This window comes from Polyangium jinanense, assembly GCF_028435365.1.
Genome location: NZ_JAGTJJ010000035.1, coordinates 1 through 115,343, shown reverse-complemented (window position 1 = coordinate 115,343; position 115,343 = coordinate 1). Strand labels below are relative to the sequence as shown.

At 68.5% G+C, this 115,343-nt stretch carries 89 protein-coding genes (1 of these 89 running past the window's edge); 31 read left to right on the top strand and 58 right to left on the bottom strand.

Annotated elements, in window-relative coordinates:
* The 6 genes from hemC to KEG57_RS37180 all read right to left on the bottom strand — a co-directional run.
* Positions 1-528, bottom strand: the 5' portion of a protein-coding gene (gene hemC, locus KEG57_RS37205; protein WP_272425189.1) for a hydroxymethylbilane synthase. The gene continues 372 nt to the left of window position 1, outside the view; 528 of the gene's 900 nt are visible here — the first part of the coding sequence; its start codon is at positions 526-528; its stop codon lies beyond the left edge, outside the window.
* Entirely contained in the window at positions 525-1,976 is a 1,452-nt protein-coding gene (gene hemA / locus KEG57_RS37200; protein ID WP_272425188.1) for a glutamyl-tRNA reductase, read from the bottom strand. Before hemA ends, hemC begins: the two co-directional genes overlap by 4 nt.
* Before the next feature lie 7 nt (positions 1,977-1,983).
* A complete protein-coding gene (locus tag KEG57_RS37195) occupies positions 1,984-2,856 on the bottom strand; it encodes a cytochrome C assembly family protein (RefSeq protein WP_272425187.1) in 873 nt (290 codons plus the stop codon).
* 66 nt (positions 2,857-2,922) lie between these two features.
* Positions 2,923-3,318: a hypothetical protein gene (locus tag KEG57_RS37190; protein ID WP_272425186.1), complete on the bottom strand. Its 396-nt coding sequence runs from the start codon at positions 3,316-3,318 to the stop codon at positions 2,923-2,925.
* A gap of 66 nt (positions 3,319-3,384) precedes the next feature.
* Entirely contained in the window at positions 3,385-4,212 is an 828-nt protein-coding gene (gene pssA, locus KEG57_RS37185; RefSeq protein WP_272425185.1) for a CDP-diacylglycerol--serine O-phosphatidyltransferase, read from the bottom strand.
* Positions 4,213-4,466: 254 nt separating this feature from the next.
* Positions 4,467-4,901: a helix-turn-helix domain-containing protein gene (locus KEG57_RS37180; RefSeq protein WP_272425184.1), complete on the bottom strand. Its 435-nt coding sequence runs from the start codon at positions 4,899-4,901 to the stop codon at positions 4,467-4,469.
* A gap of 303 nt (positions 4,902-5,204) precedes the next feature.
* Here KEG57_RS37180 and KEG57_RS37175 point away from each other — a divergent pair, with 303 nt between their 5' ends.
* The gene (locus tag KEG57_RS37175; protein WP_272425183.1) at positions 5,205-5,996 is read left to right on the top strand and encodes an alpha/beta fold hydrolase; all 792 of its coding nucleotides are present in this window, start codon (positions 5,205-5,207) and stop codon (positions 5,994-5,996) included.
* A gap of 22 nt (positions 5,997-6,018) precedes the next feature.
* Here the strand turns inward: KEG57_RS37175 and KEG57_RS37170 are convergent, their stop codons facing one another.
* A complete protein-coding gene (locus KEG57_RS37170; RefSeq protein WP_272425182.1) occupies positions 6,019-7,560 on the bottom strand; it encodes an ATP-binding protein in 1,542 nt (513 codons plus the stop codon).
* A gap of 169 nt (positions 7,561-7,729) precedes the next feature.
* Between KEG57_RS37170 and KEG57_RS55860 the strand changes: the two genes are divergently transcribed.
* Positions 7,730-9,367: a HEAT repeat domain-containing protein gene (locus tag KEG57_RS55860; protein ID WP_272425181.1), complete on the top strand. Its 1,638-nt coding sequence runs from the start codon at positions 7,730-7,732 to the stop codon at positions 9,365-9,367.
* Here the strand turns inward: KEG57_RS55860 and KEG57_RS37160 are convergent.
* Genes KEG57_RS37160 through KEG57_RS37145 form a run of 4 tightly spaced genes read right to left on the bottom strand, consistent with a single transcriptional unit; the run spans position 9,347 to position 15,672 of the window.
* Positions 9,347-10,423: a hypothetical protein gene (locus KEG57_RS37160; RefSeq protein WP_272425180.1), complete on the bottom strand. Its 1,077-nt coding sequence runs from the start codon at positions 10,421-10,423 to the stop codon at positions 9,347-9,349. The genes KEG57_RS55860 and KEG57_RS37160 overlap by 21 nt on opposite strands.
* Positions 10,423-11,256: a hypothetical protein gene (locus tag KEG57_RS37155; protein WP_272425179.1), complete on the bottom strand. Its 834-nt coding sequence runs from the start codon at positions 11,254-11,256 to the stop codon at positions 10,423-10,425. Before KEG57_RS37155 ends, KEG57_RS37160 begins: the two co-directional genes overlap by 1 nt.
* Positions 11,253-12,182, bottom strand: coding sequence for an ABC transporter ATP-binding protein (locus KEG57_RS37150; RefSeq protein ID WP_272425178.1), 930 nt, complete (start codon positions 12,180-12,182; stop codon positions 11,253-11,255). Before KEG57_RS37150 ends, KEG57_RS37155 begins: the two co-directional genes overlap by 4 nt.
* Before the next feature lie 13 nt (positions 12,183-12,195).
* Positions 12,196-15,672 (bottom strand): CHAT domain-containing tetratricopeptide repeat protein, encoded by a 3,477-nt coding sequence (locus tag KEG57_RS37145; RefSeq protein WP_272425177.1) that lies wholly within the window; start codon positions 15,670-15,672, stop codon positions 12,196-12,198.
* On the opposite strand from KEG57_RS37145, the gene KEG57_RS37140 reads away from it, so the two are divergent.
* From KEG57_RS37140 to KEG57_RS37130, 3 genes are all read left to right on the top strand, one after another.
* Positions 15,671-16,615 carry a CE1 family esterase gene (locus tag KEG57_RS37140; protein ID WP_272425176.1) on the top strand — a complete coding sequence of 315 codons (945 nt, stop codon included), beginning with the start codon at positions 15,671-15,673 and terminating at the stop codon, positions 16,613-16,615. The two genes, KEG57_RS37145 and KEG57_RS37140, sit on opposite strands and share 2 nt — an antisense overlap.
* Before the next feature lie 453 nt (positions 16,616-17,068).
* Positions 17,069-18,034 carry an ABC transporter substrate-binding protein gene (locus tag KEG57_RS37135; RefSeq protein ID WP_272425175.1) on the top strand — a complete coding sequence of 322 codons (966 nt, stop codon included), beginning with the start codon at positions 17,069-17,071 and terminating at the stop codon, positions 18,032-18,034.
* A gap of 296 nt (positions 18,035-18,330) precedes the next feature.
* Positions 18,331-20,541, top strand: a complete 2,211-nt coding sequence (locus KEG57_RS37130) for an ATP-binding protein (protein WP_272425174.1) — start codon at positions 18,331-18,333, stop codon at positions 20,539-20,541.
* A 148-nt stretch (positions 20,542-20,689) separates the two neighbouring features.
* On the opposite strand, the gene KEG57_RS37125 is transcribed toward KEG57_RS37130, so the two are convergent.
* From KEG57_RS37125 to KEG57_RS37115, 3 genes are read right to left on the bottom strand one after another with little or no spacing between them, the layout of a single operon-like run.
* A complete protein-coding gene (locus KEG57_RS37125; protein ID WP_272425173.1) occupies positions 20,690-21,757 on the bottom strand; it encodes a hypothetical protein in 1,068 nt (355 codons plus the stop codon).
* Between the two features lie 33 nt (positions 21,758-21,790).
* Positions 21,791-22,108, bottom strand: a complete 318-nt coding sequence (locus KEG57_RS37120; protein WP_272425172.1) for a hypothetical protein — start codon at positions 22,106-22,108, stop codon at positions 21,791-21,793.
* Entirely contained in the window at positions 22,105-22,497 is a 393-nt protein-coding gene (locus tag KEG57_RS37115) for a hypothetical protein (RefSeq protein ID WP_272425171.1), read from the bottom strand. Before KEG57_RS37115 ends, KEG57_RS37120 begins: the two co-directional genes overlap by 4 nt.
* Before the next feature lie 594 nt (positions 22,498-23,091).
* On the opposite strand from KEG57_RS37115, the gene KEG57_RS37110 reads away from it, so the two are divergent.
* The gene (locus KEG57_RS37110) at positions 23,092-23,949 is read left to right on the top strand and encodes a hypothetical protein (protein WP_272425170.1); all 858 of its coding nucleotides are present in this window, start codon (positions 23,092-23,094) and stop codon (positions 23,947-23,949) included.
* Positions 23,950-24,004: 55 nt separating this feature from the next.
* Here the strand turns inward: KEG57_RS37110 and KEG57_RS37105 are convergent, their stop codons facing one another.
* Entirely contained in the window at positions 24,005-25,537 is a 1,533-nt protein-coding gene (locus tag KEG57_RS37105) for a cytochrome-c peroxidase (protein ID WP_272425169.1), read from the bottom strand.
* A 263-nt stretch (positions 25,538-25,800) separates the two neighbouring features.
* Between KEG57_RS37105 and KEG57_RS37100 the strand changes: the two genes are divergently transcribed.
* On the top strand, positions 25,801-27,183 hold the full coding sequence (locus KEG57_RS37100; protein WP_272459381.1) for a hypothetical protein: 1,383 nt from the start codon (positions 25,801-25,803) through the stop codon (positions 27,181-27,183).
* A gap of 23 nt (positions 27,184-27,206) precedes the next feature.
* On the opposite strand, the gene KEG57_RS37095 is transcribed toward KEG57_RS37100, so the two are convergent.
* Both KEG57_RS37095 and KEG57_RS37090 read right to left on the bottom strand, forming a co-directional pair.
* Complete coding sequence (locus KEG57_RS37095) at positions 27,207-27,926, bottom strand: ferritin-like domain-containing protein (protein WP_272425167.1); 720 nt, start codon at positions 27,924-27,926, stop codon at positions 27,207-27,209.
* Positions 27,919-28,350 carry a hypothetical protein gene (locus tag KEG57_RS37090; RefSeq protein ID WP_272425166.1) on the bottom strand — a complete coding sequence of 144 codons (432 nt, stop codon included), beginning with the start codon at positions 28,348-28,350 and terminating at the stop codon, positions 27,919-27,921. The genes KEG57_RS37095 and KEG57_RS37090 overlap by 8 nt, the downstream gene beginning before the upstream one ends.
* Before the next feature lie 146 nt (positions 28,351-28,496).
* Here KEG57_RS37090 and KEG57_RS37085 point away from each other — a divergent pair, with 146 nt between their 5' ends.
* Positions 28,497-29,426 carry a LysR family transcriptional regulator gene (locus tag KEG57_RS37085; protein ID WP_272425165.1) on the top strand — a complete coding sequence of 310 codons (930 nt, stop codon included), beginning with the start codon at positions 28,497-28,499 and terminating at the stop codon, positions 29,424-29,426.
* A 10-nt stretch (positions 29,427-29,436) separates the two neighbouring features.
* Here KEG57_RS37085 and KEG57_RS37080 read toward each other — a convergent pair whose 3' ends face one another.
* Both KEG57_RS37080 and KEG57_RS37075 read right to left on the bottom strand, forming a co-directional pair.
* The gene (locus KEG57_RS37080; RefSeq protein WP_272425164.1) at positions 29,437-30,183 is read right to left on the bottom strand and encodes a LytR/AlgR family response regulator transcription factor; all 747 of its coding nucleotides are present in this window, start codon (positions 30,181-30,183) and stop codon (positions 29,437-29,439) included.
* Positions 30,180-31,223, bottom strand: a complete 1,044-nt coding sequence (locus KEG57_RS37075) for a sensor histidine kinase (protein ID WP_272425163.1) — start codon at positions 31,221-31,223, stop codon at positions 30,180-30,182. Before KEG57_RS37075 ends, KEG57_RS37080 begins: the two co-directional genes overlap by 4 nt.
* A gap of 154 nt (positions 31,224-31,377) precedes the next feature.
* On the opposite strand from KEG57_RS37075, the gene KEG57_RS37070 reads away from it, so the two are divergent.
* The 4 genes from KEG57_RS37070 to KEG57_RS37055 all read left to right on the top strand — a co-directional run bounded on the left by KEG57_RS37070 (position 31,378) and on the right by KEG57_RS37055 (position 35,259).
* Positions 31,378-32,808, top strand: a complete 1,431-nt coding sequence (locus KEG57_RS37070) for a B12-binding domain-containing radical SAM protein (protein ID WP_272425162.1) — start codon at positions 31,378-31,380, stop codon at positions 32,806-32,808.
* 11 nt (positions 32,809-32,819) lie between these two features.
* Positions 32,820-33,419 (top strand): murein hydrolase activator EnvC family protein, encoded by a 600-nt coding sequence (locus tag KEG57_RS37065; RefSeq protein ID WP_272425161.1) that lies wholly within the window; start codon positions 32,820-32,822, stop codon positions 33,417-33,419.
* 324 nt (positions 33,420-33,743) lie between these two features.
* Positions 33,744-34,547, top strand: coding sequence for a GNAT family N-acetyltransferase (locus KEG57_RS37060; protein ID WP_272425160.1), 804 nt, complete (start codon positions 33,744-33,746; stop codon positions 34,545-34,547).
* Positions 34,548-34,566: 19 nt separating this feature from the next.
* A complete protein-coding gene (locus KEG57_RS37055) occupies positions 34,567-35,259 on the top strand; it encodes an iron-containing redox enzyme family protein (protein WP_272425158.1) in 693 nt (230 codons plus the stop codon).
* Here the strand turns inward: KEG57_RS37055 and KEG57_RS37050 are convergent.
* From KEG57_RS37050 to KEG57_RS37020, 7 genes are all read right to left on the bottom strand, one after another.
* Positions 35,231-36,256, bottom strand: coding sequence for a helix-turn-helix domain-containing protein (locus KEG57_RS37050; RefSeq protein WP_272425157.1), 1,026 nt, complete (start codon positions 36,254-36,256; stop codon positions 35,231-35,233). The two genes, KEG57_RS37055 and KEG57_RS37050, sit on opposite strands and share 29 nt — an antisense overlap.
* 75 nt (positions 36,257-36,331) lie before the next feature.
* On the bottom strand, positions 36,332-37,888 hold the full coding sequence (locus tag KEG57_RS37045; RefSeq protein WP_272425156.1) for a sigma 54-interacting transcriptional regulator: 1,557 nt from the start codon (positions 37,886-37,888) through the stop codon (positions 36,332-36,334).
* Positions 37,889-38,202: 314 nt separating this feature from the next.
* The gene (locus KEG57_RS37040) at positions 38,203-39,630 is read right to left on the bottom strand and encodes a peptidoglycan-binding domain-containing protein (RefSeq protein WP_272425155.1); all 1,428 of its coding nucleotides are present in this window, start codon (positions 39,628-39,630) and stop codon (positions 38,203-38,205) included.
* Positions 39,631-39,706: 76 nt separating this feature from the next.
* Positions 39,707-42,313: a polynucleotide kinase-phosphatase gene (locus KEG57_RS37035; protein ID WP_272425154.1), complete on the bottom strand. Its 2,607-nt coding sequence runs from the start codon at positions 42,311-42,313 to the stop codon at positions 39,707-39,709.
* Entirely contained in the window at positions 42,310-43,707 is a 1,398-nt protein-coding gene (locus tag KEG57_RS37030) for a 3' terminal RNA ribose 2'-O-methyltransferase Hen1 (protein ID WP_272425153.1), read from the bottom strand. Before KEG57_RS37030 ends, KEG57_RS37035 begins: the two co-directional genes overlap by 4 nt.
* Positions 43,708-43,750: 43 nt before the next feature.
* Entirely contained in the window at positions 43,751-46,060 is a 2,310-nt protein-coding gene (locus tag KEG57_RS37025) for a MopE-related protein (protein WP_272425152.1), read from the bottom strand.
* 50 nt (positions 46,061-46,110) lie between these two features.
* Complete coding sequence (locus KEG57_RS37020; RefSeq protein ID WP_272425151.1) at positions 46,111-46,935, bottom strand: TIGR02452 family protein; 825 nt, start codon at positions 46,933-46,935, stop codon at positions 46,111-46,113.
* A 109-nt stretch (positions 46,936-47,044) separates the two neighbouring features.
* Here KEG57_RS37020 and KEG57_RS37015 point away from each other — a divergent pair, with 109 nt between their 5' ends.
* A complete protein-coding gene (locus KEG57_RS37015; protein ID WP_272425150.1) occupies positions 47,045-50,335 on the top strand; it encodes a DUF2135 domain-containing protein in 3,291 nt (1,096 codons plus the stop codon).
* A 74-nt stretch (positions 50,336-50,409) separates the two neighbouring features.
* Here KEG57_RS37015 and KEG57_RS37010 read toward each other — a convergent pair whose 3' ends face one another.
* The gene (locus KEG57_RS37010) at positions 50,410-53,625 is read right to left on the bottom strand and encodes a beta-propeller domain-containing protein (RefSeq protein ID WP_272425149.1); all 3,216 of its coding nucleotides are present in this window, start codon (positions 53,623-53,625) and stop codon (positions 50,410-50,412) included.
* A 149-nt stretch (positions 53,626-53,774) separates the two neighbouring features.
* A complete protein-coding gene (locus KEG57_RS37005) occupies positions 53,775-55,379 on the bottom strand; it encodes a L,D-transpeptidase (protein ID WP_272425148.1) in 1,605 nt (534 codons plus the stop codon).
* Positions 55,380-55,489: 110 nt separating this feature from the next.
* On the opposite strand from KEG57_RS37005, the gene KEG57_RS37000 reads away from it, so the two are divergent.
* Both KEG57_RS37000 and KEG57_RS36995 read left to right on the top strand, forming a co-directional pair.
* Complete coding sequence (locus tag KEG57_RS37000; RefSeq protein WP_272425147.1) at positions 55,490-56,371, top strand: PDDEXK family nuclease; 882 nt, start codon at positions 55,490-55,492, stop codon at positions 56,369-56,371.
* 63 nt (positions 56,372-56,434) lie between these two features.
* Complete coding sequence (locus tag KEG57_RS36995; RefSeq protein WP_272425146.1) at positions 56,435-57,589, top strand: WD40/YVTN/BNR-like repeat-containing protein; 1,155 nt, start codon at positions 56,435-56,437, stop codon at positions 57,587-57,589.
* A gap of 7 nt (positions 57,590-57,596) precedes the next feature.
* On the opposite strand, the gene KEG57_RS36990 is transcribed toward KEG57_RS36995, so the two are convergent.
* The 3 genes from KEG57_RS36990 to KEG57_RS36980 form a co-directional block, all read right to left on the bottom strand.
* Positions 57,597-58,007 carry a CBS domain-containing protein gene (locus KEG57_RS36990; protein WP_272459380.1) on the bottom strand — a complete coding sequence of 137 codons (411 nt, stop codon included), beginning with the start codon at positions 58,005-58,007 and terminating at the stop codon, positions 57,597-57,599.
* 70 nt (positions 58,008-58,077) lie between these two features.
* On the bottom strand, positions 58,078-58,611 hold the full coding sequence (locus tag KEG57_RS36985; RefSeq protein ID WP_272425144.1) for a hypothetical protein: 534 nt from the start codon (positions 58,609-58,611) through the stop codon (positions 58,078-58,080).
* A gap of 9 nt (positions 58,612-58,620) precedes the next feature.
* Positions 58,621-58,761: a hypothetical protein gene (locus KEG57_RS36980; protein ID WP_272425143.1), complete on the bottom strand. Its 141-nt coding sequence runs from the start codon at positions 58,759-58,761 to the stop codon at positions 58,621-58,623.
* A gap of 101 nt (positions 58,762-58,862) precedes the next feature.
* Between KEG57_RS36980 and KEG57_RS36975 the strand changes: the two genes are divergently transcribed.
* Complete coding sequence (locus tag KEG57_RS36975) at positions 58,863-59,351, top strand: hypothetical protein (protein WP_272459379.1); 489 nt, start codon at positions 58,863-58,865, stop codon at positions 59,349-59,351.
* A 13-nt stretch (positions 59,352-59,364) separates the two neighbouring features.
* On the opposite strand, the gene KEG57_RS36970 is transcribed toward KEG57_RS36975, so the two are convergent.
* The 15 genes from KEG57_RS36970 to KEG57_RS36905 all read right to left on the bottom strand — a co-directional run bounded on the left by KEG57_RS36970 (position 59,365) and on the right by KEG57_RS36905 (position 82,945).
* Positions 59,365-61,848 (bottom strand): CehA/McbA family metallohydrolase, encoded by a 2,484-nt coding sequence (locus KEG57_RS36970; RefSeq protein WP_272425141.1) that lies wholly within the window; start codon positions 61,846-61,848, stop codon positions 59,365-59,367.
* Between the two features lie 28 nt (positions 61,849-61,876).
* Positions 61,877-65,260 (bottom strand): Zn-binding domain-containing protein, encoded by a 3,384-nt coding sequence (locus KEG57_RS55855; RefSeq protein ID WP_272425140.1) that lies wholly within the window; start codon positions 65,258-65,260, stop codon positions 61,877-61,879.
* Entirely contained in the window at positions 65,257-67,668 is a 2,412-nt protein-coding gene (locus KEG57_RS36960) for a hypothetical protein (protein ID WP_272425139.1), read from the bottom strand. Before KEG57_RS36960 ends, KEG57_RS55855 begins: the two co-directional genes overlap by 4 nt.
* A 15-nt stretch (positions 67,669-67,683) precedes the next feature.
* Positions 67,684-70,902 carry a tubulin-like doman-containing protein gene (locus KEG57_RS36955; RefSeq protein ID WP_272425138.1) on the bottom strand — a complete coding sequence of 1,073 codons (3,219 nt, stop codon included), beginning with the start codon at positions 70,900-70,902 and terminating at the stop codon, positions 67,684-67,686.
* A 145-nt stretch (positions 70,903-71,047) separates the two neighbouring features.
* The gene (locus KEG57_RS36950) at positions 71,048-71,377 is read right to left on the bottom strand and encodes a hypothetical protein (protein WP_272425137.1); all 330 of its coding nucleotides are present in this window, start codon (positions 71,375-71,377) and stop codon (positions 71,048-71,050) included.
* Positions 71,378-71,413: 36 nt separating this feature from the next.
* A complete protein-coding gene (locus tag KEG57_RS36945) occupies positions 71,414-71,719 on the bottom strand; it encodes a hypothetical protein (RefSeq protein WP_272425136.1) in 306 nt (101 codons plus the stop codon).
* 672 nt (positions 71,720-72,391) lie between these two features.
* Positions 72,392-73,411, bottom strand: coding sequence for a sigma-70 family RNA polymerase sigma factor (locus KEG57_RS36940; RefSeq protein ID WP_272459377.1), 1,020 nt, complete (start codon positions 73,409-73,411; stop codon positions 72,392-72,394).
* A gap of 87 nt (positions 73,412-73,498) precedes the next feature.
* On the bottom strand, positions 73,499-74,437 hold the full coding sequence (locus KEG57_RS36935) for a hypothetical protein (protein ID WP_272425134.1): 939 nt from the start codon (positions 74,435-74,437) through the stop codon (positions 73,499-73,501).
* Between the two features lie 220 nt (positions 74,438-74,657).
* A complete protein-coding gene (locus tag KEG57_RS36930) occupies positions 74,658-75,938 on the bottom strand; it encodes a tetratricopeptide repeat protein (RefSeq protein ID WP_272459376.1) in 1,281 nt (426 codons plus the stop codon).
* Positions 75,939-76,039: 101 nt separating this feature from the next.
* Complete coding sequence (locus KEG57_RS56245) at positions 76,040-76,708, bottom strand: C2 domain-containing protein (protein ID WP_372518270.1); 669 nt, start codon at positions 76,706-76,708, stop codon at positions 76,040-76,042.
* Positions 76,709-76,863: 155 nt separating this feature from the next.
* Entirely contained in the window at positions 76,864-77,472 is a 609-nt protein-coding gene (locus tag KEG57_RS36925; protein WP_272459375.1) for a hypothetical protein, read from the bottom strand.
* 157 nt (positions 77,473-77,629) lie between these two features.
* Positions 77,630-78,112: an SMI1/KNR4 family protein gene (locus tag KEG57_RS36920; protein ID WP_272425131.1), complete on the bottom strand. Its 483-nt coding sequence runs from the start codon at positions 78,110-78,112 to the stop codon at positions 77,630-77,632.
* Positions 78,113-78,124: 12 nt separating this feature from the next.
* Positions 78,125-79,828, bottom strand: a complete 1,704-nt coding sequence (locus tag KEG57_RS36915) for a PAAR-like domain-containing protein (protein ID WP_272459374.1) — start codon at positions 79,826-79,828, stop codon at positions 78,125-78,127.
* Positions 79,825-80,784 carry a DUF2169 family type VI secretion system accessory protein gene (locus KEG57_RS36910; protein ID WP_272425129.1) on the bottom strand — a complete coding sequence of 320 codons (960 nt, stop codon included), beginning with the start codon at positions 80,782-80,784 and terminating at the stop codon, positions 79,825-79,827. The genes KEG57_RS36915 and KEG57_RS36910 overlap by 4 nt, the downstream gene beginning before the upstream one ends.
* Before the next feature lie 61 nt (positions 80,785-80,845).
* Positions 80,846-82,945, bottom strand: a complete 2,100-nt coding sequence (locus KEG57_RS36905) for a type VI secretion system Vgr family protein (protein ID WP_272425128.1) — start codon at positions 82,943-82,945, stop codon at positions 80,846-80,848.
* An 829-nt stretch (positions 82,946-83,774) separates the two neighbouring features.
* Here KEG57_RS36905 and KEG57_RS36900 point away from each other — a divergent pair.
* A complete protein-coding gene (locus KEG57_RS36900) occupies positions 83,775-84,650 on the top strand; it encodes a hypothetical protein (RefSeq protein ID WP_272425126.1) in 876 nt (291 codons plus the stop codon).
* Between the two features lie 504 nt (positions 84,651-85,154).
* Here KEG57_RS36900 and KEG57_RS36895 read toward each other — a convergent pair.
* The 4 genes from KEG57_RS36895 to KEG57_RS36880 all read right to left on the bottom strand — a co-directional run bounded on the left by KEG57_RS36895 (position 85,155) and on the right by KEG57_RS36880 (position 93,583).
* Positions 85,155-85,658: a hypothetical protein gene (locus tag KEG57_RS36895; protein ID WP_272425124.1), complete on the bottom strand. Its 504-nt coding sequence runs from the start codon at positions 85,656-85,658 to the stop codon at positions 85,155-85,157.
* A gap of 24 nt (positions 85,659-85,682) precedes the next feature.
* Positions 85,683-87,803, bottom strand: coding sequence for a vWA domain-containing protein (locus KEG57_RS36890; protein WP_272425123.1), 2,121 nt, complete (start codon positions 87,801-87,803; stop codon positions 85,683-85,685).
* Between the two features lie 13 nt (positions 87,804-87,816).
* Complete coding sequence (locus KEG57_RS36885; protein WP_272459373.1) at positions 87,817-89,952, bottom strand: SLC26A/SulP transporter family protein; 2,136 nt, start codon at positions 89,950-89,952, stop codon at positions 87,817-87,819.
* Positions 89,953-90,487: 535 nt separating this feature from the next.
* Entirely contained in the window at positions 90,488-93,583 is a 3,096-nt protein-coding gene (locus KEG57_RS36880; protein WP_272425121.1) for a tetratricopeptide repeat protein, read from the bottom strand.
* A gap of 345 nt (positions 93,584-93,928) precedes the next feature.
* Between KEG57_RS36880 and KEG57_RS36875 the strand changes: the two genes are divergently transcribed.
* From KEG57_RS36875 to KEG57_RS36865, 3 genes are all read left to right on the top strand, one after another.
* The gene (locus KEG57_RS36875) at positions 93,929-94,525 is read left to right on the top strand and encodes a hypothetical protein (protein WP_272459372.1); all 597 of its coding nucleotides are present in this window, start codon (positions 93,929-93,931) and stop codon (positions 94,523-94,525) included.
* Positions 94,526-94,670: 145 nt separating this feature from the next.
* A complete protein-coding gene (locus tag KEG57_RS36870; protein WP_272459371.1) occupies positions 94,671-95,402 on the top strand; it encodes a mechanosensitive ion channel family protein in 732 nt (243 codons plus the stop codon).
* Between the two features lie 361 nt (positions 95,403-95,763).
* Positions 95,764-97,221 carry a HAMP domain-containing methyl-accepting chemotaxis protein gene (locus KEG57_RS36865; RefSeq protein WP_272459369.1) on the top strand — a complete coding sequence of 486 codons (1,458 nt, stop codon included), beginning with the start codon at positions 95,764-95,766 and terminating at the stop codon, positions 97,219-97,221.
* Between the two features lie 11 nt (positions 97,222-97,232).
* On the opposite strand, the gene KEG57_RS36860 is transcribed toward KEG57_RS36865, so the two are convergent.
* The 3 genes from KEG57_RS36860 to KEG57_RS36850 all read right to left on the bottom strand — a co-directional run bounded on the left by KEG57_RS36860 (position 97,233) and on the right by KEG57_RS36850 (position 99,057).
* Complete coding sequence (locus KEG57_RS36860) at positions 97,233-97,664, bottom strand: hypothetical protein (RefSeq protein ID WP_272459368.1); 432 nt, start codon at positions 97,662-97,664, stop codon at positions 97,233-97,235.
* 96 nt (positions 97,665-97,760) lie between these two features.
* The gene (locus KEG57_RS36855; protein ID WP_272425116.1) at positions 97,761-98,246 is read right to left on the bottom strand and encodes a hypothetical protein; all 486 of its coding nucleotides are present in this window, start codon (positions 98,244-98,246) and stop codon (positions 97,761-97,763) included.
* A gap of 55 nt (positions 98,247-98,301) precedes the next feature.
* Positions 98,302-99,057: a DUF6585 family protein gene (locus tag KEG57_RS36850; protein ID WP_272425115.1), complete on the bottom strand. Its 756-nt coding sequence runs from the start codon at positions 99,055-99,057 to the stop codon at positions 98,302-98,304.
* Positions 99,058-99,530: 473 nt separating this feature from the next.
* On the opposite strand from KEG57_RS36850, the gene KEG57_RS36845 reads away from it, so the two are divergent.
* Both KEG57_RS36845 and KEG57_RS36840 read left to right on the top strand, forming a co-directional pair.
* Entirely contained in the window at positions 99,531-100,031 is a 501-nt protein-coding gene (locus KEG57_RS36845; protein ID WP_272425114.1) for a hypothetical protein, read from the top strand.
* A 198-nt stretch (positions 100,032-100,229) separates the two neighbouring features.
* Positions 100,230-100,829, top strand: coding sequence for a hypothetical protein (locus KEG57_RS36840; protein WP_272425113.1), 600 nt, complete (start codon positions 100,230-100,232; stop codon positions 100,827-100,829).
* 38 nt (positions 100,830-100,867) lie between these two features.
* Here the strand turns inward: KEG57_RS36840 and KEG57_RS36835 are convergent, their stop codons facing one another.
* Together KEG57_RS36835 and KEG57_RS36830 are read right to left on the bottom strand one after the other, a co-directional pair.
* On the bottom strand, positions 100,868-101,680 hold the full coding sequence (locus KEG57_RS36835; protein WP_272425112.1) for a hypothetical protein: 813 nt from the start codon (positions 101,678-101,680) through the stop codon (positions 100,868-100,870).
* Positions 101,681-101,690: 10 nt separating this feature from the next.
* Positions 101,691-102,218: a hypothetical protein gene (locus KEG57_RS36830; RefSeq protein WP_272425111.1), complete on the bottom strand. Its 528-nt coding sequence runs from the start codon at positions 102,216-102,218 to the stop codon at positions 101,691-101,693.
* A 565-nt stretch (positions 102,219-102,783) separates the two neighbouring features.
* Between KEG57_RS36830 and KEG57_RS36825 the strand changes: the two genes are divergently transcribed.
* The 4 genes from KEG57_RS36825 (at position 102,784) to KEG57_RS36810 (ending at position 106,480) form a co-directional block, all read left to right on the top strand.
* A complete protein-coding gene (locus KEG57_RS36825) occupies positions 102,784-103,668 on the top strand; it encodes a hypothetical protein (protein WP_272425110.1) in 885 nt (294 codons plus the stop codon).
* A 78-nt stretch (positions 103,669-103,746) separates the two neighbouring features.
* Positions 103,747-104,664, top strand: coding sequence for a hypothetical protein (locus KEG57_RS36820; RefSeq protein ID WP_272459367.1), 918 nt, complete (start codon positions 103,747-103,749; stop codon positions 104,662-104,664).
* A complete protein-coding gene (locus tag KEG57_RS36815) occupies positions 104,661-105,821 on the top strand; it encodes a hypothetical protein (protein ID WP_272459366.1) in 1,161 nt (386 codons plus the stop codon). The genes KEG57_RS36820 and KEG57_RS36815 overlap by 4 nt, the downstream gene beginning before the upstream one ends.
* Positions 105,822-105,859: 38 nt before the next feature.
* A complete protein-coding gene (locus KEG57_RS36810) occupies positions 105,860-106,480 on the top strand; it encodes a TetR/AcrR family transcriptional regulator (RefSeq protein ID WP_272459365.1) in 621 nt (206 codons plus the stop codon).
* A 16-nt stretch (positions 106,481-106,496) separates the two neighbouring features.
* Here KEG57_RS36810 and KEG57_RS36805 read toward each other — a convergent pair whose 3' ends face one another.
* Entirely contained in the window at positions 106,497-107,015 is a 519-nt protein-coding gene (locus tag KEG57_RS36805; RefSeq protein WP_272459363.1) for a hypothetical protein, read from the bottom strand.
* A gap of 171 nt (positions 107,016-107,186) precedes the next feature.
* Between KEG57_RS36805 and KEG57_RS36800 the strand changes: the two genes are divergently transcribed.
* Positions 107,187-107,690, top strand: coding sequence for a GFA family protein (locus KEG57_RS36800; protein ID WP_272459362.1), 504 nt, complete (start codon positions 107,187-107,189; stop codon positions 107,688-107,690).
* Here the strand turns inward: KEG57_RS36800 and KEG57_RS36795 are convergent.
* Together KEG57_RS36795 and KEG57_RS36790 are read right to left on the bottom strand one after the other, a co-directional pair.
* The gene (locus KEG57_RS36795) at positions 107,647-108,663 is read right to left on the bottom strand and encodes an ABC transporter ATP-binding protein (protein WP_272459361.1); all 1,017 of its coding nucleotides are present in this window, start codon (positions 108,661-108,663) and stop codon (positions 107,647-107,649) included. The two genes, KEG57_RS36800 and KEG57_RS36795, sit on opposite strands and share 44 nt — an antisense overlap.
* Entirely contained in the window at positions 108,660-110,051 is a 1,392-nt protein-coding gene (locus KEG57_RS36790; RefSeq protein ID WP_272425103.1) for a sigma-54-dependent transcriptional regulator, read from the bottom strand. The genes KEG57_RS36795 and KEG57_RS36790 overlap by 4 nt, the downstream gene beginning before the upstream one ends.
* Before the next feature lie 233 nt (positions 110,052-110,284).
* Here KEG57_RS36790 and KEG57_RS36785 point away from each other — a divergent pair, with 233 nt between their 5' ends.
* The 4 genes from KEG57_RS36785 (at position 110,285) to KEG57_RS36770 (ending at position 115,183) form a co-directional block, all read left to right on the top strand.
* On the top strand, positions 110,285-112,969 hold the full coding sequence (locus tag KEG57_RS36785; protein ID WP_272425102.1) for an OmpA family protein: 2,685 nt from the start codon (positions 110,285-110,287) through the stop codon (positions 112,967-112,969).
* A gap of 47 nt (positions 112,970-113,016) precedes the next feature.
* Positions 113,017-113,685, top strand: a complete 669-nt coding sequence (locus KEG57_RS36780) for a hypothetical protein (RefSeq protein ID WP_272425101.1) — start codon at positions 113,017-113,019, stop codon at positions 113,683-113,685.
* A gap of 82 nt (positions 113,686-113,767) precedes the next feature.
* Positions 113,768-114,166, top strand: a complete 399-nt coding sequence (locus KEG57_RS36775) for an STAS/SEC14 domain-containing protein (protein WP_272425100.1) — start codon at positions 113,768-113,770, stop codon at positions 114,164-114,166.
* 12 nt (positions 114,167-114,178) lie between these two features.
* Positions 114,179-115,183 (top strand): glycosyltransferase, encoded by a 1,005-nt coding sequence (locus KEG57_RS36770; protein WP_272425099.1) that lies wholly within the window; start codon positions 114,179-114,181, stop codon positions 115,181-115,183.
* Positions 115,184-115,343: the final 160 nt, after the last annotated feature.

The window sequence follows — 115,343 nt, the reverse complement described above, 5'->3', positions numbered from 1 at the left end:
GCCGAGACGCCGAAGCCCCGCGAGCGCGAGCACGATCGCATCCACGTGCCCCTCGTCGAGCTTGCGCAGCCGCGTGTCCACGTTCCCGCGCAGCGGCACGATCACGAGGTCCGGTCGCGCGAGACCAATCGCCGCAGCACGCCTGAGGCTCGACGTCCCCACACGCGACCCCGCAGGCAGCTCCGCGAGCGTCGCGCCCGTCCGCGTGATGAAGACGTCGCGCGGATCCTCGCGCCGAGGGACACACGTGATCACGAGCCCGTCGGGGATCACGGCGGGCACGTCCTTGTACGAGTGCACCGCGAAGTGCGCGCGCCCATCGAGCAGCGCCTCTTCGAGCTCCTTCACGAAGAGCCCCTTGCCGCCGACCTCCTGAAGCGGTCGATCGGTGATCTTGTCGCCCGACGTGACGACCTCGAGCTCGCCGACCGTCAGGCCGGGCGATGCCTCGACGAGGGCGCGCGCGAAGGCGCGGGACTGGGCGAGGGCGAGGGCGGAGCGTCGGGTGGCGAGTGTCAGGCGAGTCATCCGAGATCCTTTGCGCCCGCGACCTCGCGCGGGGAGGGTGATGCGAGCGCCACCGCGGACGACGAGCCCGCGGACGAAGCCTGCACAGGCGCGTGCGCCTTGCCGTTCGTGCCCGCGGGTGACAGCGAGATCGCTCCGTCGATCGCGCTGCCGTTGCCGCCTTCCAGGGAGATCGCCGAGATCGCCGAGAGGTCCAGGTCGAAGAGATCGTGCAAGGCCTCGACGTACCCCTCGGCGCGCGCGTCGCCCGCGAGCTCCTTGAGGCGCGTCACCGGCGCGTGGAGCAGCTTGTTCGTCGCGGCGTCGACCATGACGAGCAGCGCCTCTTTCTCCGCGGCGCCGAGGTGCTTCAGGCGCCCGGAAAAACTTCGCTCGAGCTCGGCGAGCAACACCGCACGCGTCCGGTTGAAGAGCCCCACGATCGTCGGCGTGAGCTCTCGTTCGAGCGTCCAGTGCTCGAACGCGCGCGCCTCCTCCTCGACGATCGCCTCGGCGCGCGCCGCCTCCGCGGCCCGACCTTCGAGCGACTGCGCGACGATCTGCGAGAGGTCGTCGACGTCGTAGAGGTAGACGCCGTCGAGGTCGTTCACGGCGGGCTCCACGTCGCGAGGGACGGCGATGTCGATCAAGAACAGGCTCTTGCCGCGCCGCACCTTCCGCACGCGCTTGACGAGATCCACCGTGATCACGGGCGTCGGGCTCGACGTCGAGCCGATCGCGATGTCGACCTCGCCGAGCGTCCGCTCGAGATCCGCCATCCCGCGCGGCTCGCCGCACACATCGGCCGCGAGCGCCTTCGCCCGCGCCGGGCTCCGGTTCAGCACGATGATCTTCGCGCCCGCCTTCGCGAGCAGCTTCGCCGCGGCCTCGGCCATCTCGCCCGCGCCCACGAGCGCGGCCTTGCGCCCCGCGAGATCCCCGAAGATCTCCTGCGCGAGATCCACGGCCACGCTCGACACCGACACCTGACCTTCGCCGATCGCCGTCTCGCTCCGCGCGCGCTTGCCCACGCGAACCGCCCTGAGCATCGCCTTGCCGAGCGTTCGTCCGAGCGCCTTGTTCTCCCGCGCGAGCTCGATCGCGTCCTTCAGTTGCCCCAGGATCTGCGGCTCGCCCACGACGAGCGAGTCGAGCGACGAGGCCACGCGGAAGAGGTGCCGCACCGCGTCCCCGCCCTCCTTGCGCCCGAGGTGTATCGCGACCGCGTCGCCGCCGATCGCCACGAGCGCGGAGATCGTCGCGCGGCTCGCCGCTTCGAGGAGACCTCCGCGCGGCGGCGCGGCGTACACCTCGACGCGGTTGCACGTGGAGAGCACCACGGCCTCGCCGATCGCCGGATCCGCGAGGAGCCGCTCGTAGAGCGCGGCAAGCGCGTCGCGTTGCACCGCCAGCCGCTCGCGCACCGCGATCGGCGCTGTCTTGTGGGAGAGACCAACGACGACGATCACGCTCGCCCTAGCCTCCGATCCTCGGCGAGCCGAGCTCGACCACGGGCCGCACGAGGTAGACCACGAGCACCGCGGCCACGCAGCAGAACCCCGCGATCGTCCCGTACGCTGCCCGCCGCCCGCGCCACCCTGCCGCGGCGCGCAGCAGCAGCACGGCCGCGATCACGAGCCACGTCGCGTACCCCAGCACGGCCCGGAGGATCTCCTCCACGGTGCCGCTCTCCAGGCTCTTCGCCCAGATCGTCCCCGTGAGCACGCCCAGGGTGAGCAGCGGGAAGCCCGCGACGAGGAAGCGGTGCACGGCCTGATCGAGGACCTCGAGCGGAGGCAGATTGCCGATCCGCAGGCGATCGGTGCGCTTCTTTTTCAGGCGCTTCTCCTGGATGAGGTAGAGCATCGCCGCGCCGCCCGCGAGCAGGAACAGCGCCGTCCCCGCGAGGTTCGCCAGCACGTGCAGCGCGAGGAACGCCGGGCTTATCGCGTGCGCGGGCGCCGGTTGGCCGAGGAAATACGTGCCGAGCACGAAGACGAGCCCGAGCGGCGCGAGCAAGACCCCGATCGCGTCGATCCGGACGCGACGCCGCGCCGGCAGGTACACGGCGATCGCCAGGATGGAGGCCATGGAGAGCGAGAAATGCACCGAGTTGACGGGGCACACGCGCGCGACGAGGCTCGCGAACGTCACGTACGCGAGGTGAAACGCCGCGGCCACGCCGAGGCTCATCGCGGCCCACGACGAGCGCCGGGGTGGCGGCACGGAGCCGATCGACGCGACGATTCGCGTCTCCTTGCGAGCGATGTCGAGGAAGAAGAGGGCGCTCGCTGCTCCGTAGAGCAGGACGGCCACGAAGAACGTCCCCGTGGAGAGAGCGCGCGTCATGGCGGGAGAAGGTAGCGCGTCTTGGGTGCGACGGCAGGCGGATGCGCGCCCTTGCCTATCGAATGATCAGAGCTTCGTGGCGAGGAAGGCCGCGAGCAGATCCTCGTCGGTCGTCAGGTTCCGGGTCTGCGACGGGGGCCCGCCGCGCTGGTGGTCCGCGAAAGTCCCGACGGGTGCGCCCACGAATCCCGGCACGACGTCGTACGCGTTGTCTCCGAGGATCATCGAGGTCTCCAGGATCTCCGCGCCAAGCTCGGCGAGGAAGGCCTTCGACTTCACCTTGCCGAGCAGCTCGTGGCTGTCGGGCGAGCCGCTGACCTCGCTCATGATGCGGATCGCCTCGATGATGCGGTATTTTCGCCCCTCGCTCTTGATCGTCAGCTCGTCGTTCTTGAGGTCGACCCTCTCCTCACCCAGCCACTCGTCGAGCGCGACCTGCGGGAAAAATACGCGATTCTTCATGGACGGCGCGCAGTCTACATGGTTCGGCCCTGCCGCAAAGTCAAAGCCGTTCCGAACGCTCCGGGGTCAGGTCGAGGCCGCGGGCGGGGGCTGGTTCGAATCGCTGGCGAGCAGGCTCGCGCGAAGGCGCCGGGGAAGGTGCCACAAAGACTCCAGGATCCCGATCGTCACGTAGCAACCGAGCAGCCACACCAGCACGAACGCCGGCTGCATCTTCAGGGACACGACCACGGACGAGCCCACCATGAACACGACGAGCAGGGCCGTCCGCGCGTTGAGCTTCACGTCCTTGAACGAGCGGAACCGGATCGTCGACACCATCAGCATCGACAAACCGATCGTCGCCACGAGCATCGGCACGGTGTACTCGGCGCGCCCGAGCATCCCGCCGGCCGCGTGGCTCGCCACGACGAGCGAGACGAGGATGCCCGCGGCGCCTGGGATGGGCAGGCCCACGATGTACTTCGAGGGCTTCGAGGGTTTGCCGTCGTCGCCGGTCGAGAGCACGTTGAACCGCGCGAGCCGGATCGCCCCGCACGCCGTGAACAGGAACGACGCCACGAGCCCGAGCGTGCCGAGCCGGTGCAGCGTCCACTGGTAGAGCAGGAGCGACGGCGCCACGCCGAACGACACCACGTCGGCGAGCGAGTCGATCTGGAGACCGAACGCGCTCTGCGTCTTCGTCGCGCGCGCGACGCGGCCGTCGAGCGTGTCGAAGAACATCGCGAAGACGATGAGCAACGCGGCGCGGTAGATGTCCGCCTCGCCTTGCGCCGTCGCCGAGGTCCGGATGCTGTCGAAGCCGCAGAAGATGCTCGTCAGCGTGATCATGTTCGGCAGCAAGAAGAGCGTCTTCTTGAGCTCGAATTTCCGCAGCCGGATGCCCTTCCCCATCGTCCCTCTCCTCCAGCGCATGAGGACGAGGAGCGTAACGACGCAGCGCGCGATAACGCAAGCAAAGCCCAAAGATCGGACGCAGATCGTCCGATCCTCGGAAGCGCGTTACGCACCGCGCGGTCGCTCGAGGATGGAAGTGGATACGACGCTTCGCACCCAGGCGACACGAGCGCCGATCGCTTGACGGACAGCGCGGACGCAGGATCGTCCGCGGGAGAACCAATCCGTTTGAGAAGAAACGAACTACGGACTCACGACGAGCGCTTCTTCTTCCGCGCCTTCGCAGGCGTGCTCTTCCGCTTGGCGGCCTTCTTCGGCGGAGGCGCCGGGGCCGCGGGCTCCTTCGTGGACTCGAGCGGCCCCATGTCCTTGAGGATGTCCTTCAAGAGCTTGCGGATCGTCCCGCGCCCGAGGTGACGCGTGAGGTCCACGAGCTTCTGGCGATCGCCCTGATCGGGGAACGTCAGGAGATCGAGCACGTCGACCTCCAGCCGCTCCGCGAGGACCCTCAGCGTGTGGATCGTGGGCCTCGCGAGCCCTCGCTCCAGGTTCGACAGGTGTCCCTTCGAGCCGAGCTCGCTCTCGAAGGCGAGCTTCTCCATCGTGAGGCCCTGCTCCTCACGAAGCTGCCTGATGCGGATACCAACTTGGAGAGCAAACGGATCGGGCTCGCGTCGTCGCGGCATTTGGGCACGGTACCCAAAGTCGCGCATGGACTGGTTTTCCTAGACAAACTTCGACAGAGACCCCGAAACCCGCCCCGCACGTCACCATCCGCCCCCGCTTTCCCGCGGCTTTCGGCGGCCGGCGCGCGCCCGGAGAGCCACCTCGCGCATCCATTGGGAAAGCGCGAACGAGCCGGAGGCGTCGTGAGCCTTCCGGCCAGGCAGGGATCGGGCACCAGGCGAAGTCGGTGGTTCGGGCGGACCGGTTCGGGCTCTTCCTGGGGAGGGCTCGGGGCCGGTTCGCGGCGTCGAGGAGGGGGACGGATGCTGTCGGTCGATGTGGCGCACGGGGTGGATGCAGGGATGTTCGTGCGGGACTATCACCCGTCCGCGCGGGGCACGCCGCTCGTGTACTTGCACGGGCTCGCAGGACACGGGCTCGTGTTCGAGGCGGTCGCGCTGCACGCGCGGCTCTCCGCGCACCGGCACGTCGTGCCCGATCTGCCCGGACACGGCCGGAGCGTCCCGGCCCCGCGGCCGGCGCCGCTCATGGCGTTCGCCGATCACTTCGCCCGGTGGCTCGGCGGTCGCTTCGGCGAGCGCGCCGTGCTCGTCGGACACGGCCTCGGCGGGACGCTCGCCACGCTCGTCGCCGAGCGACATCCGGGCCTCGTCCGCGCCGTCGTGGACATCGACGGCCCGAAGACCGTCGACGACTGCGCGAGCCTGCGCCCCGCCGCGGAGCTGACCCTCACCGATCTCGGCGGACCGGGCATCAGCGCGCTGCGCGACGCGGTGAGGCGCGCCTCGCGGACCACGACGACGGCCGACGATCCGGGCCGCGTCCCCTGCGACGCGCGCCTGCTTCACGCGTGGGGACGCGAGCTCGTGGCGCTCGCCGAGGACGGATCGCTCGCGTGGCGGCTCGCCCGTTTGTCCGTGCCCGCGCTCTTCGTCACGGGCAGCCGCGGCGGCGTTTCCCAGCGATCGCTCGAGCGCCTCGCCGAGGCGCGCGTCGTCGTCGCGGAGATGCCCGAAGCAGGCCCGTCGCCCTTCTTCGAACGCCCGCACGAGTTCGCCGCGATCCTCGGCGACTTCCTGCGTTTCAAATCCTGACGAGAAAACCGCGAGCGACGGATCACGCCCGCACGAGCACGATCTCGCGCCCGGCCGGCGTCTTCTCCTTCGCGGCGCCGAGCCGTTGCGAGACGGGCGAGACGCCCTTGCGCCGGTCGAACACGACGAGCCATCCGTCCTCGATCCCGAGCCGTGCGAGCGCCTCGTCGACCTGCGCGAGCCCCTCGGGGATCGGATCCGGGTCGCGGTCGCGACGCACCTTCACCACGAGCGCGACCGCGGCCCCGCCCTGACGGATGCACACGTCCATGCGGCCGCGGCCGATCGCGTAGACGCGCTCGATGAGGCCGCCGCTCTTCACGACGCGGTTCAAGAATGCCGTGAGCACGAGCGGCGAGAGCTCGCCGTAGGGCGCGCTCGAGAAGAGCGCATCGCCGTGACGCCGCCAGAAATCGAGGAACGCTTCGAGCAGCCGCTCCGCGTCGAGCCGCCCGTCGGGCCCGACCCACGCCGGCTGTCCGACCGGGAACACCGATCGCACCGCGCCCGGCAGGAGGCGCGCGACGAGCGCATGGAAGATCGGGTTCGCCAGCGCGACCGTTCCATCGGGCGACCGCTTCACGAGCCCGAGATCGATCCCAGCCCGCATGTCCTCGGCTGGCGGCTCGCGTGGCACCTCGGTGAGGATCTGCTCGAGCGCCGCCCGAAGTTTCCCATCACGCATGCGATCGCCGATCTCGTCGAGCATGCCGCCGCGTCGATCCAGCAGGAGATCCTTTGCCCGCTCGATGTCCACCGCCGTCAGCGGGCCCTTGCGGCCGTCGGAGCCCTCGATGATCCGCTGCACGAGCGCGTTCACGAGGAACGGATGTCCCTGCGTGAGCTCGTGGACGCGATCGACGGCGCCTGGCAACAGCTCGAGCCCTGTCCGCTCCTCGAGCCCTTGCAGCAACGTCTCCACCTCGCTCCGCGTAAAACCTTGGAGCGGAAGGACTTCGGCATCGAGGCCGGTCGAGCTCGCGGGCCCGCGGGTGCTCGACGGCGCCTGGCCGGCGTCGAGCTCGCGGGGCTCGCGGACCGAGGCGAAGCCGATCGACCAGGGGAAGGCGCGCGGGCGGCGCGGCTTGCCGGCGCGGATCTGCCGGACGAGCGAGGCGCGCACCTCCCGGGCCAGGCTGTCGAGGCCGTCGAGGAGGATGACGAGCGGCCGCGGCGCTTCCTGCGAGAACGCCGAGAGCGCGGCGCCGATGCGGTTTCCCTGGGGCGCGTCGGGCCAGCGCGGGACCGAGACGTCGGCGGGCAGGTAGGCGGCGAGGTCGTAGCGCCACGAGTCGAGCATCGCGAGCTCGGCGGCGTCGATGCTCGTCAGCGCGGCGCCGGGCTCGAGCGAGAGCACCGCGGCAACGTACTTGCCTTCACGGTTCAGCACGGAGGCGAGGTCGAGCAGCGCGGTCGTCTTGCCGGTCTGCCTAGGGGCGTGGAGGATGAAGTAACTGCCCTGCTCGATGATTTCCCGGACGCCGGGGACACGGGACAGCGCGGGGACCGTGTGGTGGCGCGCTGGATCGTTCGGGCCAGCCGTGTTGAAGCGGCGGGACATCATCGGAGGATCCCAGGGTGGGGATGGGGCGTCAAGCGAACCCCAAGGCGGGCATGGCTCGCGCTTGAAGGGTTCGCGTGTCGCCCGGCACCGTGATACGCCTGAACATCGAGCCCGGCCCGAGGCCCAGGTGCTCCCGGCATGGCGCTCCGGTGACCACACGCGCCCCCTCGTGTTCGACGTCTCCTCCCTGTGCTGGACCTCCCGTGACGAGGTCGGCGAACGACTCCTCTCCTGGCTCGACCTCCCGGGTCGCGTGGGCCTTCGTGCCGCGCGCCTCCTCGCGCTCCTCGCGCCCCCGTCGCTCGCGCCTGCGCTGACGCGCATCGCGACGGATCCCGCGCGTTCCTTCTGGCATCGCGGCTACGCGCTCCGCGCCCTCGCGCGGGCCTCGGTCGGGTTGTCCGACGAAACGTTCGCGCGCCTGCTCGATGAAGCTCTCATGGACGGCCCCAGGGCGCCGTTCCTCGAGCTCGTTCCGTTCGCTCGAAGTGGCGCGCGCCTTGCGGCTCTGCTCGCGCGGTTCGATCGGGAGACCCCTCTAGCGCGCCGCGCGTGGCTCAGGTCGACGTTCTCGCGCGTGGACAAACCTTGCGAGGAGCTCGAAGCCTGGCTCGTTTCGCGCTGGCTCGAAGACGTCGCGCAGCGCTCTCCCGACGAGGACGATGCCTCGCTCGCCTTCTCCCTCGCCGACATGTACCCGGAGACGCTCGCCGTGCTCGCGGCGTACCGGCGCGCGCGCCCCCGGGACGCCGAGCTTTTCGAGGACATTCGCCACTTCCCGGATCTCGCCAATCACCTCGACGACGAAACGCGCGCTGCCGCGGCCGCCGCCCTCGTCCTGCCCCGCCGGGACCTTTTGCGATTTTCGAGCCTCGCGAAAATCCGAAAGGCCGCGCGAAAGGCCGTCCTCGACCATAACTTCGCGCTCTTCTGCCCCATCGACAAACCGTGGACCACCTACGGATATCGTGGCGCCCTCGCTCTCCTGGAAGAGGACGAAAACGGCCCCGCGATGGCAGCCGACCTGCTCGCCCACGCGCGCCTCCACGAGGCTGCACGCGCCGATCTCGGCCTCGTTCTTTATCGACGCAAGCGGCGCATCGCCCTCCAATATCTCGAACAGCGCGGCGCCGCTCCGGAAAACCTCGAACTCGCCCGCGCACTCCTCCGCGAAATTGCCAAAAACCCCGACACGCGCGACAGGCCTGCGCTCCTCGCCGCGCTCCGTTTCCCCGACCCCGAGGCCCGCTTCCTCGCCCTCGACGTGCTCGACGCCGTCGCCGAGGACGGCCCCACCTTCCGCGCCGCGCTCGAATCTCTCGCCGAGGATCCCGACCCGTTCGTTCGTCTCCGCATGACCGGCGCCCTCGCATATCGTGGCCACGCCTCGCATGTGCAACCCCTCGTCGAGGCCGCTCGCTCCTCCGCCGACGCAATCCTCCGCGCCCTGGCCATCCGGCTCCTCGGAAGGCTGGACGAGGCCCCGGACCATCTCGACCTTTTCGAGCGCGCGCTCCTCGAAGATCACGCCGCCGAAGAACCCGACGGCCCCACGCCCGCCGCCGAGCAAGCCGCGATCGCCCTCGGCTGCGTCGGCCCCAAAGCCGTCACCGCCCTTCTCCGCGGCCACCTGCTCGCCCCGAGCGACGCCACGCTCGACGCCGTCGAAGCCGCGCTCTTGGTGCTCCTCGCCGAAATGGAAGGCGCGCCCCTCACGGCCTCGGCGCGCCGCCAGGAAATCACCATCCGCGACGGCGGACGGTGCACCTCCTGGTCGCCGTTTCGCTCACCGGGATGGTGGTGGTGACGGCGGGGCCGCATCCCGCTTGCGGCACGGCCCCATTTCTTTGAGCACGTCGAGCGGTAGCGCCACGTCCAGCGTGAATCGCCCGTCCCGCGGCTTGATCGTCGCGTAATCGAGCAGCTCCCGCAGCCGCTCGTCGCCGTCGTCCTCGGCGCCGGCGCGGGCCAGGCTCAAGGCCGCGCCCATCGATTTCGCCAGATCCCTCACGTCCTCCGTGTTCGAACCATTCACGTCCGCCACGATGGCCACGTCCTCCGACGTGTCCACGTGCAGATCCACGCGGTCGATCGAAGCCCGGATCCTCGCCGCGATCTCGCCCTGCCCCTCGGGCAACATGTCCGCGAGCTCCTCGGGCGAGATCACCCCGAAAATGTCGCCGTACACCGACCATTCCGGGATCGTCGACTCCCGCGGCGGGTTCTTCGATTCGAGCCTCTCGATGGCCGCCTCGATCTCCTTCAGGTCCGCCCCGGCGAGGACGATCTCGTTCCCCCACGTCGCGAACACCGCGCTGCCCTCCGGTTCCTGCCAGATCGAGCCCTTCTCGCCGAACGAGCGCTTCGGCCAGCCGCTTTTGTCGAACTTCGCCGTGCCTTCCGCGACCGATAGGACCGCCACCTTGCTCGACGACATCGCGATCCGATCGACGTCCTTCAAAAGATCGAGCCCGAACTTCTCCTCGAAAACGTTCCGGCCGCGTCCGGCGCGCTCGTTCCCGGCCTGCTCCGCCAGCATGCAATCGAGCCAGATCTGCCCGATCGGCGACTCCTTCAGCGCCGCGACCTCGAACACCACCGCGCTCTTGCCCTTCTCCATCGGCAGCGCCACGAGCAGCGGATCCCGCTTTCGCAGGACGCCCTCCTCCTCCCCGGGCCGCGGCGCCGCGGGCGGCAAGGTCCTCCGTTTTCGGTTGCGCTCCTCCTCCCAGGGCTTCGGGAACCGCGGGAATTCGGCTTTGAGCACGCGCTCGGGCTTCTTGGGTTTGTCCCCCCGCGACATCAAGAACGCCGAGAGCGCGAGGAGCGCGGCGAACGCGACGAGCCAGGCCACCCGTCTCATCAGAAATCCTTCCGTTCGAAGAGGTGAATGCCGAGCGAGAGCGCCGCGAGGCCAAAGATCACGAGCCCGAAAAGCAAGCTCGTCAGCGCGGCGGAATCAACGGGCTCGGCGCCCGCGATCTCCCCGGCCGAACGCGCGAGCGACGAAACCCGCGGCAAAAACAGGGTGAGTCCCCGGAAGATCGAGCGCGAGATCCCCGGATCAAAAAACTCCGAGATCCGCTCCCGCTCCCCGGCCACGATCCCGAGCAGGACCAATGCGCCCCCGGACGCCGCCGAGAGCGCCGCGCTGCGGGCCGCGATCGCGACCGTCAACATCGCGCCATAGATCGCCGAAAACGTCACGCTGGCGAGCAGCGCCGAGACGATGAGCCTCCCCGAATACACGCCCGTCTTCACGCCGAAGATCAAGACGAGCCCGCCCGCGCCATACAGCGCCCCGAGCAGCGCGAGCGCGAGCACGCCGAGGAACGTGCCCACGATGAGCTCGAATCGCCGCACCGGTAACGAAAGGAGGTGCTCGATCCGCCCCGGCGCGAGCAGGCTCGGGCCGAAATCGGCGCACGCGACCACGCCGAAAAGCAGGCCCCCGTAAAAGATCAGATACGACGACGCCACGAACACCGGTCGCAGGGCCACGTCGGCCGCGCGGATCTGCGTGTTCACCGACTTGCCGAAGAACCGCGTCGCCGCGAGCGCCCCGTCGACGACATCCATCCGGAGCGATAGCCCAATCACCACGAGCCCCAGGGTGATCCCCAGGCCGAGCGCGAGGAACCAGCGCCGCGACGCCGCCTCACGCAGGAGGTCTCTGGCCACGACAAACGATTTCACGCGTGTCCCCGCTCCCCGCCCTGGCCGAGCGCCTCCGCCAGTACGTCCTCGAGATCCCGCACGTCGTGCGCGAGCTCCACGAGCCGCGCCCCGGTGCGCCGCGCTTGATCCAGGAGATCGTTCAACGCCGTAGGATCCGGCGCATCCACCACGAACACGCCCTCGCCCTCCCCCGGCCGAAAGCCGAGCCCCTGAAGCGCCGCGACTTCGACGGGCGGGGCAAACCGCACGCGATACCGCGTCTCGCTCCCGCAGAGCGCCTCGATCGGACCTTCCCGGAGCAGCCGCCCGCCCGAGAGAATGCCGATCCGATCGCAGACGCGCTCCGTCTCCGAGAGCAGGTGCGAATTCAGAAACAACGTCGCGCCCCGCGCCCGCTCCTCCGCGAGGATCCGCCGGATCTCTGCCCGGCCGAGCGGATCGACGCCGTCCGTCGGCTCATCGAGCACGAGCAGCATCGGCCCGCCGAGCAGCGCCGCCGCGAGCCCGAGCCGCTGCCGCATTCCCTTGGAAAACCCCCCGATCCGCCGCCCCTCCTCGCCGGAGAGCCCCACCCGCCCGATCTGCCGCCGCACCTCGTCGTCGGCCGCGGGGATCCCTTTCAATCGCGCCACGCTCGCCAGGAATTGCACCGGCGTGAACGCGTGCGGCAAAAAGAGACGCTCGGGCAGATAGCCGATCTGGGCGCGCGCAGACGGATCCTCCGGGTCCTTGCCGAGCACCCGCACGACGCCCGCGCTCGGCCGCACGACGCCGAGCAGCGCCTTGATGAACGTGGTTTTTCCTGCGCCATTGAGCCCGATCAGGCCAAACGCCGCGCCCTCGGAGATCGCGAGATCCAGCCCCGCGAGTGCTTCTTTCCCCGCGCCTCGTGAAAAACCCCCGCCATAGGTTTTGCGCAGCCCCCGGGCCTCGATGGCCAGCATGGCCGAGACCCTATCACCGATGCCGGCGCCGCGCGACGAGCGCGAGGACCCCGAACAAGCCCACGAGCCCGAGCGGCCCCTCCCCCGTCGATCCGGGGAACGTGCACGTGCACCCACGCGGACCGGGCTTCACGGGCAGGATCCGCGGCTCTTCGTGGGGCGTTCGACGATCGCCCTCGACCTTGATCTCCGCGCCCATCGCCGACGGATCCCCGAACACGCCGAAGCTCGCCCAGAAATACGGGTGCGATGTGGGCTCGTCGGCGAGCATGGCGAGCTGCACGTCCCGGAGCGCGGGGCCCCGGCCGCTGCCCTTCGTGACGCGCTGGTAATAGCCCACCATGAGCCGCTGCGTCTCCTCGTCCGCGACCTTCCACAAGCTCGCGACGAGCGCCTCGGCACCGGCCACGAAAAGCGCGCGCCTGAGGCCGTACACGCCCTCGCCGCGCTGCACGTCGCCGAGGCCCGTCTCGCACGCCGAGAGCACGACGAGCTTGGTGCCCCAAAGATCGAGCGAACTCGCTTCGAGTGCCGTGAGGATCCCGTCCTCGCCGCCGCCGCCCTTTTTCGCATTCGCCCCCGCGAGCGCGAGCCCCGAGCGGAGCAACGGATCATCCGGCAGCCAGTCCGGCGACGGTTCGAGCTCGAGCCCACGTTCGCCTTGAGCCGCCGCCGCCGCGCGCGCCGCCGCGCCCTTCGCGGGCAGGAAAAACCCGTGCGTCGCCACGTGCACGATCCGCGGCGCGTGCACCTTCTTCAGCGTCGACTCCGTCGCCTCGAGGTCCACGTGCACCGCGGCGCCCGGCAGGATCGGGGCGAGCGCGCGCGCCTCGACCGCCGTCGCCGGCAGCGGCTCGAAATACGCCTTGTCGAGGCCCCGCGTCTTCGCGTCGGGTTTCTCCTCCAGCATCGCGAGCGCGCTCCCCGCCTGCTCGCGCTGCCCGAACGCGGGGTTTGCCACGACGAGCGCGCCTTGCCCCGGCGGCGCCGTCCGCGCGAGCCGCAAGAGATCCCGCCCGCTCGTGAGGTATGAGATCTCGTACCGCTTGACCAGGTACTGCCCGTCCTCGTCGACGAGCGCTGCGAACGGCACGAGCGAGAGCGCGCCGTCGGCCGCGATCATGAGCTTCGTTTTTCCCCCGAGCAGCGGCCGGATCTTCTGCATGACGAGCGCGTCGAGCGCACGCGCCGGCGGCTTCGGATCCTGGTCGAGTGACGCCGTGAGCGTCTCGCGCAGCGCCTTCGTCGCCGCCTCGATCGGCGCGCTCTCGCCGAGATCGACGAAGCTCACCTTCCCCGACGCATCGAGCACGTACGCCGCGAACCGCGGCGGCCCCTCGCGGCTCGGCAGATCCGCATCGGCCGAGCGCCGCGGCACGTACAGCGAGATCTCCACGAGCGCCGTCGCCGCGGGCACCTGCGCTTGCACGCGCTCGATCGTGACGGGCGTCTCCTCCGCGCGGAACACGTCGCTCCGCCCGCCCACCTTCTCCTCGATCGCCCGCGCCTTCTCCTCGCGCCGCGCGAGCTCTGCCTTGAACTCCTCGAGCGGCTGGCCGGCGGGCCCGCGCATCGCGAGCCGCGCGACCTCGCCCCGCGCCGCCGCGAGCTCGTCCGCGAGCTTCGCCTCCTCGGGCCCGAGCTTGCGCCGCAGGGCCGCGAGCGAGCCCGCCATCACGTCGAGCACGCGCCCTTTGCGCTGCAAGATCGTGGTCAGCGCGAGCTTCCTCGCCTCCGCGTCCGCGGGCATCACGCGCGCGTGCAGGCTCGTCAGGAAATCGGTCCCCGTGCGCATCGTCGCCACGAACGCGCGCTTCTGCGCCTCGGATCCACCCGCGATCACGAGCGCCGCTTGCCGCTCGCGGATCTCCGCCGCCCGTGTCGCTGCGCGCAGCGCAAGATCCAGCTTGCCCGTCTCGACGTACAGCGCGGCGAGCCCTTCGAGCGCGGCCGCCACCTTCTCGTGCCCGCCCCCGAACGTCGTTTCGAAGATCCCGATCGCCCGCTTGTAGAGCCCCTCCGCCTCGCCCGCGTTTTTCTGCCGCCGCGCGAGATCCGCGAGATCGAGCAGCGACGACGCGACGAACGGATGCTCCTTCCCGAACGTCTTTTCGCGCGCCGCGAGCGCCTCTTCGTGCAGCTTCTTCGCGCCGGCCGCGTCTCCGCGCATCTCGCGGATGCGCCCGAAGATCGCCCGTGACTCGGCGCGATCCGGGTGCATCGCCGGAAGCAGCTCGTCGCGGATCGCGAGCGCGCGCGCCGCGTGGGCCTCGGCTTTGTCGAGCTTCTGCGCGCGCCGGTAGAGATCGGCGAGGTTCTCCGCCACCTCGGCCACGGACGTGTCCTTCGGCCCGTTCGTCTTCTCGTAATGGGCGAGCGTGCGCGAAAGCAGCGCCTCGGCGCGGGAAAAATCTCCTTTTTGCGTCGCGATCTGCCCGAGGATCCACTGCAAGGCGACGCGCAGCTCCGGCGCGTCGTTTCCCTTTTGGGCATTCGTCTCGACGATCGCCTGCGCGCGGAGGAGCCTCGACTCGGCCCGGTCATACGCCCCCGTCTCCACGTCGAGCGCCGCGCGCAGCGCGAGCTGGCCCGCGTAGGAAAGGCTGTCTTCACCCCCTCGTTCCAGGGCGATGGCGACGAGCTCGTCGAGCACCACCTCGGCGCCTGCATAGTCCTGCAGGGCGACACGTGTCGCCGCGAGATCGCCCATCTCCGCCGTGGCGTTGAACCGAAACCCGCTCACGTCCGCGACGCGCTCGACCGCCTGCGCGCGGATCGGCTCGGCCCGCGTGTACCGGCCGGTGTCGTGGTACAGCCGGCCGAGGTTCACGAGCAGATACGGGTACGGCTTTCGATTCCGCGTGACGTTCTCGCAGATCTTGATCGCGCGGAGCAACATGGCCTCGGCCTCGTCGTACCGCCCGAGCGCCTTCAACGAGTCCGCGATCGCCGCGATCGGCCGGATCACGTCTTCCCCCTCCACGCCGCGGCTCGACTTCACGCTGATGGCGATCTCGCGCTCGAACAGCTTGATGGCGCGCGCGTGCTCGCCCCCGTCTTGCAACGCCTCTGCGAGCTCGTGGATGCGATAGCGGAGATCCGCCTCGTTGTCCGCCTTCTTCTCGACGAGCGCGACGAGCTTCTCGCGGTAGGGCACGGCGCGGGTGTACTGCTTCTTCCCCTCGTGAATCTCCGCCACCTGGCGCAGGCTCATCTTCGTCCAGGTGCTCTCGGGATCGATCTTCTCCCGGATCGCGAGAGCCTTCAGCGCGGGCGCGAGCGCCGCGTCGTATTGCTTCTTTTCGAGCAGCCGCTGCGCCTCGATGGCGAACTCCTGCGACTCCTTCATCGCGGCCAGCTCCGCGCTCGTCAGCGCGGCTTTCGGGGCAACGTTCGGCGGCGCGCCCAGGGCCGGAGCCGCGGCGAGCGTCACCCCCGCGAGGAGGAACACCGAGGAGATCCGATGGAACGTGCGGTAAGCTCGCGCCATGACGCGCTTCTACCCCTCCCTTGTCCTCGCATCCATACCGTTCATCTTTGCCCTGGCCTGCGCCTCGAATCCTTCGGGGTCGAGCGGCGCGGCCGGCGCCGGAGGCACCGGCGGCGCGGGGGGCACCGGCGGCGAAGAGCCGGGCGAGCTCGTCGTCGGCGGCGATCGTCCCGTCACCGTCCACGTCCCCCCCGGCCTCGACCCTGCCAAACCCTCCCCGCTCGTGATCCTGCTCCACGGCTACGGCGCCTCCGGCTTCGTCCAGGAGCTTTTGTTCCAATTGAAGCCCGAGGCCGACAAGCACGGTTTTTTGTATGCGCATCCGGATGGCACGGTCGACGCGAGCTCGAAGCGCTTCTGGAACGCGACGGACGCCTGCTGCGATTTCGGGGGCGTGGGCGTCGACGACGTCGCCTACCTCTCGGGGCTCGTCACCGAGATCGGAGAGCATTACAAGGTCGACCCGAAGCGCGTGTATTTCCTGGGCCACTCGAATGGCGGCTACATGTCGCACCGGATGGCCTGCGACCGCTCGGATCTCATCGCCGGCATCGCGAGCCTCGCGGGCGCGACGTGGAGCGATCCGGCGAAATGTCCGGCGGAGAAACCCGTGGCGGTGCTGCAGATCCACGGAACGGCGGACGACACCGTGCTCTACGACGGCGAGGCCATCATGGGCGTGACGTATCCGGGCGCCGTGGCGACGACCGAATCATGGGCCCAAAAGAACGGCTGCGCGCTCACGCCGACCGCGGGCGAAGCGCTCGACCTCGACGCGACGATCGAAGGCGCGGAGACGAGCGTCTCGAAATACACGACGGATTGCAAGGCGGGCGGCGCGGCCGAGCTCTGGACGATCGACGGCGGGACACACGTGCCTGGACTCGGGCCAAATTTCGCCCCGAAGGTCGTGGAGTGGCTGCTCGCGCATCCGAAGCCTTGACCTCATCGCGAGGCGTCGCGCCGGGGCGCTGCCCCGGGCCCCGCGGGGGCTATTCGCCCCTCGACCCGAACCAGGGCAAGCCCTGGACCTCAGGTGGAAAAACTGCGCTTCGCGCAGTTTTTCCAACAGGCCGGTGGCAAGACCATGAAGGTGCGTTTCGCGCTGGCGGCGGGCACGTTGCCTGTTGAATCGTCAGCGCCGCGGTCTTGATGGGCAGGGTCGTCGTTGGTCTTGACCTGGCCTGTTCGATGAACTGCGCATCGCGCAGTTCATCGACCCCGAGTCCAGCGCTTGCGCAGGCCCGGGTGCAGGGGCGGACAGCCCCTGCTGGGGTCTGGGGCAAAGCCCCAGCGCAGCGAGGCGCGTTGCCGCGCTCGAGAGCCCGCTCCGGCTCGCTTGCTGTCATCCCGCCGCTGCCCAAGGTTTGCCGAAACGTCAAAGGAATCGGGATCCGTGATCCTCGCCCGAATGTTCAGCCTGCTCCTGCTCCTCGTCGTATCTGCCTGCATTCACAGGGAGAAGGAGCCGCTGCGCGTTGGCACGCTCCTCTGGCCAGGAAGCGAGCCCATCTTCCTCGCGCGGGACCTCGGCTATGTCGACGACAGCTCGATCCGCCTGGTGGAGTACACCACGCTGGGTAGGGCCACCCGCGAGTTCCGCAATGGGATGCTCGATGCGGTGTTCGCCACGCTCGATATCGCCCTCCAGCTCCAGCATCAGGGCCTCGAGCCGCGGGTGGTGCTCGTCATCGACCATTCGCTAGGCGCGGATGCCATCGTCGCGCGTCCGGGGGTGGTGCGGGGGGTCGAGGACCTCCGGGGCAAGCGGGTGGCGGTGGAAGACCTGGTGGTGAGCATGTACGTGCTCGGCCGGGCCCTGGAGCAGGCGGGGCTAAAGCCCTCGGACATCCAGCTCGTCCGGACCCCCGTCGACCAGCAAGTGCGCGCCTATACGTCAGGAGACGTGGATGCCGTGGTCACCTACGAGCCTTTCCTGCAAAGGCTGCGCGACGCGGGAGCTCAAGAGATCTTCGACAGCAGTCAGATCCCCGGAGAGATCGTGGACGTGCTCGTGGTGCACGAGGCCGTCCTCGAGAAGAACCCCGCGCAGGTGGAGCACCTCGTCCAGGGATGGCTCCAGGGTCGGCGCTATCTGGAGGAGCACCCGGCCGAGGCGGTGGCCCATATGAGCCCCCGCCTGGGCACGAGCCCCTCCGAGCTCACCTCCATGCTGAAGAAGCTGCGGCTGCTCACCCTGGAGGAGAACCTCGTCCTCCTACGTGGGCCCTCCTCACCCCTCCTCGCGTCGGCGCAGCAGCTCCAGCGTTTCATGCTGAAGGAAGGGCTGCTCCAGAAGCCGATGCAACCCGAACAGATGCTGGACGCGCGAATCATCGAGGCGCTCCAGGAGGGCCGGTAATGCAGCGCCCCCGGCGACGAGGTACCGGGGACCGAACACGGAACCCGCACAGGCTGCCCCCACTCCCCTCGCTGCGCATCACCCTCGTGGTGGTTTTGCTGGCCTTCGCGGTCACGGCGGGCCTCCTCGACCTGCTGCAGAGCTCGCGCCTCGCCTCCCGCCGTGTGGAGGAGGACTCCATCGAGCAGCTCGCCCGACTCCTGGGCGAGAAGCAGGACCACCTGGAGCTGCTCCTGCGGCTGCGTGAGCCCGAGCGGATCCGGGAGGAGATCGCCGGCCTCGGCGCGGATCCGCACGTGAAGAAGGCGCTGCTCATCGACGACACCGGCCAGGTGTTCGCGTCGATCCGGCGCGTGGAGATAGGGAAACAGGCCCCGGCACTCTACCCCGCGCTGTTCCTCGGCGGGGCGGAGCCGCGGCTCCGTCGGACCCGCGATAACCTCGTCGCGAGCGTCGAGGTCACCAAAGACCGTGCGGCCATCGTGGCCTCGTACCCGGTGATGGGCCCCGCGAGCCCGGCGCAGCTCGCCCCTCCAGCGGCCTGGCTGCTCGTTGTCGAGCGGAACATCTCCCCCCAAAAGGCGCAGGCACGGGCGCAGATGTGGGCGCTCGTGGTGCAACGCAGCGGCTTGCTCGCGACCCTCGCGGGGCTGCTCTGGCTCTTCTTCCACTTCGCCCTCACACGCCGCGTGGACAGGCTGGTCACCACCGCCCACCGCTTCGCCGCGCGCGACTGGGAAGCGCGCAGCGGGCTCTCCGGGAGCGATGAGCTTGCCGTGGTGGGGCGCGCCTTCGACCAGATGGGTGAGCGCCTCCGCGCGACCCAGACACAGCTCGAGGAGAGCGAGGCCCAGATCCGGCTGCTGCTCGACTCGGTCGCGGAGGGCATCTACGGGCTGGACCTCGACGGGCGCAGCACCTTGGTCAACCGCTCCGCCGCCCGGATGCTCGGCTATTCGGACGCGCGGGAGCTTTTGGGGGTGGATGCGCACGCGACGTGGCACTACGCCCGCGCGGATGGCACGGCCTATCCCCCGAGCGAGTGCCCCATCCTTCAATCGCTGAGCGTTGGCACCGCGACCCACGTCGAGCGGGACTTCCTCTGGCGCAAGGACGGCACGCGCCTGGCCGTGGAGCTCTGGTCCTACCCGATCCACCAGAGGGGTCGGCATATCGGCGCCGTCGCGACGTTCGTGGACACCACCGCGCGCCAGCGCGCCGAGGAGGCCCAGCGTTTCCTCATCGACGTCAGCACGCAGCTTGCAGAGCTGCTCGACGAGAAACGCGCCGTGGAGCGCGTGGCGCGGCTGGCCATTCCCCAGCTCGGCCAATGGTGCGTCATTGACAGGGTGGACGACGAGGGCGTGCTTCGACGCGCGGCCGAGGTGCACCAGGACCCGGCCCGGCAAGAGCTGCTCCGCGCGCTCTCGCAGCACTTCGCGCTGGGCGGGAGAGCGCTCCTGCCGACCGCTCGCGTGCTGCGCACCGGCAGGCCACTCCTCGGGGACGAAGCCACGCAGGCGCTGCTCGACACCGACCCGACCAGCACGGAGTACCTGGAGCTTTTGCGGCGGCTCGGAACGAGGACCGCGATCGCCCTCCCCATCACCGTGCGGGGGCAGACGCTGGCGGCCATGCTTCTGGTCTCGGACACGCCGGGCTTCCAGTATGGCCCGCTCGAGCTCTCGCTCGCCGAGGAGCTCACCCGGCGAGCCTCGGTCGCAATGGACAATGCCCGGCTCTACCAGCAGTCCCAGGAGGCGGTGCGCCTTCGCGAGGACTTCCTCTCCGTGGCCTCGCACGAGCTGAACACGCCGCTCACGCCGCTGCGCCTGCAACTGCAGACGATCCAGCGCGCGCTCGGCGCCACCGGCCATGCGGAGGTCCCCGCCCACCTGCTCTCGAAGGTTGAAAAGGCGCTCGGACAGGTGAAGCGCCTGTCCCAGCTCGTCGATGGTCTTCTCGACGTTTCCAGCCTCAGTGCCGGCAGGCTCCGCCTGCACCTGGAGGAGGTGGACATGGTGGCGCTGACCCGGGAGCTGGCCGAGCGCTTCGCCGACCAGGCCAGCGTCGTCGGCTGCCAGCTCATCGTCACCACCGATGGGCCCACCGTCGGCCATTGGGACCGGACACGCCTCGAGCAGGTCTTCACCAACCTCATCACCAACGCGCTGAAGTACGGCATGGGAAAACCGGTGGAGCTGCACGTCACCTCCTCCGGAGGGCAGGCGCGCTGGAGCATCCGGGACCACGGGATCGGGATCGCCGCCCAGGACCAGGAGCGCATCTTCGGGCGCTTCGAGCGGGCGGTCCCCTCCCGGCAGTACGGCGGGCTGGGGCTGGGCCTCTACATCGCGCGCTCCATTGTCCACGCGCTCGGGGGAAACATCCACGTCGAGAGCCAGCCGGGAGCCGGAGCCCTTTTCACCGTCGACCTGCCGCTCGAGCCCGCCCGGTATGTGCGGGGCCCGGAGGCCCCCGTCTCGGATACGACCGACGCGCCGTGATGGGCGCCCGGCAAGGAACGGCGTATTCACCGTGCCCACATGCCGCAAGTGGCCCCGCAACGCCTCGACGACCCATCTCGAACGTTCGAACCGCGCTCGCCACGAAGCTCCGCCCTCGCCTCCGGAAGCCTTGAGAGGGGATGCCGTTTCAGCGGGTCCGTTCACCGAGCCGCCGGAGGTGCGGTCGCCCTCCGGCTTCTTCCACGACGACCCAGGGATTTTTCGGGTCGTAGGCCGTGACGCCCCAGATGGGGAACGGCGGAGCTTGGTCGATCGAGGAGAGGCCGTCGCGCAGGAGGGAGCGGCCGGTGGCGGAGAGCGTGTATTTGGCCGTCTGCCAGCCGTTCGGCGCTGTCCAAGATTTGGCGTGCAGGGCGCCGCGCTCCGCCCATTGGGCGAGGCGTTCGAAGAGGACGATATCTCCGGTGAGACTCAACCACCGACGCAGCTCCTCGCCTTTGCTCCCCCGGCGCATGAGGATCCTCGCGGGATTCGAAGGCGTCTTGTTCACACAACCGAGCAATAGCGCATCCAGGGTCGAGAGGGAGAGGCTACGCTCGCTCAGCCGGGGGAAAAGGCCCGCCTGGTACGCGCCCAGCTCGAAGAACTCCTTGCGTGAGGGCGTCTCGCGGAGGCGTTTTCCGGAGAGGATCGGGGAAGGAGCCGTGAGCTTCCTCCAAAAGAGCGCCTTTTCGCGGACCTCCCTCCGTGAAAGAGAACGTGCCGTGCCCCATGCTCGCCGGGCCATCGCGGGCTCCAGGGTGACGTATACGATACCGAAGCTGAGGCGCGCATGCCTCTCCCCGTATTCACCGATGAAGATGAGTGAGAGGTCGGGCTGCGTAGGATGGTGCTGGAGCCGATAGGCGCAGTACGCCCAGAGAGCAACGCGATCCATCCACTTGAGAGACGTCCAGACGACGACGGGTTCGGCGGCGGCGAGGTCTGCGAGGACCCGACGAAAGGGGGGGACATACGCCGGAGGGTAGGGCCACACATCGGCCCAGAAGTCGCGGCGCAGGCGCATGTGATCCTCAAGATCCGGGGCGCAAGGGCCGACGAGCAAACCATCGTTCATGGAGCGCACAGCTACGCGCATCCCGCGGCGAACGGCGAGTGCGACATCGCTAGAGGTGGCGATGTGGATGGTCATGGCACGCTCAGAACCTGCATTGCTGGCATTCCGGCGAAGGATAGTACCCACCCGTGGTCTCATTCGTGTCCGACATCGAATCAACTCCTATGTCAGTCACACGGTGATGCCGAAGGACGTCAACACGGATTCCGCTGTCGATTGGAGATCATCGGGCGCCTTCCGTGTCGCCACCCAGTCCGAGACGAGCGCTCGCAGCTTCCGCACGCGGTCCCGCTCTTCCTCGCCGACGACCATGTCCGTCCAAACCTCTTTTGCGAGGATACCGTCGAGGGCGCGCTCGGTCTCGTGTAGGATCGTCACCCATTCGGGATCAGGAGTCGTGGAAGGATCCTCCCGCAGCGCCATCACGAAGGCAGCGATGCAATTGATGCCTTCGGCGATCGCGTTCGCCGTGTCTCGATCATCTGTCATGGCTCCGTCCCCTCATTACTTGTCGAAATCGTAGCGGCAAAGCCATTTGCCGATCGGGTAGATGAGACGGAGAACGAAGGCCCTACCCTGAAGTCGCCGCCCTTCCACGCGTACCCGAAGGCGACCGACGTCTGGTTGTACACCCCGACCCCGAGCCTACCCGTCCCGGGCAGGACGCTGCACAGGTCGTCCACGCCAAACGAAAAACCGCCCTCCCCGCGCCACGCGACCGCCGCGTGAGGGCTCACCGCGAAGCGCGGCAGGGTCCCGACGAGGATCCCTCCCAGGCCCACGCCGCCGCTGACCTCGTACGCCTCTGCCGGCGTGACGAGGAGGATAAGCGCGGCGCACAGCATGCCGCTCTCGATACGGCCATCCCTCCGAGCCACGCGCTCCCCCCTCCCCCGTCAGTAGGCTACGGTCGGCATCACCACACCGTCAACCTCTTCCCCGGTGTTTTCCGGGCATTCACCGCGTCCACACGCCTCAAGTCATCCCGCAACGCCTCGACGACCCATCTCGAACGTTCGAACCGCGCTCGCCACGAAGCTCCGCCCCCGCCTCCGCCCGCGAGTCAGCACCGGGAGAGTTCCGCAGGCCCCGTCGCGAGCCCAAACCCGAACGTCGACGCGTCGCCCCCTCGCTCCTTTCGCCTGAACCGCTCCGTCTCGCGTTGGCACGCAGGTTCGAGCGCCGATCGCCGCACGTCGAAACGCGCGCACCAGGCACCTCCGGCGCCACGAGCGACGACGCAACCGCTCACGCCCCCGTTCCGCGCGCCCCGTCCCCCCCGTCGACGTTGCAACCCCACTTCGGGCGCCCGAACCGCCCCCGCGACGCGTTGCAACGCCACTTCAGCCACCTCGAACGCCCCCGCAAGCCGTCTCCGGCGCGTTCGAGCCCCTTCCCGTGAGGGACGGCAGTGTCCCCGGACGCATCATGTCCTTGACGGCCGGCGCGTGAGCCCTCTAGCATCCGCCGCCATGGTTGGAATCAAGACCCTCCCTGAAACGACGACCACCGCGACGGCCGCGATCCATTTCCGCTTCCTCGCGGCCCATATCCGGCGCAATCCCCTCACGCAGGCGCTCGTTCCCGACGTGGATGCATTCGAGCCGCGCATCGAGGCCACAATCGCCGAGGAGCGCAATCTCCTCGAAGCCGAGGCCTCCGCCGGCGCGGCCGTCCAGTTCGCGGATCACGACCTCGATGATTCGGTCGATTTCGTCTCGGCGAACGTGGACAGGCGTTCGCTCCTCGGGCACCGCCTCTTCGGGGACCTCCGCCCCAGCGAGTTGAAGCGACCCATCCTCGGCGGGCAGCTCGACATCATGCAAACCTGGCCCGAAGCGCTGGCGGAAAGCGATAAAGCCGTGCTGAGAGACCAGGCGCCCGTGGTGGCCACGCGCGCGCAGGTTGGCGAGGAAGCGGCGAAGGAAAAGAAGACCGCGACGCAAAACCTGGTCAACTTCCGGACCATCGGCACGCGCGTGAAGCTGAACCAGGATCACAACAAATTGCGGAAGTCCCTCTACGGAAAGCTCGGCGAGATCCAGCACGCGCACAAGCTCGGCGCCGGCTGGGCAGAGTCGTTCTTCCTGCAGGAATCGGCCGAGGAGCTGACCCTGAGCCAGCTCGACAAGAAGATCGGGGCCGCCTCAGCGGAGCTCGACGCGCTGAAGAAGCAGCGCGAGGCGCTCGCCGCACAGGAAGCGAGAATCGCAGCCCAGCGGGCGCAGGCCGCCCAGCAAGAGAAGAAGGCGAAGCTCGAAGCGCTCCAGAAGCTCAAGGCCGACCTCGCGGCGCAAGAGGCAGCGTTGCTCTCCGAGCTCTCCGAATGAGGATGGTTGGATTCGCGCTAAAACGATGCGCGGGGCGCATCCGAAGCCGTGAATCTCACTTCTTCTTGTAGGGCTTCGGCTGCTTCGGCGTCACCGTATCGGTGAGCGTCTTCATGAACGCCACGAGCGCCGCCTCTTCCTCCGCGGTGAGGCCCAGGTTCCCGACCGTGCCCACCACGCCGGCCTGACTTTCGGTATCGAACTCCGCGGCCGGCCAGCAACCCCTCTCCATCGCCTCGTCCGCCGTCGTCCCGGGCGGGCAGTTCACGTCGTCCCGGAGGAGGATCGACGTGTTGTAGAAGTGGACCACCTGCTCGAGGCTCTTGAAATAGCCATTGTGCATGTAGGCCTTCGTGAACCCGTTGCCGCGGCGCTTGTCGACGTTGCGCAGCGTCGGGGTCTTGAAATGGCCGGCGAGCGGCGTCGCATTCGGGTCCTCGGTGTCGAACGAGGCGCTGGGATCCGCATGCTCGAGGAGCCCGGCGTCGCCGTTCTCCGGATCGAAATTCTCGATCTCGAAGTTCGGCGGCACCCCGATGTTATGATACGCGAAGTCGCTGTAAATCTGGTTCAGCTCATCGCCCTTCGAGCCCAGGGTGGGCCCGAGGACGACCGAATTGTGGCTGTTGTGGCACAGCGCGCACCTCGCGTTCTTCAGGTCAGGGTTCTGCCCTGAGTCGTTGCGGCCATAAAACAGGTCGTGTCCGAGGTTCTCCTCGGGCGTGAGGCTGGAGAACGGGAGCGCGAGGACCAAGTTGCCCTGGGCATCCAGGGTCGTGACGGCCTCGTCGCGCCGCGAGCTGAACGAGTTGACCTCGGAGGAATGCTGCCAAGCGGAGAGCGCAAGGCCGATGCGCTTGAAGCTGATGGCCGGATCGGCGCAGTTGATCGTCTCACCCCACGCCTTCGTATAGAGCTCCGCGTATTTCGCCGACTTGACGTGCAAGCAGACGGCCTCAGCGCCGGGCAAACCGTGATCGTTGCCGTCGGGAACGTTCTGTTCGGCATCGTTCGGAAAAGGCCCGAGCGCCTGATCCGCGAGCGGTCCGAGGAAGAGGCCATACGCCGCGGCAAGGGCCGCATTCCCCTTGAAGATTTCCGTGCCGACGTGCGTGATCGCCCCCGTGCCCGTGAAGGTCGGAAGCGCCGTGAAAGGCGTTGCCGTGCCCTCGGCGCGTCCGTCCCAGAATGTGCCTCCCGTGCAAACCCGCATGATGCCGAGAGCGCACGCGGCAGCAGGTGGAATCAAAGTGACGGTGACGGTCTTGGGCGTTTCGCCAAACGCCGGGCTGAAGCTCGCATACGCGTTGCTCGGAGGCTTGCGCCGCCCGGCCGCTTTGGGATTGGCGCCGGGGACGACGACGCCGTTCTTGTTGATGCCCGCGACGGCGCCCGTCCAGCCATTCGCGGCGTCATGACAGGTATGGCACCCCTGGCGCTTCGGATCGGAGATATTGTCGAAGAAGACACGCTTGCCAAGCTCCTCGAGGGCGGCGGCGTTCTGGGCAAGCGCCGTCCCGCTGGACAACAGCACCGCTGCGGACGCGAGAAGCATCACGCGTTTCGTCACCACGTTAAGGACAATCACGATGCATTTTCTCCTTGAATTCGAGGATCGGTCTCCGTCAGCTCGTCACGTTCTCCGCGCGATCACTCCTTTGCTTCAACTTGGAAAATGGCGGGGGGCCTGCCCACGACGAACCCCTTCACTCGATCGTCAATGGCCCCTGCGCGCAGAAGAAACACGGCGCGGCCCGCAGAGCAAAGCCGGTGCCACGAGCGCAGTCACGCGCGTTCTTGCTGCAAAGCTCCTTGGGGTCCAGCGCCCCTCAATGCTATGCTGACGGAAGCATGGACGGCTTTGAAGCGTTTCGCGCTCATATCGAAACATTGAAGGACCCGAAGCCCAAGGAGGCTCTCGGCCTCGCGCTCGCCGCGTTCGAGGGCATCTGGAAGGACGGCACCTGCGATCAGGCGCGTCTCGATGTCGTCGTGGGAGTCGCAGGTGCTGCGTCGACGCTCCTCTGGTCTTCTGGGATGGAGATGCTCGTGCAGTTGGCCTCTCGCGACAGCTCCGCGCTCGAAGCGTTCCTGGCCCTGGCAACGTCGCGCAAGGCGGGTCAGCGCTTCGCCGCGATAGCGGCGATGGACAACCGACTGCCTCGAGCCACCGTGCTCGACGTCTTGAGAGCAGGTCTCCTCGACAAGAGCTCCAAGGTGAAGATGCGCGCTTTCCTTCGTTGCAACGATCTCGCGGCCAAAGAGCTCGTCCGAGACATGACGAACGTCGCTCTTGGCATGGAAGGCAAGGCACGCGAAGAGGCAGACTGGTATCTCGCACTGACGCGGGACGGTTACGTCATCGAGCCGGACGTAGACCGCGCCACGATCACCATCGTTTATCCTTGGGGAAGCATCATCTCGAGCCCCGTGCTGCTGGAGGAGACCACGCCCGAGCGTATCGAAGCGACCCTCGCGCGCCTGCGCAAAGAGGCGGAAGACGACCACGCGTGGGGAGAGCGGCTGAGGGTGCGAGACGAGGCACAAAAGAAGGCGGAGAGGGAGCACGCAGAGGAGAGGAGCCGCAAGCGACGCGAGGGCACGCTGGTACCTGACGAACAGAAGAGCTTTTTCCTGGTCGATCCAGATACGGGTGAAATATCGGACGGTCGCGACTTCGACCGGACGATACGCGCGCTCGTCACGGGGGCCCATCCGGATGTCAGGAAGACGATGGGGATGGGTCATCTCAGGATCGCGTCAGGGGAGGTGGCGATCGCGGATCCCATTCATCACTTCCACAAGCAGCCGCTCGAACGTGAGGCGCCAAGAGGGGCTCACGAGATAAGCTTCCTCTTCGGCGAAAGTGACGCGCACGTCGGGGCCGTCGTCCTTCGCTTCGCGGAAGGCGAGATTGCAAGCGTCGAAAGAGCCGCGTGGACATTCCCCTTCAGGGAGGCGACGGTCTTTGGTCTCGCGTCCGGGCTCGCCGCGATCTTCGACTATCGCGAAGTCTCCGAGCTCGATCCGCCTCGCCGTCCCGAGCTGATGAGCTTGATCGAGCTCGAAGACGGCGAGGCGGGCATCCTCGTGGCGCTCCCGCGTATCCGCAAATGGAACATCGCCCTATGCCGCGCGAGCCCCGAGACGGGCACGTTCTACTCGTGCCACTGGGCCCTCGATCGGCGCGGCGAGCCGCTCGCGCTCGTCGTCGACTTCGCCGCGTTCAGCTGACCGAGCGGCAGGGAGCAGAAGATTCACGGCAGCCTCTCCGAGAGCCAGCTTTCCCCCCGCGCCGTGTCGACGCCGAAGCGCCGCAGCCCTGGGAACACCACGAGGGACATCGTGTCGCGGAAGATTCGCTTCCGCTCGGCGCGATCCAGCGCGCCGAGGCCGGAGAGCGCCTCCTGTGCCGGGTGCTCTGCCCAGGATGAGAAGAGCTCCTCGGAGACTGTGCCGGCGAGCATGGCCGGGAGAGAGGGGCCCACGACATCCTGGGCGCCGCGCTCGTGCTCGGCTGCGAGGTGCGCCCATCCGAGCCTTGCGTGGTCGACCTCGTCGCGAAGGATGTGCTGCATCGTGTCGCGCACCAGCGGATCGGTCGCACGTGCGACGAGCTCGCCGAGCAGTGCGGCGCTCAGCGTCTCCGTCACGCACGACATCGCGATGACCTCGTAATGCAGCCGCTCGCGTGGCCCGAGTCCGCTGGGCGTCACCACGCGCGCGGCGGGCACGGCTCCGAGCTCGAAGGGCTTGCCTCCGAGCTCGCGCACGAGTGCTGCGCATTGCTCTGCGTGGCGCCGCTCGTCCTCGGCCGCCTCGCGGGCCATCGTGATGACGGGCGCCACGGCGCCGCATGCTGCGAGCTCGCCTGCGAGCCGCGTGAATCGCGCGGACGCTTCGAGCTCGGCGCGCGCGCGGTGCCGCCAGATCTGCGCCGCGGCGCAACGCGCGGTCGTGGCCTCGACGTCAGCCATTGCAGCAGCCTGCCCCGGCATTGCCCGCCTCGCAGAATCCGGCGCAGCACGGCTCCGTATTGAGACAATTCTCGGCCCAGCAGCACGGGCAGCCGCAAGGATCACTCGGGTTGGCGGGGGACGGCGAGCATTCGAGGTTGCTCGCGCCGCCCGCGCTGCCGCTCCCCGACGTCGCGCTCGCGCCGCCCTCGCCACCTGCGCCGCCGCTCCCTGACGTCACGCCCTCGCCGCCTGCGCCGCCGCTCCCCGACGTCGCGCCCCCGCTTCCGCCCGCTCCGTTCCCGCCGTTCCCGCCGTTCCCGCTGCTCGTGCCTGCCGCGCCACCGTCCCCGCCGTTCCCCCCGTCGCTCGTGTGGCTGCACGCAGGGAGACCAAGCGCCGCGCCCCCCAGGACCAGGACATTGAAGAGTTTTTCGATGTTCATGACATCCTCTTGCGTTAGGAAGACAGGATTCCGGGCGGGATCCCGTGCGCCGCACGGGTCCACCGTTGGTTCTTCCCAGGATGCGTCCCCTCGAACGTCCTGTGAATCGGAATGTTCGATATTGTATCGTTCGGGAAGACCGAACGATGAACGACCCTACCTCCTTCCGCCCCGGCGCCTCCCTCCCCGACCTCGAATCGCTCCGTTGTTTCCTGGCCGCGGCGCGCCACCTGAGCTTCCGCGTGGCGGCGCGCGCCGTCGCGTTATCGCCCGCGGCGTTCAGCGATCGCATCCAACGCCTCGAGGACACGCTCGGCGCGCCCCTGTTCGACCGCACGACCCGCCGCGTCGCGCTCACCGCTGCGGGCGAACGCCTCGTGCCGGAGGCGCAACGTTGCCTCGATCAGGCGCGACGGTGCGGCGAGGTCGTGCTCCGCGACGACGGCGCGCCGATGCCTTACGAGCTCACGATCGGCACGCGCTTCGAGCTCGGCATGAGCTGGCTCGTCCCGGCGCTCGACGCGCTCGACGCGGCGTGCCCCGAGCGCAGGCTTCACCTTTATTTCGGAGATACGGCGGAGCTCGTCCGGCAGGCGCAGCGCGACATGATCGACGCCTTCGTCTCGAGCGCGCGGCTTTCGGACGCGGGTTTTTCATACGCGCGCCTGCACGAGGAGCGGTACGTCTTCGTGGGGCAACGGCAGCTCCTCGCGCGTCGCCCCCTCGCGCGTCGAGAAGATTGCGCCACGCACACGCTGCTCGATACGCACCGCGACCTGCCGCTCTTTCGCTACTTCCTGGACACCCGCCCGGGAGGCGAGGACTGGGCTTTTCGGCGCGTGGACTACCTCGGCACGATAGGCGCCGTGCGCATGCGCGCCCTCGCAGGAACGGGGGTCGCCGTGCTGCCGCAATACTTCGTGGAGGGGGATCTTCGACGGGGCCGGCTCGTTCCGATCTTGCCGAGGGTGAAGCTGCCGATCGATTGGTTCCGGCTCGTCTGGCGCGACGGGCACCCGCGGGAGGCGGCGCTCCGAAAGCTGGCCGAGGACCTCGTCGCGCGGCCGCTCCGGTGACGCCGAGCCATCATGCTTCGTCGCCGCCCGCGCCGCGGGCGATCCCGAGCGCGCGGCGGAGCTCCCTCGCCGCCTGGCGGGAGACCTCGACGGTGTGGCCATTTTTCGTGCGCGCGAGGTAGCCGCCCGAGGGCGTGGGCTCGAGCAGGCTCACGTGCTCGAGGTTCAAGAGCGCGCGGCGGTGGACGCGGACGAAGGTGCCCGCCGGCAGGCGCTCTTCCAGCGCGGCCAGCGAGAGATCGGTGATCACGCGCCGCCCATTCGCCACGATCGTGACGAGCGCGCCGTCGAGCTCGGCGAACGAGATCTCGGCGGGATCGAGGAGCAGCACGCCCTCGCGGGTCTCGATCGCGAGACGCCGCGCGGCGGCGTGAGGGGGGTTCGGGGGCGCAGCGCTGATGACACGTCGTGCGCGCTCGATGGCGATCTGCAGGCGCCCGGCCTCCACGGGTTTGAGCAGGTAATCGACCGCGGCCACCTCGAACGCGGACACGGCGTATTCGGCGTGCGCGGTGCAGAAAATCACGTAGGGCCGCGGCTCGGGCAACAAGCGAATCGCCTCGAGCCCAGTGAGGCCGGGCATTTCGATATCGAGCAGGATCACGTCGATGCTGCCCTGCCCGAGGGCCGCGCGCACAGCGTCGCCGCGATCGCACTCGCCCACGATCACCACGTCCTCGATCGCGCCGAGCAGCCGAAAAAGACGCGCCCGCGCGAGCTTTTCGTCGTCGACCACGAGCACCCGCAGCGCACTCACGAGGTCACCTCCGGCAGCTCGAGATCGACCCGCGTGCGGTCGTCTTCGCCGCGAATGGAGAGGCGCGCGCGCTCGTCGTAGGCCAGCGCGAGCCGGCGCTGCACGGTGGGCAAGCCATCGCTGCCCGCCCTCGGGCCGGCGTACGCGCCTGGATTCGAGAGCGTGATTCGAAGCGCGCCCGGCACCCGTCGGATCACGAGACGCACCTCGCCCTCGTGCCCGGCGCCGGGACCGTGTTTCATCGCATTCTCCGCGAGCAGCAGGAGCACGAGGGGCGGTACCGGCAGAGGCGCGGCGTCCGGATCGAGCTCCATGACCACCGTGAACCGCGTGGGATCGCGCAGTCGAAAAAGCTCGAAGAGCGTACGTACGAGCGCGAGCTCCTGCTCGAGGGGCCACCACTCGGCACGCACGCCGGCGAGGATCGCGCGCAGCATCGACGCGAGGCGCAGCACGGCCTCCTCGGCGACCGCGCCGTCGACGCGGCACCACTCGGCGATCGCATTGAGCGTGTTGAAGAGGAAATGGGGATCGAGGTGCGCGCGGAGCGCGAGGAGCTGCGCGCGCTCCGCCTCGCGCTCGAGCCTCTCGGCGCGCTCCCGCTGGGCAACGAGCCGCACCTCGAGATCGATGTCCCGACCGAGCCCCCAGCCGCCAACCCAGTAGAGCGCGAGCGAGCTGACGAGGTTCGCAGGGACGGTGAGGAAGCTAGGCCCGAGTCGCAACCAGCGGGGGATCACGCCCCCGATGCCAAAGACCACGATCGCGCCGAGCGCCGCATAGGCGAGGACGCGCAGCAGCGTGGGGCGATCGGCGGCGATCGCGCGCCAAGAGACCGGCGCGAGCAGCGTGAACGAGGCGCAAAGCGCAACGCCGACCGCGAGGGAGGCCGAGCCGCCCGAGCGCGCCTGGGCGACGAGGAGCGTGACGGTCATCACGAGGATCGGGACGAGGCGACGCGGCGCTGCGAGGGCGCGGAGCGTGGCGATCGCGAGGGGCTCCTCCAAGGGCTCTGGTCTCCCGGCTGCACGCGCCGTCATCGGAGAAGGTGATAGCCGATCCCAGGGCAGGGCGGAACGCGAGACCGCTCGAGGTATCGAAGCGCCCGCTCGCGTCCCAGGACCGACCGCTCACGCACTCTCGCGCGGCGAACCAGGCTGCACGCGTTCATCGTGAGCTTCGAGGAGTCCTACGATGAAGGTGAGAATCGTCGTCGATTACGTGCCTCGTTACCGTCGCGGTCATCAATGGCACTTCGTCCCGCCGGTGACGGGGATCCACCTCGCGGCGATCACCCCCTCCGAGCACGAGGTGGAGGTCATTCACGAGCAGGTGCGTCCCGTCCCCGTCGATACCACGCCGGACGTCGTCGCCCTTTCTTTCTTCTCGGGATTCGCCCGCCGCGCGTATCAGCTCGCCGATCGCTACCGTGCGCTCGGCGTGCGCGTGGTCGCGGGCGGGCCGCACGTCTCGTACTGGACCGAGGAGGCCCTTTCACACGTGGACGTGGTCGTCACCGGGGAGGCCGAGTCGGTATGGCCCGAGGTGCTCCGTGATCTCGAGCGGGGAACGGCGCGCCGCGTGTATCGCGGGGAGCCGGCGAACCTCGCCGGATTGCCGACGCCCCGGTACGATCTGCTCGAAGACCGCTTCCTCGTCCCGCGCGTTCTCCAGGCGACGCGGGGTTGTCCGTTCACGTGCAGCTTCTGCACCGTGCCCGACCTGAACCCGGGTTTCCGCGTGCGTCCGGTCGACGAGGTCGTGCGCGATATCGCGACCACGCGTTTCCCTCGTTTTTGGCAGGACAAGGTCGCCTGGTTCTGGGACGACAACCTCCTCGTCCAGCGCCGCTGGGCCAAGGACCTGCTCCGCGCGATGATCGGCCTCGATCGGTGGTGGCTGACGCAGGCGTCGATCGACATCGTCAAGGATCGGGAGCTACTCGACCTCATGGAGCGGTCCGGATGCATCGGCATCTTTTTGGGTATCGAGAGCCTCGACGAGGCGGATCTGCGCAGCGTCGACAAGCGGCAGAACCGCGTGCGCGAGTACCGCGACGCGATCGATCGCCTGCACGATCGGGGGATCTGCGTGATGGCCGGCTTCATCTCGGGGTTCGACGATCAAACGCCGGAGGCCATCGCCGCCACCGCGGATCGCCTCAATGCCGTGGGCGTGGACGTGCCCTTCCTGAGCGTGCTGACGCCATTCCGCGGCACACCGCTCTATGACGAACACCTGCGTGACGGCCGGATCCTCACGGAGCGCGACTGGCCCCATTACAGCGGCTACGGGGTGGCGTTCCGGCCCGCCAAGATGACCCCCGACGAGCTGCTCGCGGCGCACCGGCGGCTCTGGAACCGCGCCTTCTCGCCGGCGCTGGTGCGGGATCGGCTCGCGCGCGGAATGCGGCAATTGAGCCGCGGCGGGATGATGCTCTCGGCAGCGATGAACGGGTTTTACGGGCTCAAGCAGCTCACGGGCAACGAGCCTGCGTCGCCGCCGATCGAGGGAGAGGGGCACATCGCGCACCCGGATCCGAGGGAGGCACCCTTGCGGCTGTCGCAAATCGGCGTGCGGCGCGCCGAAAAGAAGAAGGTCGAAAGCACGCCAGGCCTTCGGTGAGAGGAAAGCCGATGCGCGCCCAGCATCCCTCGCCCCAGAGCGCGACGGCCGCGCCGAGGAGGCGCTTCCGGCCACGACGGCTCGCGCTCGTGGTCTTCGTGTTCGGCCAGCTCTTCTTGTGGGGGGCCTATGCGTTCGGGAGCGGCGCGCTTCACCCGCCAGTCGACGGCGTGCCGCTCGCGCGCATTCCGCCCACCTTCGGCGCGCCGCGCGACGGCGGTCGCTCCCGGCATCAGGGCGTCGACATCCTCGCGGCACGTGGCACGCCGGTGCGCAGCGTCGCGTGGGGCGTGGTGCTGGCGCTCGAGAAGCAGCCGCGCGGCGGCAAGGTGGTATTCGTGGCGGGTGACGGGGCGCTGCTCTTCTTTTATGCGCACCTCAACGACCATGCCCCAGGCCTTCACGTTGGACAAATCGTCTCGAAGGGAACGCTCCTCGGCTATGTAGGTGACAGCGGGAACGCGAAAGGGGTCCCGCACCTGCATTTCGAGGCGCGCCCCGCCGCGACGCTCTTCGCGCCCATCGATCCGCGGATCTTGATGCGACCGCGGCGCGTGGGACCGGCAGAGCGTATCCTCGCCGCACTGGCGACGATCGCGGAGCCACGCTGATTCGCCTCTTGTAGAATCGCGCGCGGGCGCGTCCTTTCGTGATGACCGCCCAGGGCGGCATGACGATTCGTTGCGCGATCCGCGCAGCACGGTATGCACGGCTTGGGCAAACGAACCCGATGGCTGGCGCCTCCAGGTGCTGCATGCGCCAGGATCCACCTCGTCCACCTTTGTCGACGACACTGCATCCATCCGGATCCACCTCGCCCTGCTTTCCCCCCGCGTTCAGCCCGAAAATCGACCACCCTCCGCAGGCACGTCGCCTGCAATCAATGCCTCTCCGGCGACCGAGCCGATTTCCTGCTTGCGCCGCCGGAGGACATCATGTCGGACATCCGCTGCATCATCGCCGAAACCCAGAGACACCTCGACGACGCCGTCCGCGTTCGTTTCGACGTATTCGCCCGCGAGCTCGGCTACCTCGACACGAAAGACCACACGGTCCCCCGCGAGCTCGATTCCTTCGATACCCTCCCCACGACCCTCCACCTCATCGCCTACGACGGCGATCTCGCCGTTGGCACCCTCCGCCTCCTCCTGCCGAACCCCGAGGTTGCCGCCACGAACGGTACCTCCTTTGGCCTCTCCGTCGAGTCGCAATTCGACCTCACGCCCCTCGCCGCCGTCGGCCTCCGCCTCGCCGAAACCTCGCGATATTGCGTCCTCGCCACCCATAGACACTCCATGGCCGTCGCCGAGCTCCACGCCGCCGCCGTCCACCTGAGCCGCGTCCTCGGCGTCGGCTACTGGATTGCCACCGCAAACACCGAGACCGACGGCATCGAGGACGCCCGCCTCATCCAGCACGTCGCACGCGAGCGCGGGTTCGTCCGGAACGACCTATCCCTCGCCCCGCGCTTCCCTCCGTCCGCCCCCGCCTCGCCGAAACGCCCGTTCTTCGACGACCACGCGCGCTCCGAGGCCACGCGCTCCCCCGCGCGATTCCGGCTCCCGCGCACCCTCGACATGTACGCCCGCCGCATGCGCGCCCGCTTCGTGGGCCCTCCGGTCTACGACACCCGCTTCCGCATGTGCGCCCTCCCGCTCCTCGCGTCGGTCGCCGAACAGCGCACCGTGCAGCGCGCAAAGCCCCCCGTCTTCCCGAATCCGGGCTCGATTGCCGCCTGAACGAAAGGAGCCCGTGATCATGAACTGCCTCGTGGAAACCCTCGATACCACCGTCTCGGACCTGCTCTCGGCCCTCGACGCGCACCCCGCGGCCCGCCGCCTGCTCGCAGGCGATCTCGACACGGACGAATACGCGTCCTTCCTCCGACAAACGTATCTTTATGTCCAGCAAACCCGCCCCTTGCTCCGCCGCGCCGGCGAGCGGCTTTCGCGCGCGGGCAAGGCCCCCGACCTCGCGCGGCTCTTCCTGCAAAAAGCCGACGAGGAGCAAGGGCACGACCTCTGGGTCCTCGAGGACCTCGCCGCAATCGGCCGCCCCGAGAACCCGGCCGCGCCGCCCTCGCCTTGCTCGGCCGTCACCGCCTACATCGCCTGGAACCGATTCCAGGTCGAGGCCGGCTCGCCCCTCGCCTTCCTCGGCACGGCCTACGTCCTCGAAGCCCTCTCCCAGACCCGCGCCGGCACCACCGCGGCGCATCTCATCGCGCGGCGACGGATCCCCGGCATCGAACGCGGCGTCCGCTTCCTCTCCGGCCACGCCGATGCCGACGAGGGGCACACCGAGGTGCTGCGGGGCCTCTTCGGGCGCATCGAGTCCGCCGAGGACCGCCGCGCCATCGCGCTCTCGGCCGCGGTCACCGCGGCGCTTTATCCGGGGATGTTCGCGGGGGAAGAGACGACCTTCAACGCTGCCGCCACGCCATGTGAATGAGCGCGGCGCGGTTCGGGATGCCGAGCTTGTCGAAGATGTGCGAGAAATGCTTCTTGACCGTGAGCTCCGTGATGCCGAGCTCGGAGGCGATGAGCGCGTTGTCCCAGCATACGCGCTCCGCCACCTTGAGCTCCGCGGACGAAAGGACCTTCAGCCAGGCCAGGGGGATGGGCACGAGCTGCGGGACCTCTTCGAACAGCATCACGAAGGACGCGGCGTCCATACCCGGAAGCTTCTGGATCGAGACCTTCAGCTCGGCCAGCGCGCCGCTCCGCCAGAAAGCGTCGGTGAGCGTGTGAGGGTTCTTCACGATGGAGGCGAGACGCGCGGCGAGCGGCTCGGGGAGCCCGTCCGGGCCGAATTCGATCGGCCTGAACCAGGCCTGGAGCATCTTCTCCGCGCTCGCCGTCCGCGCAATCTCCGCGCCCGACGCGCTGAACACGATCGCCTCGTGCCCGATCCCGGCGAGCACCGCGTCGAGCAGCGACGCGCGCTTCGCCATCGCCCCGAAGAGCCGGCAGTTCTTCACCGCGTTCGTGAAATGCCGCGAGAGCTTCTGCAGGATCATGCGCTCGTGATCCGAGAATGGAACCCGCTTGTCCCGGTAGAGGATGAGCCCCCCGTGCCAGGCAGGATCGTCGCGGAGCATGACGGCCATCACGTGCTCGAGCCGCATGCCGATGTCGCGGCAGTGGTTGTAGAGGTAACTCCGCTCCATCGCCGCGCGCGCGAGCATCTCGGTGTCGCGTAACACCTCGTTCGGACGTTCGGCCACGGCGATCCGGACGAAGTCGTGCGGCACCATCTCCGCGTATCCCTGGAAAAACCGCTCGGGCATCTCGACGACGGCCCAGTCGTAGACGGCGTGCCCCTCGGGCCGGCTCACGCAGAGCGCCCCGTGATCCGCGGACACGAGCTGCGAGAGCAGGCCGTAGCCGCGGCCGAGCACCTCGTGCAGATCGAGCGATCCGCCGAGCTCGGCGACGAGGTCCAGCATGAGGCCGTGCTCATGCTCCGTGAGATCCGAAGGCCCCCTCATATGCGTTCATGATGAACCCGAACTGACCACGATTCAACGCCCGCCTTCGTCCCGACGTTTCGATCCCGTACCGTTCCGGGGGACCAACCCTTCGGGCCACTGGCGCGCTTCCGACGACGCGAGCGGATGTTTTCGATACCATTCATACAGGTTCTGCCCCGGCGCGGGCGACTCCCCTTGCGCCGGCGAGGGACCCAGCACCGGCGGAGGCGCAGCAGCAGGCGCGGCCCCGCCCTCGGATCCGCCGCCCTCGTCGCTCGATCGGAGCCCGTGTCTTCGCATCACCCGCTGGACGAACGCCCGCCCCACACCGGCGATCTTCGCGGCCTGGGACACGTTGTACCCCGTCTCCCGCAGCGCGCGCTCCACATAGGCCCGCTTGTAAGCATTCTCCAGGTGCGCGAGCCCCACGTGCAAGGGAAGCTCGAGGTTCACGACCGGAAGCACCGCCGACGGCGGCTCCTCCGTCTCCTCGGCGGCCCACGGCGGCTCGTCGAGCCCGAGCGAGAGCATCATCTCCACCTTGTTCCGAAGCTCTCGCACGTTCCCCGGCCACGGCCGCGGGTGCGCCTTCATCCGCTCGAGCACCTCGTTCGGCAGGAGCGGCGGCGCGTCCTTCCGCCCCTGCCATTCCTTCTCGAAATGCCGCACGAGCAGCGGGATGTCGTCGAGCCGCTCCCGCAGCGGCGGCAGCCGCACCGGCACGACGGCCAGCCGGTAATAGAGATCCTCGCGGAACCTGCCCCGCTCGACCTCCGCCGCCAGCGATCGGTTCGTCGCGGCCACGATCCGCACGTCGGCCCGCCGCGGCTCGTTCTCCCCGATCCGGGTGATCGTGCGTGTCTCCAAAGCCCGGAGCAGCTTCGGCTGGAGCTCGAGCGGCAGCTCGCCGATCTCGTCGAGGAAAAGCGTCCCGCCGTGCGCCGCCTCGAACCTCCCCATGCGGCTCTCGGTCGCGCCCGTGAAGCCGCCGCGCTTGTGCCCGAAGAGCTCGCTCTCCAGCACGCCCGCGCTCACCGACGAGCAATCGAACACCATGAACGGGCCACTCGCCCGCGCGCTCTCGGCGTGAATCGCTGCGGCCACGAGCTCCTTGCCCGTCCCGGTCTCCCCCTCGACGAGCACGGTCGCGTGGGTCCGCGCGATCTTTTCGAGCAGCGCGAAGAGCCGCCGCATCGGCACGCTCGCGCCGACGAGACCGCCGAAGCGCGTGCGGGACGAGAGCGGCAGCGCCACCACGTCGCGCATCATCTTCAGCCGCAGCGCCGAGGCGCCGAGCCCGATCGTCGAGTCGGGCCGGGCGTAGGCGTCGCGGATCCGCACGCCGTCGACCGTCGTGCCATTGCGGCTCGTCGTGTCGAGTACGCGCAGGAGATCGCCTTCGATACGGAGAAGCAGGTGATGCCGACTGACGGTCGGATCCTCGAGAACGAGGTCACAATCCTTCCCGCTCCCGACCCGCACCTCCGGCCCGAGCACCTCGGTGACGACCCCTGCCATGGGCCCTCGGCTCACCTCGACGCGAATCTTGTGCGTCCGGAGCTCGAGCCCCCGATCGGCTTCCATGGTCCAGGTATTCCAGTCCTTCATGGGGCCATTTTGTATCCAGGCCGCCAAAGTGTCCAAATATAGGGCGATCCGGCGTCCGTCTTGGTTGCACGGCAATTTAAATTACCGAACCACTACGACGAAAGTGGTACGAAGGCGAAGGATGCACGAGCCGTAATCCCTTTTGGCGGGGGCGAGGAGCGATGCTCCGACCGGGCCAGGGGCAGCGGCGATACGGCTCACCAGACGACTACCACCAAAGTGGTACGAAGCCACGACGCTGATGAGCCGTAACCCTGAATGAGAGGGCGAAGTCGCCAGGAGGGGGCGACGAGAGGCGACGGGACGAACCCCGCTCAGCCGCGGACCGTGGCGCCGAACACGTTTTCGATGAAGTCGGCATACTTCATCCGGACGCGACCTCCGCCTTCGGGCATGGCCACGCGGGGAGGTTTGTCGCCGCCCTCGTCCTTGCCCCACGGGTTTCGGAGGACGATGGAGGCGGGCTTGCCATCCTTGCCCGCTTCGAGCCACTCGACCGAAAGCCAGTGGTACGTCCGGAACTCCAGGATCACGGGCACCGGCACGCCACGCGCCGCCGACGTCGCCACGAGGGTCGCGACTTCGTCCTTGGGCCGAGAAAGCGTGCTCACGCTCGAATAGCTCCCGCCGAGGATGGCTTGATACAGGCTGGTGAAGCCATACACGGCCATCTGACTGTTGCCCCGTACCGCCGCCCAGAACGTGTCGTTGTCCTCGGGGTTGTCGTAATCGAAGAGCCAGCTCATCGCCGAGGCGTGGTTCATGATCGCCGACTGGAAGAGCCGGTCGAGGTCCACCCGCCCCGAGTTGTCCCGCGCGATCGCGCTGCGAGGCATCTCGAGCTTCTTGCCGGACCGGAGCGTGATGGCGCGCGCCTCGCGGGTGATGCCGTCGACGATCCGCACGAGCTCGGCCGGATCTCGCCGCAAGAGCACATACTCCATCACGCCGGCCCCACACGTCCCGTGCCCCTGCCCCTGCTGCACCCGGAGGGGGTTGTCGACGTGCCGGATCACCTGCCCGAGCAAAAGCTCCGGCTCGATCCCCGCCTCCAGCAAGAGCGCGGGGTTGCGTGGCGTCTGCGCGAACGTGGCCAGGTTCGGAAGGAGTGATCCCTCGTGCAGGCGCCCCGCCGCGAGGAGCCGCTCGAGGGCCGCGTTCGCGGGCCCGTCGTCGCCGATCGCGCGCCGAACGGCGTCGAGCGAACCGGCGCGGTCCGAAGGCAGCGGCCCCTTCTTCGTGCCGGCCTGCGCCTGGACCGGCGGCGGCGAATCCGGATCCGCCACGGGCCCCGCCCCCGGGCCCCGGAGCTCGGCCGCGTCGTCGAAATACCCCTGATCTTGCCGCGAAGGCCCGCCCGCCACCTGCGCCGCGGCCGCGGGCCTCGCAGGCGCGCCCCCGACCGCCGCCGCCATGGCGTCGTGCAGCCGGCCCTTCCGCTGCGTGGCGAGGCGCCGATCGATGACCACGAGCGTCGCCGCGTCGAGCACACCCGTCTGGGGCAGCCCCGCCGCGGCTTGCTCGGCCACGATGGCCGTGTGGGTCTTCGGTCCGAACGAGCCATCCGGGGTGAGGGACGCGCCGAGCTCGACGAGCGCCTTCTGCAAGAGGACCACGGTCCCGCTCTTCACCCCGCGCTCGAGCGTCGCTTGCCCCGCGGCCACGGCCACGAGCATCGCGTCCTCCGCGAGCTCGGGTGATACGAGAGTCCCGTCCCCTGCGTTCGACTCGTTCTCGTTCATTCCAATCCTCCATCCCGCGCGACGGTTGCCGCGCGAAGAGAATAGCAAACGTGGAGCATAACGCCCGGCTATGGCATCAAAGTCGCGGATCGACCGGCTCGCTTTCCAGCGCGAGGATCGCGAACACGCATTCGTGCACCCGCCGCAAGGGCTCGCCCCGGACGAAACGCTCGAGCGCCTCGACGCCGAGCGCGAGCTCCCGCAGCGCGAGCGACCGTTTCGCGCCGAGCCCACGATTGCGGAGCCGCGCGAGATTCTCCGGCAGATCGTATTCGGGCCCGTAAATGATCCGGAGATACTCGCGGCCGCGGCATTTCACGGCCGGCTGCACGAGGCCGCGTTTGCCCCGCGCGAGGAAAGAGATGGGCTTGACGACCATGCCCTCGCCTCCCTCCGAGGTGAGCTCCTCCCACCACATCGCGCCCTCCCGCTCGCTCGCCTCGTCCCCGAGCGTGACCTCCACGTGCCGCGTCGAAACGAGCACCTGGCCATCCGCCTCGGCGAGCCGCGCCGCGATTCCCAGGTGGAAAGGATGATCTCGATCGACGAACACGCGCCCCTCGGCCGCGAGCAGATGGAAGGGCGCGACGCGATAATCCTCGATACACGCGACCGGCCAGCAGTACCGTCCGTACGCGTCCACGTAAAGCGAAGCGGCCCGCGCCCGCGCCTGCATGTTCCCGAGGAGCGCGTCCGCCTCGATCCCGCGCGCCTTCGCCTTCGTGAGCGCCTCGATCGCGGCTCCGAGCGAAGACCGGGCCGCGCTGCCCACGGGCGCGTATTGCACCCGGACGAGCGCCTGCGCCTTCGCCGACCACGGCATGATCTCCGCGTCGAGCACGAACCAGGGCCCGATCTCCTCGAAGAGCCCGCTCGCCTCGGCCGCGCGCCGCACCCGCGCGAGAAGCGCCTCTTCGAGCTCGCGATCGTCGAAAAACGGCCGGCCCGTGCGCGTGTACACGATGCCCGCCCGACCGTCCGTCGTGCCAAACCGCTTCTTCGCGGTCGCCTCGTCCCGACAAACGACGATCACGGCCCGCGAGCCCATGTGTTTTTCTTCGCAGATGACGCGCGGGACCTCGTTCCGCCGGAAATACGCGAAGGCCTCGGCCGGGTGCTCCAGCGTGCCCGGAAACTCGCTCGTCTCGGTCGGGGACATCGTCGGCGGCAGATAAACGAGCCAGCGCGGATCGACCGCGAACCGGCTCATCGCCTCCAGCGCCGCGGCCGCGTTCTCCTCGCGCACCGTGACCCACCGCGCGAGGCGCGTGCTCACGGGCCGCTTGCCGATCACGTCGTCGAGATCGAGCGTGTCGTCGTGCGTCTGCTGCGCCGAGCGCCCATCCTCGGCCGCCACCGGGACCAGCGGCTTCTTCGGCTCGCAATATTGACGCGCCGCCGGCACGCTGACGAGCTCGCGCTCGGGATAACGCAGCGCCGTGAGCGCGCCGCCGAAGACGCAACCCGTATCGATGCAGATCGTATTGTTCAGCCAATCCGCCGTCGGCACCGGCGTGTGGCCATACACGACCGTCGCGCGGCCCCGATATTCGGTCGCCCAGTTGAGCCGCACGGGCAAACCATACTCGTCCGTCTCGCCCGTCGTGTCGCCATACAGCCCGAATTCGCGCACGCCGCCCGACGAGCGCCCTTGCATCGACGCCTTCATCCCGGCGTGCGCGACGCAGAGCCGCCCATCATCGAGCACGTAATGGCTGACGAGGTCGTCGATGAAACGCGCGAGGTCCGCCTGGAACGCCTCCGTCGTATGCGCGAGCTCGGCGAGCGTCTCGGCGAGCCCGTGCATGATCGTGACCTGCCGTCCGCGGAGCACCTTGAGCAGCTTCACCTCGTGGTTGCCCGGCACGCACAGCGCGGCCCCGCTCTGCACGGCCGTCATCACGAGGCGCAGGACGTCCACGATCCGCGGTCCCCGATCGACGAGATCCCCGAGGAAAACGAGGCGCCTGCCCGGCGGCGGCGTCACGCGCACGCCGTGCGGGCCCGCGGCGGGATCCCATTCGACCGTGTACCCGAGATCTTCCAGCAACGCTTCGAGCTCGTCGCAGCAGCCGTGCACGTCGCCGATGATGTCGAACGGACCGTGCTCGTCGCGGCGATCGGTCCAGAGGCGCGTACGCTCGATGGTGACGTTCTCGATCTCCTCGGCCTTCCGCAGCACGTGCACCACGCGGATGCCCTCGCGCTCGATCCCGCGCAGCGACGCTCGTAGATCCTGCGATTGCCGCCGCACCACGTGGACCGCCACGTTGCGGTCCGTGCGCGCCTCGTTCCGCTCGTTGCAGACGCGCTCGCCCACGTCGAGCACGATTCCCGTCGCGAAGACGTGGTGCTTGCGCGCGATCGCCACGAGCGGCTTGCGGTACTCGGGCCGCACGTTCGTCGCGTCGACGACCACGAGCTTGCCTGCCTCCAGGCGTTTGTCCACGACGAGGTGCAGCACCTCGAACGCCGACGCCGACGCGCTTTGATCGTTCTCGTCGTCCGAGACCATCGCGCGGAACATGTCGGATGAGACGACCTCGGTCGGCGCGAAATGCTTGCGCGCAAAGGTGCTCTTCCCCGATCCCGACGCGCCGAGGAGCAGGACGAGGCTCGGTGTCGGCAGGGAAATCGTGCGGCCGTTCGCGGGGGCCGCCTCCGCCGGGACTTCCGTGCTCATCGGGAGAACACCGCCATTTGCGTGGGAGATCCCAGGGTTTCATCGACAGGTCCGATCGGCGCGAACCGGACGGCATAGCCATTTCGCTCCGCGACGCCGCGCGCCCACGCCTCGAATTCGGCGCGCGTCCATTCGAATCGGTGATCCTTGTGGCGCATGTGGCCCGCGGGGAGCGAGGAGAAGACGACGTTGTATTCGGCGTTCGGCGTGGTCACGACGACGACGCGGGGGCGGGCGTGCTCGAAGACCGAGCGCTCGAGCGCGCCGAGGCGTGAGAGCTCGAGGTGCTCGATGACCTCCACGAGCGCGGCCGCGTCGAAGTCCGAGAGGCGCGCGTCGCGGTAGAGGAGCGATCCGTGCAGGAGCTCGATCCGCTCGGATTTTCGGCCGCCGTGCCGATCGAGCTTCAGCCGCTCCGAGGCCACGTCGAGCGCGCGTTGCGAGACGTCGACCCCCACGAGCCGCGTGATCGCTCGGTTTCGCAAGAGCTTCGCGAGGAGCTTGCCTTCCCCGCAGCCGAGATCGACCACCGACGTCGCGCCTTCGTCCGAGAGCGCCCGCGCCACGGCCTCGATCCGGGCCTCGTCGAGGCGCACGGGCGCCTCGATCGCCGCCTCCTCCTCGGCGTGCGCCTCGGCCTCCGCGTCGGGATCCTTGGCCTCGCCCGAGACGAGCCGATCGAGCGCCGCGCGCGCGAGGCGACCCCTGTGCTTCAGGTACCGCCGCGCGATGAGCTCTTTTTCGGGGTGCGTCGCGAGCCACCCCTCGCCGTGGTAGACGAGCTTCTCCACCTCGTCGTCGCCGACCCAGTAATGCTTGTCGTCGTCGAGTACGGGCACGAGCACGTACACGTGCGAGAGCAGCTCCGAGAGCGGGCACGCCTTGCGCAGGCGGACGTCGTGGTGCGCGCCCTCGCCCCACGCGGGGAAACGTTCATCGAGCGGCAAACGGGTCGCGGTGACCTCGTATCCGAGCGGCTCGAACAGCGCGCGGAGCAGCGTCGCGCCGCCGCGGCACGGCACCGCGGAGAGCGTCGCTTCGAGCGGGATCGACGTCTGCGCGAGCTCCGGCCGATCCTTGCAGCGACCCGCGAGCGCCGAGCCGAGCACCTGCGCGATGGCGACGCTGAGGAACGACGACGCGGCGTACGGCCTGTCGTTCACGTACTGATCCACGGGCCCGCCCTCGGAGGATCCGGGCCGACCCCGCACGAGGGCGACCGGATCGAGGTCGACGAGCAACGCGGCCGTCACGGCCTCGGTCGAGGCTTCGGGATAGAAGACGTGCGCGCGGCCGAACGCGAGGGGGAACGTCTGGAGTTTGTCGGGGTGCTTGTGCAGCAGGAACCCGAGCCCCGACGCGTGCGGACCCGTGGCGCGGAGGGTGAAGAGCATGCGAAGACCGTTCGACCGAGGCTATCAAAGCCCGGCGCTGGGGTCACCCCCGGATCTTGCCGCGCGTGCTCCGTTTTTCCCGGGAGCAGCGCCTCGCGACGAACGCAGAGAGCCCGAGCACCAGCACGAACGGCACGCCGCCGCTCATCCTGCGTCCCCGCCCGGCACCCGCGGCGTCGCAGAACACGCCGTTGCCCTCGAAACCCACGGTGGGCACGGGCTCGCAGACGCCGAGTTGCGAGGTCTCGGAGGTGCAGAACGATCCCGCGGGACAACCGTTGCCCGCCGCGCCGCGGCAGCCCGCCTGGCAGACGCGCGCCGGGATGTCGCAAACGCGCCCGCTGTCGGCGGCGCCGCAATCGGCGTCCTTCGCGCACTCGTTCGGCCCGGGCTCGCAAACGCCACGCGAGGCGTCCACGGACGAGCACACTTCGCCGTAAGGACAACCATTGCCCCCCACGCCGCGGCAACCGGGCACGCACATGCCCGCCTCGCAAACGGAGCCGCTCACGGGATTGCCGCAATCGACGTCCGTGAAGCAGGTGAACGCGTCGTCCGCCGGATCGTTCGGATTCGTCTCGCCCGCATCGACGACGCCGTCGTGATCCGCATCTTCGAGCCCGTCCGGTTTGCCGCCGCCGTCGGTGTCGGCCTTCGTCGGATCCGTCTTTGTGGCGCCGAGATCGCCGTCGGGCTCGCAGCTCAATGGCGCGGGGTCCGTCGCGGGATCGTCGCAGCCATAGCCCATCTCGGTGCCGTCCGGCAAACCATCATCGTCGCTGTCCGGATCGAGCGCGTTGATGAGCCCGTCGCCATCCGAATCCGCGTCCTTCGACGGCTCGGCGCCGTCGGGCACGCCGTCGTCGTCCGTGTCGGCGTCGGCCGGATCCGTGCCGAGCATGCCCTCCTCCGCGTCGCTCAAGCCATCGCCGTCCGTGTCCGCGCAGCCCTCGTCGGTCACGCCATTGCAGTCGTCGTCCACGCCGTTGCATGTCTCGTTCGAGGGCAAACCCGGCATCGCGTTGCACGTCGTAGCGAAAAGCGCGTCGCAGACGATCTCACCCATCGCGAGGCACGCGCCCACGCCCACCGTGCACATCTCCCCGAGGTCGAGCCCGTCGTCCACGACGCCGTCACAATCGTCGTCGATGCCATTGCACATCTCCGCCGCGGGGTCGCCGGGCGTGGCGCTGCACTCGCTCGAGAGCTCGTCGGCGGTGCACACGATGACGCCCGACGCCGCGCACGCGCCGAGTCCCACGTCGCAAGGCACGCCGAGCCCGAAATCTTCGTCCACAGCGCCGTCGCAATCATCGTCGATCTCGTTGCACGTCTCCACCTCGGGAGCGCCGGGCGTGGCGCTGCACACGCTCGATAGCTCGTCGCTGGTGCACACGATGACGCCCGACGCCGCGCACGCGCCGATGCCCACGTCGCAATCCGCGCCGAGATCAAAACCATCGTCCATCACGCCGTTGCAATCGTCGTCGATCCCGTTGCAGGTCTCCGTGCCGGGCTCGCCGGGGAACGCGTCGCAGGACCTCGTGAGCCCGTCGCACAGGATCGAGCCCGTCTCGAGGCAGGCCCCGACACCCATGGTGCAGGGCGCTCCAGTGTCGATGCAGTCGTAAAGGCAGGTCGCGCCATAAAGGGCGATCGGATCGGCCACGAGCCCGGCAAGCGTGGTGGCGCCCTTGTCCGAGATCAGATCACCCGTGAGGCTCTGCGCGTCGCTCGACGAGCCGCACGCGAGCCGGAACGGCGTCTGGTTGGTGATGCCGAGATCCACGCGCGCGACGGCCCAGTCGATGAAGAAGTCAGCGTCTCCGCTCATCATCGAGGGAGCCGCGACAGCGCGCGCGTGCGTCGACGCCGGGTAACTCTTCAAGAGTAGCTCCGAGATGTCCGCAGGCGATCCGTCGTTCTGCGGACTCGTGTTTCGCCGGAGCTCGACGACGTCCGAGCTCCCGAGGACCCCGATGGAGAGCTCGTGGCTCGCGAGGTCGCCGTCGGTATCGATGAGACAAACCCAGCCGAACGCCTTGAAATCCGCGGGCGACGCCTGGAGCACCGCGTCGTTGATCCGCAGCCGGAGGTAGAGGAAATTGGCGTCGGCCGCGAAGTAGGCCGCGGCGCCGCCCTGCGCGGGATCGCTGACGACGTCCTGCCCAGATGCCGCATCCCCCGGTGGATCCGCAACCCGCGCGCCCCCCCGGACGAGCGGTTTCCACGCAGCATCCGCGGGGAACGTCTGGGCATCCGCCGGCGCAGGCAGGGCAAACGAGGCGAGCCCGAGCGCCACGGCGAGGAGCGCGAACCGAGCAGAGCGACGAGGGCGAAAGATCGAAGCCATGGGCGTCCGAGCGATCGTGCCGGGAAGCGCGCCGCGGCACAAGAGGCCGATCACAGGTTCGCCATCCGCTCCTCGAACGCGCGCAGCGTCGCGCGCGCCGCGCTGCGATCGTAGATCCCGAAGACCACACGATCGAAGGCGCCTGTGAAGCGCGGATGCGCAAGCCAGCGCGCGAGCACGTCCGCGACCTCGCGCGGGTCGTTGCGGAACACGCCGCAGCCCCACGCCCCGAGCACGAGCGTGCGATGACCGTGAAGCGCCATGGCCGCGAGCACGTACGCCGCGCGCCGCTCGAGGGCCTCGTGGATCGCGGGGCCCGCCTTCTTGTCGCGGCGAAGCGCCTCGCCCGCGTTCGGAGCCGGCGCCGTCACGATCGACAACGTGAACGGCTCGTCGAGGAGCGCGAGCCGGTCGTCCCGGAAAAACGGCACGTCGGGCGAGTAGATCAGGTGATCGGTGTAGATCATCGACGCCGTCGCCCGGTTTGCCTCGTAATACTTCGGCTGCCGGACGAGGCAGGTATAAAGCGCCGAACACCGCGCGAGGTCTTCCTCCTGGGCCTTTGCGCCGCCCAAAAAACCGCCGCCCGGGTTCTTCGCGGAGGCGAAATTCAGCGCGGCGACGCGCGCCTCGCCCTCGCGGCAGAGCCTTCGCCCCGCGGCCGCGGTCGTCTCGTCCGTCACCTCGATGCGGATCGATCCGGGGCGCCGCTCGCGAGGCTCGGCGTGCACGAGATCGCCCGGTTTGTAGAGCACGGTCCCCGCCGCGGCCGCCTCGACGAGACGGCCGATGTGGACGCGCTGGCCCCCGGCGCTCTCGTATTCGCCGCGGGACACGATGTCGAGGGTCTCCTTCGCGATGCTCGCGAGCTTCATGTTCCCTCCGAAACGCAAAACCAAGTCATGCCGCGAGGATATGCCACGTGCGCCGCGATCGGTCGATCTTCCTGTAAGTCCCGACAACGAACTCCGTTATGCTCGGGCCATGACCTCACGTGCGCGCGCGTTCTTGGTCCTCCTCGTGCTGTTCGTGACGCTCTCCTCGAGCGTGGGCGGCTGCGGCGGCAGCTCGGCTCCTCCTTCGATGGCGGAAGCGCAAGCGCCCGCCGGGGAGGCCGCTCCCGCGGCCGTCGAATCAATGGAGACGGAGTCGGCGCCGGACTCTCGATACGACGCCGACGATGCAAAACCCGCGGAGCCGCCTCCGCCGCCGGCCGCGCCCGCCCCGATGGCGCCTGGCGCCGCGGCGTCGATGCCCGCGCCCACCTCCGCGCCGCCGCGAGCGCCGGCCTCTGTGGGAGGGGGAGCGCCGCGCTCCGCGGTCGAGGCCAAGGCCGAAGAGAAAGGGGCGGCCGCGGCGAAGCCCAAGTCCGTCGCGGGATCGGACGAGGCGACGACGTGGAAGCGCGCGCAGAGCGGGGCCCACGCGGTGCGCGTGGAGATCGGCGATCGCGAGGCGCTGCCCGTGCGCAGCGTGCAGGCCAAGGTCGCGATCGACGGCTTCATGGCCCGCGTCGTGCTCGACATCGTCGTGAAGAACAACCGCCCGGAGACGTACGAAGGCACGCTCAAGATGCGCCTGCCCGTGGGCGCGTCGCCGTATTATTTTGCGTTCGGGCAGGACGCGATGGCCATCGCGGGCGACGCCGTGCCGGCGTTTTTCCCGGCGGAACGAGCCCGCGGCATGGGCGGCGAGCCGGCCGAGATCCGGAGCGCGCGCCAATCCGCGTGGCAGGGCGTGAAGGAGGCGCGCATGGTGCCGAAAGAAAAGGCCGCGCTCGCCTACACGCAGACCGTGCGCCGCAACGTGGATCCGGCGCTGCTCGAATGGGCCGGGCCGAATGTTTTCAATACCCGCGTCTTCCCGCTCGTCGGGGGCAAATCCCACCGCATCGTGCTCGGCTACGACGTGCCGCTCACGCGGATCGGCGAGGACCTCGAATACAGCTTCGATCTGCCGGAGAACGTCGGCAGCAAGGCGATCGATTTCGCCGTCGCGGCGCCGCAAGGCGCGTCCGTGGACGTCACGCCGGCCGTGCCGGCCTTCTCCGGCCCGGACAAACGTTTCTATCGGTTCGACGATCCGTCCGGAAAAACCGTCACGGTCCGCATCAAGAAGCCGGGCGCCGCGCACGTCGTCGCGACGGACGCCGCGACAGGGCCTTATTTCGCGGCCGACATCGCGCCGCAGTTTCCCGCGTCGTCGGCGGCGAAGGGCGAGGAGAACGTGCTCTTCCTCGTCGACACCTCGCTCTCGTCGAACCCCGATCGCTTCAACGTCTGGCTCAAGCTCCTCGACGCGATCCTCGCGAACAACGAGGACACGATCAAGCATTACAACGTCCTCTTCTTCAACATCGAGCAGACGTTCTGGAAGCCGCGCTTCGTCACGAACGACGCCGCCTCGCGCCGCGAGCTCAAGACCTTCGCCGAGGGCCTCGCGCTCGAAGGCGCGACCGATCTCGGCGCCGCGCTCGCCCGGGCCACGACCGCGCCCGGCGCCCCGCAGTTCGACGTCTTCCTCCTCAGCGACGGCGCCGCGACCTGGGGCGAGCCCGACGCGCAGATGATCACGAAGCGCCTGCAGAAAACCCCGGTCCGCTCGGTTTACGCATACCAGACGGGCCTCGCGGGCACGGACGTGGATGCGCTCACGCTCCTTACGCGCGAGACCGGCGGCGCGCTCTTCTCCGTCACGGGCGACGCCGAGGTCCAGAAGGCCTCGACCGCGCACAAGAGCCGCCCATTCCGCCTGGTCTCGGCGCGTGTCTCCGGCGGCAGCGATATCCTCTTCGCCGGCCGCCCTCGCTTCGTCTTTCCCGGCCAAACCCTCCGCGTCGCCGGCCGCGGCACGCCCGACAAGGACGCCGCCGTCGAGCTCACGCTCGAATCCGGCAGCGGCACGCAAATCGTAAAAGCCCCGCTCGGCCAGGCGATCCCCTCCCCGCTCGCGATTCGTGGGTATGGCCAGATCGCGGTCGCGCAGATCGAAGAGCTCGCCCCGGCCACCGAGACCATGGCGAAGGCGTATTCGATCCACTTCCGCGTCCCCGGCAAGACCTCGTCGCTGCTCATGCTGGAGTCCGAGGCCGATTATCAGCGCTTCGGCATCGTGCCCGAGGACTTCGCCCGGACCATCAAATCGGCGTCGGCCTCGCGCGTCGTCGAGGACACGCTGGCCCTCTCCGCCTCCGCACTCGGCAACCCCAAGGCCACGTTCCTGCGCTGGATCGACGGTTTGCCCACGACGCCCGGCGTGGCCCTCACCGTACCACCTTCGTTCCGCCAGGCGCTCAATCAGATGCCCGAGGAGAGCTTCCGCGTCGACGCGGCCCCGCTCGCCGTGAAATCGCGCGACAAGAAGTCGATCCCCGCCCCCGTGCTCGCCGACCTCACCGCGCACAAGCTCGATTACGATCGCATGACGACCGAGGCCGAGCGCCGGCGCGCCTCGCTCGGGCCCGCGGACGCCCTCAAAGCGCTGAGCTCGCTCGTCGAGGAAAACCCAGGCGATGCCGTGCTCGCGCGCGACGTCGGCGTCACGGCGATGAGCTTCGGCCTGCCCGCGGACGCATTCCACCTCTTCCGCCGCGTCGCCGTCGCGCGCCCCTACGAGCCGCAGACTTACCGCGCCATGGCGCAGACCCTCGCGCGGCTCGGCCGCACGGACCTCGCGATGGCGTATTTCGAGGTGGGCCTCGCGGGGCGATGGGAAGCGCGGTTCGGCGAGTTCCGCAAGATCCTCGCGCTCGAATACTTCGATTTGCTCCAGCGCGCGGCGCGCGGCGACCTCAAAACCCACGTGCCCGAGTACGTCAAGAACCGCCTGCCCCAGGTGGCCCGCGAGACCCAGCTCCAGAGCGCCGATCTCGTCGTGATGATCACCTGGAACACGGACGCGACCGACATCGACCTGCACGTGACCGAGCCGAACGGCGACGTCTGCTACTTCGGCAATCGCCAGACGCAGCTCGGCGGCCAGCTCACGATGGACGTCACGCAGGGTTATGGCCCGGAGATGTACGTCCTGAAAAACGCGACGGACGGCAAGTACAAGATGCAGGCCCATTACTTCGCGTCGGACCGGAACCGCGCCTCGACGCGCACGAAGGTGCAGGTGATCGTGTTCGAGGACTTCGGCATGAGCGCGCAGAAGGCGACCGAGAAGGTCATCACGCTCGAATACGGCAAGCAGAAGCACGACCTCCTGGAGATCGTGCGGAAGGCGAAGCCAGGCCAGAAGCCCAAGCCGACGCTGGAAATGGCGGGGCCCTGACGAATCGCGGCGTGATGGTGCGGGGACGTGCATGAGGGCGCCGGTGGACATCGGCGCCCTCGAGTTGCTCTGAATCAGGGAGATTGCAGCAGGTTCGACTCGTCGATCCCGAGCTGCTGAATGCCGGTCGGCCCCGCGGGGAGGTAGACCTCGTCGTCGATGATCCGCGGGCCGCCCGCGCCATAGTAGTACCAGGTCTTGAAGAAGGCCTGGACGAACGGCGTCTCCGGCGCGTCGAGGTTCACCATCAGCATGCCGCCGTACGTCGAGAGGAACGCGCGCTTGCGGTCGACATGCTGGAGCCAGAGGTAGGCCGGGACGCTCGTGGTCGAGAGCGTGAGGAAATCCTCGCCGTCCGGGCGAGGCGCGAAGACCGAGAACGAGGGATGGTCGTTCCCGTAATAGCCCCCGTACGTCTGCCATTGCAGACTGTGCACGGCGACGGGCAGGCCCCCCTCGTCCACGCCGAAGGACTGCACCCGGCGGAACGGCAGGTGCTCGTAGTTCTGCAGGGACGCGAGGTTGCCCGAGAGATCGAGCTTCGCGAACGCCGAATCCACGAACTGCTGGCCCCACACCTCGTCCTGCGTGAAGAGAACCGAGCCCTTCTTGGCGACGAGCTCACCCGGGACGTTGATCGCCGGGCCAACCACGGGCGCCGCGGGGTTCGCGAAATCGACGCGGCGAACGAAGTATTGCGCATACGGCCGCGGATCCAGCGGCACCTCGACGGGCTTCTTGACGGTGACATAGAGCGAATCACCGTCCTCGAACACGCGAACCGCGTCCTCCCCGACGGGCGTCTGGAGGACGTCGCCGAGCGTCGGCGCCGTGGGATCCGAGAGGTCGAGCCCCCGGAACCAGTATCGCGAGGTCACGAGGGACCGCTCGCCGCCATAGCAGTAGCCGGAAAGCTGCTCCGGCGTCTCGTCGTCCGAGAGCGGCACGCACGACGGCTCGGCGTCCTCATGGTCCGTGCAGGAGGCAAAACCACCGACACAATATTCGGGCTTGCCATCGACCTCGTAACAATCACGCTGGCCCGCGAGGTAGTTGCAGCCCTCCTCGCCGAAGCAATCGACGTTCGCGTAGACGTACTCCCAGCACTGGTTCACGTAGATCTGCTCTTGCGACACGCTCTCCGCACCGGAGAAGACGAGCGAATCACCGACCACGCGGACCGACGCCCAGGGCAGCTCGTTCGTGACGAGTGAGCCGACCTCCGTGGGATTCGTGGGGTCGGAGAGGTCGAAGACCTGCACCGTGGTCGTGTAGGTCGGCCAGTTATTGGCGTTGGACGTCACCGAGACGAATTTGTCGCCGACCTGGAAGAGCGACGCCTGCTGGGGCACCTCGAAGCTCGCGACAGGCTCGGTGAGCTCGACGTCCTGGCCCTGGACCTTGGGGACGATCTCCACGACCTTCGGGCTGTTCGGCTCCGTCCACCAGTAATACCAGTTCGGCTCCTTCACCCGGGCGAGGTGGGAATTGCCGATCGGATACACCCCGCTGTACTCCGGCGCGAGGTCGATCTGGTCGCGCAGGACGGGGTTGTCCGGGTTCGTCTGGTCGTAGACGCGCAGCTCCCGCTCCGAGAGGTTCGCGCCGTTCTGATTCGGCAGGCGGAAGGCGCGGCGCACCGGATCCGAATGCAACATGACCCCGCGCCGCGTCACCGTGTGGTCCGAGAACGTGAAGATCTGGACCGCCGATTTCGCCTGCCACGACCCGTCGACCCCGTATTGATATCCGTAGAACGGCAGGAGCACGAGGCCCGTCTCCGTCTCGCCGGTCGGAGCCTGCACGTTCACCGCATTGTCCGACACGGTGAACGCGCGGTGATCCCAGTTCGCCTCGGACCAGTTCCATCCGCCGTTTTGCCCGTCGACCTCCGCCCGCGTCACGAGCGGGTTCGGGTTTTCGAGGTTCGTGATGTCGTAGAGGCTCACCGCGAGCTTGCGTGAGCCCCCCTCGTCGTTCACGCCGATGCCGATGAGGCGCGTCGCGGAGAAGGCGGGCCGGAAGAAATCGTTCCACCCGGAGACGATGAACTCGCTCTTCTCCTCGACGCTGCCGTCCGCGCCGACCGAGAAGGCGTGGAACGGATCCGTCTGCAGGTACGTCACGGCAAACGCCCGATCGTCGAGGAAGATCGCGCCGAACATGGCCTGGTCCGTGCCGAAGGCGGCGTGGTCGATGGGGACGAGCGAGTCGAGGTTCGACGCGTCGAACGTGGTGAGGTGGCTCTGCTTGCCGACGCCCCACCGCGGGCCGGAGAAGACGCGCAGGACGTCGCCGCGCATATCCATGTGGAACTGCGAGCGCACGTAGCCCGGGACGGTGATCTCGTCGCGCAGGGTCATCGCGCCGTCGATGCTCGAGATGTCCACGACCGCGACGTTGCTGCTCTCGTTCGACCAGACGGAGTTGCCGCGGGCCACGAGCAGGACGTCGCCCTCGGCGTGCACGTCCGTCACGTCGCCGCCGAGCTGGATCTCCGATTTCGAGATGAGCTTCGTGGGCGCCACGTCGAAGCTCTTCACGGTGCTCTTGAGCACGTAATCCCAGGAGCCGTCGACCTGCTTGTACTCCCATTCGCTGGCGGCGACGTAGAGCGAATCCTTGTTCAGGCCGTTCGCGTACCGGCTCGTCTGGATGTAGCCCGGGATGTACCGCTGCGAGAGGAGCTTCGGGTGCTGCCGATCGGCGATGTCGACGAGCAGGATCGTCCCGCCCGTGCGGTCTTTCACGATGAACTTCTCGGGGTGCCCTTCGTAGCCGGACCAATCGTTCAGCAGGATGACGGCGCGATCGCCGTCGACGTACATCTCGACGGGCGTACCCTGAATGGGCAAACGGCCGACGATCTGCGTATCCGAGAGGTCGCCGATGTCGATGACCTGGAGCCCGCGATAGAGGTTCAGGTTGAGGAGCACGCCGTCGCTGAGGACACGATAGATATCGCCCTCCTCGAGCTCGCGCTCTTCCTCTTCCTCCTCTTCTTCTTCCTCTTCCTCTTCTTCCCCGTCGTAGCCCCACTGCAACCAGGGTTCGTCGGCGGAGAGGAACGAGGTGGCGCCCTGCTGGGGCAGCGGCGGCGGCGTGGGGCGCGCCTCGGGGCCCGTCGGCAGGGGCGGGAGCTGACCGACGTTGGGCAGCTCGTCGACCTTCGGGGGCACCGGATTGAGGTCGATCCCGCTGCCTCCTCCGAGCGGTCCGCCGGTCGGCGTGGCCGTGCAGCCGGCCAGGAGCGCCACGAGGAGGGAACCACAAAGCCCGGCACGCGACATGGAGAATCCGGTCCGGAGAGCCCGCATGACCTTCGTCCTTTCCGTGAACATCAAAGGAGACACGAAATCTCGAAGATCTAACCCATGCGGGAAGGAGGGAGCAAGAGGAAAGCTCGGGTACAAATCGTGCTCTCGGGGAGAGAGCCCGTTCAGGGGTGGACGTACACGAGCGTGCCGCCGGCGGGGGTCATCGCGCCGTGCCACGCGGCCGGGACGGGCGGATCGGTGAATTCGAAGAGCCAGGCCGCGTCCGCGGGCGAGACGTTCACACAGCCATTGCTGCGCGCCTTGCCGAATTCGTCGTGCCAGTACGCGCCGTGAATGGCGTAATTCTGGTGGAAGTACTGGACGTACGGCACGTCGTGGAGCTCGAACGCGGCCTCGCTCGCCGGATCTCCGTCCATCGTCGCCGTGACGTGCTTCGATTGGACGAAAAACGTGCCCTGGACCGTGGCGCCCGTGGTCTCCGGGTCCGAGAGCCCGCCACGGCCCGTGGAGACGAGCGTGGCGAACACGGGGTTCGTGCCCTCGTAGGCGACGAGCATCTGGAGCTCGATCGAGATGTCGATCCAGCGCTTGCCGCGTTTGGCATGTCCCCAGAGATCCTGCCCGAGCCGGCCGATCCGCAGGCTGCTCGCCGCGAGCCATACGCCCTCGGTGGTCTCGACGTAGGCCGCCGGCGCCTCGCCCGGTTTTCCCTCGACGCGGTGCCCGCCGCCGCTCGACGCGCGCCCCGTGAGCACCCAGCCACTCCGGAAAGGGACGTACTCCGCGGGCCGGAGCTTGCCCTCTTCGTCGGGCCGCAGCGCGCGCAGGCCCTGGTGCATGACGAACGCCGGCACGCCCGGCGCCTTGAAGACGACGCCGCGCAGCTCGGAGAGGTGCGCGGGACGCGTGCGATCGATCGGGACGAGGTCGAGCTCGGTCGTGAGGCCGAAGCGGCGGTCCGTCCAGTCGAAGCTGGCCATCAGGCCGAACGCCGAGCGCGCCTTGGCGCGGCCGCGGTGCGCGTGGAAGCGGACCTTCTCCTCGGCGCCCGCGGGCTTCGGCAAATCGCGGCCGGACTCGAGGAAGGGGGAGATCGGATCCGCATCGCCGATCGTCCTGCCAATCTCCTGCACGATCCAGTCGTTCATGCCGCGCGCGCCGAGGGGACGGCCCTCGACGGTGCGTTGCTCCTCGGGCGTGGGGAGGTGGACGTAGAGGTGCGGCGGGGGGCTGCGCGAAACGACGTAATGGTAAGGGAACGGTTCGCCCCGGCGCGGGCCGCGGACGGCCGCGAGGGCGACGGGATGCTTCGTGTCGAGCGTCGCGCCCGTGCCCACGCAGACGTAGCCGCGCGGGTGGATCCGATAAAAGCCGCCCTTGCACCGCTTGAAGCCTGCGGGCTCGGCGGCGCGCGGGACGATGGCGCCCGCGCGCAGGTAGCCGAGCCGCGTGGACTGGTAATCGGGCGCGATGTACACGAAGTTGCGCATCGCGATGCTGGCGAGCTCGTGGCCCTGGCCTGGCTCGAGGTCCGCCGGCGCGGGGCCTTCGGGCTCGGGCTCGCTCACGGCCGAGGGCTCGGGCGGGAGCGGGAGCGCGCCGCCCGAGGCGACGGATGCCGCGGGCACGGCCGGATCCGGCCCCTCGACGGTGCGGCCCGGCGGCTCGTCGGGCGCGCCACACGCGACGAACACGACGAGCGTCAGCACGAGCGCGACGAAGCGCGCTCGCGGCACCTCGTTCGGGGGCGTTCGGCGCGCGTCCACGGCGGGGGACTATAGCCGATCCTCGCGGGACGCGTGGGGTTTGCCCGCGGAGCGGGAAAAGGGCATTTTTGGGCTCCCGGAAGGGGTTCGCGTCTGCTAGGTTGTGGAGCATGGATCCCAAGCCTGATCGGTCGACGGTCCTCCTCGCGCCCCCTCGCGGCGGCGGTGGCGCGGCGCTGTCGTTTCCGCCGTCGGGCTCTCGCCCGGGACGTTTTCCGCCGGTCGACGAGCACATCGTCGTGCCCGAGACGACGCGGGATGAGATGATCCGCGGCCGCAAGGTCGTCGCGCAGCCAGCGCTCGAGCCTCACGCGGACCTGCAGACGAGCCTGGATTTTTTGATCCTCCCGCACGTCCGTCCGGGCTACCGGCCCTCGACGGAGCTGCTCACCCGCGTCTCCGAGGGCTCGAACTTCGCGACCGACCTCTCGATCCGGCGAGAGGGGCAGGACCCGGCCACGGGGCGGCGTTTCCTGGAGGAGATCTCGTTCGAGATCGTGAACGAGCAGAGCGTGCGCGACGTGGTCGAGAAGGCCGAGGAGCTCGCGGAGCGCGGCGTTCGTCGGGTGTTCGCGATCTTCGTCAAGCGCCGCGAGGTCTGCGAGTGGTCGACGGAGAAACACGCGTTCGTGCCGCTCCTCCTGGACGGCATGCTCGAGGATTCGTGCTTCGTGCGTCCCATTGCGGTGCGCGCGCTGCTCGACGTGCAGAACGCGGAGCGCGAGGTTGTGCGCGCGCTCGAACGAAAAGGGAACGCGGAGCTCGAAAAGCTGAAGGCGGGCGCGCGCGACGAAGGCCGCGAAGAGGGTCGCGAAGAAGGCCGCGAAGAAGGCCGCCGCGAGGCGCTCCGCACCCTGCTCCAGGCGCGCTTCGGCGAGATTTCGGCGAACGCCGAGGCCCGGATCGCCGGAGCCACGCGCGCCATGCTCGACGCATGGATCCTGCGCCTGCTCGACGCGAAGACGATCGACGAGGTCTTCGCAGAGTCCTGAGCGTACCCACGCGCGGGCGCGGCTCTTTACGCTCGCGACGTCCATGAGGCACGATGGCTCTCCATGCCGCGCGCCTTCGCCTTGCCCGTGACCCTCGCGACGCTGTTCGTCCTGCCCGCCTGCGGCCCGTCCGAATCCGCTGGCAGCGGCGGCGCGGCATCGAGCGGATCGCAGCAAAGCAGCGGCGCAGGCGGCCATGGCGGCGAGGCGGGAAGCGGGGGCGCGGGCGGCAGCGGCGGAATGGGCGGCAGCGGCGGAGATGCGGGTCCCTCGGCCTGGCAGACCGTGCTCGATGCGCAGGACCTCGACGGCGCGGTGCTTTCGATCTGGGGCGCGAGTCCCTCGCATGTGTTCGCCGTCGGCGGGCCGCTTGGGAACGAGGGATTCGAGACGCTCGTGGTGCAGTTCGACGGCGCCACATGGAAGCGGCTCACGCCGGGCGGCGCCGAGACGTACTGGTGGGTGCACGGCACGGGCCCCGACGATGTGTGGTTCGTCGGGGAAAAGGGGCGCATCACGCACTGGAACGGCGCGTCGTTCACGGAGCACGCGTCCGGGGTGGAGGCGACGCTCTGGGGCGTGATGGCCTTCTCGAAGACCGAGGCCTTCGCCGTGGGCGGCACGCCCGGCGGTGGGGTTTTCGCGCCAAACGACATCGTCCTCCATTGGGACGGCACGACCTGGAAGCCCGAGCCGCTGCCCGGCGCGCCCCTCGGCCGCACGCTTTACAAGATCTGGGGCAGCGCGCCCGACGACCTGTATGCCGTGGGCGAAAAAGGAACAATCTGGCGCAAAAAAGGCGCGGCATGGTCGCTCGTCGAGCCCGCGCCCACGCCGGCCAAGCTGTTCACCGTGTCCGGCTGCGGGGTGAAGGAAGTGTATGCCGTCGGCGGCTCCGCGGTGCTCCGCTCGGACGGAGACGGTTTTTCTGAAGTGAACGTTTCCCTGACGAACCTCGTCAACGGCGTCGCATGCGGCCCCTCGGGATCGGCGCTGCTCGTCGGCGACGGCGGGCAAAAGCAGAGACTCGTGGACGGGGCTTGGATCGACGAGTTCGTCCTCGAACCCTACGACGATCTGCACGCGGCATGGTCGGACGGCGAAGGCTCGTTCTGGGCCGTGGGGGGCGATTTTTATGCGCCGAAGGCCCCCGGGGTGCGGCGCAAGGGTGTCATCGCGCGGTATGGCCCGGGCACCTTGCCCGGCGTAGTGCAATGAGCGGGACTCAGCCGCCCTCGACTTCGTCGAGCATCGTGGTCAGGGCCCGGAGCGCGTCCACGGTCGTGAAGAGACCCACGACAGTGTCGCCCTCGACGACCACGGCCGAGCCGTATTTCTTTTCGGCCATCGTGCGCGTGACCTCGGCGAGCGGACACTCGGGCGAGACGCTGTAGGGCGGGCCCAGGATGAAGTCCTCGACGCAGGCCATGCCCGCGTCGACGACGCGCATGTTCTCCACGATCTTGAGCTCGCGCTCCGAGAGCAGGCCGATGAGCTTGCCGGCCTCGTCGACGATGGGCAGGTGCCGGAAGCCGTGCTCGTCGAGCAGCTTCATCGCGCGCGCCATCGTGGTCGTGCGCGGGACGGTGAGCGGGCTCCGGGTCATGTACGTGCGGACGATGCGGCGCGTTCCCATGCGGTAACGCGGTACCGCGACGCGACGCGCTCCGCAAGCGCCGAGCAACCTGCCGCGTGACGTCTCGACGTCAAAGGGACGGCAGGACGGGCGCGAATCGCTCCTCGAACGAAGCGTCCACGAGCAAGCTGCGATCGAGCTCGACGGTCGTTCCGTCCTTGCCGACGAGCCGGTATCGCGCCTCGCCCATGGCGTCGACCGCGACGAACGAGGTCGTCCGGGTGCGAAGGACCGGCTCGATCGCAAAATACCGGGTCAAAAAGAGCCGAATGCGCTGCGCCGCGCGCTCGTTGTCCATGTACACGCCGCCGTGCGGGAGGCGGAAATAAACGCGGCTCTGGGCGTCGACACGGACGTAATAAAATGCGTGGCTCTGCACGCCGTGGCCCCAGAAGCCGACGAGCAGGTATCCCTCGGGGGCGGTCCGGAGAAACGGGCCGATCTCGGCCTGGGCGAGGGCGACGCCGTGCGCGTGCGCGACCTCGGAGCCGACGAGCATGGCCGACGCATCGAAAGGACGCAGCGGATCCGTGGGGAGCATGCCCTCCGGCGGGAGGATGCCGAACCGGTCGTGGAAGGTCTGGACGAACAGCTGCATCGGCACGCGCCGGGCTCACCAGAGCACGCGCCCCTCCATTTCGCCGACGACGAGGCGCACCTCGCCCGAGAGGCGCGTTGACATCGCCGGAGACGCCAGATACCAAACCGCTCGCGCCACGTCCGTCGAGGTCGAGCCCTGTCGTTCCAGATCCACGGAACTCCGCATAAAACGATCCCGGCCGGACCACAAGGACGACAGCACGAGCCGAGCCTTCCCCTTCCCTTCGAGCCCGGCCCTGCGATAGCCTCGCGGCGATGCGGCGCGGCGGTGAACGAACGTTCGGACAGATGGGTGCATGGGGCGTCATTTTTGTGGCACTCGCGGGGCTCGCCGCCTCGTGCGGGGGCGGCGGAGCGAGCACCACGAGCGAGGCGCCGAAGACGCCGGCCGTGGCCGAGCTGCCCGCGTGCACCACGGAGGCCTGCGAGGACCTCTCGGCGTGTCCTTTGACCTCCAAGGAACACCTCGACGCCTTCAACTGCCGGCCTTGCGGCGAGGAGGCGGCGAAGGACTGCGAGGACGCGAAGGCCTGCACGGTGCGCGACGCGCGGAGCCTGGAGGCGCTGATCTGCCGGGCGATCCGGCAGGAGACGCCCTGCCAGGCGGCGACGACGCGCGCGCTCGAAGGGTGGCGCAAGGACGGCGAGCTGCCGTTCGTCGACGAACCCATCCTGAAGCGCGCCGTGGAAGAGCGTTACGCGCGGCAAGCCAAGGCCGCCCTCGCTTGCACGAGCGCTCGCTGACGGGCGTTTTTTCTCAACGCACGAAGACCGGGTTCGTGAAGGAGAGCGGCGGAACGCCGGGCACGTAGGCGTCCATGGTCTTCGTGCCGCGGGCGATGGCGAGGATCCAATCACCCTTCTCGAACGTCTCGCGGCTGCGCTGCTCGACGGGGCCCTTGCGGCCGGCAATCGGGAAGGTCCGCACGGTTTTTCCGCGCTTGACGAGCTCGATCCGATCGACGTCGATCCAGGGCGGTGCGTCGACGCGGACGACGACCTCGGCCTCGCCCGGCGGGATCGTCTCGCCCATGGCTTTGCCAGCGACCTCGATCCGGACGAACGGCCCTCCGGAGACGCTCACATTTCCCTTGCGCAGCGCGTCCACGAAGGCCGCCTCGGAAACCACGCCCTTCACGTCGTCCCCGACGAACACCATGTTCCGGGGCAAACCCGCCTCGTGGTAGACGAGCTTGTGCGAGTCGGAGTTGCCGGTGCCGACGACGCGGAAGCCCGCGTCGAGCAGCGCATACCAGTCGCGCAGGACCGGCTCGACCCCGGCGATGTAACGGGAATGGTCGCCGTTGTAGACCTCGAGCAGATCGAAGCCCATGTCGGCGAGCGGGGAGCGGTCGAGCCAACCTTTGAGGTCGTCGGTGTCGAGGCGGAGGAGCTCGAAGTAGCCGATGCCGCCCCAGCGCGGGTGGTTCACCTGGAGGATCGTGCTCGTGCCATAAGGTTTCTGCGCGCGCGCGGCGGCGAAAATCTCGGCCGGCAGGACGCCGATCCAGGGGAGCGGCACGGACGCGGGCAGGAGCGGGAAGACGTTGAAATGGCCCCAGGCAGGCGAGGTGACCTCGTCGCCGACGATGCTCACGAGATCCGAGGCGAGGCCCATTTCGCGGATCGTGGGGCCGTAATCGGTGACGGCGTTGTGGTCGGTGGCGACCGCGACGTCGACGCCCACGGAGACGAGGCTGCGCACGCGTTCGGCGAGCGGCGCGGGGGCGTCGGGGGAAGGTTCGGCGTGGAGGTGCAGGTCGGCCGAGACGAACCCTTTCGTGTCGACGACACGTTCGAGCTTCGCGCGAACAGTGACCTCGCGGCCCGCGGCGACCTCGATGTCCTCCTCGTGCGCCGAGTACGAAAAGCCGCGCGTGAGGGCGACGTGGTATTTGCCGGGCGGGAGGAAGAGGTCGCGCTCGCCGCGGTCGAGGTACACGACGTTGAGGGCCGCGCCGAGGAGCGGTTCGTCGCCCCAGTCGGGATCGGACGTGCCGTCCTTGCCACGCACGAGGAGCCGCGCAGGGATGGGTTTTCCGCCGTCGGTGACGGCGATACGCAGGCGTCCGGCGGAGGGTTTGGCACGAGTTATCTCTGCGGCGAGGGATTCGACGCGGATCCAGGGGCCCGGAGCGTGGCCGGGCGCGACGAAACGTGCGTCGAAGCAGCCCTCGGGCAGGTCGACGGCGCGGTCTGTCTTGCCAAACATGCGCTCCTCGGCGGCGAGCTCGACGTAGATGCGGCGGCGTCCGGCGCCGTCGCAGCGGGCAAGCTCGATGCGGCTGCCGCGGACGGGGAGCGTGGGGAGGGTGACGCGGCGTCGGGCGGTGGGGGCGCGGCAGGGCAAGGCGAGCGCGGCGTCGCCGGAGGAGCGGTCGCTCAGGGTGACGGCGACGCGGCGTCGCTCGGAGGCGCCGGCGTGGACGACGGGGACGACGCGCTCACCGGTGAGGGCGGCCTCGAAAAACCCATATTCGGGCGAGCCGAAACGAGCGAAGAGCGGGCCTTCCTCGGAGCAGAGCGCGTACGCGGTGCCGAGGCTGTGGCGGGCGACGAATTCGGTGCGGAGCTGAAAAGCCCGGGTGATGGGCCCCGCGCCCTCGAGCCACGTGGGTACGTTGCCCCAATGGATGTTCTCGCCGAGGGTGACGGCAAGCGCGGGGAGGCGCTTGGCGGCGCCGAGGGGGCCGGGATCGACGGGCTCGATCTCGGGTGAGGTGACGGCGAGGCTCTCGATCCAGAGCGCATCGCCGGGGCCGAAGAAATAAAAGCTCACGTGCGTGAGGGGCTGGCCACGCACGGCCCGATCGACACGGACGACGTTTTTCTTTTCGCCAACGAGCTCCACGCGGGCGACGTCGGTGGTCGCGACGCCGAGGCCCATCTGGAGGACGGATTGCAGGGAGACCATCCCATCGGCGCCGCCCTCGGGGCCATAATCGACGAGGTGGCCACGCGCGGAGACGACGGCGACGCGGCCCGCGTGCGAAAGGACGAAATCCCCCGGGCGAGCGTCGACGCGCAACCCCTTGAGCGGGACTTTTTCGCGCGCCTCGACGGGCGCGGCGGTGCCGAGGGCGCCGCTCGGAGGATCGACGGGGACTTCGCGCGGGACGACGGGCGCAGGCGGCTCCTCGGGGGGATCGGTGGCAGGCGCGCCCGTGGGGCCGGTGGGCGCGGCGGCGCAGGAGGCGGCGATGGCGGCGAGCGCGAGGACGAACGGGGAGGAGAGGCGCATCGAGGGGCGCAAGGATAACCGAAACGCGTCAGCCTCGGCCGAGGATCTTTCCAAGGAGCTCCCTCCCCCCCCGCTTGTCGAGCTTCGTCTCCTCCCCGGGCGCCGCGTGGCATTGCAGAATTTGCAAGCACGAGGGGCACCCCTCGGCCGCGGCGCAACGCGCCGGGCAACGCTCGACGATGGCCAGGGCAAACCCACAGGCCACGCGCAGGACGTCGAGCGTCACCGCCTCGGAGAAACCCACGCCTCCAGGGTGCGCGTCGACGAACGCGATCGCGGCCGTCTCCGCAGCGCCGAAGCGCGCGGCGCGCACGATGAGCAGGTCCTCCTCGCGGCACCACACGAACGCAGGCAAGGTGACGCGGAAGAGGTGCACGAGCGCGTGCAGCGTGCCCTCGGTGATCGCGCCGAACGAGGCCTCGGGCAGCGCGAGGACCGCCGCCTTTGTCGCATAACGGTGAAGGAGCGGCTCGGCATAGAGGGTCACGTCGCGCGGCTTTCCATCGGGGCCGTGGCGGCGCAAGCCAAGGCTGCGTTCCTCGACCTCGACGAGCCTGCGCTCGAAGACGAACTGCGCGCCGCCGAGCGATCGGAGTGGCTCGGCGCGGCGCTCGGCGCGCTCCCCTTCCCTGCTGTCCTTTTGCGGGGCTTCTTTGCGGCGCTCGATCGGGGTGACGGAGACTTCGCGAATGGGGCTCGTGATGAGCAGGCGCTCCTCGCGCTCGCACGCGACGCGGCCCGCCGCGAGGCCGTCCTGCTCGGAGGCGGGTTTGACCACGTATCGGCCGCCGCGAAAGACGAAGATACGGCCGGGATACGCGGCCGAGAGCATACGCGCGCGCTCGACGCCGTAGAGGACCTCGCCCGTGTGGCGATCGACGAGCCGCGCAGGCTCGGCCGCGACGTCGAAGCAAAGCGTTGGATGTGCCTCGCCGGCCGCGGAGATTCGCGGGACTTCGCGGCGCTCGCCGGTCTCGGGATCGAGGACGGTGTGCACGGTGCGCGTGAGGCGCGTCGGCTCGGTGGAGGCGTTTTCCGCTGGGGAAAGCTCGCTTTGCACGATGGGGCGCGAGAAGTCCGCGGCGAGCTCGTCCTCGCTCCACGAGGCCTCGACGAGCGCCGCCCGGAGGTGCGCGCGTTGAATGGACTCGGCGAGCGGATCGACGACGAGCGCACAGCCGAGGTCGAGGTCGGGGTGGCGGAAATGCGGGCGCTCGGCCGCGAGGAGCGAGGAGAATGGGTCGGAATCGGGCTGCCAGAGGACGAGGACTTTCCGCTCGAGATCCGTCTGCGCAATGGCTTCGGCTTGCAGCTCGCCGGGGGATTGCGGGGTTTCAGGTTGGTCTGGAGAAACCTCTTTGGGCTCGGGCTTCGGGGGCGCGATGGCCTTGCCGACGCGCTCGCCGGCGCCGAGGGCGGCGACGCGCGCTTCGGGGACGGTGGCGGCGCGGAAGCCGACGTGGGCGGCGAGGATCGGGCTCTTTCCGTACGTCGCAGCGCGGACGCGGGCAATGACGACTTCTGCCTCGGAGAGGGCGCGCGAGAGCTCGTGGCGCTCCTCGGCGAAGGCGCGGCCGCGCGTGGCGACGTCGCGGCCGAGGGTCCATTCGTTGGCCCGCGCGACGTCGGCCCGCGAGAGGACGTCGTCATACCCGAAGAGCTCCGCGGAAAAACCCTGCGCGAGCGATTCGCCGAGCGCGCGTACGGCGGGGTGCACGTCGGCCTGCGCGCGCGGGCGCGGGGGGAGGAAATACGAGACGATCGGGGGGCGTGGGGCGCCGTCGACCTCGGGGCCGAGCACGAGCATGGGGCGACCGACGAGGCGCTCGCCGAGCTGGCCGAGGTCACGGAAGGAAGGATCGGCCGTGCAGAGGAAACGAATGCGCTCGCCGCGTTCGAAAGAGCGCGCGGAGGCGCGGGCGGAGGCGCGGCGGAGGCGGCGGAGCAGCAAGGCGAGGTGTGCGCCGGGAGCGCCGTGCCATTCTTCGAGGTCCGGGAGGACGACGAGGCCCAAGGCCCCGAGGAATCCGGACCATTCTTTTTGCCGGCCGCAAAGCTCGCGATGCACGCCTTCGGGATCGGCGAAGACGAGCGAGGGGGACGCGTGCGTCGGATCGGCCGCGCCCGCGCCGGACGCGATGTTCGCGGCATGGACGTTCCATTTCCAGCGCAAAGCCTCGGCGCGCGCGAGGACGCGCCGTTCGGCCACGCACGCGGCCGCGGCGGAGGGCGCGAGCCAAAGGACGTTCTCGGCCTCGACGAGGAGCGCGTAAAAAAGCAGCAGGTCGAGCGTCGTGGTTTTTCCCGAGAGCGGCGGCGTGCAGAGGAGGATGTTTTTCCGATCCTCGAAGGCATCGCAGGCGAGGCCCTGGTGGACGTAGAGGCCCTTTCCGGCGCCGAGCTCGCGCGAGAGATCGTCGAGCAAACGTTTGGCGCGTAAATCGGTGCCGGGCGAGATGCGGGCGGGCTCGACGCCGGGCGTCTCCGGGGGCAAGAGCAAAGGGCCCTGGGCCGCGTGAATGGCCTCGACCAGCGGACGAAGCTCGGGCCTCGGCGCGGGGGGTTCTTCCTTTTTTTCGGGCTCGGGTTTGTCGGGGCTCTTCGTGCGGGTCGCGAGGTTCCGACGGAGGCCATCGAGCGCGATCGCGGAGCCGACCCAGAGCGGCGCCGAAAAATGCCCGGCGAGCGCGGCCGGCAGGGCGAGCGCGGCGAGGCCGGCGAGGGCAAACACGAGCGGGCCTTGCCAGCGCACGAAGCGGGACTCGACGTATTCGACGCTCGTCCAGTGGCCGAGGAGCTTGAAGACGCGGCCGAATCGGTCGTCGGCGAGGGGCGCGCTCTCGACGGGTTTGACCGGGAGCGGGCGGCCCTCGGCGAGGGCCTTGGCGATGGCTTTTTGCTGTTCGAGGCGCTCGCGCGCGAGGACGTCGTCCGGCTTCTGTTCGAGCGAGCCGAGCTCTTCGATCGTGCGCGCGGCCCAGAAGACGAGGCCGAGGTACACGACGACGCCGAGGAGCAAGGCGAGCGGCAAATGCACGGGGCCGGGGAGGACGAATCGCCCGCCCGCGGCGAGGGCAAGGATCTTCCGCAAGGCGTCGTATGCTTCTCGCCCTTCCCCCGGCGCGAGGAGCAAGAGGACGCGCTCCTCGATCAGGAGCATGTCGTAATGGGCGAGCAACGCGTCGACGATCGCCACGACGAGCGAAAGCGCGAAGATGACGAGGCCGGCGAGGGCAAACAGGGGGCCGGTGGAGACGCGGACGGCGCGCAGCTCGAAGCGGGCTTTTGCAAGGGCACCGAGGTAGAGGAGAATGGCGAGCGCGATGGCCATGCCGCCGAGGCTCGTGCGAATGGGTTTGGCCTGGGCGAGGCGGGACAATTCGCCGAGGATCGCGAGGATCGCGTCGATCACGGGTCCTCCGAGCGCGCGAGCGCGAGCGATTCGTGCGGCAGGCCGGTGCGCGCAACGACGAGCAAGATCGAATCTGGATCCGGCGAGAGGGCCCGCACGTCCCAGGCGCCCTCGAAGCCGCCCTCGGCGAGCGCGGCGTCGACGAGCTTGCGCGCCTCGGGCGGCGCAAAGAGGAGGCGGAGCGGCGCAGGCGCCTCGGCCGCGTATTTCGGGGCAAGCTCGAGGCCGGGTGAGAGCTTGAGGAAGAGGCGGCGGAGGAAGCCCTTGGCCGACGATTCGGCGGCCTTGTGCAGCGCGGATTTACCTTCCTCGAAGGGCGAGGTTTTCTCGAAGGATTCAAGCTCGGCGTGGCAAAAGGCGAGGAGATCGTCGTGCGCGGCGAACGGGGCCTCGGTCCACGGATGCTCGGCGAGGCTCTCGCGGAGCCAGCGCTCGGCCGCGGCGCTCGGCTCGGGCGGGCGGATTTCGGCGTAAATGGCGTCGACGTCGTCGGGGCCGACGATGGTCGCGTGGAGGACCGACGAGGAAAGGAGGCCGGGGGGGTTCGGGGGCGCAGCTCCGTCCTCGGAGCGAAGCCCCCGAACGTTGAATAAAAAGAGGTTTCGCTCGCCCTCGTGTTCTTCGCGGTGCAGGGCGCGGTCCGCGGCGGCGAGGGCCGCACGCGTGGCTTCGAGGGCGGTGATGGTCTGCTCGATGCGGCCGAGGAGCTGCGCGAGGACGCGCTGCACCCAGAGAAGGCGCGCGTAATGCAAGCGGCGCTCGTAATGGCCGACGAGATCCTCGCGGATGTGGCGCGCGATCGATTGCGCGAGGTCGTCTCGGGCCTCGCAGGCCCAGTTGTGGTGGCGTTTGCGGTGCTTCCAGAGTCGATAACCCGTCGAATACGCCGAGACGGCGGCGCCGGCGAGGAGCGGGACGGGCGGGGTGAAAAAGGGGCGGAGGCGGCCGTGGGGCAAAGGGGAGACGGCGTCGAAGAAAGGAGGGAATGGAGCGAGCAGGGCGCGATAGGAGGAGACGAGCACGCCCGAGAGCAGGAGCGCGGAGACGAGGCCGAGGGCGGCGCCGAGGACGACCATGCGGCGCGGGCGCGGGCGATAGGAGACGGCTTCCTCCAGCGCGGCGAGTTTTTCCGCGAGCGGCGAGGGCGGGAGCGGTGAGAGCTCGGGCGCCTCGATCGCACGGACGACCTCGTCGAGATACCCCTTCGCGCGGGTGCGTGCGTCCCGTAAAACCAGGAGGGCCCGCGCGTGGCCCGTGGGGCGCTCGGCGACGAGCTCGGCGACGTGTGTCTCGATGGCACGCTCGCCGCCTTCGAGGCGGACCTTGCCGCGCTGTTCGAGGGCGGCCGCGAGTTTGTCCATGCGGAACCGTTCGACCTCGTCCCGGAACGCGCCGATCGTGGCCTCGGCGCGCGCCCGGAAGAGCGAGCCGAATTTGCGTTCGAGGAGCGTCTCGGGATCGTCGTCCCATTCGATCGGGGGGACGTCGATCGTCGGGGGCGCGAGCAAGTCGGCGAGCGGCTCGGCCTCGGCGAGCTCGGTGTCGAGGCGGCTTTGCGTGGGGACGAGTGGCGTGGCGAGGGAGGCGATGTCGAGCGCGGCCGGATCGACAGGGGCGCGGAGGAGCGCGAGGATCTCGCGGCCGAGGCGCGCGGCGGCGATACGCGAGAGCGCCGCGTGATCAAAGGCGAGGCTCGCGCAGGCGAACGTGGCGAAGGTGCCAGGCGGGCCGTCGTCCTCGACGAGGCGGCGCACGCCGCGATCGTCGTCGCGTACCTGCGGCAAGCAGAGCGTCGAGAGGAATGCCGCAAAGGAGCGGACCATCTCGGCACGGGAGAGGAGGTATTTGCCGCTCTGATCCTCGACGAGATAGACGCGGCCGCCGAAGCGCGCGCGGGCCGAGGAAGAGGTTTGTCGGGACAGGTCGGCGAGGGAGGAGGCGGCACGCGCCATGACGGCCCGGTCGCCGGTGCGGGGGCAAAAGAGCAAGGGGCAAACGACGAGGGCGCCGTCGCCCGAGCGCAGGATGGCCGAGAAGGCGCGACGCAGGCCCGAAGCGAGCGCGGCGGCGAGGGGCGCGACGAGGGGCGCGACGGAAGGCTCGCCGAGGTCGGCGACGACGAGGACGTCGCAAAGGGGACCACGCGGGTCGGTCGGGGACGAGGAGCCGAGGTAATGGCCGACGTCGAGGAGCGCGGCGAGGGCGTCCTCGGCGCGTTTCACGATCGGGGAATACGGGTCCTTGGCATTCGGATCGAGGGTCGCGGCGTCGGGTTTGCTTTCTGCACCGACAGCCACGTCGAGCGCGACGAGCGAGGCGCCACGAGCCGCGCGCGCGACGTCACGGCCGAAGGCGCCCACGCCAACGAGCAGCGTGGGACGCCTCGTTCGATCATCGATCACGCGCACGCGCCCCCCAGGGCCTCAGAGCCCTTTTTCCCGGCGGAACACCACGATGCATTCGAGCTCGCGGGCGAGGTGTTCGAGCTCGGGTTTGCCGCCCGCGCCGTCGGCGAGCTTGACCAGGCGCTCGATGTCGGTGACGTGCGCTTCGAGGCGCGAGGCGAGCTCGGCGTGATTGCGGTCTTCCTCGATCCGGAGGAGGTGCGCCGCATAAGCGCGACGCACCCAGGTCTTCTGCGCGTCGATGCGGCCACGATAACTCGTGAATGCCTGGTCGCGGAATTTGCCGAGCTTGCGGCGATCCTCCGGGAGATCCGGGTCCTCGATCCAGTAGACGCCGTCCGCGCGGCGGATGACGCCGAAGCAAACCGCGAGCGTGAAATCACGCATGTCGTCCGTGCGGACCTGCTCCTCGCCGACCTTCTTGCGGACGTGCGAGAGCCGCTCGATCCAGGCGAGCTTGGAGTCGTTCTCGCGCACGCCGTCGATCGAGATGCGGAAGAGGCGCGTGTCCGGCTCCGGCGCGCCTTCCCAATTGCGGTCGATGTGCAGCGGGATCTGCGGGACACCCTTGGGCAACCCCGGGACCTTCGCGCCCTCCGCGAGCTCCTTGTCCTTCACCGCGCGGTAACGGCGCTCGTAATCGGACAAACTCTTCACCGCGTGCAGCGGGCAGCCGAGCCGCGCGAGGTAGAAGATGATCTCGTACGGGTGATCCAAGGCGACGATCTGGCCACGATCGACACGGTGCGTGGCGAGATGCGCGAGGATCGGCCCGAGCGTGCGCTCGTAATCGCCGTGCATGACGACGTACGCCTTGTCCGGCAGGAGCGGCGCGCCCGCGCCGAGCGTCACGAAGGGCGCGCATTTCGCGGCGGCGAATTCGAGCTTGTCCTTGATGTACTTCTGGATCTCGTCCTCGGGCGTGCGGCGCGCCTCCTCGATCCACTGCGGATCGGACGCAGGCGGGAGCGGGCCGCCGCGGCGTTCGAGCCTGCGCGTGGCCGAGACGAGCTGGGCCTCGAAACGAAGTTCTTCGTCGATGCGCAGGCCACGCTCTTCGAGGCCGCCCGCAATGCGGCCGCGCAGCGCGGCGGAGGCGAGCTGGACGAGGTCGTCGATGATGCGGCGCTCGATGTCCTGCTCGGCGCCGCCCTGGCTCGCGACCGCCGCGAGGCGCGAGAGCGCGCCGGAGAGCTGGAGATCACTCGGGCGCACGAGGCGCGCATAAAGGTGATCCCAGAGCCGATGGCCAGTGCGGTGGTCCTGGAGGACCTCGACGTCGAGGACGTAGCGATTCGCATCGCCGCCCTCGTGCCGCCGGCCGCCCGCGGCGACGATACGCGCGGCGCGCTCTTCGAGCCGGCGCTGAATACGATCGACACGCGCGAAGAAATGGAAACTCGACAGCCTCCGACGATCGAGCTCGCGCAGGACGGCCGCGAAATACTCGATCAAGGCATTCGCGCGGATGCGCGCGCGGAGGCCGTCGAGCACGTCGCGATACCAGCCGGCGAAAGAGGCGGCGACCTCGAAGTAATCGTTTTCCCGGCCCGGGAGTTTTTCGAGGAGCGTCTCCGGCGCGGCCGCGGCGAGCTCGTCGACGCGGCGCTTGAAGTCCTCGCCGAGGCGGCCGTCCGAAAGGACGAGGCCTCGCTCGTAGGCCTTGCGCGCGGTCTCCTGCTCAGCCGCGACGGCCTGCCGGAGCAAGGCGTGGAAGTAACGCGCCTCGGTCGGGCCCTTGTCCTTCGCGAGCTCGGTGAGCGAGATCTCGCCGGATTCGGCCGCGACACGTAATGCCGCCTCGCGCGCCCGCTCGCGCGCGGCGTCCTCGCTCTTGCCGACCTGGACCTTGAGCGCGGCGAAGGCCTGCGCGGTCTCGGAGCGGACACGCTCGGGGTCGCGCTCGAACGCCGAAAGCTCGGCTTCGTCCCAGCCGCGAAGCTTGATCGCCTCGTCGATGCGCTTGGCCACGTCCTCACGCGTGCGGCGGAGGAACGCGCCGATCGTGCCCTCGCCGCCGCTGCCGCCACCACGCGCCCACTCGACGGCGCGGCGATACGGCTCGGCGTCCTCGCCGTTGCCTTCGGCCTTGCTTTCGAGGCCGCGGACGAAGGCTTGATCGGCCGCGTCGAGATCGGCGCCGTCGCCGAGCGCCGCGCTGCCTCCGGGGACGGCCGCGAGCAAGAGCTCCGCGCCGAGCTTCAAGGCCGCGTGTTCGAGGACGTCCTCCACGGGCAGGACGAGCGCGCCGATGCCGAAGGAGCCGAACGACTTCGTGAAGCCTTGCTCGTCGAGCTGCATGAGCTCGCGCGTGTCGTTGTCGAGCGTCGAACCCTCGCGATCGAGGATGGAGGTGAAGATCTGCGCGTGCGCGGCGTCGGCGATCGCGGGGTAGACCTCCTGCGAGTCGGCGAGGACGACGCCGCTCTCGGTCTTCTCCTCGACGAGATAGATCTGATCGAACGGGGGCCGGTCGACGAGGACACGCTCGGGGTTGTCCGGGTCGTAGTGGAACTCGACGGGCGCGGCGGGGCCGGCGCTCTGGAGGAGCTCGAGCTCCTGAAGGGCCGCGTAGCCGTTCGACATGATCTTGTCGAACTGGTTGGGCGGGAGGCCCTTGCCGCGGAAAACGTTCGGCAGGACGAACGTGCCGATGATGCGATGTCCACGCTGGCCGCCGAGGAGGCGCCGGACCGTGAGGGCCATGGTGGCGAAGCCGCCGGAGCCGGTGCCGCCGGCGAGGGAGGCATAGACGTGGATCTTGGCGGCCTTGTTGGCGCGGAAGGGGTTGTGGACGTCGTACGCGCGCCGGATCGCCTTCTCCAACGTCTCGAGGATCTTGGCGCGATCGTTTTCGAGGTGGTGGTAGAGCGAAAGGCGGCTCTCGATGCGGATCTGGCCCGCGCCCTTGCCGCGGTGCGCGCGAGGCTGGTACCACGCGGGCCACCACTGCTCGAAGAGAGGATCGGCCTTGGCGTGGAGCTTTCCACGCTTGAGCTCGACGTACTCGGGCTTGTCGAAGTCCGAGAGGACGAACTTGTGGGCCGCGTCGATCCAGACGAGCCGCGCGAGGTCGTCGGCGTCGGTGTCGAACGCGAAGAAGTGAACGAGGTCCTTGTATCGCTCGAACGAGTCTTCCTGCTTCACCTTGCGGGCGAGCTCGTCGACGATGGCGCCTCCCGCGCCCCCGAGACCAATGAAAAATGCGGGGGCGATCTTCTTTTCGCTGAGCGGCATGCGTTTCCCCTCCCCGAGAGCGGGGGCCGAGAAACGTACCAGAGACAGAAGGGCCGTGGAAAGCGGAACGTTTCAGGCCGGAGCGCTCAAGGCGCGGTCGTGAGCCTCGCCATGGTGAGATGCCAGTCGGGACTCCGACACAAGGTTACTTCGCTCGCACGGCGAGCGTCAGGTTGAACGCCAGACGGTGGAACTCCTGACAGACGCGCGTAGCTTCCTTGTCCGTCAGAGCATACCCCCTGAACTCCTTGCGCCCTTCGGGATCGATCGCCTCCTCTTCGACGTACACGCACCCATCGCTCCCGAGCGCGAGGTGCTGGAGGCAGGCCCACCGGAGCAAGCCCTTCGTGCCGTGCTGCGCGCGCTCGTCGGCGGTCAGCGCGTAGCCGATGAACACGCGACGGCCCGGGGGCGGTTCCTCCTCGAATCGGGCATAAATCGCACCATCGCTCGCAAGTACAAGCTCGGTTTCCATGGTCGGCGGCTCGGTCGTCATGATTTTCGCATTCCCTCACAGGGGGATTCGGAGCTGAACGCGATCGGGCAGGGGTGGCGCTTCCTGAGTCCTCGTGATGGCGATAACGCCGGCCTCCTCCAGGCGAAGCAGTGCCGGCACGAGCGTTCCGGAGCCCGACATGTCGCACAGGATGTCACGCAGCCGCGTAAACGAGACGAACCCATCGGCATCCGCCCGCATGCGAGACAGCGCGTAATGGACGACCCCTTCGGCGTATGCCTCGCTCCCGTGCTTGCGGAGCGCGGTCGCGTAGTTCGCGACATAGACGGCGGCGCGCTGGTAGGCCGGGGCCGCGCGCATGATTTCGAGCAAGAGGAGCTCCCCACGTTCGTCGTGACCAACGACGCCCGCCGAGACCCGCGTTGCCCTCGCGGAGCGTGGCGGAGGAAGCGGTGGGAGGCGATCCGAAAGACGCGCCCTGCGAACGCGCTCGCTCCAATCGCACAGCACGGCGCCCGCGATAGCACGGGCGCGGCTCCACACGGAGGGCGGGTCCGCGATGGTATCCCGCGGCGGCTCGGGATGGGCCGCGCTCACGCGGGGTCCGCTCTGCGGCGGAAGCGCTGGACGGTCCATGACCGTCGTTGCTGCGTCGTCGTCGATGTCCCGCAAGGTATCCATGGGCCTCCAAGCCGTAGGACACGACCCCCAGGAGGGGGCGATAAGGGAGGTAATTGCTCGCCCAGAGAACCACTCCCCATCGTCCCCTCCTGGAGGTCGTTGTTTGAAATGGTCGTCGCCCGAAGACGGGGCGCCTTTCACGCGCACCGCTCCCTTTTCGGAACCTGGCCATCCGGTACATGACGCAGTCGGGGTGCGCAGCGAAAGGCGCCCCGTCTACGAGCGACGATCGGACAAATCCGAGCGCGGCGCCGCTGCGTCGCGGCGCCGTGTTCGTCTGAGTCTCGCTTCCTGATAGTGGGACCGGGACCGACCGGATGACGGATCCCGCGAAATTGGTAAGACCTTGTCCTACCTCTCGGCTCCGAAGTCGATCATGGGTTCGAGGTCGTAGCGGTCGTCCGGCACGATGTCCCCCGTGTCGACCCCTTCAACGTCGGCAAAGTCCGTGAGCGGCTCCGATGCCGCTACCTGCGCTGCCACTTGTGTGCCCGCGGCGCTTGCCTTGCGCGGCCTCTTGCCGTCGCGCGCGGCGCCGCGCACCGGCAGCTCGTCGCGCAGCTCGGCGCCGCCGGCCGGCGCGGCGCAGGCCCCCTCGGTGGGCACCGGGAACGCGCGGAGCCACATCATGCAAGCGGCGAGTTCGGGGGGCTGCCGAGCCTGTAGAAGGAGGTACACGGCGACGCCGCCCGCAACGAATGCCGTCACGCGCGACGTCAGCACACGGCGCCACCACGAGAGCGGCGGGGCCGAAGGCGCCGGCGGCGCGCCCATGAAGCCCACGCCGTTCGAGGAGCCGCCTCCGGTCCTCTCCTCCTGACGGCTCGCGAAGAGGAGCGGCACGAGAAGGGAGCCCGGGCGATCCTCGACGCCCCGAGCCCGGAAGCCTTCGAAGCAGCGATCCAGCGTTCGCTGGATGCGAGATTTGACGGTGGGCTCCGGGATGGAAAGCAGCGCGGCGATATCCTTGGTCGACCGCTCGTCGCGGAAGCGCAGTGTCAGCAGCTCCCGCTCCGCGGGGGTCAGCTCCTCGAAGACCTCGGCCAGCGTGCGCACCATCTCCCTGTCGAACGCGTCTCGCTCCGGCGTCTCGCTCTGCGCCGCGGGCTCCTCCACAGCCTCTGTGGAAGCCCAGTCCCCCTTTGCCTTGAAGTACTGGATCGCGATGTTTCGCGCGATCCTCCGAAGCCATGGGCTCAGCGGCTTGGTCGGATCGAAGCTTTCGCTGTACCGAACGGCTGCGCTGAGGACCTCCTGGGTGAGGTCCTCGACGTCCTCGGGAGGAACGCCGAACTTGGCGAGCCATTTCATGATCTTCCCGCGAAACGTCGGGAGCGCGTCGAGCATCGACGTCGTCCTGGATCCTGTCATGCCTCCTAGTAGTGACCCCGGGGGCAAACGGATCCCCACTTTTTTCGCCGGTCGGTTCGGGGAGGCTTCGGCAGGCGGCATCATGTATCAGGAGTCGAAGGGGGGATAACAGCAGAAGGTGACCGCCTGGGCGTCGTCAAGCGTGGCCTCACCGATCGGCTCGCCGCCGCTCGCGAGGCATGCACCGCCGACGTAGTGGAGGTCCGTGATGGCCTTGGCCCCGATGGCTCGGCCGGCAGGATAGATATTGCTGCACTGGTCGCCGTAGGAGGCGAGTGTGTCCCCAGGGAACTCGGACATGCATGACGCATCGTCGTAAAATCGGATGGTAGCGAGGCACGCGCTCCCGACCGGCGGACCGCATTCGCACTTGGTGCATTCCCGGCCATCATTGACGGCCAGCTCGGGATACAGCACGTGCGGACCGTCCTGGTAATTCGTCGGGCATTGCATGTGCTTCCCGGTACGCCACACGCACTGGAGAAAGGGCAGCGGACGATCCGGCGCGCATGCCTTGCCGTCCCCGCAGCGCAGCTCGTCGACGTTTCCGCGGCACGCGATCCAACGCTGTTTCCATCCCGTATCCTTCCAGAACGCGGGGACCGTTTGCGTGGTGACCGCGCAGGCTTCGCTGGTCGGCCCTGGCAATGGGCCCACCGCCACGGACTGCGCGCAGAGCGTCGCGCTTCCCTCCGGGCACGTCGCACCGACGGCGATCCCGTTCACGCTCGTGCAGCTCCCGTCCCAGCCCGACGGCCCCCCGAACGGCAAGGCGGCGGCGTTCGGATCATTGCACGAGCCGGCGCGGAGCTGGATGTCCGTGGGGAGGTCCGTGCAGGTTCCTTCGGACTGCTCGCACTCGCAGATGTCACACGACGCGGGGGGCGCGATCAGCTCTGAAAAACCCACGAATTGCAGCGTCAGATCCGCGGGGCAACTCTGCTCCGGGTCCTTGGCCGACGCAGGCAGCAGGAGATCGGGCCATCGACTCCAGAGCAGCGCATCGGGTCCCTCGGGGAACGGCACGCAGCGACCGGGGCATTCTGGAGGCTCGGCGTCGGCGTCCGACCCCGCATCGGAGTCATCGTCGGGGCAGCGACCACCCGGGTATAGCGGATCTTCGGCGCAACGGTCTGCGGCGTAATGCGGTTCCCCGGTGCATCCCTCGATGGCGACGAGACTACCGCCTAACGTGACCAGAGTGGTGAAGCCCAGCTTGACAAAAAATGAGCGCCGATGGTCCATTTCAAAACTCCCATGTTCCCATTACACTACCACCAATCATGACCGGCGGATGATCCGCTACCGTCTCTTGATCGACAGCCACACGAATTCCACCATTAAGTCCGACAACATCTGCCGCCACACGAATGGCGAATGCGTCACCAATAGGGATCCGAGCCCCTACACGGCCGCCTAACCCCGGTGTGAAGAAGACATAAGACCGTCCCTCGTATCTGGCCTCATCGAAGTCGACGGCGATCAACCCGAGATAACCCGTGGCGCATCCGAAAAGCCACCGCCAGTGGCCGCAAACGCTGAGAAGTCCGCCGGCTGTCATCCCGCTGATCGGCTCGCCAGCGATGCCCGACGTGAGCCACGCAGCACGTGCATCGAGATCAATCGAAAGCACCTCGATCGGCCGCACGCTCCCATGCAGCGCAACGCCCACCGCCGGCGCCCACGTCGCGACCCCCGACACGACTGCGACGCCCCCACCCACCGATCCGCGCTTCGGCTTGGGTCTCTCGTCCCCCGCGACTCCCCCGAAGATCGGCTTCCGCGGCGGGGGCTCGTCCTCCTCGCGCGGAATGTCCGCGGGCCTCGCATCGTCCAGGCCCGGTATCACCTCGCCCTTCCTTCGATGCCTGAAAAGCCGCTCCGGCTTCGTGGGCAGACCATCCGGCCAATGCCACGAGAGCACCGTCGTCGCCTCGCCGCCCTCGGGACAGGTGCGCTCGGCACGGGCAACGCCTCGCTCCTCGGACTTCCCTTCGAGCACATGCTTGCCGGGGGCCACGAACAGCTTGAACTGGACTCCGCCCTCTTTGTGGAATGGCCCGCCGTCGATGGACACGACCGCGTCGTTGACGTTCCCCTTCACGTACAGCAGACAAACGGTAGGCCGGATCCGCTTGAATACCTTGAAAAACTCCTCGTTCTCCGGCCCCACGCCCCCGCCGCGTTCGACGGCTTCCAGGAGGTTCCGCGCGCCGCGGGCAGGTTGTCCCGCGGCTACGAGGGTGAGGCCCAGCCGCCCGACGACCGTCGCGTCATTCCGGAGCTTCAACGCCTCGCGATAGCCGAGCTCTGCATCCGTCCACCGGCCCTGCTTCCGCGCGTTGTCCGCGAGTTTGACCAGAGCGGACACCGCCGCATCAACGGCCGCAGGATCAGGGGGAGGTGTCGTGTCTGGGCCAGTCGGGCGCCCGACTGCGGGGCGCGGCGTGGCCTCGTCAGCGTGAGATGCCGCCGCCGCTAGGAGAGAGCCCGAGAGGGCAGCAACCACAACCGACCAGCGCGCCATTTGCCACGCATCGTACACGGATCAGGTGCGTCGGGGCAACACCCCACCTCGAAACCGTGCGATTACGCACGCCGTTCCACTTCTGTCCGGTTCATGTGTTCCTACTTGGCATCGGCAGAGGCAATATCAAAGATCAGCTCGTTCACTGAATGAGTGGGATCGGCCAAGCGTTGCCTACCAGGGCGGGAAAACTCCATGTCCCAACCCGCAATGAAGTCGTCGTCCGCGAGATCCTTATCAATGATAGATATTGAGAGGTGATCGCCCCGGTTGATTGTTACTTGGCCCGACTCTCGCCAAACGGGTGCTATGCTGTCCTGCTTTTTGGTCGTCCTGACAGTGCCGACCCCCGCTCCCTTGACCGAAACGACGACAACCGGATCCGGTGGACCGTCGCCCGCATCCCAGGGACGCCCATCGGGTTTAGAGGGCACCAAGTCCGCAGAGACAATCGTGATGGTGTACGGCTGCGGGCCTACCGGTTCTTCGGCTCTCGCCGGTGCTTGCACCACTGCTCCGGGGTTTGCCACCGCCGGCTGCTGAGGCTGAGGAACTGCATCTGCCACTTTGGCGCCTGCATTTGCGGGAGCGGTCCCCCCTGCCGAGCAGGCGCATGGCTCCCAACGTGCACCGTCAGATGCGCAGGACTGAACACCGCGAGGCCCCTCTGCACAAAGGCACGGCTGCGTCGATCCAGGGGCGCAGACGCGCTCTGGAGAACAGGCGACGAATGCGCCAAGGCTGAGACATGAAACCAGAGCTATCAACATCCGCATGAACGACTCCCGATTTTAGCGACGACCACGCATCCCGTTCCGCCTGGATCCCGATCGTCGACTCTCCGCGCATCCTACACGGATCGGGTGCGTCGGGGCAACACCTCCCCCGCGCGGGGCCGCGCACACACACGGCTCCGTCCTTTCTGTTAGTTCGCTCGACGGCGTAGCAGGACGCGCTCCAAGGGCAGGACGGCGACGGCAGGCAAGCCAAGCATGGCGAGCGCTTCGGCCCGCGTGCCCCGCTCGCTGGCGTGCGTCACGCCCGCGTGTTGCTCCGGCGTGATGGCTCCGCGAATGCTCTCCAGCTCTGTGACGAAGGCGTCGTCGTACGCGCGGAGAAGGCTGGGATCGCCGACGCGGAGCGCGGCCCGGAGCGCGCCTTGCCAGTGCTGGCGGAGCGCGCGCCACGTCCCGGGGTCGAGGTGATGCTGTTCGAGGATACTCGGCTCCGCCGCGGGGTCGAGCGCAAGGGCCGCGTCGAGCCGGGCACACCGTTCGAGGGGTAAGACGTCGAGCGGGAGCGGCGTGGGCACCATGGCGGCAGAAACCGCGGGCGCAGGGCCAGGGATGGATGCGGGGAGCGGCTCCGAAGCGGGAACGTCCGCGACAGGGCTGACGAGCTGCGGCGGCGGGATCGCGGACGGCGCACGGGGAGCATGTTCGAGGACGGGCGGCGGTAGCAGCTCCGTCGGGATCAGGATGACGCCCTCCGGGATCGGCACGGGAGGCGCCGGCTTTGGAGGCGGGAGGAACATCGTGGGGGCGGCGTTCCAATAATCGGGCGCTGGGACCCACGTGAGCCACGGCGACGCGTCGGGCTCAGGTTCCGAGGGGTAGAGGGTCGGGGTGTCAGCGGCGGTGGGCGGTATCAATGTGTCGGGCATTGGGCTGTTCCGATATTCGAGTGGGCACCTATTCGCATTGGTCGTCGTCCTCTTCCCGGAGATTGTTCAAGAACTCCGTCAGGCTGTTCGCGAGCAGGTACACGTTTCGGTAGTCCTGCCGGCTCAAACCTTGCTCGTCAAGCTCGTCTTCGTGATCCCAGAAGTAGATCTTTCCCCGACGTTTGCCTTTCCAGCCAATGCAGACGACATTCCCGCCTGCGTCGTCGGCGATGGGGATCAGATCGCCTGGGATGCGCGCATCGTACACCTCCATTGCGCGATCTAGTCGCTCGGTCTCTCTGCCGTGATGGATACCAAAAAACGCGTCTAGCATAGACGCCTGGCCGTGCCATCCTGGAACCACGAACGTATCCGGTTCCGGCCATCCGCCATTCGACTTGAGAAGAAACTCCCTGTATTCGGCAGGGAGCACCACGCTCCAGCGCGCTTGAAAGCCAGCGATTTCCTCGGGGGAAGTGGCACCATGGGGGTTTTCGGTCTCCATTCGCATGGCCTCTGTCTCCTATTGTGCTCCCGACATGCCGCCGGTGTGAAAGAATTCTCGATGAACATCCTTCTTGATCAACTGCATCGTTTTCCCGTCTTGATGGTGATGCCACGTGTACTCTTCAGTCTTCCTCTTCTTCTTTGTGATTCCTGCGGCTTCGTCGGCGCGGGCAAAGTCCTTGTCGTAGCTCCCCGTAAACTCAATCTCCACATCCTTCACCTCCGGATGCTTGTACCGGGTAAAATCCGGGAACCCATCTTTATCATACGTAACCTCCACCCCATCTTTCCGCCTGAACGTCGTCGTCCCGTCGGGATTGTCCCGCACCGTTCCGCCGTTCTGCTCCCACTTCGCCCGGTCCGGCTGATGCGGCCTCCGCGGCTTCTTCGGGCCGCCCCCGTTTCCGCCGGTCTCGCCCCCCTTCCGGCCCCCACCACCACCGGGAGCGAACCCCCCATCCCCGGGATTCTTAGGCGCCGTCCGGATCCCTCCGACCCCACCTCCCTTCTTCCTCGCGATCCGCTTCTTCGCTGCCTGCTTCGCTTTCCGCACCGCCGCCGCCGCATTCGCGAGGTGCGCTTGCCACTTCAGCAGCAACCGATCCAGCTTCGCCAGCGCCTTCGCCGCCCGCGCCGCCTTGATTCCCTTCCCCGCGAGATCCCCGACGTACGGCGCCGCCGCCGAGACAACCGAGATCCCCGCTCCGAGCCAGTCCCCGTCTGCCAGGGCCAGCGCCGCGCCGGTGAGGTCCGCGACCGGCGTAGGGTCCACGATCCCGGCGACGTCCACGCCGGCCTTGAACCCCTCCCACGCAATCGCCTCGTTCGTCTTGTCCAGCTCCGCCTTGCACGCCGCCTCCTCCTCCAGCGCGGCCTTGACGTCGGGGTCCGCCAAAACCTCCGGGTCATCATCGGCGATCTCGTCGGCCCGGTCCAGCTCATCGGACGGGACGAACCCCTCCCCGTCGTCGCCGAGGTAGAGCCGCCCGTTCTCGTCGATCGACACCTCGTCCGGGTCCACCTCCGCCTCGGGCAAACTCCCCGTGGACGTCTTCCATTCGTATTGCTGGCTCGCCGGATCGAACGCCCCCGCGCTCGCTTTGTACGTCTTCGACCCGTCGGGGTTCGTCGTGATCTCGACCCGCTGCACTTCCACGCGCTGCGTCGCCGGATCGAGCACCGTCCGCTCGCGCACTTCCGTGATCGCGCCCGTCTCCGGGTCCTCGCGTGTCTCGCTCGTCTCGCTCGTGACCACGCCCGTCGCCGGATCCACGACCGTATTCGTGCTCTTCGACAAACTCACGCCCGGCGCGGAGGCCACCTCGTTTGTTATCACAAGCCGACCGTACGTGTTCGCGGGTCCATCGGGCCCCGCGCAATTCATGGCAAAAAGGTCCCCCTCGCGGACGAGCCAATGGTCGCCCGACATGAACGTCGAGCTATGCTCAACGGCCCGGCAGTAACCTCGATTGACGCCCGAGATGAGCCCACCGCCCGTCCCGGCCTCATTGCCCTCCACGTGCGGAATGCGGCTCCCCGTGGTGAAAGCAGGTTTTCCGCAGACGAGGTGCTTCGGGTCTGTGCCTTCGGCATTTTCGAGCCGCGCGATGATCATGTACGGCACCGGCATCATTGTGTTGCCAACCGGCGTGAGGCATACGTCCGGAGCGATGGACACGACCATCGCCTCGCCACATTCGCGTGCCCACTCCCCACTCATGCGCTACCTCCAACCGCCGCGGCGCGCATTCCGATATGCACGCTGTCCACTCCACCCTTGAACAACGGTAACGCGACGCGCCACGAAAGCTCTACCCGCAGCTCGTCCGCATCGATGACAACGGTGTCCAGCCGCGCTGGGGAAGCATGACGAAACCCCGAGGCATGCACAGCGCCCGCGGCCACGAGCAACGAAGGCAGCCGAAAAGCCAGCTCTGCGTGCTCCGGATGCAGAGCCGTGAGTGTCACTTCCTCGTCACCTCGAAGGAATGCGTCAGCGCACAGGTCGGGATGGGCTGCGTTCCAATACGTGCCATCGAAATCTTCGGGCAGACGGCGTCCTTCCTGCGTCGCCCATGCCTCCCCGAACGTTCCCGCCCGCGCGCGGCGAGGCTGCCATGTCCTGGCGATGGCTCCGAGTCCTTCCACCGGATACGGCTCCCCGAACACCGGCGCGCGCCCGTCCTCGCGGAGGAGCTGCGGCGCCGCGACGAGCTGCGACGTGTCTGCCGTCCGTGGATTGCAGTAGCCGACCCCCACGGGGTTCGCCTCGAACCCATCGCCCCCGAACGCGAGTTCATACCGCAAGGGTACGCGGTGCACCGGGACGATCGGGGTGAGGGACCAACCGAGTAGCGGCGCATGCACCCATGCGCGCGGCCCGGTGACGGTCACGTATCTCCGCACGGCTCCCACGCGCACACCGGCGCGCCATGCGGGAGCGCGCTGGCCGCCCGGCGCGTATGCCGTACCATTGACGATGATGTCGGTGCATACCTTGAATGGCGCGAGGTCGTCCTCGTAGCGCAGGCTGGAAGGCTTCTCCGCCGCCCAGGGAACCGAGGCGATGCGAATGCGTGAGGGGGACGTGGACAAGCGCAATGGCTTGCCCTTGTCCACGTCGAATATGCCCTTTGCGATGATCGCAACGAACGGGTCGCCCGCGAGGTCCACCATCGGAAACGCCATCGCCGCGAGCGGCGTACGGTTGTCGAGCTTCATGGTGATTGGCCTCGCATCAATTCGATTTGATGGGATCCCCCACGAGGTGCAGCGACGCGCCGCCTACCTCAGCGGCCCCCGATGCGAGCACGCCTATCTCGGCGCCGCTCACCCCGATCTTCGTTCCGCTCGCCGTGACGGGGCCCGTCGATTGCAGCACGATCTCGGTCCCGGAGATCGTCACCTTCCCGGACGGTTCCAGGGTGATGCTTGCCGCGCCGGTCTTGATCGTTATCGTATCCCCGGCCTGAATGATCTGCGTAGCTCCCACCTGCACGGAATGGGCGCCGGCGATCTTCGTCTCGCTCGATCCGCCCACAGATAGATTGTGATCCCCGCAGATGCTCACGTTCTGATCGCCCCCCACGTCGAGCACGTCGTTGACCCCCACGACGCGCGTGCTCGATAAGCCGACCACTTGTCGCGCGTTGTCCTGGACGAGCTGCGCGGCGTTGCGCCCTACGATGGTCTCGGCGTCACGCGTCACGATCGCCTTGCGGTCCCGTCGCACGGTTTCGGTCTGGTCGCGCTGCACGGTCGACACCATGTCCCGCTGCACTGTCGCGTGCATATCGCGTTCGGCATGCACACGAATGAACTCGCCGCCCTTCTTATCCTCGAAGAGAATCTCGTTATATCCGTTTCCGCCCGGCGAGGATGCCGTCCTCCATCCGCTCTGCGTCTTACTCGCTGGTAGCGAATATGGCACCTTTTGCAGCGCTGTATGCACACGACCCACAATCATCGGCCTGTCCGGGACCCCGTCCAGGAAGGCCACGAGCACCTCCTGGTCGACGCGGGGGAGGTTGAGCGCGCCATAGCCCGCGCCGCTCCATGCCTGGCTCACCGGGATCCAGCACGAACTCTGCTCGTCCATCGTGCTCTCCCGATCCCAATGAAAATGCACGCGAACGCGGCCGAATTCGTCGCAATGGATCTCCTCGCCATGGGGGCCGACCACGGTTGCCGTCTCGATGCTCTGCGCGCGAGGCGTAGGCGTCACGCGCGGGGGGCGGTATGGCAGCTCCACGCTGCGCGCTTCGCACACGTGCGTCCAGTCGCCGTCCTGCGTGCCGTCGAGGCGAGTCCCCACGACGAGCAGGCCCCGCGCGAACTCCGGGCGCGGATGGCCGTCCACGTGGACCACGACGCCCGGCGCGAGATCGAGCGCGTTCGTATCGAAACCGAACGTCACGGCCCCCTCGCGCTCCGCTTCGAGGCGCTTCTGTGCGAGGCTTCTCGCGACCCGTTCGTCGCTCCGATACGCACCCCGATCGTCTGCTACCGGCGTGCCCCCGCCCGGGTTGGCTTGGTAGAGGAAGGCGCCAGGATCGGCGCGGAAACGTTCGAGGCGCGTTTCCACGTCGAGCGCTCGCGCATCGGCTCGCGCCTCCAGGGGATAGGCCGCGGAGAGCCGGTGGTCACGATCCCGCATGACAAAACGGCCGGGCCGCAGCTCGCGGCCAGCCTGCGCGCGCGTCGCGTATTCGCCCGTCACCATCGTCACGTCGGCCTTGAACGGGAGCCGCGTGGGTCGCGGCTCCGCGCGATGCGGCGCGTCCGAGAGGACGACGACCGTCTCGCCATCCTTCTCCTCGAAGAAATACGAGATGCCAGCGTCCTCCAGCTGCCGGCACAGGAATGCGTGATCCGATTCGTCGTATTGGGTGCGCAACTCGCGCGGTTTGTACGTCTCCGACAACCGAAGCTCACGGGGGATCTGCCAGTCGTCAAGGAGACGCGTCGCGATCTCGGGCTCGGAGAGGTGCTGAAAGATGCGCCGGTTTACACGCTGCGTCAGGAGCCACAGCATCGGGACGAGCGTGATCTCGTAGGTGGAGAGCCCGTCTTCCTCGACGCGGATCAGGCGCGCGCCGCAGCAGATGCCGCTCCACGTGCGCTCCTCCGCGCCGCGCCGGATGGTGAAGCGGGCCCGCTGGCCGACCACGTCGTCGAAGGACAAGGCCGCATCGCTGGAGAACGCTTCCAGCGTGACGGAGAAAAGGCTTGAAATTCCCTCCGCGATCGAGAAGCGCCGGACATCGAGCGCGGTCTGCGAATCCAGGACGAGCGAGAGCGTCCCGCCCGGAAGGCGGATCGAGGGCAGCCAGACCATGGAAGGTCCCTTCCGTTACCGCAGGCCACGGCGAGCCACCCCCGCGGCGCTGTGCGCGGGCCTGCGTTGTTCCTGGCGATCCTTGTGCCTCAACACGCGGAACGCACGCAAGAGGGAGGAGCGCTTGCTAGGACACCCAATGTCCGAACGGAACAGGGGGCGGAGATTCAGGCAACCGTCGGCGCACGGCCAAGATGGCGCGCGAAGACTGCTTCGCTCGCCACGGCCCCCTCGCATCTTCCTCTCACGCAGAGCCGAACGAGATGCTCGCCGACGGCCGCCCTCCTGTTCTGCCGCAAAAACATCCCTCGTTCTCCTCCGACGCCCGCCCCGATTTCGCCCCACCCGCGCCCCTGCCGCGCGCGCGTCCTCCGATCTGCGCCGCGCCCGTCGAATGGCGATGCAGTCGCCCCCCGTTCGGCTCCGGGAGCGCTCCGGGAGCGACACGCCGGCCGGCGGTACGCGCGAAACCGCCCCCGGCTGCGCCCGCCGGCCGCCACCGGTTTTGGGGAACCATCCCCGGCGGCGCCCGCCGCCCACCCTCGTTCCTCCGCGAAACAGCTCTTCCCCGAACGCCGCCCCTGTTTCGCCCCCGGACCACCCCCGTCTGCTTCCTACCGTCGTCCTTGCGCCGCCGAACGGACCCCGTCCGGCCCAGCCCGACCTCGTTCCCAATCGCATGGATGAAAAGCCGCCAAACGCGAGCCCCGATCCGCGATGCGCGACGCGGACGACGGGACGCCCGAGGTTCGTCCCGCCGTGGGCGCCGACCCTTCCGCCCCGTACGATCCCCTTGTCTTCTTCATTGGGGCTTGGTACCGTCGCCGCCATGGGAGTACGGGTCCTCGGCTATCGCATCGGTCTTTTCACCCTCCTTCGGGAGCTTCAATATACTTTCTCCCGAGCGGTCCAGGAGCCCCTGGCCGCAACCTACGTGCCCGTCTTCCAGGAGCTCCGCGAGCAGTGGAAGCTCATCCTCCTCGAGGAGATCGAGATCCTCGACGCATTGGCGCACGCGCAGGCCGCGGTCGACAAGGCCGACGGGGGGCTCGACGGCTTCGCCGGGCGCGTCTCGCGCGCCGTCGACGACCACACGAGCGGCAATACGCGCAAGCAGCTCCGGACTGCGCTCTTGAAGAACAAGCCGCTCGGGAAGTTCCGGCGGCCCGTGCTCGGCGGGCAGCTGCAATCCATGACCGATTGGAGCGAGACGCTCACGAAATGCGGCGTGCCGGCGCTCGTCGCCATGGCGCCCGAGGCCGACGCGCTCGTCGCCGCGGGCCAGAGCGCCGAGGAGCTGCGCAAGAAGGCGCAGGGCAAGAACCGCGATTTCCGCGACATCGGCGCGCGCAAGCAGTTCATCGACAAGGTCAATGGAGCCCGCAAGGAGTCGCACGGCGGCCTCGCCAAGCTGCCGTTCCAGCACGCCACGCTAACGTCGAGCTTCGCCGATGGCTTCTTCTATAGCGAGCCGCCGCGAGAAGAGGAGGAGACGATCGACGAGGTCAAGACGTCGATCGCCGAGCTTCTGGCCCAGCTTGAAGAACGTCAGGCCTTCCTGAAGAAGCTGGAGGAAGAGGCCGAGAACGAGGCCAAGGCCGCCGCGGAGCAAGCGGCGCAAGCCCAGACGGCCGAGGATCTGGAAGCGCAGGCGCAAGCGCTGCTCGCGCAGGCCGCCGCGCTGAAGGCGAAGTTGAAGAAATAACGCCGTCCGCCTTCGCTCCCTCCTTCGTCTCCGCAAAAGCTTCGCGGCTTTCCCCCTCTCCGAGAGCCTGAGCATTGGTCTCATCTCGAAGCCGCTTCGCTGGGGCGTTGCCCCAGACCCCACCGGGGCTATCCGCCCCTGGACCCGGACCAGCGCAAGCGCTGGACCGATTGTCGATGAACTGCGCAGCGCGCAGTTCATCGAACAGGCCGAGTCAAGACCGGCAACGACCCTGCCACCAACCGCGCTGACATTTCAACCGGCAACGCTGTCCCTGGTCTTGCCACCGGCCTGTGGGAAGAACTGCGCAGCGCGCAGTTCTTCCCGAGACGTCCAGGGCTTGCCCTGGTTCGGGTCGAGGGGCGAATAGCCCCCGCGGGGCCCGGGGCGGCGCCCCGGCGCGGCGGGTTGCGATGAGACCAATGCTCAGCCCGAGAGCGGGAGGAGAGGAACGTACCAGAGTCGGAAGGGCCGTGGAAAGCGGATCTTTCCAGGCCGCGGCGCTCAAGGCGCGGTGGTGAACGTCGACGTGGCGAGCACGTACTCTTTCTGGTCCGTCATGCCGCCAACCTGCTTGACACACCACCACCCCGCCGTGAGCGTATACTCGGTCGCCGGCATGAGCTCGTAGGTGGAATAATCACCCTGGGCATCGGAGCCGATGTCCTTGACCACGAGGGACGAGCCCCCCGGCCCCGTCACCTGCTCGAACCGATCGGGGATCCCGTCCGAGAACTCCATTCGCATCTTGACGTCGACGGCGACGCCCGTCGCACCGTCCGTGGGAGCGACGATCGTCGCGGTGTAGGGGCGTCCCTCGCAATCGGCGAACGGGTCCGCGCCGCCGCTTCCGCCGCTTCCGCCTGCGCCGCCGCTTCCGCCTGCGCCGCCGCTTCCGCCTGCGCCGCCGCTTCCGCCGGCGCCGCCGTTTCCGCCGCCGCCGCCCGAGCTGCAGGCCGAGACGACCATCGAAATGAGGAGCAAACCTGCCAAGGCCAATCGATTCATTTTAAGCTACCTTTCTCTGTATGTTCAACGCGGGCTCCACCAGAAGACGAGCCCCGTCCCCTCGATCGCATATTTCACGCCCGGCGAAACGCGGAACCAGCCGTTCACGAGCCGCGGTTCGCGGGGCTCGCCCGCGCTGAAATCGTCGTCGCGGGGGAGCTCGGTCGCGCGTTTGCCGGCAGCAGGGCGCGCGAGGACGGCGCCGCCGGGGCCGGCGCGGAGCTCGACGACGCCGCCGCGCGGGACGGGGCCCATCGGGCCGATGGTGACGCGCGCCGATCGATAAAGACCCGCCCGCGCCTTGGCCCCGAGCGGGAACTTGGCCTGGCGCGGGAGGTCGGGGTCGCGGCGATCTTCGTAATGGAGGATCGCGGTGCGCCGGAACCGCGCCGGGAGCATGAGGCCAATGACGAGGAAGAAGGTGAAGAAGGCGACGAGGAAGATCTGGATGTTGCGGCCGTGGCGCTCCCAGAAGGTGAGCGGGACGATCGTGACCGGGACGCGGACGGAGACAGCGCGATCCTCGAAGCCCTGCGGCTTCTTGGGGACGATGCGGAGCGTGATCTCGCGCGGGCCCGGGGGCATGTCGCGGCCGACATCGAGGGTGACGTCGAATTGTTTCTTCGTGGCAGGGCCAATCTCGACGTCGCGATCGGAGAGCCTCATGCCCGAGCGGTTGCCCTCGTTCTCGAGGTGCTCGTGTTCGAGGTCGGCGAAGATGAGCTCGCCGACCTCGCTGCCTTCGAGGGAGATGGTGGCGACGGCGCGTCCGTCCTGTTTGACCGCGCCAAACGGCGCGGCGACGGCAGCTTTCAGGTGAATCGGCGGAATGACGCGGACCGGGGCGCCGCGGGCCTCGCGCGTGAGGACGCCCGACTCGCCCGGGCTCATTCGGCCGAGGAGGCACAAGGCGCCCTTTTTCGAGGGCGTGATCGGGGCCTCGAACGAGCCGTCCGGGAGCGAGCGGAGGGGCACGGGAGCCGCCGAGGCGAGGGTCGCGTCGTCGCAGGTGTTCGCGCCTTCCACGGACACGAGGGAAAACGCGTGACGATCGAGGAAGGTTTTCGAGGGAGCTTTGCCGCCCGGGGTCGCGAGGCGGAGTTTTATCGTGGCGCTCTTCCCAATTTCGAGGACTTCGGGCAAACCCGGGAACGTGAGGTGCAAATCGAGGTTTTGCAGGACCGCATACCGGCCACCGGTGCCGCCGCCGGAGACGTCGAGGCGATACGCGCCGGGCTCGGGGGCGTCGAGGCGCAGGAGGCGGTAGGCAGGGTTGTCCGAGAAATACACGCCGGGACGATCACCCGCCGTGGAGACCTCCGCGCCCTTCGGATCGAAGAGGCGCATGCCGAGCTTGGGGGGGCCGACGAGGACGAGGTCGAGCGAGCTCGCGCCTTCGTCGACCGGGACGGAGATCGAAGGGGCGGACGCGCCCTCGGAGAGGCGGCTGCCGAAGAGGCGGGCGTAGATGTCGGCGAAGAGGCGCGGGAGCTCGTCAGGGCGATCGGTGGCGACGCCGATGCCACCCGTGCGGCGGCCGAGGTCTTCGAGGAAGGCGCGAGGGGCGCTCTTGGACAAACCGACGGCGTAGATGCGCGTTTTGCCGAGGGAAGGGACGAGGTCGTCCAAGACCTTGGTCTGGCAAACCTGCTCGACCCTGGTCTTGCCGCCGGCCGCGCGCGCGGCGTCGGCGAGCGGGCCACGCGGGTCCGGATCGCAGCGGCCGTCCGTGAGGAAGACGATGAGGTCCTGATCGCCGGGAGCGCGAGGTTTGCCCTCGAGAAGGCGGCGCGCGCCTTCGAGGCCGGCCGTGAAATCGGTCCAGTTTCCATCGTTGCCGACGGCGCGGACGGCCTGCTTGATCCGAGCGCGATCGTCGGGCGTTCGCACGACGACGAGGGTGGGCATGGCGTCGCGCGCGGCGCCGTCGAAGCCAACGACCGCGAGCTCATCGCCGTTGCGCGTGAGGTCGACGAAGAGCTCGGCCGCGACCTTGCGGAGCTCCTTCGGGTCGGTGCCACGCATCGACGAGGAGGCGTCGATGACGAGGACCGTGCGGAGCGCACCGTCGGCCGCAGCGAGGCGCGGCGCGAAGATCGCCGCAGCGATCAGCGCGGAAGAGAGGAGCCTCGGGAGGGTCTTCATGGCGCCTGCCGCGTCAGTTGAAGAGCGTCTTCGAAGCGCCCGTCGCGAGGACCATCCGCTCGGCGAGCAGGCAAACGACGAACTGGTGGAACGAGGCCGCGAGGTGCGGCGCTTCGCGCGTCATGCGCTCGAGGGAGTCGAGCGAGAGGCGGTAGAGGACCGTGGGGCAAAGCGTGACGACCGTGGCCGAGCGGCGTGTGCCAAGGTAGAGGCCCGACTCGCCGACGACGGTGCCCGGGCCCATCGTGCGCAAGCGTTTGGTCCTGCCGCCGTCGAGCTCGAGCCAAGCCGTGAGCTCGCCGGACTCGATGAGGTAGAGATCCTTGGAGACGTCGCCCTGGCGGTAGATCTGGTAGCCCGCAGGTGCCTCGACACGTTCGAGGTACTGGAGGAAGCCGGAGACGAACTCGCGGGTGCGGAAGACACTTTCGAGTTCGTCGACGAGCTTCGTCGGCGGGAGCATGCTCGGCGGCGCGGCGCGCAGGATCAAGTTCTCGCACCACTCGAGGCCGTGATCGAGGTCGGGGAAGAAGCGGACACGCTTCGATCCGTCGGCAAATCCGCCACGCTCGAGCTGCTTGCGGACGGCGCTCGGGAGGTCGGTGAGGCCGAGCGTGATGCCGTTCGACTCGGCGAGCTTGCGCAGGCGGACGAAGGAGAGGACCGCCGAGGAGTCGATGCCGTCGACGTGGCGGAAGTCGAGCAAGACGTACCGCGTGGGGCCAGGATCGTCGCTGAGGATGCGGTGGTGCACGCGCTTGAGCAGCGAGTAGGAGGTGCCGAAGAAGATGTAGCCCTGGAGCTGGAGGATGTAGAGCTCCTTGCCGCGCTCCTCCAGCGTGAGCTCGTCCCCGGCGCCGCGCTCGACGTTGCTGCGGACGTCGGAGCCAACAGCCGCACGCTTGATGACGTCGATGCGGCTGTAATTGACCGCGAAGAGGACGGACGAGACGACGATGCCGACGCCGATGCCCGGGAGGAAGCCGATCCACGCGATGACGACGAGGATGATGACGACGAGGCCGTACTCGACGCGCGGGAGGCGGAACCAGGAGTCGTAGATGGTTTCGAGGAGGAAACCCGAGCCGAGGAAGACGAGCAGGCCGCCGAGGACGGGCTTCGGGAAGTACGAGAAGACCGAGGCGCCGAAGAAGAGGGCCGCCGCGCAGATGCACGCGGAGAGGATGCCCGCGACGCGGCTCTCTGCGCCGGCCTTGTGGTTCAAGGTCGACTCGCTGAGCGAGAGGTACCCGACCATGCCGAACCCGAGGCCCGCCGCGAGGTTCGCGATGCCCGTCGCGCGAAGCTCCCGATCGAGGTCGATCTCGCGCTCGGTCGCGATCTCCAGGCCCGAGGCGTTGAGGAGGATCGAGATCGTCGCGAGCATGGTGATCGCGAGGAGGTTGCCCGAATTCGCGCCGATCTCGGCCCAGTCGATGCGTAGCGCGTCGGAGGGCGCCATCGGCGGCCAGAGGGCGCCGCTCGGGAAGGGGCCGAGGAGCATGCCGCGATCGAGCGCCTCGGAGACGGTGCCACCCGCCGCGTAGAGGACGCCGTAAAACATGGCGACCGCGAACACGAGCAGGCCCGGCAAGAGCATGAAGTGGTGGTAACGCCGGAGCAGGATCGTCAAGAAGGCGCCGAGCGTGAGGCCCGGGACCCAGTTGACGATCGCCTCGGCGCGGAGGAGCAGCGGCATGGACGCGAGGGAGAACTCGGTCCCCGCCATGACGGAGATGGAACCCGTGAGGAGGAGCCAGCCCGTGCCCGCGAGGAAGCCGCCGACGACCGGGTACGGGATGAAGCGGACGAGGGTGCCGAGGCGAAGGCCGCCAAGGATGAGGAAAAGGCCACCCGTGACGAGCGCGGAGAGCGAGCAGACCGCGACGATCGTGGGGAACGGGTCGCCGCCCTTGGCCGTGATGTGACTGCCGATCGCCGAGGCGACGAGGGCGAGGACGACAGCGGTGTTCTCCTGCGGCGCGGCGATGACGGGGCGGAAGGAGCTGCCGATGGCGACGATCGCGCCGATGATGGCCGATCCCGCGAGGGCCATGCCGATGCCCGCCGGCAGGTACTTCGTGAGGTTGCCCGAGAAGATGAGCGCCGCGAGCGTGATGCTGAACGTGGCGACGAGGGTGCCCGACATGGCGCCCGCGAAGAGGCCGGAGAGGAGGCGCGATCCACGGAGTCCACGCCCGACAGAGGGCGCGGGCGTCGAAGGTATCGGCGGACTCTGCTGCCCTTCCATCGTCGTCGAGAGAGGCTCGGGAGGCCGTCATCTTCGGCGAACAGGGGCTCCCCTGGCAAGGGCGGCGCACATGGTCGCCCTCCAGCGCACAACCCCGGGGAGCGGCTTCGCTGGGGCGTTGCCCCAGGCCCCACCAGGGGCTATCCGCCCCTGGACCTGGACCAGCGCAAGCGCTGGACCCGGGGTCGATGAACTGCGCGATGCGCAGTTCATCGAACAGGTCGAGGCAAGACCGGCGAGCGGCCCTGCCAAGCAAGACCGCCGCGACTGGCAACGCCGTCCCTGGTCTTGCCACCGGCCTGTGGGAAGAACTGCGCATCGCGCAGTTCTTCCCCAAATGGTCCAGGGCTTGCCCTGGTTCGGGTCGAGGGGCGAACAGCCCCCGCGGGGCCCGGGGCAGCGCCCCGGCGCGGCGTCCCCAAGAAACGCGAGCTCAGCCGAGCTCGCGGGCGATGGCCTGGGCCTGCTCCTGGAGCGCGACGGCCTCGTTCACGTGGCCCTGCTGGTGGTGCAGGCTGGCGAGGTCTCCCAGGATCTTGCCCTCGTCGCGGCGGTTTCCGACCTTGCGTGCGATGTCGAGGGCCTGCTCGAAGAAGGTGCGCGAGAGCTCGAATCGGCCTTGCTCCTTGTGCAGGACCGCGAGGTTCTTCAGCGCGAGCCCCTCGTTCCACAAGCTCTGCGCCTCGCGCGCCGTCGTGAGGGCTTGCTCGTAGAAGGCGCGCGCGCTCTCGATGCGGCCCGTCGCCCAGTTGACACGGCCGAGGCCGAGGAGGCCGAGCGCCTCGGAAGCGCGATCGCCGAGCTTCTGCGCCTCGTCGAGGACACGCACGTGCTCCTGCATGGCCTCCTCGTGCCGCCCCTGGAGCTCGAGGACGTCGCGGCCGAACTCGTACCGCACGACGACGCTCTCCAGCGTGGGCTCGGTCGTGAGCTTGAAGTAGGCGCGGTACAGCCGCTTGGCCTCGCCGTGGGCGTAACGCTCGGCGGCCTTGCGTGCGCCGGCGAGGAAGTACCGGCGGGCGAACTTCGGTTGTCCCGCGCGTTGCCAGTGCCGCCCGAGCGCCGTGAGCTGACCCGTGAGCTCGTCCTCGTGCGCGTTCTCGATGGCCTCGGCTGCGCGGCGATGCAGCTCCTGCAAGCGCGCGCGCGACTGCATCTCGTACGCCGCGTTTCGCAGGAGCACGTTGCTGAAGCGGTAGCGACCTTTGCTCATCGGCGACCAGATGCACTGCTCCTCGCCGACGCGGACGAGCTCGGGCAGGAGCGGGTCGTCGTCCATCATGCGCGAGAGGATGCGCAGGTCGAACTCGCGGCCGAGCGTGGCTGCGGCCTGGACGACGCGCTTGACCTTGGGCTCGAGGCGATCGAGCCGCGCGATGAGCAGGCTGTTGACGTCGTTCGGGAGGAGGAAAATGCTCGGCGTCGAGACGCCCGTGTCCTCCTTCTCCTTCTTCTTGCCCGCGAGCTGATTCGCTTCGAGCCAGTACGTCATGATCTCCTGCGCGAAGAACGGATTGCCGTTCGCGTTTTCGCTCAGGAACATGGCGAGGACCTCGGAGACGGGACCGCCCATGAGGCCCTCGGCGAGCTCGCGCAGCTTCTCGCGCGAGAGCGGGCCGAGCGTCACGGCGTGCTGCGGAACGTTGTCGTCGAGCTCGATGCGGAAGGGGCTACCGTCGTCGTTGTTGCGGCAGGTGCAGAGGATCGCGACGGGGCAATCCTTCACGGCCTGCGCGACGTGGCTGATCGCTTCGAGCGAGTCGCCGTCGGCCCAGTGCGCGTCTTCGAGGTGGAAGATCACGGGCTGGAGGAGGCTCTCGGCGCGCAGCCAGAGCGAGAGCGCGGAGAGCGCGCCGGCGAAGCGGAGCTTCGGATCCATGCGCTCGTAGACCGAGCCGTCCCAGCGGATGCCGATCATCGCGGCGAAGATGCTGCGGGCCTTTTCGAGCTCGCGCTTGAGCTGAGCCTCGCTGTCCGGGAGGCGGTCGATCAAGCGATCGAGGACGTCATCGAAGTTGACGTGCCTCTCCTCGCGGCCCGTCGCCGACGACTGCGCGAAGTACTCCTTCAGCGCGTACTCGAAGGGGTTCAAGCTCGAGCGGAGCGTCTGATCACAGCGCGCGTCGATCCAGAGGATCGGGCGGTCTTTCTTGTTGTCCTCGAGCTTGCGGCGGTACGTGTCGACGAGGAAGCTCTTGCCGAGGCCGGGCTCGCCGTCGACGTAGGTGATGCCCGCGTTCTCGCCAGCGAAGATCGGACCGAGGTGCGTGGTGAGCGTTTCGAGCTCCTGCTCGCGCCCCACGAGGCCGCGGGCGAGGAACTCGCGCTGCACGGCGACACGCTTGCGATCGAGGGTGTAGGCGCTGATCGGCTGCTCGAAGCCCTTGAAGAGATGATCCCCCGCGGGCTTGAAGTGGTGCGTGCCCTGGGCGCGGACGGAGACCTCGCCGTCGCACCAGAGCTCCTTCCACGGCGCCTTCATCATGAGGCGCGCCGCGAGGTTCGTCGCGGGGCCGAGGCAAGCGAACTCCTTCCGGTCGGTGCCGCCGTTGAAGCCCGCGTACCGGAGGCCGTGGGTGATGCCCGCGCGGATCTGCATCCCCTTCGGCGCGTTCTTGCGGAGGCCGAGCGCGAAGTCGAGCGCGCGCTCGGTGTCGTTCTCGTGCGTGATCGGCGCGCCGAAGTGGATGAGGCAGTTGATGCCCTTGTCGCCCGAGTCGACGCCCGTGAACGTCCCGCCGTAGCGGCTCGCCTCGACGTCGACGAGCTTGATGAGCTCCTCGAAGCTCGGGATCTGATCAAACGAGACGAAGACGCTCGTGACATGGCGGAACTCGCCCTGCGGCGGCATGTCGCGGATCCCAGGCGGGACGAAGTGCGCGCCTTCGCCATGCGGGCGGACGCGCGGCACGGGCGGCAGCGGCATGTCGGAGGTGTCCGCGAGCTTGAGGACGCCCTCGGCGACGGGCGTGACGGCGCGGCCCGGGATGCGCTGCTGGATGGCGAGATCCATGAGGATGTCGCCCTTCTCGGCGTGGTGCTCGATCGAGGCGCACTTGTCGATCGCGGGCCCACGGAAGTAGCAGTACGCGCGCTCGGGTGAGGTGCGGACGATGCCCCACTCGACGGCGCCCCACGAGAGGCCGACCTTGTACGAGAAGGGGAACGTGCCGAAGCGCGTGGCGCGGACGGCGCGGTTCAAAAAGAACTGGCGCATCTTGAGCGCCGCGGCGAGCGCGTGCTCGGCGACGTTGCGCCCCGTCGAGTGCGGGAAGATGGCCGTGAACGCGTCGCCCGCGAAGCCGACGATGATCCCGCCGAGCTCGTGCACCGCGCCGATGAGCGGGTCGAAGTAGAAGCGCAGCGTGCCGGCGAGGATCTCGGCGCCCTCGCGACCGTGCGGGAAGAGCTTCTCCGTGAGGTTCGTGAAGCCCGGGATGTCGATGAAGAGCGCCGCCGCCGCGAAGTTGCCTTCGGTCTTCCCCCTCGTGTCCTGGTACAGGATGAAGTCGGGGACGAGCGGGTTCATGTCCGTGGATTCCGGCGCTCCGAAAGCGGCAGGCTCCCCCACCGCGGCGTCCCTTTGGTCCCCCATGACGCACGGAGCGAAGTGCCCGATGCGGACGTGGGCGCCACGCGACGCCAGACGTCAGAGTGCAAGGGACGCGAGCAAAAATCAACGGAAGCTTGACGACAGCGCACACGCGATACCGCGAGCGTTGGCTGTCCTCCCACCGCGCCCGAGAAGCGGCAGGAAAGTGGCGGAGGCGCGCGATACCCCCTTGGCGATCTCCTGGGCCTGGGATACGCAAAAAGTGCCCCCGTCCTTCCGTCGACACGGTGCGCGGCGACGAGGGGGTGCGTGAAGAGACGCATGAGCGCGAGAAGACCCTCGAATTCGGAGCACGACGGCGATCTCGTCGATCCCTCGTTCGGGGCAGGGGCGTCGCCGGAGCCGCCCCCCGTCCTTCGGCCCTCGGTCCCTCCGAACCAGAACAACGTCCTCGTCGGCGGCGGCGAGCGCGAGGCACGCGCCTACGTGGGCCCGACAGCGCTCCCCGCGGCCCACGCGCCGAAGACCGCGGAGACAGGCAAGGTCGCCATCGCGAGCAGCGTCGATCCGCGGCGCATGCCCACGGTGCGCATCTCGACGGGACGCGGGCGTCCGCCGCTCGCGCCCGGTGAGCGCCCCGCGCCGCCCGAGCCGATGATCTCACCGTTCGGCCCGGTGAGCCCGCGCCCGACGCCGCCGCCCGCGTTCGTCGTACCGCATTCCGCGCCGCACAGCGTTCCTCCTTCGGCAAAGGTGTCCTCGCGGCCCGAGCCCGCGGGCAGCCCGGCGACGGCGATCTGGGTGCTCGCGGTGGTGCTCGCGGCCCTCGTCGGCGCCGGCGCGGCGCTCTACATTCGCCGCAACATGGCGGCGCAGCAGCCGCCGCCCGCGCCCGCGCCCGTCGCGCCGCACTCCTGACGTCGCTTCGATTTCGGTTTTTTCGCGCGAAAAACGGAGCGCGGAGAAACGGACGAAGCCGGCGGGATTCGCCGATCGGACGGAAGAATACGCCCGGTCGAGCCGGTCCGCGCATTGCATTCGTGTCCGGGTCGGAGGACCGAACATGGATCGGAGCACGTATTGGCTCAGGGCTGCGTGGAACGACTTCCTCGCGTTTTTGCCGGATCTCCTGTGGGGTCTCGCCATCCTGATCGTCGGTTATTTCATCGCGAGACTGCTCGCGTCGATCGCGAAGCCGCTCCTGCACCGGGTGGGCTTCGACCGGCTGATCGACAAGCTCGGCATTGCGGTGCGAGCGGACCGGACGGAGCAGGGATCACGCTGGGGCGCGTCGATCGTCTTCTGGGTGACGATGCTCATCGTGGCGATGTACGCGGCCGACGCGTGGCGGCTCGGCGCCGTGGCCTCGGGGATCGCGGCGATCATCGCGTACTTGCCGCACGTGCTGGCGGCGGCGGTGATCTTCGGCGCGGCGCTGCTCTTCGGGAACTGGGTGCGCGCGCGGATGCTCGAGACGAACGGGACGGTCATGCCGGGCGAGGCGCCGGCGGCGACGACGTCGCAGCGTCCGCTCGTAGCGGGCGCGATCCGGGCGGGCATCCTGGCGCTCGGCGCATTCATGGCGCTGCGTGAGCTGCAGATCGCCGAGGAGATCGTGACGCTCGCGTTCTCCCTGACGCTCGGCGCGATCGCGCTTGCGGCGGCGCTCGCCTTCGGGCTCGGCAGCCGTGACGTGGCCGGCCGCGTGGCGCGTCGCTGGTACGAGGAGCGGCTCGGCAAGCGTGCCGCCGCGAGCACGTCGGACGACGAGTCGCACCTGATCACGCCTCCATGAGGTGAAAAAGCGCGGCAAACGAGCCGATCCGAGGCCCCTCTCGTCCACGCGGCGGGAGGGGCCTTCGTTTGCCTGGGGATGCGCCGTTTTTTCCCGGTCGTGATCGCAGGCTGCTCGGCGACGTCCGAGCGGGAGCGGAAGCGGCAAGCGAAATCCATTCGTGTACCGTTCTCGAGCGTGTGACCGAATTCGATGGGATACCCATTCGCGTCGTCGACGAATAGGTACGCGAGCGGACGCGGCGGCAGACACGGACATCGCGCTCGTCTGTCCGTTCTGGAATGACGATGGCGCGGCCCCGTCTCGCGCCACACCCCTGGATCCCGGCGCGCCCTTGCGGTACTTGGTATCTAGAGTGACCATGCTGCAAGTTCTTTTTCGAGGCAGGATCGGCCGCCTGCTCGGGGTCCTTCTTTTCCTCACCGCAATCGTGGGTGGCGTTGGATCGTGGAACATCCGCCAGGTATCGAGCGAGCTCTCGGCGCTCTCCGCCCAGAACTTGCAGGCATCGATACACCTCTCTGGCGCCGAGCGTAATTTGTGGGAGCTGCGCTTCGCGCTTCCCAATTACATGCTCGGGGATATCGCCAGCCGCGAAGAGATCGCCGCTGCGAGCTCCGCGCGAATCGCGCAAACCACGGAGCACATCGATGCTTATGCGGCGCTGCCGCTCTCCGCCGAGGAGCGAGCGCTCGTCGACGTGTGGCATCGCGCGTTCGCCGCTTATACCCGCGCGCGACCCGGCTACTTCGAGCTCATCGACGCGGGCAAGCTCGACGAGGCCAAGGTCTACCGCGCGAAAGAGACCAACCCGCCCGCGGCGCAAGCCGTCCTCACCCTCTCGAAGCTCATCAAGGCCCAGGAGGCGCTCGCCAACGAGCGGGTAGCGCGCGCCAAGACCGCCGCGACCGCGGCCATTGGGGGCACGCTCGCCCTCGTCGTCGCCGCGCTCGGCCTGGGATTCTTTCTCAGCCGCGCGCTCACGCGCGAAATCGCCGAGGTGCTGCGCGGCCTCGAGCGCTCGTCGACCGATCTGGAGGCGAACGCCGCGAGGCTCTTGAACGGCGCGCGCGAGCTGTCCTCCGCGGCCACCGAGGTCAGCTCCACGCTCCAAGCACTGCACACGGCGTCCAGGCAAATCGCCGAATCGACGCGGGGCGTCGCCGCCATCGCCACGGAGACCGGCGCGAGCGCCCGCAACGGCGACGAGGTCGTCAAACGCGCCCAAGAGAGCTTCGCCAGCATGCGCGCCAGGATCGACGAGATCGTCAAGCGCATGGGCACGCTCGGCCAAAGCTCCCAGGAAATCGTCGGCATCGTCGATATCATCAACGAGCTCAGCGAACAGACCCACATCCTCTCGGTCAACGCCGCCATCGAGGCCGCCAATACGGGCGAGGCGGGGCTGCGCTTCGGTACGGTCGCCAAAGAGATCCGCAACCTGGCAAGCCGCGTGGGCACCTCGGCCCGTGGCATTCGACAGTTGACGGACGCGGTCCGCGATGCAACCACCCAGACGACGAAAGCGACGAACGAGGGCACGAAAGCCGTCGCCGCGATCGTCGACGAATTCGGCCATGTCCTCGATTCCTTCGAGCGCATCAACGGGCAGGTCAGCGCCACGACCATGGCGACGCGCGAAATCGAAAGCAGCACGAAGCACCAGACGACGGCCGTGGCGCAGGTCAATGCCTCGATGACGGAGCTCACGCGATCCGCAAAGGACACGGAGCAGAGCTCCCAGGAGTTGTCACAGACCTGCGCAGAGCTGCGCCAAATCGCGACCCGCCTCGCCGATCTGACCGGCGCCGCGCGATAGGCAACGCGCTGTCAGGTCGAGCGCCACCTCGCGTCGGTCGTATGTGACTCCCACTCCCCGGTCTCATCCTGCACCCAGCCGCGACTCGACCACCCGGCCTCGCTATAGGGCAGGAACACGAAGTCTAGATCACCCGGCCCGAGGACTCGCTTGCCATTGGCGAACAAGAGGAGGTCACAGGATGCCCAGGCAGCCTTCCCGAAGTTGACGGTGACGCACACGACTCCGCAGACCTCGAGCCGCAAGGCCGGGTTGACCACCCCGCGGACATTCACGCAGTTGGATGCGCAGGCATGACCCGGCTGGTCGTCGCTGACGAACCACGAGGTCGACTCGAACCGAAGGCCGGTGAACGCCGATAGCGACTCGACCAACCCGCCGAGCAACGCACGCCACTCGGCCTCGGAACGAAGCCTCGGGTTCGGATCGAGCATGTTTTGCACGTTGACCTGTCCTCCGCACCGCCCAATGCCTTCCGGTGTTCTGCCGGGCGATGACCCCGGTAAGCCGTATCCGGCCCGGGAGCAACGTCAAACCCTCTACGCACCCGCAATCTCCTCCCATTCGTAACGAGCGAGCTGCGCATGCTGCGCGAAGAGCAGCGCGGCGCGTTGGTCGACCGTTCCGGGGCCGGGGGCCAGGTCGACGGGGCCGCCGCCGTCCATCTCGTCGAGCAGCAGGTAGAACGCCTCGCAGCTCGGCGCCGAGTGGTTGGCTGCGTCCGCCACCCTGCCCGCCTCTTTGAGCAAATCCGCGAGGGCGATGCGCCCCTCCGCGTGCCGGAGCCAGAGGAAGCCGAGCCGCAGCGCCGTCCCGTCCACGCCGGACCAGGTGTTTGCCGTTTCCGCAGCGCCCTCCCAGCATGCGTGGAGCGCCTCTCTGGCGTCGGATGCGTCCATGAGCTGAACGAGCCATGGTGGCGCGCTCGGGAGCTCCTCGATACGGCGCTCAGCCCAGGCGCGCCACGGTTCTCCGAGCACGTAACCCGCCTCCAGCGCGCAAATCCAGACGACAAGAGCGTCCATGGTCGAAATGGCTCACGAAATCAAAGGCCGCTCGATGTAGCTCACCCGCTCGGTCTCATTCCATCTGCGAGGCGAGGGGATCGTCAACCTCGATCCGTGGCGCGCAGGCGCGCACGAGGTTCATGAAGACCGTGGGATGCGGGACCTTGTCGACGGAAACCGTGCGCCACGGAATCACGGTCTGTCCTCGGAAAAACACAATCCTACTGGGCTGCATGCGGACGAGCCTCAGGTCTTTCCACGCCGCGCGGCTCTGTCCCAGGATGATTCCCTGGGCGTCGAGACGCACCTTTCCGAAGGTGAGCGTCTCTCCCGCGCGCAGCGCCTTCTCCGCGTCAGCCGCGAGCGGCAGGGAGCAGTGACGGACGATATGCCGGGTGATCTCGTACCCAAGCTCGACGTAGAGCGGAACCGTGTGCTTGGCGCCGCCATGCTCGACGAGCCGCACCGCGCGGATGAGCGCCAGCTCCCCGGCCGGCAAGTAGCGCCGCTCGAGCTCGAACCAGAGCTCGTCGACGTCCTCGAAGACGATAACGTCGCGAGCACGCCCCCGATGGACGACGAGACCGCTGTCGTGGACCTCGATGCGGAGGTCCCGCTGGCGCATGGCATGGATGGCCAGCAAGGCGAAGCAAGCGAGGCCAAACGGCAACGAGAGGAGGAACCCGCGCAAGCCGTCCGCGGTGGCGCCCAAGGCGCTGGTCAAAACGAGCAGGCACGAGGCAAACACGAGGGGTAAAACGACGCTCTGCCTGGTGGGGCGGCGGACCGAGCGAAGCCTGCCGAGCCGGTCCTCCGCCGAGTCTCGCATCGGTGCCTCGGGGGGCGTGCTGTCGCGGCGATACGGGTGCACCATCAGAACCGGGAGTTCCTCCGCCCCGACGCCTAGCACGCTTCCCTTGCGCCGGTCGAAGGAGTTGTCACAGACCTGCGCAGAGCTGCGCCAAATCGCGACCCGCCTCGCCGATCCGACCGGCGCCGCGCGATAGGGCTCGCCGTGGAGGAAGAGGCGTGGATGGCAGCGGTCCGATGATATCGGTCGAGCGCATTGCGCAGCCCGTCGTCCACTGTTTCGATGTAGCCCAGGGTCTCCGCGACATCCAGACCCGGACGAGCGCTTTGAATGCGCGTCCCGCAAGCAGCGGCAGCGGCAGCGGAGGCGAATGCCGGGAGGATCGGCTCCCGAGATCGAACATGCGCTTTCCCCTGTGGACGTCCGCCCGTTGGGCTCAACGATGAGCTTGCCCTCCCAGCGTTGTCCTGGGCGGGCAGGGGGATGTAATCATGAAGTTCATCAAGGGCATCGTCGTCGGCTCCTCGTTGCTCGCTCTCAGTGGGGCATCGGTGGTCTCCGCGGATGAATCCGTGCGCGAGGAGCCCATCGAGCTGCGTACGGATCCACCCGTGCGGCCGGGGGTCAGCGTCGCCGTCTCCACATCCATTGCGGTCGCCATTACCGCGCTCGGGGAGGCGCGAGCGGTAGCCAATTCGGCGGCCGTCGCCGGGCCGGGTGTGGGGGCGATCAGCCAGTCGCTGGCACAGGCGCAGAGCGTGCTCGGGAACGCTCTGGCCGTCTCTCGGTCGGGCTCCTTCAGCCGGGGCCACGCAGCGGCCATCGCGGACTCGATGAGTGATGCCTATACCGTCATTGGCGACGCCGTGGCGATTGCCAATTCCTCGGCGATCACGCGGGGCGGTCCTGCGCTTGCCCGGTCGCTGTCACGGGCGCAGACCACGATCGGCAACGCCGTTGCAATCTCCAATTCCGCAGCCATCAGCGGATAAATCCGACCCAGCGCAGGGCGCCAGGTTTCCGCGAGCATCTCTCTTTCTGGGCAAGACGAGAGCCCACGAACCTGTACACCACGGGCAGGCTTCCTGGCATGGGACCAAGGTCCTATAGCGCCCCCCGCGTGCCAGCCTCTACATACTCAGCGTTGGAACGCGCGACCCCGCACGGTCCGAGGAAAGGGACCATCTCCAATGGCACAGAGGCCTTCGGAAGAATCGGGCTACATCCAAGATCCCGACGGCGATGAATGCGATTTCAAGGTGGTGTGGACCGAGGACCATTGCCACAAGATCCAGGGACAGTTCCGGTTCCGCCCCAAGTGGGGGTACCAGATGATGAGGAATAGGGATGCCTACGAGCAAGTCATCTGGGGCGTCTCCGTGCCGGACCTCCGCACGCTTGCCTTCGAGCCTCAGTTCGAGTTCGCCTACGATATCTGGTCGGCCATCGACGTACCGGGGGGAGCCGTCGACCAGCGCGGCGAACATCCCATCACCCTCTCCGCCGCGATCCATACCCCCGAACAGGCCAAGCAGAAGGCCTTCTCCGAGGTCACGCCGCTCGCCCAGTGCAAGCAATTCGCGACCACCCCCTCCTTCCGGCAGACGTTCCCCACCGGTATCCGGATCAAGCCCGACGCCGGCCTGTACATCATCGAGTGGTCGATCTCCCGCACCGAGCACGACGGAACCCGTGATCGGCAGCCCTCCGGCTCGGTCGGGGGCAGGTTCGAATGGAACTCCAATGACGAAAAGCTCCGCCAGGCGATCCGCATCGCGAACGCCATGTGACAGCCGTCCCCGGGCCCGGCGCCGCAAGCGCGGGCGAGCTAATGGGTCCGGCGGCGCATCGCCGGACGATATGCGCCACCCTGAGGGGTTTCCACGTACTCCATGTAAAACTCGTAGTCGTCGTCGGGTGCCTCGTTCTCGACGATCACCCTGGGCTTCAAATCGTCCGGGTGCGGGATCTCGACAGAGGCGAGGACGTGGAGAGAGATGCGTCCCGGCTCGGTGATCGACTTGTAGAGCTCCAGCCACGGATTCATGTATCGCCCTCCCGGACCATAACGGACATACGGCTCGTAGATCGGTCCGGTGGTCTCGTGAACCTCCGTGAGGAACCACTCGCCTCCGGTCTCCTTGCGCATGACCTCGCCGGCATACGCGACGAGCCCCGGGAAGAGGTTGGGGATTTCGAGGATGCGCCTCTTGGGACGGATCTTCTTCAGGGCTTTTTCCACGAGGTAGAGGCTATCGAAGGAGCTGTCGAAAGATTCGCGGGGGATTTTGAGGATGCTTGCGAGCTCGTCGATGAGCGAGGGCACCGCCTCGATGAAATGCGCGCCCTGGGGGAGGTTGCCTTCGAGGACGTGCTGTGGTTGGGGCTCGCTGGCCCGCGCGGCGCTCTTCTCCATCAACTCCTGTCGCGACGCATAGAGGAGGCCCTTCCCGCTCGCAGAGACGAAGAGGAGCTCACCACGATCGGAGACATACGCAGGATGATGAGGAATGCTGTGCTCGGGATCCAGCGTCCACTTCTCCTCGGCCAGGAGCGCCTCGACTTCGGATTTTTTGACAGACCAGCACTTGGCCCAGCCTTTCGTGTTGGTGGGACGACGACTACGCGGGTCGCTCTTCATGGGATTTCTCTCAATGGGGGCGCGTGTTACCAGGCGTTCCAGGGTGTCCGACGAGGCCGTCATCGAGGATCGGCTTGTCCAGGCCCCGGTCGCCCGAAGCGCGCAGCTTCTGAACATGGAACGAAGGGCCGTCGAGGGTGGGGGCAGGGAGCTGCTTGCCTTGAAGGACGGCTCCGCAGTTCATGCACCAAGGGCGAGATACCTGGAGCTCGCCAGCCCCGTGGTCACGAACCGGGGACACCCAGACGAGGATGTTGCGGGAAGCAGCAACGTCCCCGATGTCCGTGCCGATCGTCGTGTCACCACACACGACGAAGTACAGCGAGGGATAGGCCCGATCGGGTCCTGTGGAGAAGGCCGCCGGCGACTTGGAGAGCGCGTCGAGCATGCCGAGGATCTGGTACTGGGCGTACTCCAGGTTGACGACCCCCTTGACAGCCTTGACTTCCACGAACGTGCTCTCGGGGTGCGTGCTGATGACCGGAGGGAGCGATCCATGGAACCCCTCGACAGCGCCGGTCACGCCGTCGGGGATCACGGACCGGAAGCGTCCGCTGCGTTTCTCGCGCTCCCCTGACGGGAACGGCTTCCTGTTCGACGAAAGCACCCTCGGCCCCGGCAACGCCCCAAGCCTACGAGGAGGCGTGACTTCCCGCCTCGACGCTCGACGCTCCTTTTCGATCGGCCCTCCGCCTCCTGCCCTCCCTCGCCCCGCCCACGCGGGCGCCCCCTGCGCCGGGGCGACGTCGACGCCCCTTGGAGGCTTGCCTCCCCCGCCCCGCGACGCCTCGCGTCCCGTGGATCTCTGCCCCCGCCGACCCCCAACGCGCAGCCGGTCCCCGATCCCCGCCCGAAACCCCGCCGCGTCCTCTCGACGAAACGAAGTCCATCCTGCCGCGCCCCCCGTCACCCCTCGACGCAAGCCAGTCCCGCGCCCCCCGCCCCCCGTCACCCCTCGACGGCAGCCAGTCGGCCGCCCGGATCCACCCCGCGTCGCGCACCTTGGCCCTCCGGCCGCCGCAAACTCCCCGTCGAGGCTCGACGCGCGTGATCCATCCAGTTTTGTGTTGCCCCCTGCATGTGTGCCACGTTAGGGTGCCGTCATGGCTGGAATCGTCACGCTCGTCGCGCGGACGGGCATTCTCACCCTGTATGAAGAGTTCTTTTTCACCCGCGGGCGCCTCGTGTCGCATCCGCTCGCGGTGCCTTTGCTGCCCGAGTTCGACACCTTCCGCTCGCAGCTCGACGCCACCTTGATGGCGGAGCTCGCGCTGATCGGCGAACGGTTCGCGGCGAACGCCGCCGTGGAGTTTTTGGACGCCGACCTCGACCGCCTCACCGACAGCATTGCCGCCCTGACCCTCATCGAGGCGAAGAACGACCGCGGCGCCCTCCCGTACGCCCATTACTTCGCGACCCAGAGGCCGAGCGAGCTCAAACGCCCCATCCTCGGCGGACAGCTCGATACCATGCGCCATTGGCCCCCCTCGCTCCAGGCGTCCTCGAGCGCGCAGCTCCAGGAGATCGGGGTCAGGCTCGCGAATCTGGTCGTGCTCGGCGATGACAAGACCAAGGCGCAGGACGCCGTGGCCCAGAACATCGCCGATTTCCGTTCCGTCGGCTCGCGCAAGCAATGCATCGACGCCTTCAATGCGCTGCGCAAATCCATCCACGGCAAGCTCGGCGAAACCCAGCACAAGACGCCCGAGCTCGGGACCGGCTGGGCCGATTCCTTCTTCCGTCAAGGATCGAGCGCGGAGCGGCTCACCATCCGAGAGCTCGACCGGCGCATCGCGGCGGCCGAGGTGGAGCTCTCCACCATGAAAAAGCAACGCGACGAAATGGTCGTGCAGGAGGAAGCCCTGGCGCGCGCCAGGGCCGACGCGGAGAAGGCACAAAAGAAGGCCGAGCTCTTGGCGGCCAAAAAGGCCGCCGCGGAGCTCGCCGCGCGTGTGGCCGAGCTGGAGGAAGCGGTGGGCGAGGGCTGAACGCCCGACAGGCCTGCATCCCGGCTCACCTTCATCGTGGACGCGCCCCGTCGTCCCGGGCAAGATGGCGCCGGCTTCATGAAGCTCTCCCCCGCCCCTCTCCTCGCCGCGCTCCTCTGCGCGCTCTCGGCGTGCGCGAAAGTCCCGCGGATCAACACGTCTCCGGATACGCCGGTCCTCACCGAACCGAAGAGGACGCTCGAGCTCGGCAAGGTTTCGCGTGGGGACACGCGCTCGCCGGACCATAGCGGCGGCTCGTACTGCAAAAATGGTGGGCGTGTGGGCCAGGACCTCGATCACCTCTACGGCTTCGAGGTGCGCGAGGCGGCGAGTTATCGCTTCGAATTCCTCCCCGAGACGTTCGAGGGCGTGATCCAGATCCAGCAGAAGATCAAGGGCCCGGGTCGCCTCGGCATCGGCTGCAAGGGCGCGCATGCGGGCCAAAAGGCGACGCTGTCGCTCCCGCTCGAACCCGATTTTTACTGGGTCATCGTCGACGGAAACCTCTGGGACGAGGCGGGGACGTACACGCTCCGCGTCGATCGCGACACCTCGAAGACCGCGGTGATCCGCCCCGAGGAGCCCGCGCTCGTCGCGCCGCTCTGCTCGAGCGCGCCGCTCCTTCGTCCGGGCGAACGGACGTACGGGGAGTTCCAATCGAAGTCGGGCGGCGCGCGCGCCTCGTGTGGCCTGCTCGGGGGAGAATCGGTGCATCGAATCTCGCTGGCCGCGAAGGCGCGCGTCCGTCTGCTCGCCGCGGCGCATTTCCCGCCGGCGCTGGAGATCCGGAGTGGTTGTCACGGCAAGCCGATCGTTTGCACGCGCGCGGACGCGGGGCAATACGAGGTGGAGGTCACGGCCGATCTGCCCGCGGGTGACCATTTCGTGGTGCTCGATTCGACGCGGCTCGGCGCTCGAAACCCGAACGGGAGCCACCTCGACGAGGCCCGGCTCGCCGGGGCCTACGTGCTCGACATGGAGGAGGTGGCGCAATGAGCATCACACGAGCGCTCTTGCTCGCGAGCCTGTTCGGGAGCACGGCGTGCGCCTCGTACGCCACAATGAGCTCCGACGATCGGTGTGGTCCGCCGCCCGGCGTGGAAAAACCGCTCGCGTCGCTGGGCCACGATACGAAGCCCTTCGAGATCCGGCGCGTGCCGGAGACGGCCTTCGGGGGAAACCCTCCAGCTTACCTGTATCGATTCGAGCGGGAGGACAGCCGTACGACGGAGGCGCTGCGCGCGATCGGCATGATCAAAGGCGGGCGGGTGCTCGTCGTGGGCGACCACGGGACGGCGCTCGTGCGTGATGCGAAGGCTGGCTGGCAACCCGAATCCACGGGGACGACGGAGAACCTCCACGCCCTCGCCCCGACGCCCTATTACAAGGACGGGCAGACCGTCACGGAAGAGCAAAGGAAAAACCCGCCCTACCTCGCGGTGGGGTCGAACGGGGCGGCCGCCTTCCGCGACCCGACCGGGGTTTGGCGGGTCGAATCGACGGGGACAACGGCGGATCTCTTCGCGCTATACCACCTCGCCCGCAAGACGTTGGCCGTGGGCGCGGGCGGGGTGATGGTGGAGCGGTCGCCCGAGGGTGTTTGGCGCTCCGTGAAGACGCGGACGACGGCGGATCTGTATGCCCTCGGGAGCTGCGCGGGATACCTGTGCGCCGTGGGCGCGGGCGGGGTGATGGTCTATTGCAGATCCCACGAGAACGAGCTCGTGTGCATTCCGCGTCCCCCGCCGACGCAGGCGACGCTGCGTGTCGTGGACGAGCTGCAGATCATGGGCGATGGAGTTTGGCTCTCGTATGTGCGGTCAGGGAAAACCGAGCCGCCCTCGCCGCCGCCCTCGTTCGCGCCCTGGCCCGTGGCGAAGGACGTCATCGCGGGCGAAGAGGTGCGCGCTACGGCGCACAATCACTGGAGCGGGATGAGCGAGATCATCGCCGTGGGGCGGCGGGGCACGGTGTGGTTTCAGGGAGGCTTGTTCTCGGAGAGAAGCCGGCTCGAACGGGTGAAATTGCCCTTCGAGGTGGATTTCCACGATGTCGCCTACGAGCTCGTGGATGGGTTTCTCGTGGGCGATCAGGGGACGATCGTGCACCTCGGCGTCGAGGGTTTCACACCGATGCACATTTGCCTGCTCTGAGCGGTAAACCGGGCGCGGGTATGCTACCGCGCCATCTGATGGTACGCCCCAAGGACACGTGCTCCGAGGAGACCTGGAACCGGATCGTCGCCGCGGCCCGACAGGAGCTGGTCGAGACCGACGACGGCGACGTCGACGTGTCGGTCCGGCAGGTCGCGACGCGCGCGGGCGTGAGCCTCGGAACGATCCACTACTATTTCCCGACCAAGGAGAGCCTGCTGGAGGCTTGCCTCGACACCTATTACGAGCGACTCGGCGCGCTGGTCGTCGAGCTCGCCGCGCTCGCGACGCAAACGGACCCGCGCGCCCTGATCGAGCAGGCGGCGCGGCGGATCTATTGCTTCGCGGTCGCGGAGCGGCAGAGCCTCAAGCTGCGCGCGAGGCTCAATGCCGAGCTCGGTCGCCTCGAGCCGCAGCGGGCCCGGCACGTGCGCGGGCCCATGCTCGACGGATTCGCATCGCTCATCGCGAGCATGGGCGGCCTCGACGTCGCCGAGGCGCGGCTGACGCTGCAGACGATGACCGGCTTGATCATGCACCTCGCGCTCCTCGCGGACGCGGACCTCGAGCAAATCGCGGGCGCGGGAGGCGAAGCCGGGCGACGGATCGTGGAAGATCACGTCGCCCGGGTCGCGTTGCGGCTGGTGTTCCCGAGCTGAGCCTGCTTCGTGGGGCTCAATCGTTGCAGAAGACTTCCATCGCGCGCGGATCGGTGTAGTCGCAGCTATTGACGTAGGACGCTCCGGCGCAGACGCCAGCCATCATCGCGTCCGGCTCGAGACAATCGCAGAAGTCGCTGCCGTTCGTCGTCGGCGTACACCCGGCGGGAAGGGGCCGGCACTCGGTCTGCCGCGGCGGCTCGCCGGCGCGAACGACGCAATACGTGTCGGGGGCGCAGGTCTGCCGGCCGTCGCAGTCGTGCTCCTTGGGCGTGGTCGCCTCCCAGCGATCGAGAATGCAAAGCCTGTTTCCGATGACCGGGCCCCCCTCGCCACAGGTCACCCACCGGTCGTCGTCGATCGGCCCGATACACGCCGACTCGCCGCACGCAAGGTCCCGCGAGTCGTCTTGGATCGTCACGGAGCAGGTGCAGTCGCCGGAGCCGCCCGGGCCGTTCGCGTCCGAATCATCCCCACAGGCGAGCAGGCCCGAGGCGAGCGAGAGAAGGACGAATGATCGAAGCCAAAAGCGCATGATTCCTCCAGGAAGGCCGCGAGCCTAGCGCGGCCTCCGGCGCGCGCCGCACCGTGAATCGGACGGTGTCCGAACCCCACACCGACAACCCGAACCGCCCCTTCACGAACACGCCCGCCAATGCCTTGACTGTCAGGCAAACCTGCCACACATCCCCGAACGGGAGGCGAGATGAACGATTGGAAATTGCCCTGGGAAGGCGGATGTCGCTGTGGTCAGGTCCGGCTGAAGATCACCGCCCCGCCGATGGTCACGGCGGCCTGCCACTGCACCGGCTGTCAGCGAATGAGCGCCAGCGCCTTCTCGCTCGGCATTTTGCTTCCGAGCGACGGCTTTCAGGTGACGCAGGGCGAGCCCGTGATCGGTGGCCTGCACGGCCCGGTGCGCCATTTCTTCTGCCCGTATTGCATGACCTGGATGTTCAACCGGCCCCCCGGCGTGGACACGATCGTCATCGTCCGCCCGACGATGCTCGACGATCCGAGCTGGTTCTGGCCGTTCATCGAAACGTGTACCCGGGAAAAGCTCCCCTGGGCGAGCACACCCGCCCTGCACAGTTTCGAGGGTTTTCCGGATCCCGCGGCGTATGAACCGTTGATGAAAGAATTCGCAGAGCGGTTCCGGGAGGGATTCAGTCCTCGCGCGCCAACCCCTGCGAAAGCGCCCGTCGCATGAAAAGGTCCTCGAGCGTCTCGCGCCGCGGGACGACTTCGAGGACCTGCGCGCCCTCGTCGAGCGCCGCCCGGAGGACGTCGCCGACCTGCTTCTCGCCCTCGATCTCCACGACGACCACATCCGCCCGCGTCCGCACGCCATGTCCTTGCTGCTCGAACGATCGGCGCAGGGCCTCGCTCGCACCCGCGAGCGTCACATCCGTCCGGAGCACGTCGCCGCGCAGGAGCTTGCGGAGCGCGCCACGCACGACGACCCGACCCTCGCGCAGGATGGCCACACGATCACACATCGCCTCGACGTCGCTCAGGATGTGCGTCGAGAAGAAGATGGTGCGGCCCGCCGCGCGCTCTTCGAGGATGAGATCACGCACCTCTTTGCGCCCGACCGGATCGAGGCCGCTCATCGGCTCGTCCAGGACGAGGAGCTCCGGATCCGAGACGAGCGCCGCCGCGAGCCCCGTCCGCTGGAGCATCCCCTTCGAGAGGCGGCGCACCGGCCTGTCGGCCGCGTACGCGATGCCCACCTTCGCGAGCATCGCCTGCGTCCGCGACGCGAGCGCGGCGCCCGCGAGGCCCGAGAGGCGGCCGCAGAGCGTGACGAACTCGCGCGGGGTCAGGTACGGGTAGACGTAGGGGTTTTCCGGGAGGAAGCCGATCCGGCGCCGCGCCTCCGCGCTCGGCACGCGCGCGCCGAAGAGGAACGCCTCGCCGCCCGTGGGCTTGATGAGGCCCGTGAGCATCTTGATCGTCGTGGTCTTGCCCGCGCCGTTCGGCCCGAGGAAGCCGAAGATCTCGCCGCGGCGGACGTCGAGGTCGACGCCCTTCACCGCCTCGACGCGCCGGCCCCAAAACCCGATGCGGAAGGTCTTCCGGAGGCCACGCACCTCGATCAATGTCTCGCCCGCGGCCGCGCTCTCGCTCGCTGCGCCGCTGTCCTCGCCGCCGCCTACGTCGATCGCCCCGGCCTCGCTCATCCGCCGTCCTCACCGCCCTCGCGACGCACGCCGGGCACGCTGCTCGTGTACTCGTGCAGCTTGTACTGGATCTTGCGCGGGCTGATGCCGAGGATCGTCGCGGCCTTCGAGGTGGATCCCTTGCACGCTTCCAGGGTCCGGAGGATCGCGTACTTCTCCAGATCGTAGATCGTGCTGCCGGGGATCGGCGGCATCGCGCCCTCGCCGCCGCCCGCGTCGAGCGAGGCAGGCAAGTGGCGCCGCTCGACGCGTGGTCCGTCGCAGAGGACCACGGCGCGCTCGACCGCATTTTCGAGCTCGCGCACGTTGCCGGGCCAGCCGTACGCCGCGAGCGCCGCGAGGGCGTCGTCGGTAAAACCTTCGATGCGCTTGCCGTTCTCCTCGGCGTACCGGCCGAGGAAGAAGGCCGCGAGCTCGGGGATGTCGCTCGCGCGCTGGCGGAGCGGCGGGATCTCCAGCGTGACGACGTTGAGCCGGTAGTAGAGATCCTCGCGGAACTGGCCCTCGGCGATGCGCTGCTTCAGGTCCTTGTTCGTCGCGGCGATGATGCGCACGTCGACCTTCAAGGTCTCGTTGCCGCCGACACGTTCGATCGTGCGCTCTTGCAGAAAGCGCAGGAGCTTGACCTGCGTGGCCAGCGGGATCTCGCTGACCTCGTCGAGGAACAGCGTGCCGCCGCTGGCCTGTTCGAAGCGGCCCTCGCGCCGGCCGACCGCGCCCGTGAACGCGCCTTTCTCGTGGCCGAAGAGCTCGCTCTCGAGGAGCGATTCGCTGAGCGCCGCGCAGTTGAGCCGCACGAGCGGCGCCTTCGCGCGGGGGCTGCCGCGGTGGATCATCTCGGCGATGAGCTCCTTGCCCGTGCCCGTCTCGCCCACGATGAGCACGCTGGCGCGGCTCGGCGCGACCTGCTCCACGAGCCGGAGGAGCTTGACCATGCTCGGATGCGAGGCGATCACGTGCCCGAAGGCGTTTCGCTCGCGTAGCTTCTGCCGGAGGCGCGAGTTCTCTTGGAGCAGGCGCGCTTGCTCGACCGCGCGCTCGACGACGACCTCGAGCACCTGGAAGTCGAGCGGCTTCGTGAGGTAGTTGTAGGCGCCTTTTTTGACGGCCTCGACCGCGTTCGAGATGGTGCCGAACGCGGTCATCACCACGAACGTCGCCGTGGTGCGCGACTCCTGCGCCTTTTCCATGAGGCCGATGCCGTCGAGGCCCGGCATCTTGAGGTCGGTCAGGACGACGTCGGGCGCGAACTCTTCCAGCTTTCCGAGGGCCTTGAAGCCGTCGGCCGCCGTCTCCGTCGTGTACCCCTCTTCGCGCAGGATCTCGGCGAGCGCAGCCCGCGCGTTGGCCTCGTCGTCAACGATCAGGATTCGGCCGCGGGAACCCATGTTGGCCCCTTCGTAGCATGGGGTTCGGGGCGAAGGGCGCCTCTCGGGCGACCCGAAGCCCCGAGCGTCGAATTACGTCGTTCCGACGGGTGATTCCGCGAAGTGGCCCCGATCCGTACCGGGACACAACCGGATAGTTTCTGCTTTCTCGGGGGAATGGTACAACCGCCCGCGCAGCGAGGACGGTCCACTCCCGTGGGGGGAGAGACCCCTTCCCTGCCTTTCGAGGGTCGATGCGTACGCTTGAGAACGCCTCCTTTGCCGAGCCGCTGCGGCTCGTCGCGCTCACCGCGCTTCCCATGGCCTTCTGCCTCCTGGTCACTGCGGACGCCAAGGCGCAGCAGCCGTTCGGCCCGCAGCCGCCGCCGGGGCAGTTCCAGCCGCAACCGGGGCAGTTCCAGCCCCCGCCCGGACAGTTCCAGCCGGCTCCAGGACAGTTCCAGCCGCCTCCAGGACAGTTCCAGCCGGCTCCAGGACAGTTCCAACCGCCTCCAGGACAGTTCCAGCCCGCTCCAGGACAGCTACCGCCGCCTCCAGGACAGCAGCCGCCCGCCGGCCAGGGCGCGCTCCCGCAAGAGCCGCAGCCCCCCGGGGAGAAGGCCGTCGAGCCGCCGAAGGTCGACGAGCTCGAAGAGCGCGCGCGCACGCTGATCGAGCAGCCGAACACGTTTGGCTCGACCGGCCTTTTGCGCACCTCGTACGCCGGCTCGGGCGCGGCCGGGACGTTCCGCGTCTCGTTCCTCAGCGACTTCTTCTCGACCTCGAACTTCCTCTGCGATCCGGATCTCTCGACGGCCGCCGGGCAGCGGATCACCTGCACGCGCGACAACCTCGCGGACTCGGCGAGTCACGTCGGCGCGTTCTTCGCACTGAGCGCGACGCCGTTCTCGTTCCTCGAGGCGTTCGCGGCGATCCGCACGTACGCGAACTCGAACGATCAAGGCAAGCCGCAGCTCCTGCAGGTCCTCGGCGACACGAACTTCGGCTTGAAGCTGTTCACGCCGTCGCGCGTCGGGTCGTACTTCTCGTTCGGCGCCGAGGCGCAGCTCTTCTTGCTGAACGGCACGGGCAGCGTGGGCGTCTCCGGCGCGGGCACGAGCGCGTTCTTCCGCGCCCTCGCGAGCGCCGACTTCCGCAAGCCCGGCGGCCAAGGCTTCCCGCTGCGCATCAACGTGAACCTCGGCTACAAGGTCGACAACTCCGGTCAGCTCGTGCGCGAGGTGGAAGAGGGGCGCGCCCTCGAGTACCGCGACGGCCGCGAGCGGCAGCCGATCTCGCGCATCGAGCGCTTCGGCCTCGGGATCAACCGCGTCGACTTCTTCACGCCGTGGATCGGCGTGGAGCTGCCCTTCCGCTTCGCGCAGCCGTACGTCGAGTACACGGTCGACATCCCCGTGAACCGACAAGACTACGAGTGTCACACGGGCTGGGTCTCGCGCGGCGACGTCTGCCTCGGGCTCGCCGACTTCAGCGCGGATGATCCGCAGACCGCAGGCGGCCCCGGCTACGCAGCGCTGCCCTCGCGCCTCACGATCGGCACGCGCGTGACGCCGTTCAGCAAGGCGTTCCGCGGCCTGTCGGCGCACGCAGCCGTGGACATCGGCCTCTCGGCGACCTCGGTGTTCATCGAGGAGATCGCGCCGCAAGCGCCGTGGACGGTCTACCTCGGGCTCGCGTACGCGTACGACACGAAGGAGCCGCCGCCGCCTCCGCCTCCGCCTCCGCCGCCTCCGCCGCCTCCGCCGCCGGAGCCCGTGATCCTGCCGGCGCCGCAGTCGTTCGTCCGCGGCACGGTGCACGAGACGAACAAGCCCGAGGCCGTGATCCCCGACGCGATCGTCTCCATCGAGGGGAGCCAGGATCCGCCGTTCGCGACGAGCGCCGGCGGCACGTTCCTCACGCGTCACCTCGAGCCGGGGACGTACACGTTCTCGGTGCGCGCGCCGGGCTACAAGCCGGCGACGTGCCAGGCGACCGTGGTCGCGCCGCCGCCGCCCACGCTTCCGAAGGCCGAGCCGCCGGCGCAACCGGCGCAGCCCGCGCAGCCCCCGGCGGGGCAGTTCGGCGCGCAAGGACAGTTCGGCGCGCCGCAAGCGCCGTTCGGTGCCCAAGGTCAGTTCGGCGCGCAGGGTCAGTTCGGCGCGCCGCAGGCGCCGTTCGGTCAGCCCAGCACGGGGCTGCCGCAGCCCCCGGCGCCGGCCCCCGCGACGCCTCCGCCGCAGCAAGGTCCGGCGATCGTGGACGTCGACTGCGCGCTCGAAGCGCTTCCGAAGATCGGCGCGATCGCGGCGGTCGTGCGTGACGCCGAGACGGGCGAGCCGATCCCCGCGGCGGTCGTGCGCATCGTCGACGCGACGGGCAAGGAGCGCACGGCGACGGCCGACGGCAAGGGCGCGGTGACGTTCCGCGATCTGCCGCTTGGTGCGACGAAGATCCGCGCCGAGGCCGCGGGCTTCATGAACCACGTGAGCGACGCGGACGTGCGCCTGAACGACGAGGCGAAGGTCGCGCTCGCGATGAACAAGCGCCCGGCAGCGCGGGCCGCGAACGTCAAGGTGCAGGGCAACGAGATCAAGATCTCGCGGCAGGTGCACTTCGAGAGCGACTCGGCGAAGATCCTCGGCGACTCGAACACGCTGCTCGAGGAGATCGCGGACGTCCTGCAGCAAAGCCCGAAGATCCGCAAGGTCGAGATCCAAGGGCACACGGACAACACGGGCACGCGCGAGCGCAACCAGACGCTCAGCGAGCAGCGCGCCCAGGCCGTGCGGACGTGGCTCATCGCGGCGGGCGTCGACGCCTCGCGCCTCGTGGCGAAGGGCTACGGTCAGGACAAACCGCTCGGGCCGAACGTGACGGCCGCGCAGCGCGCGAAGAACCGCCGCGTCCAGCTCATCATCGTCGAAAAGGACAAGTAGCCATCCTGCGCAACGGCCTCTCGCTCCAAAAAGCCTTCGCGCTCGTCGTGCTCTCCGCATGCACGAGCGCGCAGGCGCCCCCGGACCCCCAGAAAGAACTCGCGGCATCCACGGCGAGCGCAGTCGCTCCCCCGCCCTCCCCTGCGGCTCCGATCGCAGACGGCGGCGCGGCGGACGCGGAGGCGCCTCCCGCGGATGCTTCGGCGGGCGACGCGGCGACGGCCGCGATCTCGGACGCGGGCAGCGACGCGGCCGAGGTCGCGGCGCCGTACGTGGCGGACAACAAGGTCCTGCCGCCGCTCGACAGCGAAGAGCTGCAGAAGCGCGCCGCCGCGCTCTTCAACGCGATCGTGGCCGACGATCCGGCGCGCGGTGAGTCGTTCTGGTTCCCGAAGGAGCCCTTCATCCCGCTGAAGGACGTGAAGGGCGCGGACAAGTACTGGGACCAACTGCACCGGACCTACGCGCGCGACATCCACGCCCTGCACAAGAAGCGCAAGTCGTGGGAGGGCGCGACGTTCGAGAAGTTCGAGCTCGGCTCCACGCCGAAGTGGGTGCCGCCCGGCGACGAGGGCAACAAGATCGGCTACTACCGCACCTTCCGCGGAAAGCTCCGCTACCGGATCGGCGAGCAGACGCAGTCGATCGAGGTGCGCGTGATCATCTCCTGGCAGGGTCGCTGGTACATCACGCATCTCAGCAAGTTCAAGAAGTGAGCCGCGCGGCGAGGCGCCCGCGGCACGTTCTCGGCGGACACGCGGGCGTGGTATCGTCGCGTTCGCTCCCGGAGCTCCGCGCATGTTCCAGATCAAGCTCGACAAGCTGAACACGCTGATCGAGTTCTCCATCGAAGGGCTCGTGCAGGTCGACGAGATGAAGCAGTTCCTCGCGGAGCTGCGACGCTCGGCCGTGACGCTCACCGGCTCCGACCTCAAAATCTTCGCCGACATGCGGAAATTCCGGCCCGCGTCGCCGAACGTGGTCGAGGAGGTCCGCGAGGTGCACGAGCTCGCGAAGACGATGGGCGTGCGGCGCCTGGCGACCGTGCTCGAGAGCGAGGTGCTCGCGCTCCACATGAGCCGCCTCGCCCGCGAGACGGGCGCGGACAAGTTCATCCGCCGCTTCACGGACGAGCAAGAGGCGCGCGAGTGGCTCGCGACCGGCGAGTCGTTGCGGAAGAGCCGCAGGCTGCCATAGCTCTGCCCTTCCGTGTCGCCGCTCGTCTCCGTCCTGATCCCCTATCGCAACGCGGAGAACACGCTGGAGGAGGCGCTCGCGGGCATTCTCGCCGAGCGCGACGTGCCGATCGAGGTCCTCGCCGTCGACGATGGCTCGACCGATGGAGGACCCGCGCTCATCGCGCGCTTGGCTGCGAACGATCCGCGCATCGCGGCGCTCCAGACGGGCGGCGTAGGGATCGCGCGTGCCCTCGCCTGCGCGCATGCGGCCGCGCGCGCGCCCTTCCTCGCGCGCATGGATGCGGACGACGTCTCGCTCCCGGATCGGCTCCGGCTGCAGGTCGACGCGCTCCGCAAGGACGACCGCCTCGGCGTCGTCGGGACACGTGTGGAGCCGTTCCCGGACGAGGCCGTCGGCGAGGGGCTCGCGCGGTACGTGGCGTGGCAAAACGCGATCGTGACGACCGAGGATCACGACCGCGAGATCTTCGTCGAGGCTCCGCTCTGCCATCCCTCCGTGATGCTGCGACGCGAGGCGTTCGAGGCCGTGGGCGCGTTCCGCGACGTGCACTGGCCCGAGGACTACGACCTCTGGCTCCGGCTCCACGCCGCGGGCTACGGGCTCGCCAAGGTGGATCGAACGCTCCTCCGCTGGCGTCACCACCCAGGCCGCGCGACGTTCCGCGACAGCCGTTACGCGATCGTACGATTCATCGAAGCGAAGGCGCACTACCTCGCACCGCGCCTCGCGCGGGATCCGCGCGCGCTCGTGGTGTGGGGCGCGGGTCCGACGGGGCGCAAGCTCGCGCGGGCACTCGCGGCCGAGGGCGCGAAGGCCGCCGCGTTCGTGGACATCGATCCGAAGAAGATCGGCCGCACGGCGCGCGGGGCGCCGATCGTGCCCAAGGTTTCCCTCGATCCAGCAAAGCACTTCGTGCTCGTGGCCGTGGGCGCACGCGGCGCGCGGGACTTGATCCGAACGGATCTCGCGGCGCTCGCGTTCGTCGAGCGGCGCGACTTCTTCTGCTGCTCCTGACGTCTCCCCGCTCCCGCGAGGGCTGAGCATAGTCTCATCGCAAACCGCCGCGCCGGGGCGCTGCCCCGGGCCCCGCGGGGGCTGTTCGCCCCTCGACCCGAACCAGGGCAAGCCCTGGACTCGGGGTGGAAGAACTGCGCGATGCGCAGTTCTTCCAACG

Bases quoted from the DNA above. Each gene is read 5' to 3' on its own strand.
- KEG57_RS37195 (WP_272425187.1), bottom strand. From the start codon at position 2,856: ATGACGCGCGCTCTCTCCACGGGGACGTTCTTCGTGGCCGTCCTGCTC.
- KEG57_RS37190 (WP_272425186.1), bottom strand. From the start codon at position 3,318: ATGAAGAATCGCGTATTTTTCCCGCAGGTCGCGCTCGACGAGTGGCTG.
- pssA (WP_272425185.1), bottom strand. From the start codon at position 4,212: ATGGGGAAGGGCATCCGGCTGCGGAAATTCGAGCTCAAGAAGACGCTC.
- KEG57_RS37180 (WP_272425184.1), bottom strand. From the start codon at position 4,901: ATGCCGCGACGACGCGAGCCCGATCCGTTTGCTCTCCAAGTTGGTATC.
- KEG57_RS37175 (WP_272425183.1), top strand. From the start codon at position 5,205: ATGCTGTCGGTCGATGTGGCGCACGGGGTGGATGCAGGGATGTTCGTG.
- KEG57_RS37170 (WP_272425182.1), bottom strand. From the start codon at position 7,560: ATGATGTCCCGCCGCTTCAACACGGCTGGCCCGAACGATCCAGCGCGC.
- KEG57_RS37160 (WP_272425180.1), bottom strand. From the start codon at position 10,423: ATGAGACGGGTGGCCTGGCTCGTCGCGTTCGCCGCGCTCCTCGCGCTC.
- KEG57_RS37150 (WP_272425178.1), bottom strand. From the start codon at position 12,182: ATGCTGGCCATCGAGGCCCGGGGGCTGCGCAAAACCTATGGCGGGGGT.
- KEG57_RS37140 (WP_272425176.1), top strand. From the start codon at position 15,671: ATGACGCGCTTCTACCCCTCCCTTGTCCTCGCATCCATACCGTTCATC.
- KEG57_RS37145 (WP_272425177.1), bottom strand. From the start codon at position 15,672: ATGGCGCGAGCTTACCGCACGTTCCATCGGATCTCCTCGGTGTTCCTC.
- KEG57_RS37125 (WP_272425173.1), bottom strand. From the start codon at position 21,757: ATGAGACCACGGGTGGGTACTATCCTTCGCCGGAATGCCAGCAATGCA.
- KEG57_RS37120 (WP_272425172.1), bottom strand. From the start codon at position 22,108: ATGACAGATGATCGAGACACGGCGAACGCGATCGCCGAAGGCATCAAT.
- KEG57_RS37110 (WP_272425170.1), top strand. From the start codon at position 23,092: ATGGTTGGAATCAAGACCCTCCCTGAAACGACGACCACCGCGACGGCC.
- KEG57_RS37100 (WP_272459381.1), top strand. From the start codon at position 25,801: ATGGACGGCTTTGAAGCGTTTCGCGCTCATATCGAAACATTGAAGGAC.
- KEG57_RS37095 (WP_272425167.1), bottom strand. From the start codon at position 27,926: ATGGCTGACGTCGAGGCCACGACCGCGCGTTGCGCCGCGGCGCAGATC.
- KEG57_RS37090 (WP_272425166.1), bottom strand. From the start codon at position 28,350: ATGAACATCGAAAAACTCTTCAATGTCCTGGTCCTGGGGGGCGCGGCG.
- KEG57_RS37085 (WP_272425165.1), top strand. From the start codon at position 28,497: ATGAACGACCCTACCTCCTTCCGCCCCGGCGCCTCCCTCCCCGACCTC.
- KEG57_RS37075 (WP_272425163.1), bottom strand. From the start codon at position 31,223: ATGACGGCGCGTGCAGCCGGGAGACCAGAGCCCTTGGAGGAGCCCCTC.
- KEG57_RS37070 (WP_272425162.1), top strand. From the start codon at position 31,378: ATGAAGGTGAGAATCGTCGTCGATTACGTGCCTCGTTACCGTCGCGGT.
- KEG57_RS37065 (WP_272425161.1), top strand. From the start codon at position 32,820: ATGCGCGCCCAGCATCCCTCGCCCCAGAGCGCGACGGCCGCGCCGAGG.
- KEG57_RS37060 (WP_272425160.1), top strand. From the start codon at position 33,744: ATGTCGGACATCCGCTGCATCATCGCCGAAACCCAGAGACACCTCGAC.
- KEG57_RS37055 (WP_272425158.1), top strand. From the start codon at position 34,567: ATGAACTGCCTCGTGGAAACCCTCGATACCACCGTCTCGGACCTGCTC.
- KEG57_RS37050 (WP_272425157.1), bottom strand. From the start codon at position 36,256: ATGCTGGACCTCGTCGCCGAGCTCGGCGGATCGCTCGATCTGCACGAG.
- KEG57_RS37045 (WP_272425156.1), bottom strand. From the start codon at position 37,888: ATGAAGGACTGGAATACCTGGACCATGGAAGCCGATCGGGGGCTCGAG.
- KEG57_RS37040 (WP_272425155.1), bottom strand. From the start codon at position 39,630: ATGAACGAGAACGAGTCGAACGCAGGGGACGGGACTCTCGTATCACCC.
- KEG57_RS37035 (WP_272425154.1), bottom strand. From the start codon at position 42,313: ATGAGCACGGAAGTCCCGGCGGAGGCGGCCCCCGCGAACGGCCGCACG.
- KEG57_RS37030 (WP_272425153.1), bottom strand. From the start codon at position 43,707: ATGCTCTTCACCCTCCGCGCCACGGGTCCGCACGCGTCGGGGCTCGGG.
- KEG57_RS37025 (WP_272425152.1), bottom strand. From the start codon at position 46,060: ATGGCTTCGATCTTTCGCCCTCGTCGCTCTGCTCGGTTCGCGCTCCTC.
- KEG57_RS37020 (WP_272425151.1), bottom strand. From the start codon at position 46,935: ATGAAGCTCGCGAGCATCGCGAAGGAGACCCTCGACATCGTGTCCCGC.
- KEG57_RS37015 (WP_272425150.1), top strand. From the start codon at position 47,045: ATGACCTCACGTGCGCGCGCGTTCTTGGTCCTCCTCGTGCTGTTCGTG.
- KEG57_RS37010 (WP_272425149.1), bottom strand. From the start codon at position 53,625: ATGTCGCGTGCCGGGCTTTGTGGTTCCCTCCTCGTGGCGCTCCTGGCC.
- KEG57_RS37000 (WP_272425147.1), top strand. From the start codon at position 55,490: ATGGATCCCAAGCCTGATCGGTCGACGGTCCTCCTCGCGCCCCCTCGC.
- KEG57_RS36995 (WP_272425146.1), top strand. From the start codon at position 56,435: ATGCCGCGCGCCTTCGCCTTGCCCGTGACCCTCGCGACGCTGTTCGTC.
- KEG57_RS36990 (WP_272459380.1), bottom strand. From the start codon at position 58,007: ATGGGAACGCGCCGCATCGTCCGCACGTACATGACCCGGAGCCCGCTC.
- KEG57_RS36975 (WP_272459379.1), top strand. From the start codon at position 58,863: ATGCGGCGCGGCGGTGAACGAACGTTCGGACAGATGGGTGCATGGGGC.
- KEG57_RS36970 (WP_272425141.1), bottom strand. From the start codon at position 61,848: ATGCGCCTCTCCTCCCCGTTCGTCCTCGCGCTCGCCGCCATCGCCGCC.
- KEG57_RS36955 (WP_272425138.1), bottom strand. From the start codon at position 70,902: ATGCCGCTCAGCGAAAAGAAGATCGCCCCCGCATTTTTCATTGGTCTC.
- KEG57_RS36950 (WP_272425137.1), bottom strand. From the start codon at position 71,377: ATGGAAACCGAGCTTGTACTTGCGAGCGATGGTGCGATTTATGCCCGA.
- KEG57_RS36945 (WP_272425136.1), bottom strand. From the start codon at position 71,719: ATGCGCGCGGCCCCGGCCTACCAGCGCGCCGCCGTCTATGTCGCGAAC.
- KEG57_RS36940 (WP_272459377.1), bottom strand. From the start codon at position 73,411: ATGACAGGATCCAGGACGACGTCGATGCTCGACGCGCTCCCGACGTTT.
- KEG57_RS36930 (WP_272459376.1), bottom strand. From the start codon at position 75,938: ATGGCGCGCTGGTCGGTTGTGGTTGCTGCCCTCTCGGGCTCTCTCCTA.
- KEG57_RS56245 (WP_372518270.1), bottom strand. From the start codon at position 76,708: ATGTTGATAGCTCTGGTTTCATGTCTCAGCCTTGGCGCATTCGTCGCC.
- KEG57_RS36925 (WP_272459375.1), bottom strand. From the start codon at position 77,472: ATGTTCCTCCCGCCTCCAAAGCCGGCGCCTCCCGTGCCGATCCCGGAG.
- KEG57_RS36920 (WP_272425131.1), bottom strand. From the start codon at position 78,112: ATGCGAATGGAGACCGAAAACCCCCATGGTGCCACTTCCCCCGAGGAA.
- KEG57_RS36915 (WP_272459374.1), bottom strand. From the start codon at position 79,828: ATGAGTGGGGAGTGGGCACGCGAATGTGGCGAGGCGATGGTCGTGTCC.
- KEG57_RS36910 (WP_272425129.1), bottom strand. From the start codon at position 80,784: ATGGTGGACCTCGCGGGCGACCCGTTCGTTGCGATCATCGCAAAGGGC.
- KEG57_RS36905 (WP_272425128.1), bottom strand. From the start codon at position 82,945: ATGGTCTGGCTGCCCTCGATCCGCCTTCCGGGCGGGACGCTCTCGCTC.
- KEG57_RS36900 (WP_272425126.1), top strand. From the start codon at position 83,775: ATGGGAGTACGGGTCCTCGGCTATCGCATCGGTCTTTTCACCCTCCTT.
- KEG57_RS36895 (WP_272425124.1), bottom strand. From the start codon at position 85,658: ATGAATCGATTGGCCTTGGCAGGTTTGCTCCTCATTTCGATGGTCGTC.
- KEG57_RS36890 (WP_272425123.1), bottom strand. From the start codon at position 87,803: ATGAAGACCCTCCCGAGGCTCCTCTCTTCCGCGCTGATCGCTGCGGCG.
- KEG57_RS36885 (WP_272459373.1), bottom strand. From the start codon at position 89,952: ATGTCGGGCACCCTCGTCGCCACGTTCAGCATCACGCTCGCGGCGCTC.
- KEG57_RS36880 (WP_272425121.1), bottom strand. From the start codon at position 93,583: ATGAACCCGCTCGTCCCCGACTTCATCCTGTACCAGGACACGAGGGGG.
- KEG57_RS36875 (WP_272459372.1), top strand. From the start codon at position 93,929: ATGAGCGCGAGAAGACCCTCGAATTCGGAGCACGACGGCGATCTCGTC.
- KEG57_RS36870 (WP_272459371.1), top strand. From the start codon at position 94,671: ATGGATCGGAGCACGTATTGGCTCAGGGCTGCGTGGAACGACTTCCTC.
- KEG57_RS36865 (WP_272459369.1), top strand. From the start codon at position 95,764: ATGCTGCAAGTTCTTTTTCGAGGCAGGATCGGCCGCCTGCTCGGGGTC.
- KEG57_RS36855 (WP_272425116.1), bottom strand. From the start codon at position 98,246: ATGGACGCTCTTGTCGTCTGGATTTGCGCGCTGGAGGCGGGTTACGTG.
- KEG57_RS36850 (WP_272425115.1), bottom strand. From the start codon at position 99,057: ATGCGAGACTCGGCGGAGGACCGGCTCGGCAGGCTTCGCTCGGTCCGC.
- KEG57_RS36845 (WP_272425114.1), top strand. From the start codon at position 99,531: ATGAAGTTCATCAAGGGCATCGTCGTCGGCTCCTCGTTGCTCGCTCTC.
- KEG57_RS36840 (WP_272425113.1), top strand. From the start codon at position 100,230: ATGGCACAGAGGCCTTCGGAAGAATCGGGCTACATCCAAGATCCCGAC.
- KEG57_RS36835 (WP_272425112.1), bottom strand. From the start codon at position 101,680: ATGAAGAGCGACCCGCGTAGTCGTCGTCCCACCAACACGAAAGGCTGG.
- KEG57_RS36825 (WP_272425110.1), top strand. From the start codon at position 102,784: ATGGCTGGAATCGTCACGCTCGTCGCGCGGACGGGCATTCTCACCCTG.
- KEG57_RS36820 (WP_272459367.1), top strand. From the start codon at position 103,747: ATGAAGCTCTCCCCCGCCCCTCTCCTCGCCGCGCTCCTCTGCGCGCTC.
- KEG57_RS36815 (WP_272459366.1), top strand. From the start codon at position 104,661: ATGAGCATCACACGAGCGCTCTTGCTCGCGAGCCTGTTCGGGAGCACG.
- KEG57_RS36810 (WP_272459365.1), top strand. From the start codon at position 105,860: ATGGTACGCCCCAAGGACACGTGCTCCGAGGAGACCTGGAACCGGATC.
- KEG57_RS36805 (WP_272459363.1), bottom strand. From the start codon at position 107,015: ATGCGCTTTTGGCTTCGATCATTCGTCCTTCTCTCGCTCGCCTCGGGC.
- KEG57_RS36800 (WP_272459362.1), top strand. From the start codon at position 107,187: ATGAACGATTGGAAATTGCCCTGGGAAGGCGGATGTCGCTGTGGTCAG.
- KEG57_RS36795 (WP_272459361.1), bottom strand. From the start codon at position 108,663: ATGAGCGAGGCCGGGGCGATCGACGTAGGCGGCGGCGAGGACAGCGGC.
- KEG57_RS36790 (WP_272425103.1), bottom strand. From the start codon at position 110,051: ATGGGTTCCCGCGGCCGAATCCTGATCGTTGACGACGAGGCCAACGCG.
- KEG57_RS36785 (WP_272425102.1), top strand. From the start codon at position 110,285: ATGCGTACGCTTGAGAACGCCTCCTTTGCCGAGCCGCTGCGGCTCGTC.
- KEG57_RS36775 (WP_272425100.1), top strand. From the start codon at position 113,768: ATGTTCCAGATCAAGCTCGACAAGCTGAACACGCTGATCGAGTTCTCC.